The sequence below is a fragment of the Klebsiella grimontii genome (genome assembly GCF_900200035.1).
Classification (GTDB): Bacteria; Pseudomonadota; Gammaproteobacteria; order Enterobacterales; family Enterobacteriaceae; genus Klebsiella; species Klebsiella grimontii.
Genome location: NZ_FZTC01000015.1, coordinates 455217 through 570559, shown reverse-complemented (window position 1 = coordinate 570559; position 115343 = coordinate 455217). Strand labels below are relative to the sequence as shown.

Sequence of the window (115343 nt, the reverse complement as noted above, 5' to 3'; positions counted from 1 at the left end):
CGGCGAAGAGGCCGGAACGATACCTGCGCCGGCAAATAGCCGCAGGGTGCGCTGCTGCAGGCGCGCGCAGCGGATGGTCACTACCCACTCGCCGTTGCCTTCGTCATCACACCAGCCAACAATGCCGCCGAATAGCTGGCGGTCGAACGGCTCCAGTTCGCCGATCAGGCGTTTCGCCGCCTGATGTGGGAAACCGCTCAGCGCCGGAGTCGGATGCAGCAGGCAGGCCAGCGACATGGCATTCTCGTTTGCCAGCGCGGTGCCCTGAATCTGCGTCGCCAGATGCCACAGGGTCGGCGTGGTGATCAGCTGCGGAGAGTCCGGCAGGGAGAGTTCGCTGCTGCGCGGCGCTAATACGGCCTTCATCGCCTGAGTCACCAGCTCATGTTCATGGCGATCTTTTTCAGACGCCAGCAGCCTGTGCCCCGCTTCACGATCCAGCACATCGTCCGGCTGGCGGCGGGCGGAACCGGCCAGCGGCAGAGAGCTGAAATGCGCGCCTTCTTTACGCAGCAGCAGCTCTGGGCTTGCGCCCAGCAGCACGCCGCCGTCTGAGAGCGGCACGTGGAAGTTAAAGCTGGCCGGATTCTGGGCGATCAGGCGCTCGAGCAGCGCCCCGCTATCGACCCGTTCGCGGGTGGTGATATCAATCAGGCGCGACAGGACCACCTTGTCCACTTCCGGCGTCGCGGTGAGGGCCGCCGCGCGCGCCACCATCGCCATAAAGGTGTCCTGCTCGGGGATCTCCCGGCGCTGCACGACATCCATCGGATTTTGCCCCGACGCATAGCGCGCGGAGTGCTGCTTTTCAGTGCGGGAGAACGCGGTCCAGCTCGCGGGGATAAACAGCTCGGAGGGCTCGCTGGTATCGAACGGAATGGCGCCGACCATCACCGGTCTGGCGATCCCGGCAGTGCGCGCCGCTTTAAAGGCGGCGGCCATTTTTTGCTGAAACTCTCCGTCCGGATCATCGCCGTCGGCGGCGGGATGAGAGAATCGGCTAAAGCAGCCAGCGGTGGTGAAACTGCGGTACGGCGACATAAAGAAGAAGCTTTCCGGCGGCAGGGTCATTTTTTTCTCCCGAACTTCCTCAGCCAAAGACGTTTCCATATCATCCTCCAAAAACGATAAAGATATTACGAATAATTATCATTTATATTTTGGTTGGCTAACCTAAAAGGTATTGCGCTTTATGTCAACCGTACAGGTAGCATGTTGTGCGACTTATACCCGTCATACTTCAAGTTGCAGGTGTGTTGGCTGTGTTCGCTCACCCGAATCACTTACTACAGTAAGCTCATCGGGATTCGTTCACTTGCCGCCTTCCTGCAACTCGAATTATTAGGGTATAGACTTGCATCCACGCGGCGCAAAGCTGAAAATGAGAAGCATTTATCACCACTCACTCAGGATGCGAATACGTGAATTTCTCCACCTTTTGCCGCCGTACCCTCCTCGCCAGCGGCCTGGCGATTTTAGGAATGAGCTCAGCGCTGGCGGCAGACTGGCCGCGCCAGATAACCGACAGCCGCGGAACCCATACGCTGGAAAGCCAGCCGCTGCGCATTGTCTCCACCAGCGTGACGCTGACCGGTTCGCTACTGGCGATTGACGCGCCGGTAGTGGCCAGCGGAGCCACCACGCCCAACAACCGCGTCGCCGATGGCCAGGGTTTTTTGCGGCAGTGGAGCGAGGTGGCGAAAGCGCGCAAGCTGGCGCGCCTCTATATCGGCGAACCGAGCGCTGAGGCCGTCGCCGCGCAAATGCCGGATTTGATTCTGATTAGCGCCACCGGCGGCGATTCGGCGATGACGCTCTACGACCAGCTTTCCACCATCGCCCCGACGCTTATCATTAACTACGATGATAAAAGCTGGCAGGCCCTGCTGACCCAACTGGGGGAGATTACCGGCCACGAAAAACAGGCGGCGGAGAGAATCGCTGAGTTTGATAAAAAGCTGGCGGCGCTGAAAGAGCAGATGAAGCTGCCGCCGCAGCCGGTCACCGCGCTGGTCTACACCGCCGCGGCCCATAGCGCCAATATCTGGACCAAAGAATCCGCTCAGGGACAGCTGCTCGAACAGCTGGGCTTTACCCTCGCCGACCTGCCAGGCGGGCTGCATGCCAGCCAGAGCCAGGGAAAACGGCATGATATCGTGCAGCTGGGCGGGGAAAACTTAGCCGCCGGGCTTAACGGTCAGAGCCTGTTCCTGTTCGCCGGCGACCAAAAAGACGCCGACGCGATTAACGCCAACCCGCTGCTATCGCATCTGCCCGCCGTTGAAGGGAAACGCGTTTATCCGCTGGGGACGGAAACCTTCCGCCTGGATTACTACAGCGCCGTGCTGGTGCTGCAGCGTTTAGCAGCGCTCTTTGCCTAAGCCGATCTCCCGGGGGCGGCGCCAGGCGCCTTGCCCGGGCTACCGGACCGCCGGGAAAGCCCAGCGGAGTTAACTTTCGCTGACCGCTTCCGGGCGCTGAAAGCGGCGCAGTTCGCGTAACAGCCCCACCAGCACCGCGCCCACAATCACCAGCGCCCAACCGCTGGCGCTCGCCGAGGCCACCGGTGTCAGGATCGCGCCCAGGCCGCCGAGCAGCGCCGCGCCTATCGCATCGCCGGTCACGTTCTGCGCGGTCCACAGACCGTTGATGCGCCCGAGCATATTTTCCGGGGTCTGGGTCTGAATCAGCGTATATTGCAGCAGCGAGCTTATCGCGCTTAGCCAGCCAAACAGCGCCAGACACAGCGCGCCCAGCTCCCACACCGGCATCAGGCTGAACAGCGCAATCGCCACAAACGAGCCGACGGTGGTCGCCAGCATCAGCACGCCCGGCTTCGCCGTCTGCGCCAGTTGCCCGCTGGTTAGTGCCCCGAATGCCGCGCCCAGTGGGATCGCAGCATAGAGCAGGCCAATCTGCGACGCCGACATCTGCCAGCTTCCGGCCAGCGCCGGATAGAGCACGCGCACCGCGCTGGCCATCGTCAGCAGACCGCCAAGCAGCGCGATGCCGCCGATAAGCGGGCTGTTAAACAGAAACTTCAGCCCCGCGTTCAGCGATTTCAGCGGGTGCTCGCGCGGCTGCGGCGGCGGCGCCAGCAGCGGTAAACGCAGCAGAGTCAGCGTGGTGATAAAGGTTCCCGCCGCCGCCAGACCGTAGTTCCAGGCCACGCCGCCGGTTGCCAGTAGCAGACCGCCGATCATCGGCGAAATCACCGAGCCCAGCCGCACCGTCAACATGGTGATCGCCCCGGCCTGCATCAGGTTTTCCCGGCCAACCAGCGCCGGCGTCGCCGCCAGCAGTGCGGTCACGCCAATAGAGGCGAACAGACCGTCCCAGATACCGAGCAGATAGATGGCGATTAACGACGGCTCCGGCAGCATGGCGTTCAGGCACAGGCCGACGAAACCAATCCCGCAGGTGCCGCGCGCCAGCAGGATCAAACGCTTACGCTCATAGCGGTCGGCAAGCACGCCGCCGATCATCAAACCGACAAACATCGAAGCGCCGGTCAGGGTCACCGACAGCCCCACTTGCCAGGTTGAATGGGTCATCATCTGGATTTGCACCGGGATCGCCACGCCCAGCAGGCCAAGCGACAGGATTGAAATAAAGCGGGCGATAAAGACGGCGCGAAAGGCCGGGTGAGTTTTCAACAAGCTGAGATTCAGCAGCCAGGATTGTCGGTTCATGACAGCGCCTTGTTATTATTTTCCATACCATTTTTATGGGTGCACATGCTAACATAACTGAATAGAATCGATAACGATAATTACTATCATTATCATGCCAGGGATGTAAGCCATGTCGTGTTCCACGACCGCGGCGCGCGCCTTTGCCGTGCCGGGTCTTTTAATCGTTTTAATCATCGCCGTTGCGCTCAGCCTGCTGATCGGCGCCAAACCCCTACCGTTTAGCGTCGTCCTCGATGCCTTCACCGGCACCTGCCAGAGCGCCGATTGCACCATCGTCCTTGATGCCCGGCTGCCGCGAACCCTCGCCGGGCTGCTGGCCGGCGGCGCGCTGGGTCTGGCCGGCGCGCTGATGCAAACGCTGACCCGCAACCCGCTGGCGGACCCCGGGATCCTCGGCGTCAACTCCGGCGCCAGCTTCGCTATCGTGCTGGGCGCGGCGCTGTTTGGCCTTTCTTCGCCGCAGGAGCAGCTGCTGATGGCCTTTTGCGGCGCGTTCGGCGCCTCGCTGCTGGTCGCCTTTACCGGCAGCCAGGGCGGCGGCCAGCTCAGCCCCGTGCGCCTGACCCTCGCGGGGGTCGCCCTGGCGGCGGTGCTGGAAGGGCTTTCCAGCGGTATCGCGCTGCTTAATCCCGACGTCTATGACCAGCTGCGCTTCTGGCAGGCGGGTTCGCTCGACGTGCGCACCCTGCAAACCCTGAAAATTGTGCTGATCCCGGTGCTGATTGCCGGTCTGGTGACCCTGCTGCTGAGCCGGGCCTTAAACAGCCTGAGCCTCGGCAACGATACGGCCACCGCGCTCGGCAGCCGGGTCGCGCGGACTCAGCTTATTGGTCTGCTGGCGATTACCGTTCTGTGCGGTAGCGCCACGGCGGTGGTGGGGCCGATCGCCTTTATCGGCCTGATGATGCCGCATATGGCCCGCTGGCTGGTGGGCGCGGATCATCGCTGGTCGCTGCCGGTGACCCTACTGGCGACCCCCGCCCTGCTGCTGTTTGCCGACGTGCTGGGGCGCCTGCTGGTGCCCGGCGAACTGCGGGTTTCAGTGGTCAGCGCCTTTATTGGCGCGCCGGTGCTGATCTGGCTGGTGCGCCGCCAGCCGCGCGGAGGTGGCATGTGATTGCGCCTTCTCGTCGCCTGATATTGAGCTGTTTGCTACTGCTGGTCGCCAGCGTGCTGGTCTCCCTGTGGGGGCTGGGTAGCGGCCTGGTGCCGTTAAGCGTTGAGCAGGTTATCTCCGCGCTGCTTGGCGATGCGCCGCGTAACGTCACCCTGGTGGTGACCGAGTGGCGTCTGCCGCGCGTGCTGATGGCGCTGCTGATCGGCGCCGCCCTTGGCGTCAGCGGCGCGATTTTCCAGTCGTTGACCCGCAACCCGCTGGGCAGTCCGGACGTGATGGGGTTCAACACCGGGGCGTGGAGCGGCGTGCTGGTGGCGATGGTGATGTTCGGCCAGAACCTGGCGGCCAACGCCATGGCGGCAATGGTTGGCGGTATTCTCACCGCGCTGGTGGTCTGGCTGCTGGCGTGGCGCAACGGCATTGAGACCTTTCGCCTGATTATTATCGGCATCGGCGTGCGGGCCATGCTGGTGGCGTTCAATACCTGGCTGCTGCTGCGCGCTTCGCTGGAAACCGCCCTCTCCGCCGGGCTGTGGTATGCCGGTTCGCTTAACGGTCTGACCTGGGGAAAAACCTGGCCCTCCGCGCCGCTGATTCTCTTGATGCTGGCGTGCGGGGCGCTGCTGGCGCGGCGTATGCGGCTGCTGGAGATGGGCGACGATACCGCCTGCGCGCTGGGCGTGCGGGTTGAACGCTCGCGGCTGCTGCTGATGCTGGTCGGGGTGGTGCTGACCGCCGCCGCTACCGCCCTCGCCGGGCCGATTTCCTTTATCGCCCTCGTGGCCCCGCATATCGCGCGGCGCCTTAGCGGTACCGCCCGCTGGGGGCTGGCCCAGGCGGCGCTGTGCGGCGCCCTGCTGCTGGCGCTGTCTGACTACTGCGCGCAGCGTCTGTTTATGCCCTATCAGTTACCGGTGGGCGTGGTGACCGTCAGCATTGGCGGCCTCTACCTTATCGGGTTATTAATTCAGGAGTCCCGCAAAAAATGACCGCTGTCACCTCCCGTTTGCGCGGCGACCAGTTGACCCTGGCGTACGGCAAAAAAACCATCGCCGAATCGCTGAACGTCACCATTCCCGACGGCCACTTTACCGCCATTATTGGCCCCAACGGCTGCGGTAAATCGACGCTGCTGCGCACCCTGAGCCGCCTGATGACGCCCGCCAGCGGTCATGTTTATCTCGACGGCGAGCAGATCCAGCGTTACGCCAGTAAAGAGGTGGCAAAGCGCATCGGCCTGCTGGCGCAGAACGCCACCACGCCGGGGGATATAACGGTTCAGGAGCTGGTGGCCCGCGGGCGCTATCCGCACCAGCCGCTGTTTACCCGCTGGCGCAAAGAGGATGAAGAGGCGGTCAGCAGGGCGATGAAGGCCACCGGCATTACCGACCTCGCGCGGCAAAGCGTCGATACCCTCTCCGGCGGCCAGCGCCAGCGGGCGTGGATCGCCATGGTGCTGGCCCAGGAGACGGCGATTATGCTGCTCGATGAGCCTACCACCTGGCTGGATATCAGCCATCAGATCGATCTGCTTGAGCTGCTAAGCGAGCTGAATCAGCAGAAGGGCTATACGCTGGCGGCGGTGCTGCACGATCTGAACCAGGCCTGCCGCTACGCGACCCATTTGATTGCCCTGCGCGAGGGTAAAATCGTCGCCGAAGGCGCGCCGAAGGAGATCGTCAGCGCGGAGCTCATTGAAAAGATTTACGGTCTGCGCTGTACGATCATAGAGGATCCGGTGGCGCATACGCCGCTGGTGGTGCCGCTGGGTCGCCGATAGATATTCCCGGCTCGCGCTGCGCTTAGCCGGGCTGGCAGAAACGGTAGCCCGGGTAAGGCGTTTACGCCGCAACCCGGGAGTTTTTCTATCCTTCCCCGAGGATCTCCCTGACCACCGGGCCAATCGCCTCAAAGGCCTGCGGGGAGATAATATCCACGTGGGCGCAATCCTGGCTAAACACCTCCAGCTCGCCGACCCACGGCCCCCAGACCCTCTGCGGCTCCATCCCGGGCTGACGGGTTTTCTCCGCCACGAACAGCGTCGCCTTACCGTCAAACTTCGCGCTGTGCGCGGTGGTCAGCAGGCGCACCGCGTCGGCGTAGTTACCCTCGATAACGCTGAACAGCTCACCGGAAGCCTGCCCCTGCTGGGCGGCCAGAAACGCCTCGCGCTCGCGGGCGATCTCCGCCAGCACCTCAGGGTCCAGACCGTTGGCCTCTTTCTCCGCCCAGTTCTGCGTTTCCGGCGGCCAGGTATCCAGCAGGCCGAGAAACGCCACCGCTTCGCCGCGCTGGCGTAAGCGGGCGGCTATTCCCTGCGCCAGGGTGCCGCCGAGCGAATAGCCCAGCAGATAATAGGGGCCGTGGGGCTGCTGCGAAAGCAGGGTTTGCAGATGATGCTCGCAGACCGCATCCAGATCCGCCGCCGTCGCCATCGGCCCGTGCGGTCGCGGCGACTGAATGCCGACGATCGACCAACGCGGGCTTAAATAACGCGCCAGCACGCTGAACTGCCAGGCAAAACCGGAAGCTGGATGGAAGCAAAACAGCGTCGGGCCGTCACTCTCGCGCAGCGGCAGGATCGCGTCGAAGCCCAGCCGTTGCGCCTGCTCATCGCTCAGATCCGATGCCAGCAGCGCGCTCAGCTTGCCGACGGTAGAAGCGACCATCACCTGCCCCGGCGTCACCTGGCGTTGCAGTTCGCGGCCGAGCGTCGCCGCCAGACGCATCGCCAGCAGCGAATGGCCGCCAAGGGCGAAGAAATCGGCGTCGATATCGTTCACCTCGCAGCCCAGCAGCTGGCTGAACGCCGAGGCGACGGTGGTTTCCACGCCCGGCTCCGGCGGACGACCGCGGCTTACGCGGCTCAGCGTCGGCAGCGGCAGCGCTTTGCGATCCAGCTTGCCGTTGGCGCTCAGCGGCAGCGCCGGCAGTTGAATCAGCACCACCGGCACCATATGCGGCGGCAGCTGTTCGCCAAGCCGCGCTTTAAGCGCCTCGGTATCCAGCGGCAGGCCGGATTCAGAAACCAGATAGCCCACCAGCTGGCGGGCATCGCCCCCGGTCGCCGCCGCCTGGTTGAAGACGCAGGCGTGAGCCACCGCCTGCGCAACGTCCGGCAGCGCCGACATTGCGCGATCAATTTCCCCGAGTTCGATCCGCTGGCCGCGGATTTTTAGCTGGTCGTCGCTGCGCCCGAGATACTCGACCGCGCCGTTATCCAGCCAGCGGGCAACGTCGCCGGTGCGGTACATGCGCTCGCCCGGCGCGTAAGGGTCGGCGATAAAGCGGCTGGCGGTTAAATCGGGGCGCCCGAGATAGCCCTGCGCCAGCTGAATGCCGGTCAGGTAGAGATCCCCCGCCACGCCCGGCGGTACCGGGCGCATCGATGCATCGAGGATGCGTAAGCCGGTATTCCACACCGGCCAGCCAATCGGCACGCTGGCGCCGGTTACCGCCGCCAGTTCAGGCCCGCAGGCCGGATACCAGCTGACGTCCACCGCAGCTTCCGTCGGGCCGTACAGGTTATGCAGCGGCGCGCCGGTCAGCTCCTCCCACTCCCGGCACAGCGCCGTCGGCAGCGCTTCGCCGCTGCAGAAGACCCGGCGCAGGGTATGGCACGAGGCGACGTTTTCCGTATTCAGCGAGGCGACAAACGCCGCCAGCATCGAGGGGACAAAGTGGGTGGTGGTCACGCCGTAGCGGGCGAAGAACTGCTGCATCGCCAGCGGATCGCGATGGGCCTCCGGCTCGGCCATCACCAGCTGCGCGCCGGCGATAAACGGCCACCAGAACTCCCAGACCGATACATCAAAGCTGCACGGCGTTTTCTGCGCCACCACATCATCGGCGGTGAGCGGATAGTGGTCCTGCATCCACAGCAGGCGGTTGACGATGGCGGTTTGCCCGACCATGACCCCTTTCGGTCTCCCCGTCGAGCCGGAGGTGAAGATGATATACGCGGTATGCTCCGGCTGCGAGAGCGCCAGCGGCGCGGCATCCGCCGCCGCCAGCGGGTGTTGATAGCACAGGCTTTCGAGGCCGGGGATATCGCTAAAGCGCGCCCGCTGATCTTCAGAGGTAATCAGCAGCGACGGCCGTGCGTCTTCCAGCATCATCCGCAGACGATCGTCGGGATAGCCGGTATCCAGCGGCAGCCACGCGGCGCCGGCTTCAACGATGCCGTGCAGCGCCAGGGTCAGGAATACCGAACGCGGCAGCGCCACCGCCACGCTATCGCCCGGCTTGACGCCCCGCGCGCGAAGCTGTTCAGCCAGCGCCACCACCTGCTGGCGCATCTCGCGGTAGCTAAACTGCCAGCGGCCGTCCGCCAGCGCCGGGGCATCCGGGGTTTTCGCCGCCTGTTCCGCCACCCGCGCGCTCAGGGTGGTGAGCGGCAGATCGACGGCGGTGGCGTTCACCCGCTGTAGCTGCTCCGCTTCCGCCGCCGATAGCATATTCACGTCGCCGCAGCGCAGGGCCGGATTATCGGCAAATTGCGCCAGCAGCGCGGAAAGTCGGGCGATATGGTTGCCCAGCGTCTGTTTATCGTAACGCTGCTTATTGGCCAGCACCTCCAGCGACAGGCCGCCGGCTTCATCCGGGAACAGCGCCAGCTCAAGGTCGTTGACCGGACCGGTCGCCAGGGTATGGGTAATCGCCTGTACGCCATCGATATCCAGCTGATAATCAAAAACTTTAATATTAAGCACCGGGCCAAACAGCGGTTCGTCGCCCGCCGCCTTGCCGCTGTCGCGGACAATCTGTTCGGCGTCATAGCGCTGATGGCGGCGCATTTTCTTCAGCTGTCCGGCAAGACGCGCGGCCAGCTCCGCCAGCGTTTCCCCGGCGTCAATGGTGACCGCCAGCGGCAGAACGTTGAGCACCGGACCGGTGGCGGTGAGCGCCGCGGAGCCCATACGACGCATAAAAATAAAGCCTGCGGCATACTCCGTTCGGCTGCACAGCCGTCCCAGCCACAGGGCGGTCAGCGCCAGAGCCAGGTCCGCGCGCTGGCACTGCGGCGCGCTTGCCGCCAGCCGGCTAAAGACGCCGGCATCCACCTCCAGCTTCATGCGCCAGATATCGCTGCTGGTCGCCCTTCCCGCCAGCGGCGCATCCGACAGCGAGGCCGGAGACGGCAGCGCCTGACGCTGCGCCTGCCAGAACGCTTTGTCGCGCTGCCAGGCATCGCTGCCGTAATAGCGCTGGTACTCTTCCACCACCTCGGCAAAGGGCGTAAACGGCGAGGCGGGCGTCTCTTCGCCGCGCTGCCAGGCGCGATAAATCGCGGCGGTCTGGCGGGTAATGGCCGGGAAGCTGAAGCCATCGACCAGCAAATGGTGGTAACGCTGATACCAGTACCAGCGGTTATCGCCTACCCGCAGCAGCTGATGGCAGACCAGCGGATTACCGCCGTCCACCCGCAGATTCTGCCCGAGGTCGGCCTGCATCCTCGCCAGCGCGGCGGCGTGCGGGTCGCTCGCCGCGCGCAGATCCTGATAGTCCGGTTCGGCAAAAACGCGGCGTTCATCAACCCACTGCCAGGCTTCGCCGCTATCTTCACAAAAGCGCATGCTGAGGGTGTCGGCCTGAGAGAGCCCGGTGATAATCGCCCGCCCGAGCAGGACTGGGTCAATATCGCCGCGCAGCTCAACATAGTGGGCGACGCTCCATGCGCCGGGCAGCGTCGAGAGGCGCTCCGCCATCCAGATCCCCGGCTGCGCCGCAACCAGCGGTAAACGTGTGGTCATTATCGGCTCCTCAGGACGCATGGTGGGCGGGGGTCAAGGTAGACCAGTTCGCCGCCAGCCAGGCGTTGCACGCCTCTAACGACTGCGGCGGGCACTCTACCGACCAGCCTTGCGGCAGCGCGCAGTGGTGCGGCCACAGGCTGTACTGCTGCTGCTCATTGCGCAGGATGTAAAACTGCCCTTGTGGATTGTCGAAGGGATTACTGAATTGCATGTCAAATTCCTCGTAAAGCGCGCGTTGCTACTCGTCACGGCATAAAGGCTGCCACAGCTGGATGAGCCCCGCCGTCAGCCCGCCGCGCCAGCACAGCGCATCATGCCCGCCATCAACCTGACGCCAGAAAATCGTCTGCTGTTCCAGATGCGCCAGCAGCGCCTGGTTGGCGCGAAAAATGATCGGCTCGCGAAGACCGGCTTCCAGCCAGATACGTAGCCCTTGCGGCTGTATTTCGCCGCGGCTCAGGCGGTCAATCAGCAGGCCCGTCTGCGCGCCGCCGCGATGCGGCCACCAGTAGGAGCCGGACTGGCTGAGCACGCAGCCAAAGCGCTGGGGCCAGTAGAGGGCGGCGAACATCGCGGCCAGGCCGCCAAAGCTCTGACCCGCCACCACCGTGCGATCGGCGCGATCGCTGAAAGGCGCTAGTCGGTGAACCATTGGCAGCAGCTCTTCCTGTACCGCCAGCCAGAACGCGTCATTGCAGGGCAACTCTGCGGCCCGGTGCGGGTTATCAATCGCGTCAATCAGCAGATAAACCGCCGGCGGCAGCCGTTTTTCGCGGGTTAAGCCCGCCAGCGGCGACCATACCGGCATACTTTCGGCCCAGAACTGGCCGTCGAGCAGGATCGCCAGCGGGCGCTGCTGCGGCTGCGCGTCGCCGGTGGCGTAAACCCATATTCGTCTGCGGTTGCCGAGCCGCTGGCTGCGCCACTCAATGCAGATCGGAGGCTGATAAGGTTCTTCACGCAGCGCCCAGCCCGGCTGCTCCGGGGCTTCCGGCAGCTCCAGCGCGGAGACCGCGTGACCGCGCCCGCCCTTCCAGCTTTGCGGATTGAGCGGGTCGGCAATCGCCCGCGGCAGCAGCCTGCGCCAGCCTTCGCGCAGCAGCGCGCGGTCCGGGCCGTCGCCGTTAAAAAGCTGAGGAGAAAAGTCGTCGTCGCGCGCGGAAGGGATAAAGCAGTAGCTGCCGCGCCAGGTGGGAGAAAGCGTGGTTTGCCAGCGCCAGGCATCGGTGCCGGGAATGCGCTGCAGCGTTTGCGGCACGGCGTTTTTATGATGGTCAGTCACGCCGGTAATATAAATCCACACCCGGCGGGTTGCCGAAGACGCTTCGTCGCCCGCCGGATCGCGCCACCAGAAGGTCACCCGATACGCGTCGTCCACGGCCTCTATTTGCGGACCGGAGATAGTGCGCCACCAGTCGTCGCATCCTGTCTTATGCATTCCTTTTCAACCCTATGTTTATCGTGACATTTATCAACAAACGCATTAATAAACGCAATATTTATTGATAATATTATTGATAACTATTTTCATTTGCAATAGCGTATTAGCGCGCTGTGGGAAGCGCGTCTTTCAAAAATAAACATGTCAGAGAGGGCTCATTTAGCCAGCGATGGAATGCCTTTGCCCTCTACCGGCACTATTGATTCCGCCTCCCCTCCCGACGGGAAGGGCCTTTGGGGAAGGCGGCGACGAAAAGCAGGAATTACAATGAATAACAGGATCAAATCCCTGGCCTTGCTGGTCAATCTGGGAATCTACGGGGCTACCTTTCCGCTGAGCGCGGCGGAAACGGTCTCCGATAGCAAAGCCGCATCCGCTGATGAAACCATGGTCGTCACCGCCGCCGAGCAGAACCTGCAGGCCCCCGGCGTTTCAACCATTACCGCGGATGAAATTCGTAAACGCCCGCCCGCGCGCGACGTGTCGGAAATTATTCGTACCATGCCCGGCGTTAACCTGACCGGCAACTCCACCAGCGGCCAGCGCGGCAACAATCGCCAGATTGATATTCGCGGCATGGGCCCAGAAAACACCCTGATCCTGATTGACGGCAAGCCCGTGACCAGCCGCAACTCCGTACGTCTGGGGTGGCGCGGCGAGCGCGATACCCGCGGCGATACCTCATGGGTACCGCCGGAGCTGATCGAACGTATTGAAGTCATTCGCGGCCCGGCGGCCGCGCGCTACGGCAACGGCGCGGCGGGCGGCGTGGTCAATATCATCACCAAGAAGAGCGACGGCGAATGGCACGGTTCATGGAATACCTACATGAACGCCCCGGAGCATAAAGACGAAGGCTCGACTAAACGCACCAACTTTAGCCTCAGCGGCCCGCTGGGCGGCGATTTCAGCTTCCGCCTGCTGGGCAACCTCGACAAAACCCAGGCCGATGCCTGGGATATCAACGACGGACATCAGTCCGAGCGTACCGGCGCCTATGCCAATACCATGCCTGCCGGGCGCGAAGGGGTGAAAAATAAGAACATTAACGGCGTCGTGCGCTGGGATTTCGCGCCGATGCAGTCGCTGGAGTTTGAATCCGGCTACAGCCGTCAGGGCAACCTCTACGCGGGCGATACGCAGAACACCAATACTAACGATCTGGTGAAAGAGAACTATGGTAAAGAGACGAACCGCCTCTATCGCCAGACTTACTCCGTCACCTGGAACGGCGGCTGGGATAACGGCGTGACCACCAGCAACTGGGCGCAGTACGAACGTACCCGTAACTCGCGTAAAGGCGAAGGTCTGGCGGGCGGCACGGAAGGTATCTTCAACAGCAACCAGTTCAGCGATATCGACCTCGCCGACGTGATGCTGCACAGCGAAGTCAGCATTCCTCTGGATCTGGTGTTCAACCAGAACCTGACGCTGGGTACCGAGTGGAATCAGCAGCGGATGAAGGATCTGGCGTCAAATACCCAGACTTTTATGGGCGGCGATATCGATGGCTATGACAGCACCGGCCGTAGCCCGTACTCGAAGGCCGAGATCTTCTCCCTGTTTGCCGAAGACAACGTGGAGCTGACCGACACCACCATGCTGACGCCGGCGCTGCGTTTCGATCATCACACGATCGTCGGCAACAACTGGAGCCCGTCGCTCAACCTGTCTCAGGGTCTGTGGGATGACTTCACGTTAAAAATGGGCATCGCCCGCGCCTACAAAGCGCCGAGCCTGTACCAAACCAACCCGAACTATATTCTCTATAGTAAAGGCCAGGGCTGCTACGCCAGCGGTAACGGCACCGGTTGCTACATGATGGGTAACGATGACCTGAAAGCCGAAACCAGCATCAACAAAGAGATTGGCCTTGAGTTTAAGCGCGATGGCTGGCTGGCGGGGGTGACCTGGTTCCGCAACGACTACCGCGATAAAATCGAAGCGGGCTACGCGCCGATTGCAAAAACGTCGAAAGGTAACGTCAAAACCGATATCTATCAGTGGGAAAACGTGCCGAAAGCGGTGGTTGAAGGTCTGGAAGGCACCCTGAACGTGCCGGTCAGCGAAACGGTGAACTGGACCAATAACATCACTTATATGCTGCAAAGTAAAAACAAAGAGACCGGCGATCGTCTGTCGATTATTCCGGAATACACCCTGAACTCCACCCTGAGCTGGCAGATTCAGGAGGATATTTCCGTACAGTCGACCTTCACCTGGTACGGCAAGCAGCAGCCGAAGAAATATAACTACAAAGGCCAACCGGCGGTGGGTTCTGAAACGGACGAAGTCAGCCCGTACAGCATCGTTGGCCTGAGCGCCACCTGGGATGTGACCAAAAACGTCAGCCTGACCGGCGGCGTGGATAACGTCTTCGACAAGCGCCACTGGCGCGCGGGGAATGCGCAAACCACCGGTAGCCTGACCGATGTTTCGTATATGGCTGGCGCTGGCGCCAATACCTATAACGAATCAGGCCGCACCTGGTATCTGGGCGTCAATACCCACTTCTGATTGTCTGGCCGTTCCCTCCGCCCTCTTCTCCTGGAGGGCGGACGGGAGAATCTGTTAACATCGCCTGATGCACATCCAACACTCGATCATTCAACTTGCCGGTCACTCGCTGCAGCGGGTGGATTTCGACCCGTTGACCTTCCAGCCTGAAGACCTCCTCTGGCTCCCGCATCATGCCCGGTTAAGCGGCTGCGTCCACAAGCGGCAGTCCGAGCATCTCGCCGGGCGTATCGCCGCGGTTTACGCGCTGCGGGAAGTGGGCGAAAAAGGCGTCCCTGCCATTGGCGACCAACGCCAGCCCCTGTGGCCGGCCCCGTGGTACGGCAGCATTAGCCACAGCGAACGCAGCGCGCTGGCGGTGGTCTCCGCCCGGCCGGTCGGCGTTGATATCGAACGAGTCATGGCACCTTCGCTGGCGGCGGAGCTGGAAAGCAGCATCATCAATAGCGCGGAAAAAAAACGGCTGGACGCCAGCGGCCTGCCGCCTGAACTGGCGCTGACGCTGGCCTTTTCGGCGAAAGAGAGCGCGTTTAAGGCCAGCCATTCGGCTATCCAGGCCAGGATGGGTTTCAGCGATTTTGAAGTGACGTATATAAAGGAAGAAAATCTGCGGCTTCGGCTCTCCGCCGGGGAGTATCGGCTGCAATGGATTAAGGCCGGTGAATACGTCATCACGATCTGCGCGCCGTAAAAACATAACCCGCGCGGTAGCCGCACGGGTTATCGGTTTAAGGCGCCGTAAAATCAGCGCATTTTCTGCGCCAGTTCGGCGACGGAAGCGGCATCGAAACCGTGGTGTTTACGCAGCCAGCCGCGATCTGCCGCCGCCGCATACTCGCCATCCGGGATCCCCAGACGTTTGAGCGGGATTCCCGTGCCGGCTTCAGCCAGCACTTCCGCCACCAGGCTCCCAAGGCCGCCGTTGACGTTATGCTCCTCCACCGTTATCACCGCCTTGCACGGTTTCAGGGCCGCCAGCAGCGCGGCGGTATCGCAAGGACGAATGGACGGCACGCTCACCACTTTGGCCTGAATTCCCGCGTCGGCCAGCCTCTGCGCGGCATCGACGATTTCGTGCACCGTCGATCCGGTGGCGACCAGCGCGATATCTTCGCCTTCCCGCAGCGTGACGACCGCTCCCGGCACAAAGCGATAGCTTTCATCGTGCAGCTCCGGCAGCGCCTTACCGTCAAGACGAATATAGACCGGCCCCTGATAGCCGATGGCGTAATCGATAATCTGTCGACATTCGCGCGGCGAAGACGGGGCGAAAATCTGGATATTGCCGAAACCGCGCATCACCGCCAGGTCATCAATCGCGTGATGGGTGCTGGCCAGCGGGCCGTAGCTGGCGCCGGCGTTGAGGCCAAATAGCTTAACGTTGGTGTTGTTGTAGCAAACGTCGACTTTAATCTGCTCATTAGCGCGGGAAATCAGGAACGGCGCGGCGTTACAGGTAACCGCCACTTTCCCCCCCAGCGCCAGGCCCGCCGCCGTCCCGACCATGCTCTGCTCGGCGATGCCCACGTTCACCAGACGCCCGGGGAACTGTTTAATAAACGGCGCGATTTTGGCCGTTGAGGTGGAGTCAGCGACGACCGGCACCAGATCGACGCCGCGGTCAACCGCATCAATAAAGGCCTGAACCATCACGCTCGCCAGGTGTTCTGCATTACTCATCTTTCAGTTCCTCCAGTGCCAGTGCAATCTCTTCGCCTTTCGGTACCCGGTGGTGCCACTCCGGGCGCCCCTGAATAAAGGAAATACCGGCGCCTTTGGTGGTGTTGGCGATAACGACGTTCGGTTTACCTTCCTGCTGCAGCCCTTCCAGGGTCGCGACAACCGAGGCCATGTCGTTGCCCTGACATTCGGTGACCGTCATCCCGAAGGCCTTCCATTTGTCGGCCAGCGGATCGGTATTCATAATTTCGCGCGTCGGGCCCGCCAGCTGGAGATTGTTCTTGTCATTAATAATGATCAGGTTATCAAGGCCGTAGTGCGCCGCGGCCAGCGCCGCTTCCCAGTTACTGCCCTCCGCCAGTTCGCCATCGCCGGTAATTAAAAAGATGCGGCGGGTGCTGTTGCTTTTTTTTGCCGCCAGCGCCAGCCCCACCGCAACAGGCAAACCGTGGCCCAGCGCGCCGGTGTTGAGCTCAATGCCCGGCGTTTTCTGACGAACCGGGTGACCGGGAAGATGGGAATTGGCATGCTGATAGGTGTCCAGCCAGTCAACCGGGAAGAAGCCCGCCTCGGCCAGCACGCAGTAGTAGCAGCCCACCGCATGGCCTTTCGACTGGATGTAGATATCGCGCTGGTCATCAGCAAGGCGCTCCGGCGCGACGTTCAGAATGCGGAAATAGAGCGCGGTGAGCAGTTCAACCTGCGACAGGTCGGCGCCGGTGTGCCCACCCGCAGGGCTGTTGGCGTTCAATCTGACGATATGGCGACGTACGGCGCGGGCTTTGCGCTCGAGTGCCTGGACATCATAGCTATAGGGATTCATTTAATACCTCTGAATTTATTTTCAACTTGGAATATTTATTCCGTCAGGGACTAAAAAAACCAGACATCCCCAGGCAACGCATCGTAAGGCTTACGCCGCTGCATCATACTCAGGAACATTCTGCCTCCTTACCACCGGGCGTGACGTCACCCGGGCACTTTTCAGTTGACCTGAAATCGCTATGAATATATATTCAATATCGACTCTTTATTCAATTATGCGGCTACTGTTCTGTTTTTGTCCATAGCTGATTTTGAGGATTGGCGAAAGTTAGATATCCATCACACTTAACTGTCTTTTCTTTTCGCGTATGATAATGAGCTCTAAGATAATGGCTGCACGTAAATGATTTTCGGGGAAATATATGGCTAAGCAGGATGAACAACGGCTATTAGTTAAGATTGCCACGCTCTACTATCTCGAAGGACGAAAGCAGTCCGATATTGCTCAAATTCTCTCCCTTTCTCAGTCATTTATCTCCCGAGCGATCGCCCGCTGCCAAAAAGAGGGCGTGGTCAAAATCAGCGTTGTTCAGCCATCGAATATTTTCCTCAATCTTGAAAAGGGCCTCGAGGATCGCTACGGAATTAAGCAAGCCATCGTCGTGGATACCGAAGAAGACGCCAGCGATCACACCATCAAGCGCGCCATCGGTTCCGCCGCCGCCCACTATCTCGAAACGCGATTAAGACCAAAAGATCTGATTGGCGTCTCTTCGTGGAGTTCGACTATCCGCGCAATGGTTGATGAGGTCCACGCGCAAAACCTGAAGGCCAACGGCGTGATTCAACTGCTCGGCGGCGTGGGCCCAAATGGTAACGTGCAGGCGACTATCCTCACCCAGACTCTGGCGCAGCATCTGAACTGCGAAGCCTGGCTACTGCCTTCCCAGAGCATTGAAGGCTCCACTGAGGAGAAAAATCGCCTCGTGGCCAGCAAAGATGTCGCCGACGTCATTGCCCGCTTCGATGAAGTCGATATCGCCATCGTCGGCATTGGCATCCTTGAGCCTTCGCAGCTGCTCAAAACTTCCGGTAACTACTATCACGAAGATATGCTCCAGGTGCTGGCGGAACGCGGCGCCGTGGGCGACATCTGCCTGCACTACTACGATAAAAACGGCAGAGCGGTGTTACGCGATGATGAAGATCCTGTGATCGGCATGGCGCTGGAGAAGGTGAAAAAGTGTCCTAATGTGGTGGCCCTTGCCGGTGGCAGCGAGAAGGTCGCGGCTATCAAAGGCGCGCTTTCGGGCGGTTATATCGATGTTCTGATCACCGATTACCCAACGGCCAGACTGCTGATTGCCGGTTAATTTCCTCACTCAAACGCTTTCCCACAACCTTTACGCTTTCTCCGAAGCGTAAAGGTAACGCAAATAAAACATTATATTTCAATAACATAAAACCTTAAAATCACCTCATTCCCCATCCGTACCTGAACGCTTCGCCGATCGGATAAGTGTGATTGCCAGCACAATTGATAACTTTTCCAGTAGCCCGACGGGAAGTTTCTGGCTAAGGTATCAAATAAATAATCACTATCGAATATATATTCAGTGATTAAAAAAGTGAAAACGAATTGTCACATCATGGCCTGCTAAGAAGCAATGCGATCAAGAGGAGTGCCTACCTTCCCCCTCCGCGCCAGGACGAAGTGTGACTCAGGAGACTACCTAATGCAGGCAACACGTAAAGAGTTCATCATTGCGCTGGATGAAGGCACCACCAATGCCAAAGCCGTCGTACTCGATAGCCGCGGCCAGGTCGTGGTGAAATTCTCTCAGCCGCTGGCGATCCAAACGCCGCGTGAAGGCTGGGTCGAGCAGTCGGGAGAAGTCCTGGTTGACGCTTCGCTGGAGGTTATCGCGAAAGCGGTAGCGCACGTTGGCGCAGAAAACGTCGCGGCATTAGCCATTAGCAACCAGCGCGAGACCGCGATCGGCTGGTATCGCCAGAGCGGTAAGCCAATCAACGCCGCGATCACCTGGCAGTGCAGCCGCAGCGCCGCGTTTTGCGATGAACTGCGCCACAGCGATAAAGAGCAGCAAATCAAGGCCGTGACCGGCCTGCCGATCGCGCCTCTGTTTTCGGCCTCGAAAATGCGCTGGCTGCTGGAATCCCTTCCTGAGGGGCGCGCGCTGGCTGAGCGCGGAGAAATCTGCCTCGGCACTATCGACAGCTGGCTGCTGTGGAACTTAACCCAGGGCGATGCGTTCTCCTGCGATTACTCCAATGCCGCGCGTACCCAGCTGCTGAACCTGCAAACCGGCCAGTGGGACGACGACATGCTGGCGCTGTTCCAGATCCCGCGCGCCGCGCTGCCGGAGATTAAACCCTCCAGCGGATTGTTTGGCTATACCCGGGGGTTGAACGCTATCCCTGACGGTATTCCGGTGATGGCGATGGTCGGAGATTCCCACGCCGCGCTGTTTGGTCACGCGCTGGGCGAACTCGGCTGCGTTAAGGCCACCTACGGTACGGGGTCATCGGTGATGGCGCCGGTAAAATCCGCACAGTGCGATATCGACGCGCTGGCCACCACCATCGCCTGGCACGACGGCGACAGCATCACTTACGGACTCGAAGGTAATATTCCGCATACCGGCGATGCCGTAGCGTGGATGGCGGACAGCACCGGCTTGAGCGAACTTTCCGATGCCGAACTGGCGCATGAACTCAACACCCTGCCCGCCTCCGTGGACTCCACGCTGGGCGTCTATTTTGTGCCGGCGTTAACCGGCCTGGGCGCCCCGTGGTGGGATGACAGCGCCCGCGGCGTGATTTGCGGCCTGAGCCGCGGCGTCAAGCGCGCCCATCTGATTCGCGCCGCGCTGGAATCCATTACCTATCAAATCGCCGATGTCGTGGTGGCGATGCGCCAGCAGGACGACTTCCACTTGACGGCGCTGATGGTCGACGGCGGCCCAACCAAAAATGACTGGTTAATGCAGTATCAGGCTGACCTGCTCGGCTGTCCGGTGATGCGCAGTGACGTTGCCGAGCTGTCGGCGATTGGCGCGGCCCTGCTCGCGCGCAAAGCCCTGAATCCCGGATCGGTGACCGACCTGAAAGCGTTTTTAACTGAACACAGCGAATTTATCCCCGATATGGCCCGCCACCAGCGCCTGCAGAAAAGATGGCAGGAGTGGCGCCATGCGGTGAACAGAACATTATGGAAACCGGCAACGTCCGCCTGACGCCCACCAGGGAATCGAACGCGTGACGCACCTTACTCATCAACAAAAGGAGACCCCCGGCCCATAAATTTGATTTACAGGCCTTACGTTGTTTCACCGTACCCGACAATAACAACCAAGAGAGAAAATTGTCATGAAATTACGTTTAACGCTTTTAACCGCTGCTACCCTGACCGCCTTTTCTTTCGCTGCCCAGGCGGCAGAAAAAGGCACCATCATGATCATGGTAAACTCGCTGGATAACCCCTATTACGCCTCTGAAGCCAAGGGCGCCAGCGAGAAAGCCAAAGAGCTGGGATATCAAACCACCATTTTGTCGCATGGCGAAGATGTCAAAAAACAGAATGAGCTGATCGATACCGCCATCGGTAAAAAAGTTCAGGGCATTATTCTGGATAACGCCGACTCCACCGCCAGCGTCGCCGCCATTGAAAAAGCGAAGAAAGCGGGTATTCCGGTGGTTTTAATCAACCGCGAAATTCCTGTCGATGATATTGCGCTGGAGCAAATTACCCATAATAACTTCCAGGCCGGTTCTGAAGTCGCCAACGTATTTGTCGAGAAAATGGCCGAGAAAGGAAAATACGCCGAGCTGACCTGTAACCTTGCGGATAATAACTGCGTGACCCGCTCTAAATCATTCCACCAGGTGATTGACCAGTACCCGGATATGGTCAGCGTCGCTAAACAGGACGCGAAAGGCACCTTAATCGACGGCAAACGCATTATGGACAGTATTCTGCAGGCGCATCCCGACGTTAAAGGCGTGATTTGCGGCAACGGTCCCGTCGCCCTCGGCGCCATTGCCGCACTGAAAGCGGCGAATCGCAACGACGTGGTGGTGGTCGGTATCGATGGCAGCAACGATGAACGCGACGCGGTCAAAGCCGGCACCCTGCAGGCCACCGTGATGCTTCAGGCGCAGGCCATCGCCGCTCAAGGGGTGACCGACCTCGATAACTACCTGCAAAAAGGCGAAAAACCGGCCAAGCAGCGCGTGATGTTCCGCGGAATTCTGATTACTCAGGACAATGCAGACAAAGTGCAGGACTTCAATATCAAATCCTGATTTCGGGTTGTTGCGCCCCTTGCGGGGCGCACAGGAGCGTATTATGTATAAAAAAATCTCGCTGATGCTGGTCGTTCTCGCGCTCGGAGGCTGTCGTATCGTCTCTCAGCAGGAACTGGCCGATCTTAAATCTCCGCCCAATCCGCATATGGCGGATATCGATCGGACATGGCAAGACCAGCTGGTTCCCCAGGTTGTGGCTAAAGCTCGCCCCGTCGCCGAGCTGATGACCGCCCTGCGCGCGGCGAAAGATATTGATAGCGCCTGCAAAGCGTTAGGCTATCGCGCTCAGGACGAAAACCCGTGCGTGTTTTACGTCAAAGTCGAAGGCAATATCAGCAAAATTGATTCCGCCTCGCGCAGCGGAAAAATGACGATTGAGGATACCCGCGGCGGCAACGTGGTGGTGCAAATTGGCCCGACGCTGCGCGGCACATTATTACGCGACGGCTATCAGGGCGCCAGCTATCAGGACTTTAACGATCAGGTGCTGTTTGGCGAATATAGCCGGAAGATTAACGAACACGCGGTAAAAATGATCCAGACGGCGCAGGTGAAAACCGGTGAAGCAGTCCAGGTGTACGGCGTATTCTCGGCCTGGGATATTCCACAGAACATTCCTGATATTACGCCAGCAAAAATTGTTCGTTTGGGAGGACAATAACATGCAGCGGCAAGAACTCGTCAATTCCCAACCAGTCGACTCTGAAGTTATTATCGAAACCCGCGAATTATCTCGCGTTTATCCGGGGGTTGTCGCCTTAGATAACGTGAATTACCGGGTCTATCGAAATAAAGTAAACGTTCTGATCGGTGAAAATGGTGCGGGTAAATCCACCATGATGAAAATGCTTGCTGGCGTTGAAACACCCTCCTCCGGTCAAATTATTCTTGATGGCGCGCCGGTGACCCTTAGCTCGACGCACCAGGCTGAAAAGCAGGGAATCAGCATCATATTTCAGGAATTAAATTTATTCCCAAATATGAACGTCATGGATAATATTTTTATGGCTAACGAATTCTTTCAAAAAGGGAAGATTAACGAAAAATATCAATATGAGTTAGCCAAATCATTACTGGAAAGGCTGGAACTTGATGTCGATCCCTACACCCAGCTCGGCGAATTAGGCATCGGCCATCAGCAGCTGGTGGAAATTGCGCGCGCGCTTTCAAAAGACACCCGGGTATTAATTATGGATGAACCCACTTCCGCGCTCAGCCAGTCGGAAGTCAAAATCCTGTTTAACGTCATTGAACAACTTAAACGCCGCGGCGTCACCATTATCTATATTTCCCACCGTCTGGAAGAGCTGATGGAAATTGGCGACCACATCACCATTTTCCGCGACGGACGCTTTATCAGCGAGCGCGAGGTCAGCGACGCCAGTATTCCGTGGATTATCGAACAGATGGTCGGCGATAAGAAAAAACATTTCGACTACCGGCCGGCGCCGAAAGGCGAAGCGGTACTTGCGGTTGAAGGTCTGACGGCGCTTCATTCCAGCGGCGGCTATAAGCTCAACGATGTGACCTTTACCTTAAGTAAGGGAGAGGTGATCGGCATCTATGGCCTGCTCGGCGCCGGGCGCACGGAGCTGTTTAAAGGCCTGGTCGGTCTGATGCCCTGCCAGGGCGGGAACGTCCATCTCAACGGCGAAAATATCGACAAGGCGCCGTTCCAGGCGCGGCTGAAAAAAGGGCTGGCGCTGGTGCCCGAAGACCGTCAGGGCGAAGGCGTGGTGCAGATGATGTCGATTCAATCGAATATGACCCTCTCTGATTTCAGCCTGCAGGGCTTTCGCCGGGCGTGGAAGTGGCTGAATCCGCAGAAAGAAATCGCCTGCGTCAAAGAGATGATTCGCGAACTGGCGATCAAGGTCAGCGACCCCGAGCTGCCCATCACCTCGCTCAGCGGCGGCAACCAACAGAAAGTGGTGCTTGGCAAAGCGTTGATGACGAAGCCGGAGGTGGTGTTTCTCGACGAGCCCACTCGCGGTATCGATGTCGGCGCGAAAACTGACGTTTATCACCTGATCGGCAAAATGGCCCAACAGGGTCTGGCGGTGATGTTCTCTTCATCGGAGCTGGATGAAGTGATGGCGCTGGCGGATCGCATCCTGGTGATGGCCGATGGCCGGATTACCGCCGATTTACCGCGTCATGCGGTAACCCGCGAACAGTTAATCGCGGCTTCAACACCTCAAGATTAATCAGGCTGGAACCCATCATGAACCAGAAATATATGATTTATATGTACCTGCTGAAGGCCAGAACGTTCATCGCTCTGCTGCTGGTTATCGCGTTCTTCAGCGTGATGGTACCGAATTTCCTGACCACATCTAACCTGCTGATTATGACCCAGCACGTGGCCATCACCGGCCTGCTGGCCATCGGCATGACGCTGGTTATCCTGACGGGCGGTATCGATCTTTCCGTTGGCGCCGTGGCCGGCATCTGCGGCATGGTGGCCGGGGCGCTATTAACTAACGGCCTGCCCTTGTGGAACGGCAGCGTCATCTTTTTTAACGTGCCGGAAGTGATTCTGTGCGTCGCGCTTTTCGGCGTGCTGGTCGGCTTTGTGAACGGCGCGGTGATCACCCGCTTCGGCGTCGCGCCCTTTATCTGCACCCTGGGCATGATGTATGTCGCCAGGGGTTCAGCGCTGCTGTTCAACGACGGCAGCACCTACCCGAACCTTAACGGCATGGAAGCGCTGGGTAATACCGGTTTCTCCACCTTGGGATCCGGGACGCTGATGGGCATTTATCTGCCAATCTGGCTGATGATCGGCTTCCTGCTGCTGGGCTACTGGCTGACCACCAAAACCCCGCTGGGCCGCTATATCTACGCCATCGGCGGTAACGAATCCGCCGCTCGTCTGGCCGGCGTGCCTATCGTTAAGGCAAAAATCTTCGTCTACGCCTTCTCCGGCCTGTGCTCGGCGTTCGTTGGCCTTATCGTCGCCTCCCAGCTGCAAACCGCACACCCGATGACCGGCAATATGTTCGAAATGGACGCCATCGGCGCCACCGTGCTCGGCGGAACCGCGCTGGCGGGCGGTCGCGGCCGGGTGACCGGCTCAATCATCGGCGCGTTCGTCATCGTCTTCCTCGCCGACGGCATGGTGATGATGGGGGTCAGCGATTTCTGGCAGATGGTCATTAAGGGCGTGGTTATCGTCACCGCCGTCGTCGTCGACCAGTTCCAGCAAAAACTGCAGAACAAAGTCATCCTGATGCGTCGTCATGAGGAGAAGCTGGCTGCGGCAGGCGCCACCAGTTAATCACGTCTTTATTACCCCGCCGGACGCTCTGCCGTCCGGCCTCTATAAGGGATGAAAAATATGCAAAGAAATTTCACACATAAAACGGTGGTTATCACCGGAGCCTGCCGCGGAATTGGCGCCGGTATTGCCGAGCGCTTTGCTCGCGACGGCGCGAATCTGGTGATGGTCTCTAACGCCGAGCGCGTTCATGAAACCGCGGAAACCCTGCGCCAGCGCTACCAGGCCGACATCCTGTCGTTACAGGTTGATGTCACCGATGAAGCGCAGGTGCAGTCGCTGTACGAGCAGGCGGCGGCGCGTTTCGGCGCCATCGACGTCTCTATCCAGAACGCGGGCGTGATCACCATCGACTATTACGATCGCATGCCGAAAGCCGACTTTGAAAAAGTGCTGGCGGTTAACACTACCGGCGTCTGGCTGTGCTGCCGCGAGGCCGCCAAATATATGGTCAAACAGAACCACGGCAGCCTGATCAACACCTCTTCCGGCCAGGGCCGCCAGGGGTTTATCTACACCCCGCACTATGCCGCCAGCAAAATGGGCGTGATCGGCATCACCCAGAGCCTGGCCCACGAGCTGGCGCCGTGGAATATCACCGTCAACGCCTTCTGTCCGGGCATTATCGAAAGCGAAATGTGGGATTACAACGACCGCGTCTGGGGCGAAATCCTCAGCACCGAGCAGAAACGCTACGGTAAGGGCGAGCTGATGGCGGAGTGGGTCGAAGGCATTCCGATGAAGCGCGCTGGTAAACCGGAAGACGTTGCCGGGCTGGTGGCGTTTCTCGCCTCCGACGATGCGCGCTACCTCACCGGACAGACCATCAATATCGACGGCGGCCTGATTATGTCGTAATGCGGTCCCCCGGGTTGCGGCTGATGCCTTACCCGGGCTTCCGGTCGGCACAATTTTGTAGCCCGGATAAGGCGTTTACGCCGCAATCCGGGTAAATAACAGATCAGCACCGTCTGGTAGCCCGGACAGGCGCAACGCGCCGCCTCCGGGAACGCCAACTCCGGGCATGCTAAAGAATATTTTTTAGAGAGTGATAACTATGATCGCAAAAGATTTCGCCCAACAGCTGTTTAATCTGCAGGACCGCGTGGCCTTTGTAACCGGCGCGGGCAGCGGCATCGGTCAAATGATTGCTTACGGCCTCGCCAGCGCGGGCGCCCGGGTCGTCTGCTTCGATCTCCGCGAAGACGGCGGCCTTGCCGAAACCGTCAAAAATATCGAAGCCATCGGCGGCGAGGCCTGTTTTTACACCGGCGATGTACGCCAGCTCAGCGACCTACGCGCTGGGGTGGCGTTGGCAAAAAGCCGCTTCGGCCGCCTTGATATCGCCGTCAACGCCGCCGGTATCGCCAACGCCAATCCGGCGCTGGAGATGGAAACCGAGCAGTGGCAGCGGGTAATCGATATTAACCTCACCGGCGTGTGGAACTCCTGTAAAGCGGAAGCCGAACTGATGCAGGAAACGGGCGGCGGTTCGATTATTAATATCGCCTCGATGTCCGGCATTATCGTTAACCGCGGCCTCGATCAGGCCCATTACAACTGCTCCAAGGCGGGCGTTATCCACCTGTCGAAAAGCCTGGCGATGGAGTGGATCGGCAAAGGGATTCGGGTCAACTCCATCAGCCCCGGCTATACCGCCACGCCGATGAACACCCGCCCTGAGATGGTTCATCAGACCCGCGAATTCGAAAGCCAGACGCCGATCCAGCGTATGGCGAAGGTTGAGGAGATGGCCGGCCCGGCGCTGTTCCTCGCCAGCGATGCCGCGTCGTTCTGTACCGGCGTTGACCTGGTGGTCGATGGTGGTTTTGTCTGCTGGTAGAACGGACCGAATGCCAGTATGGATGTCAATATACTGTCAGCGACCGGCGAAGCAGTATGCAGGGTGGCGGCGCGATTGTTTTAACCGGTCGATGTTCTCTCGCCGTCCATCCTGCCCCCATAAGCAGAAAAAAGGTGCCTTAAGGTTCCTTACCCAGCCTGCGGATAAGCGGGGATAGCTCCCCGCATACCGGCTACTTCTTCGTTTCGTAAGCGAGAACGGCCTTAAACTCCATACTACGTTCTTTGATGCTCAGCTCGCACAGCGAGTCGCGCACCATTAACGTCACTCCCAGCGCTGTCAGACACAGCACGATGATTGCCACCAGGGCGTATTTTGTCAGCATCTCGTTGCCTCCATGCGAAGAAGAGGCTACTATCCAACGTGCTAGGGTTGGATCGTGAGCCTCAGGTTGATGGGAACATCTCCTGGGGCTTCGTCTTTCTGAATCCTCACCTAAGCCTGAACGCAGAAAGCCTCAGGCACCCGCCGCCATCATACGCTTCCCTACGCTTTTCACTGTATACTTAACCAGCTCAATCCCTTTTTCAGAAAACGTTTAGACGGCCTACATTCCGGGGAAGGTCACGCTGTTGCCCGGCGCTTCGCGATGCAGATGAATAAAGTTCAGATGGCGCTCGTACTGGTCAAGAATATCGGTGATCACCTGCTCTTTGCTGTAGTCCATCAGGTCGTTGCCCTGACTCCCCTCCAGCAGGAAGGTCTCCAGACGATAGTAGGTCGACTTCCCGCTGCGCGCCCGGTAGGTAAAACCGGGAATGGAGTACTGCTGCGGCCAGATCTGATAAACAAAGTTCTGCTCGTCGCCCATATGCACCAGCAGGTCGAGATGGCCCAGGCTGTCCCCCTCTTCCGGCGGCAGGCTTTTCAGCTCGACGTAAGCGCCGCGCAGCTTCAGCTCCTGCGCCACCTCTTCCATCGCCGGGAAGCACACCGTCTCCATCATCTGGCGGGTATAGCGCGTGCCGGGATAGTTCATCAGCCGCGACAGACGCTTCTTCCAGCTCAGGCGATCCTGCACGCCCATCGGTCGCGGGGCGGTGTCGCGGTTGGCGCTCTCGCGGCGATAATCTTCCACCTTCAACGACTTATACAACCCCGCCATCACGAAGAAGATCACAAAGCTAAACGGCAGCCCCATAATCACCGTCGCGTTCTGCAGAGCGGAAATGCCGTTAGTCATCAGCATCCCCAGGGTCAGCAGGCCGATGACCACCGACCAGAAGATGCGCAGCCAGTTTGGCGCATCGCTGTTGATATCCTTCAGCTTCGAAGTGAAGTTACCCAGCACCAGCGCCCCGGAATCCGCGGAGGTCACGTAGAACAGCAGGCCGGTAATGGTGGCGACCGAAGCGCTAAAGGTAAACGCCGGATACTGCGCCAGCAGGTTATAGAAGCCGCGCTCCGGGTGGGCGACCGCCTCGGCGGCGAAGGCCGCATTGCCGTGGATGATTTCATACAGCGCGCTATTGCCGAACATCGACAGCCACAGCAGGGTAAAGGTGAACGGGATAATCAGCGTTCCCACCACAAACTGACGAATGGTGCGTCCACGTGAAATACGCGCCAGGAACAGACCGACAAACGGCGACCACGCCACCCACCACGCCCAGAAGAACAGGGTCCAGTTGTTCATCCACTCTACCGGGCGATCGAAAGCGAAGCTGTTGAGGGTCATGCCCATAAAACGATTCACGTAGTCGCCAACGTTAAGCACCAGCGCGTTGAGCAGGAACTCGGTATCGCCCATAAACAGGATGAACAGGATTAGCCCAAGGGCCAGCACCACGTTAAGCTCGGAAAGAATACGGATGCCTTTATCCACCCCGGAGGTCACCGAGATGGTGGCGATTATCACCGACAGTACGATCAGCGCCGCTTTCGCCCCCAGCGAATCCGGAATATTGAACAGCACGCTGAGGCCGTAGTTAAGCTGTACCACGCCAATTCCGAGGGTAGTGGCGATACCGAAGATGGTGCCGATCACGGCGGCGATATCCACGCTGTGGCCAATCGGCCCATTAATCTTCTTGCCGAAGATCGGATAGAGCGCGGAGCGGATGGTCAGGGGTAAATTATAACGATAGCTAAAGTATCCCAGCGCCATCCCCATCAGGGCATACATCGACCATCCGGTCAGCCCGTAGTGAAACAGCGTCCACACCATCGCCTGGCGCGCCGCCTCCATGGTCTGCCCCGCCCCTTCCGGCGGCTGCATATACTGGGTCACCGGCTCGGCGACGGAGAAGAACATCAGGTCGATGCCGATACCGGCGGCGAACAGCATTGCCGCCCAGCTGAGCACGCTAAATTCCGGCTTCGAGTGCTCCGGCCCGAGCTTCACCGAACCGAAACGCGAGCAGGCGATGCACACCACAAACACGATATAGAGCGTCGCGGCCAGCAAATAGTACCAGCCGAAGGTGCGGGAAACCCAGTTCAGGGTGCGGCCAATCCAGGCCGCGGAAAAATCGCTGAAGAAGAGAGTCATCAGGGAAAACAACAAAATCAGTCCGGCGGAAGTGTAAAAAACCACCGGATTGATTTTGTCCTTTTCTCTGCTCGGCGAAAGGTCTGTCATCCATTCTCCTTACTGTTTTTGCAACTATTAGAACCAAAATCGGCAACAATTAAGACACATTTTATATTGAACGTCCAATCAAAAACCGCTTTAATAGATAAACAAAGCTGATGAATGGAGTCTGAGAAATGCCCAAACTGGGGATGCAACCGATACGGCAGCGGCAGCTGATTGACGCGACCCTGGCCGCCATCAATGAAGTGGGAATGCACGATGCCACCGTCGCGCAGATCGCCCGACGGGCTGGCGTATCGACCGGCATCATCAGCCACTATTTCAAGGATAAGAACGGGCTGCTGGAAGCGACGATGCGCGATATCACCGGCCAGCTGCGCCAGGCGGTGTTGAGCCGCCTGCACGCCCTGCCCGATGCCGGCCCGCGGGAACGCCTGCGCGCCATCGTGGCCGGCAACTTCGACGACAGCCAGATAAGCAGCGCGGCGATGAAGGCCTGGCTCGCCTTTTGGGCCAGCAGCATGCATCAGCCGATGCTCTATCGCCTGCAGCAGGTCAGCAGCCGACGACTGCTGTCGAATATCGTCTATGAATTCCAGCGCGCCCTGCCGCGCGAAGAGGCGCAGGAGGCCGGATACGGTCTCGCCGCGCTGATCGACGGGCTGTGGCTACGCGCGGCGCTGAGCGGTAAACCGCTGGATAAAGCCCGCGCAGAAACGCTCGCCGAGCACTTCATCAGCCAATATCTGCCACCGACTTCTCAATAATGGAGGACCCATGTCCCGAATGGCCGAACAGCAGCTTTACATCGACGGTGGTTATGTTTCCGCCACCAGCGGTAAAACCTTCGAGACGATTAACCCCGCTAACGGGGAAGTGCTGGCGACCGTCCAGGCCGCCGGCCGCGAAGACGTCGACCGGGCGGTAAAGAGCGCTCAAAAAGGGCAAAAAATCTGGGCGGCGATGAGCGCCATGGAACGTTCGCGCATTCTGCGTAAAGCGGTCGATATTCTGCGCGCTCGCAACGACGAACTGGCGCGTCTGGAAACTCTCGATACCGGCAAACCGCTGAGCGAAACCGCCGCCGTCGATATCGTCACCGGCGCAGATGTGCTGGAGTACTACGCGGGCCTGATCCCGGCGCTGGAAGGCAGCCAAATCCCGCTGCGCGACAGTTCATTCGTTTATACCCGCCGGGAACCGCTGGGCGTGGTCGCCGGGATCGGCGCCTGGAACTACCCGATCCAGATCGCCTTATGGAAATCAGCCCCGGCGCTGGCGGCCGGGAACGCGATGATCTTTAAGCCGAGTGAAGTCACCCCGCTCACCGCCCTGAAGCTGGCGGAAATTTATCGCGAAGCGGGCCTGCCGGCGGGCGTATTTAATGTGCTACCGGGCACCGGTGCCGAAACCGGTCAGTATCTCACCGAGCATCCGGATATCGCCAAAATCTCCTTTACCGGCGGCGTCGCCAGCGGCAAAAAAGTGATGGCTAACGCCGCCGCTTCTTCACTGAAGGAAGTGACCATGGAGCTGGGCGGTAAATCACCGCTGATCGTCTGCGAAGACGCCAGCCTCGACCTCGCCGCCGACATCGCGATGATGGCTAACTTCTACAGTTCAGGCCAGGTCTGCACCAACGGCACCCGGGTATTCGTTCCGACGCGCCTGAAAGCGGCGTTTGAAGAGAAAATCCTCGCCCGCGTGGCGCGTATCCGCCCCGGCGATCTGTTCGCTGAAAGCACCAACTTCGGGCCGCTGGTGAGTTTTCCGCACCGCGATAACGTGCTGCGCTACATCGAGACCGGTAAGCAAGAAGGCGCGCGCCTGCTGTGCGGCGGCGAAGCGCTGAAAGGCGAAGGCTTCGACCGCGGCGCGTGGGTCGCCCCGACGGTGTTTACCGACTGCGATGACCAGATGACCATCGTTCGCGAAGAGATCTTCGGCCCGGTGATGTCCATTCTGAGCTACGACGATGAGGAAGAAGCGCTCCGCCGCGCCAACGCCACCGAATATGGCCTCGCCGCCGGCGTCGTTACGCCGGATTTAAACCGCGCCCATCGCCTGATTCATCGGCTGGAGGCCGGGATCTGCTGGATCAACACGTGGGGCGAGTCCCCGGCGGAGATGCCGGTCGGCGGCTACAAGCACTCCGGCATTGGCCGCGAAAACGGCGTGCAGACGCTGCACAGCTACACCCAGATAAAATCCATCCAGGTTGAGATGGGTCAGTTTCAATCCATATTTTAACCAGGAGGTCATTTTTGCAGTTTGACTACATTATTATTGGTGCCGGTTCCGCCGGCAACGTACTGGCTACACGACTGACGGAAGATCCCGATACCACCGTCCTGCTGCTGGAAGCGGGCGGCCCGGATTACCGTTTCGACTTCCGCACCCAGATGCCCGCCGCGCTGGCCTTTCCCCTACAGGGTCGGCGCTATAACTGGGCCTACGAGACCGAGCCTGAACCGCATATGAACCATCGCCGCATGGAGTGCGGACGCGGGAAGGGCCTCGGCGGATCCTCGTTAATCAACGGCATGTGCTATATCCGCGGCAACGCTATGGATCTTGATAACTGGGCCTCGGCGCCGGGGCTTGAGCACTGGAGCTACCTCGACTGCCTGCCCTACTACCGCAAAGCGGAAACCCGCGATATCGGCGCCAACGACTACCACGGCGGCGACGGCCCGGTCAGCGTCACCACGCCAAAGCAGGGCAATAATCCGCTGTTCCACGCGATGATTGAAGCCGGCGTACAGGCCGGCTACCCGCGCACCGACGATCTCAACGGCTACCAGCAGGAAGGGTTTGGCCCGATGGATCGTACCGTGACGCCGCAGGGACGCCGCGCCAGCACCGCGCGCGGCTATCTCGACCAGGCCCGCGCGCGTCCTAATTTGACTATTCGCACCCACGCGCTGACCGATCATATTATTTTTGCCGGCAAGCGCGCCGTCGGCGTCGAATGGCTGGAGGGCGACAGCACCGCGCCGTCAAAAGCCACCGCTAATAAAGAAGTGCTGCTCTGCGCGGGCGCTATCGCCTCGCCGCAGATCCTGCAGCGCTCCGGCGTCGGCAGCCCGGAACTGTTGCGCCAGTTCGATATTCCGCTGGTTCACGCCCTGCCCGGCGTCGGCGAGAACCTGCAGGATCATCTGGAGATGTACCTGCAGTACGAATGTAAAGAGCCGGTGTCGCTCTACCCGGCGCTGCAGTGGTGGAATCAGCCGAAAATCGGCGCCGAGTGGCTGTTCGGCGGGACCGGCATCGGCGCCAGCAACCAGTTTGAAGCGGGCGGATTTATCCGCAGCCGCGAGGCGTTTGCGTGGCCGAATATTCAGTACCACTTCCTGCCGGTGGCGATTAACTACAACGGTTCAAACGCGGTGAAAGAGCACGGATTCCAGTGCCACGTCGGTTCCATGCGCTCCCCGAGCCGCGGCCACGTGCGTCTGAAATCGCGTGACCCGCACCAGCATCCGGCGATCCTGTTCAACTATATGTCGCATGAACAGGACTGGCAGGAGTTCCGCGACGCCATTCGCATCACCCGTGAGATCATGAGCCAGCCGGCGCTGGATAACTATCGCGGCCGGGAGATCAGCCCGGGCATTGAGTGCCAGAGCGATGCCGAACTGGATGAGTTCGTACGCAACCATGCGGAAACCGCCTTCCACCCCTGCGGTACCTGCAAGATGGGCTACGACGAGATGGCGGTGGTGGATGGCGAAGGTCGGGTTCACGGACTGGAAGGCCTCCGCGTGGTCGACGCCTCGATTATGCCGCAGATTATTACCGGCAACCTTAACGCGACCACGATTATGATTGGCGAAAAAATGGCTGATGCCATTCGCGGCCGCCAGCCGCTGCCGAAGAGCACCGCGGCGTACTATGTGGCGAACGGCGCGCCGGTTCGGCGGTAAGAGTAAGCCCCGCCCCTCTCCCTGCGGAGAGGGTTAGGGTAAGGGAAAACTAGCGAAAATCTTCCAGCCGCTTTATCTGCCGTCCATCAGCATCAAAATTCTCCGGCGCCAGCCACGCTCGCAGCGCCGCGTCGCGCGCGGGCCATTCGCTATCGATAATCGACAGCATATCGCTATCGCGGGTGCGTCCTTTACGCACCATCCTCTGGCGAAGACGCCCTTCCCAGGTAAACCCCAGCCGGGCGGCGGCGCGGCGGGAGGCGAGATTCATTGAGTCGCATTTCCACTCCAGCCGACGATAGCCGTGAGCAAAACCATTTTGCAGCAGCAGCCAGACTGCCTCGGTCCCGAGCGGCGTATTTTTCATCGCCCGCGACCAGGTGACGTGCCCTATCTCCACCGTGCCCATCGCCCGCTCAATCGCCATATAGCTGACCAGCCCGACGGCCCGCTCGGCGTGCAGATCGATAACCGCATACGGCACCAGCCCATCGTCCATGACCTTGCCGGTAATCCAGTGCGCCGTTGACTCCACGCTCTGCGGACAGTTGCTGGCAAGCCACGTCCAGTCGCTGTCGTCGCCGAGGGTGTAGGCGGCAAACAGATCCGCCGCGTGCCGCTCGGTATCCAGCGGCTCCAGCCGGCAAAAGCGGCCATTTAACGCCGTGCGGCGCAGAAGCCCAGCGCCCTGCCACCCGGGCACGCGATCGTTGACCTGCTGACCAAACTCATTGATTTCCGGCACGCTTGTCTCTCCCGTAGTGTTATCAGGTTGTTATATCAAGAAACCCGGATTGCAGGAAGATGCTGGCAGAATAAGCTATTGAGTTAAGATGGGATGAAAATCAGCCCCGTTCGCGCGAGGCTTAGCGGGGCTACGAGTGGGTGGCCCGGGTCAGGCGATTACGCCGCGACCCGGGAAATCATCCCCTTACTTCGCCAGGCTCGCGAAGCGGGCGAATACCGCATCAAAAATCGCCAGCCCTTTTGCCACCTGTTCGGCGCTGATGGTGCACGGCGGCACCACGTGAATGCGATTTTCCACGACGAACGCCAGCAGGCCGGCTTCGGTCAACGCGCCTTTAATGGCCGCCATATCGGCAGCGCCCAGCGGCGTTTTACGTTCGCGGCTGCTAACCAGCTCCAGCGCCTGGAACAGACCGCGGCCGCGCACGTTGCCGATAATCGCGTGCTTCTCCGCCAGCGCTTCCAGCCCCGGACGCAGCACCTCGTTGCCGATGGTCGCCGCGTTCTCTACCACCTTCTCTTCTTTCATCGCGTCAATGGTGGCGACAATCGCCGCCATCGCCAGCGGATGGCCGGAATAGGTCAGGCCGCCGGCAAAGAAATGGTCATCAAAGTAGCGGGCGATCGGCTCGCTGATCAGCACGCCGCCGGCCGGGACGTAGCCGGCGTTAACCCCTTTGGCGAACGTCACCAGATCCGGCACCACGCCGTCCTGCTCGAAGGCAAACCAGCTCCCTGTGCGGCCAAAACCGGCCATCACTTCATCGAGGATCAATATAATACCGAACTCGTCAGCCAGCGCCCGCACGCCCTGCATATAGCCCTCCGGCGGCACCAGAATCCCGGCGGTCCCCGGGATCGACTCCAGCAGAATCGCGGCAATCGCGTTCGGGCCTTCGCATTCAATCATCCGCCGCAGATGGGCCAGCGCGCGCTGGCACTCCTCTTCTTCCGTCGTGGCGTTAAATTCGCTGCGGTAGAGATAGGGGTTAAAGAAGTGAACGTGACCGCGCGAATACTCGTTCGGTACGCGCCGCCAGTCGCCGGTAGCGGCAATCGCGCTGCCGGTATTGCCGTGATAGGAACGATAGGCGGAGAGCACTTTATCGCGCCCGGTATAGAGCCGCGCCATACGGATGGCGTTCTCATTGGCGTCGGCGCCGGCGTTGGTGAAGAACACTTTGCTAAAGCCTTCCGGCGCCAGCTCGACAATCCGCTTCGCCGCTTCGCCGCGGGCGAGGTTGGCGGTGGCGGGAGCGATAGTCACCAGCGCTTCCAGCTGGGCCTTCATCGCCGCCAGTACGCGAGGGTGCTGATAGCCAATGTTGACGTTGACCAGTTGGCTGCTGAAATCGAGGTAAGTATTGCCTTCGTAATCCCACAGCTCGCAGCCTTTTGCCCCGGCGATCACCAGCGGATGTAAATTGCCCTGCATCGACCATGAATGAAACACATAAGCGCGATCCAGCTGCCGAACTTCATCATTGCTTATCGCTACCTCGTTCTGTAGTGCCAGCTTCATACCCTGCCCTCTCTCATGTCGTTGTTGTTGGCCTCATCATTGGCCGTTCAGGGAAGAAACGGATAGAGCCAGTCAGGCGAAAATGATGTGACACCGTGTCACATCGCCGCGCGCCGACTGGCCCTGTGCCCGCGCGCGCGGGATTTCTATAGTGGGAACGACAACCTGCACAGGAGAATGAAATGGCAACGAGCAAAGTGGTGTTTATTACCGGGGCGACCTCGGGTTTTGGGGAAGCGGCGGCGCAGGTCTTCGCCGATGCGGGCTGGTCGCTGGTGCTGAGCGGACGCCGTTTTGAGCGGCTGAAGACGTTACAGGATAAGCTCGCCTCGCAGGTACCGGTGCATATTATCGAACTCGACGTGCGCGATAGCGATTCGGTCGCCGCGGCCGTGGCGGCCCTGCCCGCTGATTTCGCCGACATCACGACATTGATTAACAACGCCGGACTGGCGCTGTCGCCGCAGCCCGCGCAGAAAGTGGATCTGGACGACTGGAAAACGATGATCGACACCAACGTCACCGGGCTGGTCAACGTGACCCACGCGCTGCTGCCGACGCTGATTAACCACGGCGCGGGGGCGAGCATCATCAATATCGGCTCTATCGCCGGGCAGTGGCCCTATCCCGGCAGCCACGTCTACGGCGCCAGCAAGGCTTTCGTGAAGCAGTTTAGCTATAACCTGCGCTGCGATCTGCTCGGGACCGGGGTGCGCGTGACCGATCTCGCGCCGGGGATTGCCGAGACGGAATTTACCCTGGTGCGCACCAAAGGCGACCAGGCGGCGTCGGACAACCTGTATCGCGGCACCACGCCGCTGAGCGCGCGGGATATTGCCGAACAGATGTTTTACATCGCCACGCTGCCGGATCATATGAATATCAACCGGGTCGAGGTGATGCCGGTGCGCCAGGCCTGGCAGCCGTTCGCCATCGATCGGGATTAAGGTTTGGTAGACCGGAGACGCGCATCAGACATCGCGCTCGGGCCTGGTAGCCCGGACAGGCGCGATAAGCGCCGCCTCCGGGACGGTGTTGAGGGGTTCCGTTCACTATTATCCCGCAGAAAATGTCTCACCGTGGTACGTGAACGGGTAAAGGGGGAGAAAACCGTCTCCCCCTTTACAATCCCCGCGGTCCCGCAAAGAAATCGGTGCTGCGCACTGCGCTCACCTCCCGGACCTCAGCCTGCGGTCGGCCCAACTCGACATCCCTGTCTCGATTCGCCTCTGTCCGCCATCCCTGGCGGCCAGCCCTTGTCTTCGGACCTCCGGTTCGCCGATTTCAGCGGGGGCCAGGGCATCGCTGCATATCACGTTGTTTCAGAGACATATCCGCTGCTGCATGAAAATCTCCCGGAGGCGGTGCTACGCACCTGTCCGGGCTACCCAATCTGCCACCCTCCAACACCGAGCCCGAAAATCCCGGGTCGCGGCGTAAATGCCTTACCCGGGCTACATGACCGCAGACGGCTGGAAACCCGTAGCCCCGGTAAGCGCAGCGCCACCGGGGAGATTGGCCGCTGATGCTTACCGGCTGCTCTGCAAAAACTGCCTGACGCGCTCGGAATCCGGGTTGCTGAAAAACTTCTCCGGCGGCGCTTTCTCAATCAACAACCCTTTTTCGAGAAACACCACCTCATCCGAGACCTGGCGCGCAAAATCCATCTCATGAGTCACCACCACCATCGTGTAGCCCTCGGCGGCCAGCGCCTTCATCACGCCCAGCACCTCGTTGACCAGCTCGGGGTCCAGCGCCGAGGTCGGCTCATCAAACAGAATGACCTCCGGCGACATCGCCAGCGAACGGGCAATCGCCACCCGCTGCTTCTGTCCGCCAGAGAGCGTAATCGGATAAACGTCGGCTTTATGCGCCATCCCCACTTTCTCCAGCTGCTGCATGGCGATGGCTTTCGCTTCATCACGCTTCATCCCCTTCACGTGCAGCAGCGCTTCGCTGACGTTCTGCTGCACCGTCAGGTGCGGCCACAGGTTAAAGCTCTGGAACACCATGCCAACCCGCTCGCGGATTTTCGACAGCTGGCGGTGGGACATCGCCCGGCCATTATGCTCATCAATACCCAGCCGCTGGCCGCTGATGCGGATCTCGCCGCGATCCGGCTGTTCCAGCCAGTTCATGCAGCGCAGCAGCGTCGATTTACCCGACCCCGACGAGCCGAGAATGCTCACCACGGTCCCCTTCTCTACCGTCAGATTGATATCACGAAGAACTTCAACGTTATCAAACTGTTTAGAGACGTTTTTGACGCTTACTGCAGTGGTATCAGACATGACTCATTCCTCTTCTGACTCCCCAGGCGCTCAGACGCTTAATCAGCAGCTCCAGCAGGATGCTGATCGCCCAGTAGAGCCCAATCGCGACGATAAAGGCGTTAAACGGGATAAAATAAGTGGCCTGCACGCTGTTAGCCGCAGCGGTTATCTCCTGGACGGTGATAATGCTGAGAAACGCGGTATCTTTCAGGCAGATAATCAGCTGGTTGCCCATCAGCGGTAGCGCTGAAGAGAGAATATTGGGCAGAATAATGCGGCGGAATATTTTGTAGCGCGAAAATCCCTGCGCCACCGCGGCCTCGATATAGCCACCGGAAAATACCCGACGCTGGCTGCGTAAAATCTCAAAAAAATAGGCGCCGTGGTAGATAACTAAGGCGATTAGGCCTGCGGTCCAGGGTTCCATACTAATACCAACTTGCGGTAGCCCGTAATAGAGCAAATAGGCAAGAATCAAAAAAGGAATCGCCCGCATTAAGCTAACAAAGGCAATAATAAGCCGGTTAAGGGTTTTCTTTTGATATTCGGTTAAATAGCACAGGACCACACCGATAATTAATCCGGCGATGGCCGCGGTAATAAAAAGCTCAAGGGTGGCGAGTAAACCGGCAATAAAGCTGTCGCGCACCGACCAGATAACGGCCCACTGATTCATAGCACCTCCTGTATTTATCGCGCCAGACGTTTCGCTTTACGCTCGGCCATCCCCTGCAGTTTCAGCAGCAGGCCAATAATCACCACGTACAGTAGACCCGCCGCCAGAATTGGCGAAAGAGGTTCATAGGTGACCGAGGAAATTCGGTTAGTGACGCGCGTCAAATCCACCACGCCAATCACCGCAATGGCCGGGCTACCCTTGATCAGGAACGACATCTCGTTAACCAGCGCGGGCAGGCTTTCAATCCACATCTGCGGCAGCATGATATAGCGGAAGTAGGCCCAGCGACGCATTCCTACCGACTCCGCCGCTTCCCGCTGTTCGCGGGGGAAGGTGCGAAAGGCGTTGCGCCAGATTTCGGCGTTAAAGGCCGAGGTATTGAGCGTCAGCGCCACAATCGCCGCGACGTTTTTATCGAGGTTGATCCCGACGGTCGGCAGAGAAAGAAACAGGAACAGCACCAGCGTGACCAGCGGCGTCGCGCGGGCAAGGCTGATATAGACCACCAGCAGCTGATCGATAACCGGGATACGCAACATGCGCACCAGGGCAATCAGCAGACCGATCGCCACGCCAAAAGCAATGGCGATGGCCGAAATCCAGAGGGTCGTCCATGCGCCTTCAATCAGTAACTGCCAGGAAATTGCATCCATGAAGCCCTCCTTCACCTAAACAGGCGGCGGTTTCCCGCCGCAGAACCCATTACAGACCGGCTAATTTATGGAACTGTTCCGGGCTGGTGATTGGCACGTTCGGAAGATCGTCATAGGTTTCGCCAAACCACTTTTTCTGTAGTTCCGCGAGCTTGCCGGTCTCCTTCATGTGGTTCATAAATTTGGTCATATAGGCCAGCAGCTGCGGCGAGTTTTTCGGGATCGGCCACGCCATATAGCCCGGGCCGGATACCGCCAGCCCCTTGGCGAACACCTTCGGTTTGGCCTTCGCCAGATCGTTGACTGAGATAACCACGTTAATCACGTAATCCAGCCGTTTGTTGGCAAGGTCGGCGTAGGCTTCAGGATAGGAGGGATACTCCACCACCGGCCCCAGCTTGCCGCCGGTTTTCTCCAGCATCGCTTTCAGTTCCGGCAGCCGCGCCAGCAGCGCGCTGCCCGCCTGGACGCCCACTTTTTTCCCGCTCAGTTCGGCAATGGTGTTCAGGGAGTTATCGCCCGCGCGTTTAACAAAATAGTGCTGCGCTGACGCCCACGGCGGCGTGAAATCAAAAACCTTGAGACGGTCGTCGGTAATCACCGCGCCGGTTAACGCCATATCGTATTGCCCGGTGGAAACCGCCGCCAATAATCCGGTCCACGGCAGAATGCTCTGGTCAACGTTGAATTTCGCGTATTTACGTAATTCATCGAGCATATCTTTGTTAAAGCCATCCGCCTGGCCGTTATTCATAAAGTTAAAAGGCGCGTAATCATCTTCGGTCGCGACTTTCAGGGTGCCGGATTTTTCTATTTCCGGAAGATCTGCGGCTGCTGCGTGATAAGAAAAGGCCATCGCCATGATGGCGCCCAGACAAATTGAACCTAATGATTTGTTCATTAATTCACCCCTAATTAATTCGCCAGACGTGTTCATTCCAGAACATGAAAAGGTTTTGCAAAATATGTGCCGACGGAAGTTCCGAACCGCGACTGATGAATGCGTTTTTACTGTAGGGAGCGTTTTTAATTTCCGGATAGAGCCAGATTCACCGCGCGGATGTGTCAGTCATTCTCAGGGTGGTATGGAATTTGCTCGAGTTTCTGTACTGAGCGTTTGAGTAAGGAGCCTGGCATGATCCGACACCTGTTACACGTTGATTTCGACCCGCGCCGCGGTTTGCAGGAGCAGGTGCGCGAGACGCTGATTAACGCCATTCTGGGCGGTATTTTTTCCGCCGACACGCCGCTTCCCTCCTGCCGCCAGCTGGCCAGCCAGCTGCGGGTATCGCGTAACACCACGGCGCTGGTTTTTGAGGGGCTGGTTAACGAAGGCTATCTGCTGAGCCGTCCGCGCAGCGGTTACTACCTGCACCCGGATTATCAGCATGCCAGCCGCGCCGCCGCGCCGGAAGCTGCACCCCAGGATGAGCGTTCTGCACCACGCTGGGGCACGCGGCTGCAAATCACGCCCAGCCAGCAGGAGTCGATTCTGAAACCGGCCGGCTGGATGAACTACCGCTATCCGTTTATCTACGGTCAGCCGGATACCCGCCAGTTTCCGCTGGCGACCTGGCGCTCGGCGGCAAACTGGCTGCACGGCGGCGTGCGCGACCCGGCGTGGGTGGTGGATCATATCGATCAGGACGTACCGATGCTGATTGAGCAGATCCGCACCCGGGTGCTGCCCAAGCGCGGCATTGTCGCCTCGCCGGACGAGATTCTGATTACCCTCGGTTCGCAAAACGCGCTTTACCTGCTGACGCGCCTGCTGATGTCATCCAGCACGCGCGTTGGCGTGGAGAATCCCTGTTTTCGCGAGGCCATTAACACCTTTCTGCTCGCCGATACCGATATCGTGCCGCATCCGGTGGATGAGCAGGGGATCGTCCTCAATGACGCCCCCTGCGATTACTACTATGTGACGCCCGGCCACCAGGTGCCGACCGGGGTAGCCATGAGCAAAGCGCGGCGCAGCCAGCTGCTGGAGCATGCCGCTCGCCATGACGCGGTGATAATTGAGGACGATTACGACTCTGAAAGTAACTTTATGCTCAACCCGCTGCCGGCGCTGAAGGCCAGCGATCGCTGCGGTAGAGTGATCTACGTGAGCAGCCTGTCAAAAGCGCTATCGCCGGGCCTGCGGCTGGGCTTTATGGTCGCTGACCCGGATCTGATTGATGAAGCCCGGGCGCTGCGCCGTCTGGTGTACCGCCATCCGCCGACCAATATTCAGTATCAGATGGCCCATTTCCTCGCCCAGGGCCACTATGAAACCCACCTGCGGCGCTACCATTACGACTCGGCCCAGCGCTGGGACCGTCTCAACAACGCGCTGCAGCAGCATCTGCCGGAGTGCCAAATCATCCCCGGCAGCGAACACGCCAACGCGTTCTGGCTGGCCACGCCGGAGCAAATCAACACCCAGCAGCTGACCTGGCGCGCCGCCCACGCCGGGGTGCTGATTGAGCCCGGCGCGCGGCATTTCCTCAGCGACGCGCCGCCGGCTAACTTCTTCCGGATGGGGTTTCACGCCATTAATCCTGACGCTATCGAACAAGGCGTGGAGGTGCTGCGCGGCCAGCTGGCGCAGATGGGCTGAGCGCCGGGCCCCGCGTCCTCACGGTCATGATGACAAATAAGGGTGAACGGCGGAAACAATCAGACCGACGGCAAAACACATAAAGACGATGCCACCGGTTTTATTCAACTTAACAAAGGCATTCCCGGACGACATTTTCGTTTTTACGCTGTGTGCGAAAAGGCCGTAGAGTGAATGAATGACAACAACCAGAATACAGAAGGTTATCGACAGCACGCTGAACTGCGGAATAAAGGGCTGCTGGGGATGAATAAACTGGGGGAACAGCGCCATAAAAAACACAATGGGTTTGGGATTAAATAGCGACACCAGCAACCCCTGACGAAACCGGTAGCTGGCGGAAGGTATCACATCCTCTGAAGACGAGAGAGGTTGATTCAGTACGCGGGGCACCGAGCGATAGAGTTTTATGCCCAGATAGATCAGATAGGCCGCCCCGACCCCCTTGACGATCAACAGCGTCAGCTGAGAAGTGGTAATCAGCACGCCAACGCTGCTGGCGGCAATAATCGAGATGACCCCCATTCCAACCGCCACGCCGATGATCCCCGCCATCGCATTACGCAGATTGTAATTCAGCGTGTTGGTCAGCGTCAGTAATACTCCGGGTCCGGGACTGGCAATGGTCAAACTGGCGATCAGAATATAAATGTAGAGCTGCTGCATTGAAAAAAGATCCTGTACAGAACAGGGCGCCACTCCGCCCCTGAAATGATTAACGACGTAGTATCTTCAGGACGTGCGTGCGCTCAGCGTCAAAAGCACAACCGTACATGATTTTTGTACACTACAGTAACAATTTTAAATTGTCATTAAATTTAAAATTATCCATATAATTCATTAAAATAAATAATAATAGTTTATTTTAATATCATTATCCTGCTATTTATCCCTTAAAAGATTACGGATAAGTAAACCTGTATAACGCAGCTAAAACGCCATCGTTATTATCCCGGCGACGATCGCCGATGGACTAGCGGTATTGTTCAAACTCCACGGCTTCGCGAACCTGGAGCAGCGCCGCACGCAGGCTATCCAAGGGGACTGAACCAAGGGCGATGCGGAGCGCCTGCGGCACGTTCGCGGCAGCGCAAAACGGTTCGGCGGTCGACACGGAAATATGGCGATCCATCAGCATTTTCACCAGCCGATCGGCCCGGCTCTCCTCGCCCAGAGGCAGCCAGAGGAAGTACGAACTCGGATGGCTCACAAAGGGAAGCGCGCCGAGCGTCTCACGCGCGAGCGACTGCCGCAGCCGCGCATCCCGTCGCTTCTGCGCCGCAAAACGCGCAACCGTCCCATCATCAATCCAGGCGCAGATCAGCGAGCTCATCAGCGAAGGGGTATTCCACGTCGTGGCCCGTATGGCGCGTACAATCTCAGACCGATAGCGGGACGGGCAGATAACCGCCCCCACGCGCAGCCCGGTGGCGACGTTTTTCGAAAAACCGGTGATATAAACCGTTCTTTCCGGCGCATAGCTGGCCAGCGGCGGCGGCGGATTGCGGACCAGCCAGGCGTATGCGGTATCTTCAATAATCAGCAGGTCATGCAGGCGCGCGAGGTCCGTCAGCGCCTGCCGCTGGCGAGAAGTGAGCACCCAGCCGAGCGGATTGTGCAGCGTCGGCATGGTATAAACCGCCCGTACCCGCCGCTGCCGGCACAGCTGGTGAAGCGCTTGCAGATCCGGCCCCTCCGCGCGACAGGGGATCGCCACCAGTTCCAGATGATAAAGCGCGGCCAGGGCCTTAAAGCCCGAGTAGGTCAGCGCATCAACCGCCACCACATCGCCGGGGCGCAGAAGGCCCATCACGGTCACCGCCAGCCCGTGCTGGGCGCCGCTGACGATCAGCACGTTTTCCGCGTCGGGCGCAAAGCGGCTACCGGTCAAATGGCGGGCGATAGTTTCGCGCTCGGAGAGCCGCCCGGCATGAGGCTGGTAGCGCAGATGAGATTCAATATCCCCCGCCATCGCCAGCCGCCTGAGCGCCTCGCGCAGCGCATCCCCCTGCGCCGGCAGCGAAGGATAGTTGAAGTTGAGATCGATAACATCGCCCGCCACCGACTGCTGATCGACGCCGTGCCCCGGCGGCAGCGAGATATCCCGCACAAAGGTGCCGCGCCCGGTTTCGCCGCTGACCAGCCCCATTGCTTCCAGTTCACGATAAACGCGGGTGGCCGTGGCCAGCGAGATGCGTTCATCGGCGGCAAGGGTACGATGGGTCGGCAGACGGGTTCCGGCCGGCATCTGTCCGCGATGAATCGCCTGCGCGTATCTGTCGACAATGGTTTTGTATCGGGCTTTCATCGGTGAATGTATCTATGACAATAATTTGATTGTATTAGATTAAGAACACTACCATCGCTTCAGACATTGCTCAAGCGGGCACTGCACAGCCAATATTGCGAGGTTAGCGTGGTAGATTCAGCGGTTCATAACACAGCTCCGGGGCCGTGGTCCGGATGGCTTAATGGTTTGCTGGGCGTCATCATTTTTAGCGGTTCGCTGCCCGCGACGCGTCTGGCGGTGCTGGAGATGGACCCTTTTCTATTGACCTTTCTGCGCGCCTCCATCGCCGGGCTCCTGGCCATCGTGCTGGTGGTCGGCTTTCGCCAACAACGCCCGCGCCTGTCGCAGCTTATGCCGCTGGCGATTGTCTCGTCAGGGGTGGTGATCGGTTTTCCGCTGCTCACGGCGCTGGCGCTGCGACACGTCACTTCAGCGCATTCGATAGTTTTTCTTGGGCTTTTGCCGCTGACGACGGCCATTTTTGGCGTGCTGCGCGGCGGCGAACGTCCGCGTCGCGCTTTCTGGATCTTTTCGGTTATTGGCAGCCTGCTGGTGGTGGGATTCGCCCTGACGCAAAACGCGGCGGCGTCGCTCAGCGGCGATCTGCTGATGCTGGCGGCGGTGATCGTCTGCGGCCTGGGCTATGCGGAGGGCGCGAAGCTGACCCGGGAGCTCGGCGGTTGGCAGGTGATTAGCTGGGCGCTGATTATGGCGCTGCCTTTTATGCTGGTGGCCTCGTGGATGACCCGGCCAGCGTCATGGGGCGCCCTGACGGTATCGACCTGGGCTGCGCTCGGCTACGTGTCGGTTTTCAGTATGCTTATCGGTTTTATCTTTTGGTACAAAGGGCTGGCCGCTGGCGGTATCGCCGCCGTCGGCCAGCTCCAGCTATTACAGCCATTCTTCGGGCTTGGCCTGGCGGCGGCGCTGTTGCACGAAACCGTCAGCCCCGTGATGCTGGCCGTGACGCTGGGCGTGATTCTGTGCGTTGTCGGTTCGCGTAAATTTGGTCGCTGAAGCCGTTCCCGAAGGCGGGTTGCTAATATTGCCCTGGTAGCCCGGACAGGCGCGCAGCGCCGCCTCCGGGACGGTGTTGAGGGGTTCCGTTCACTATTATCCCGCAGAAAATGTCTCACCGTGGAACGTGAACGGGTGAAGGGGGAGAAAACCGTCTCCCCCTTTACAATCCCCGCGGTCCCGCAAAGAAATCGGAGCTACGCACTGCGCTCATCTCCCGGTTCGCCGATTTCAGCGGGGGCCAGGGCATCGCTGCATATCACGTTGTTTCAGAGACATATCCGCTGCTGCATGAAAATCTCCCGGAGGCGGCGCGTCGCGCCTGTCCGGGCTACCCGATCTGCCTCCCTCAGGCGCCGAGCCGGAAATCCCGGGTCGCGGCGTAAACGCCTTACCCGGGCGACGCCTTCGCAGACGGCTGGAAACCCGTAGCCCCGGTAAGCGCAACGCCACCGGGGAAAACGGTCGTTTACACTACCCGCGCGTACTGCAGCATCACCTGCAGCAGCACGTTCGCGCCGGCCTCAACGTGCTCCGGCGACGCATACTCGATTTCGTTGTGGCTGATCCCATCCTTGCAGGGGATAAAAATCATCCCGGTTGGCGCCAGGTAGCTCATATACACCGCGTCGTGTCCGGCGCCGGAGACAATCTCCCGCGCGGGATAGCCCAGACGCTGCGCGGCGTCGGCAATCGCCGCCTGGCAATCCGGGTGGAACGGCGCGGCCGGATAGTGGCTCACCTCTTTCAGCGCTATTTTCAGGCCGCTCTCCCGTTCAACGTCGGCGATAAACGCCCGCAGCTGACGGTCCATCTCATCCACCAGCGCATCGCTGAGATTGCGCATATCAATCGAAAAGGTTACCTCGCCCGGCACCACGTTGCGGCTGTTCGGATAGACCTGCACCATTCCTACCGTACCGCGCCCCTCGTCGCTGCGCCCGGCAATCGCCACCACCTCCTGCATAATACGGGTGGCGACCTGTAAGGCATCCTGGCGCAGGCGCATCGGCGTCGGTCCGGCGTGGGACTCCTGGCCGGTCACCACGCAGTCATACCAGCGGATCCCCAGCACGCCCTGCACAATGCCGATCATTTTCTCTTCATCCTCCAGAATCGGCCCTTGTTCAATATGCGCTTCGAAGTAGGCGCCAATCGGATGATCGCCCGGCGTCTGGCTGCCGATATAGCCGATGCGCGCCAGCTCCTCGCCCACGGTTTTACCGTCCGCATCCTGAGCGGCATAAATGGTTTCCAGCGGGAAAACCCCGGCAAACACCCCGGAGCCCATCATCACCGGCACAAAGCGCGATCCCTCTTCGTTAGTCCAGAACACCACTTCAATCGGCGCTTCGGTTTCGATATCCCGATCGTTCAGGGTGCGCACCACCTCCAGCGCCGCCAGCACGCCGTAGTTGCCATCAAATTTACCGCCGGTCGGCTGGGTATCAATATGGCTGCCGGCGACAATCGGCGGCAGCGCCGGATTACGCCCTTCGCGGCGCATAAAGACGTTGCCGATTTTGTCGACGGTGACGCGCATCCCGGCCGCCTGCGCCCAGCGGATCACCAAATCTCGCCCCTGACGGTCAAGATCGGTGAGCGTCAGACGACAGCAACCGCCCTTCGGCGTGGCGCCGATTTCCGCCAGCGTCATCAGCGAATTCCACAGGCGTTCGCCGTTAATCCGGCAGTCGGTGGTGTCGGTCATCGGGGTAAAAAGGACATCACTGCTCATTTCGGTCTCCTTGCATAAACGCGGCGGCCAGCTCAACCAGCAGACGATCGCTGCCGCGCGGCCCTAAAAATGAGATCCCCAGCGGCAGACCGCCCGTCTGGGCGACCGGCAGCGTCACCTGCGGACGTTGGGTCATCACGGAAATTAACAGCAGGTCATGGGACAGGCGGCGGACCACCTCTATCTCCTCGGCCTGCGCCGTCAGCAGCGGCGCGCCGTCGGGAACGGTCGGCATCACCAGTACCGCATCGCCCAGCTGCGCGTCCCACCAGGCGGCAAAACGCACGCGCTGCTGGCAGGCGGCGTCAAACTGCGCGCGGGTAACCGCTTTGCCCCAGAAAAAGCGCTCCCGGACGTCCGGCCCTAGCTGCAGGCCGTAGCGCTCAATGGTTTCGCCCTGCGCCTGCCACGCTTCGTAGCCCTGAATCTGGCGAAAGGCGAGATAGATATCGTCCACGTCCGGCAGCGGCGCGGCAAGCGGGGTTACCGCGCCGAAAAAGCGCGCCAGCCGTTGGCGAACCGGCTGCAGCGCCTGCTGGCTGCGCAGCGGCAGGCGGGAAAACAGCCCATCATGACAGGCCAGCCGAACGCCGCTCAGATCCGCGCGTTCATCGGCAAACAGGCAGGCGGCGACGGCGGAAAAGACCTCCGGCGAGCGGGCAAAGAAACCGCAGGTATCCATGGTGGCGCACAGCGGCTGGCAGCCGTCGAGGGAGAGACGGCCGTGGGTCGGACGCAGGCCGAACAGTCCGCAGTAGCTCGCCGGCGTCCGAACCGAGCCGCCGGTATCGGTACCGAGGGCAAAATCGCACACTTCGTTCGATACCGCTGACGCCGAACCGGACGAAGAGCCGCCGGGAATATGGTTCGGCGCGGCGCCGTTGCGCGGGGTGCCGTAATGGACGTTGTGCCCGCTCATCGAATACGCCAGCTCGCTGGTATGGGTTTTACCGATAAAGCGCGCGCCGTTATTTAACAACGTTTGCACCACCGGCGCGGTGCGGTTTTTAATCCCGGACAGCGCCAGCAGATGCGGATTGCCGCCGCCGGTCGGATAGCCCGCCACGTCGAACAGATCTTTGACCGCAAAGGTTAACCCGCTCAGCGGCCCGCTGAGCGCATGCGCCACCGGATGCGGCGGATAGGGCATAAAGGCGCGAAGGTCATCCTGCATCGTGTTTTCTCCTGGCTTCAGGCGTAAAGCGCCTGGTTTTCAACGGACGGGCTCAGCTCGCGCCAGCGATGGCAGCTCACCACGTGACGCGGCCCGGCCTGGTCGGTGGCAGGCTGGCTTTGCGTACAGGCGGGACGCGCGTGCGGACAGCGTTCGGCAAACGCGCAGCCCGGCGGCAGGCGCGAGAGATCCGGCGGCGAGCCGGGAATGCAGCGCAGCGCATCGCCCTTTTTCAGCCCCTCTTTCGGACGGCTGCCCAGCAGCACCTGGGTGTAAGGATGGCGTGGGCGATACAGAATCTCCTCAATCGACGCCTCTTCGACGATGCGCCCGGCGTACATCACCGCCACCCGGTCGGCGATCTCCACCGCCGCGCCAATATCGTGGGTCACAAATATAATCGACAGATCGCGCTGCTTTTGCTGCTCACGCAGCAGGATCAGGATCTGGATTTGCACCGTGGCGTCGAGGGCGGTGGTCGGCTCATCCGCCAACAGCAGCTGCGGGTTGCAGGAGAGCGCGAGGGCGATCATCGCCCGCTGGCGCATTCCGCCGGACATCTCGTGCGGGTAAGCATCCAGCCGCCGCTCGGGGCTCGGAATACGCACCTGGCGCAGCGCCTCCAGCGCCCGCTCCCGCGCCGCCTGCCGCGACAGGCCTTCATGACGACGCAGCCCTTCGACAATCTGCTGGCCCACGGTATAGACCGGGTCGAAGGCCAGCAGCGGCTCCTGGAAAATCATCGCGCAGCGCGCGCCGCGGTAGCGCCGCAGCTGCCCGGCGTTCATGGTCAGCACCTCTTCCTCACCGACCTTCAGGGTGCCGGAAAGCACGCTGCTTTTCGGCGGATGCAGCCGCATCAGGGCGCGCAGGGTCACGCTTTTCCCGGAGCCAGATTCGCCGATCAGCGCCATGACCTCGCCCTTTTGCACATCAAAGGAGACGCCGTTGACCGCGTTGACCGTCTGACCGTCGCGGCGGAACTCAACCCGCAGATCGCGGATATGGACGTAGGCTTCATGCGACATGGCTGACCTCCTGAATGGCGATATTTTGATGCCAGGGCGACGCGGGCTGCGCCATCAGACAAGCGCTCTGGTGCCCCTCGCCGACGCTTTGCAACGTCGGTTTCACCTCGGCGCACACCGCTCTGGCGTGCGGACAGCGGGTATGAAAGCGGCAGCCGGAAGGCGGCGAAATCGGGCTGGGCGGATCGCCGTTCAGCGCAGAGGTTAAGGTGCGATTATGCGGGTCCATCGACGGCATCGAGCTTAACAGCGCCCGGGTATAGGGGTGGGCCGAGGCGGTAAACAGCTGCTCCGCCGGGCCAATCTCCACCACCTCGCCGAGATACATCACCAGAATGCGGTCCGACAGCCAGCGCACCACGTGCAGATCGTGGCTGATAAACACATAGGTCAGCGCCAGCGTCCGCTTCAACTCCTGCAGCAGCTGCAGTACCTGGGCTTCCACCGATTTATCCAGCGCCGAGACGGCCTCGTCGAGGATCACCAGCCGGGGCTTCATCGCCAGCGCGCGGGCGATATTCACGCGCTGGCGCTGGCCGCCGGAGAGCGCGTGCGGATAACGGTGGGCAAAACGTTCCGGTTCAAGGCCGACGTGCGCCAGCAGATAGCGGGCGTATTCGCTGGCCTCTTTGGCGCTGACGCCGTGTACCCGCTGGCCGAACGCGATGCTCTCTTCCATGGTCATACGCGGGTTGAGCGACGCGTAGCTATCCTGGAAGACCATCTGCACCTGGCGGCGATACGCTTTCATCGGCAGGCGCGATGAGCCCACCTCCAGGCCATCGAAGATCAGCTCCCCGCTATCCTGTTTGAGCAGCTGCATCAGCAGCCGCGCGGTGGTGGATTTACCGCAGCCCGACTCCCCCACCACGCCGAGGGTTTCGCCTTTAATCACCGCGAAGCTGACGTCGTCCACCGCCTGCACCACTTCACGCGCTTTGCCGCCGCCGGCGGGAAAATGCTTCAGCAGGTTGTTGACCTTCAGCAGCGGCTGCGCCGGTCCGCCGAGATCGATATTGATAAAGGGTTGCATCGCTTACTCCTTAATCGCCATTGCCGCACGCAGGCGGTCCGCGAGGATATTGAACGAAATGGAGGTGATAAAAATCATCAGGCCGGGCAGCGCCGCTACCCACGGCTGGGTATAAATCGCCGTACGCAGGGTGTTCAGCATCAGTCCCCATTCCGGCTCCGGCGGGCGAACCCCGAGGCCGAGAAAAGAGAGCCCGGAGGCGAGGATCATGCACACCGAAATGAGTCCGGTGGAGAAGACGAAAATCGGCCCCAGCACGTTGCCCAGCACCTGCACGCGAATAATGGTGAACGCGCTGGCCCCGGTGGCCCGGGCGGCGTCGATGTAGTCCATATGCCGTACCTGCGCGGTGACGCTTTCGGCGATACGCGCCACCTGCGGCACGAACACCAGGGTCAGCGAGAGCAGCGCGTTACCGATGCCCGCCCCCAGCGCGCCGGAGAGCGCGATCGCCAGCAGCACCGAGGGAAAGGCGTAAAACACGTCCACGGTGCGCATAATCAGGGTATTGGTTTTACCGCCCGCATAGCCGGCGATAATGCCGATCGCCCCGCCGATAAAAAAAGCGAACACTACCGGGACAATCCCCATAAATAGCGACAGCCGGGTGCCGAGAATCAGCCTTGATAGCATGTCGCGCCCGAGCTCATCGGAGCCCAGCGGGAAGCCGTCGGTACCGATCGGCTTGAGGCGTAAAAACATCGACGTTTGGTACGGGTCTTTGACGATAAGCCAGGGGCCGAACAGCGCCAGCGTCAACAGCACGAGGATGATCGCGCCAACGAATACGCCGCCGGGGTCGCGCAGCAGGCGGCGAAACACGCCGCGCCAGTAGCCTTGTCTGGCGACCGTCGTGGCGGAGACGGCAATGCCTTTGGTCGTCACGGTATCCACCATCGTTAGCTCCTCTTAATTCGCGGGTCGAGACTGGTTTGCAGAATATCCACCAGCAGATTGAGCAGCACAAAGAACAGCGCCAGTACCCAGATGGTGCCCTGCAATAGCGGCAGGTCGCGCTGGAAAATGGCGGTGTTCAGCAGCAGGCCGGTGCCGGGCCAGGAAAAAACGGTTTCCACCAGAATCGAGCCGCCCATCAGATAGCCGACCTGCAGCCCCATCACCGCCAGCGCGGTCGGCGCGGCGTTTTTCACCACGTGCAGAAAGATCCGCGATTCGTTGAGCCCCCGGGCGCGCAGGCCGACGATAAACTCCTGGCTGAGAATATCCGCCACCTGAGAGCGAACGGTGCGGGCGATGATGCCGGTCGGGATCACCGACAGGGTGAAGGCCGGCAGCAGCATAAACTGCAGGTGTTCCCAGTCCCACTGCCAGCCCACTTCGCCGATTGGCCCGCCGCCGGTCGCCGGCAGCAGCGCGAATTTGACGCTAAAAACGATCACCAGCAGCATCCCCAGCCAGTAGTGCGGCACGCTGACGCCGAACACCGACAGCACCGAGGCCAGACGGTCAATAATGCTGTTACGAAAGTAACCGGCGACAAAACCAAACAGGCTGCCCAGCACAAAGCCGATCGCCGTCGCCAGCAGCGCCAGACGCAGAGAGTAAGTGACCGCCGTCATCACCTCATCGATGACCGGACGCCCGGTGGCGACCGACATCCCCAGATCGCCGTGCAGCGCCCGCCATAGCCAGTGCACAAACTGCAGCGGCAGCGGTTTATCAAAGCCGTAGGCCTGCATTAAGGTCTGACGCAGCGATTCCGAGGCGTCCGGCGGCATCACCGATACCAGCGGATCGCCCGGCGCTATCTGCACCAGCATAAAACAGATTACCGCCACCCCGAGCATGGTGGGGACGGCCAGCAGGATGCGATATAGCAGGGTATTGATCATCTCTTGCTCCCGTGTCGATTACTCTTTTTTGCTCACCAGACTGAGATCGATAAACCAGCTTTGCGGCTGCACCACTCCGGTGACGGCTGGCGATATCGCCCGTGGTCCGACATCGTGGGCAACGAACAGGAACGGCACCTGATCGACCAGCGCGGCGTGCAGTTCGCCGGCGGCTTTATCCATTTCGGCCGGGGTAAACGCGTGCTTCACCGCCGCCGCCAGCTTTTCGGTTTCCGGGGTCGAGAAGTAGCCCCAGTTGGTCGCCACCGGCGGGAAGGCCTTCGCGGTGGAGAAGCGAATCATGCCGAAATAGGGATCGTTAACCGCGGCGCTAACGTTGATCGCGTCGATCCCTTTCGCGGAGGGATCTTTCGCCCCGAGGCGCCAGTTAGTGAACAGGGTGTTCCATTCGTTGACTTTAATATCGACGTTAAAGAAGCAGCTTTTCAGGCTCTGCTGGATGTACTCGTTCATCGGCAGCGGCTGCATCTGCCCGGAGCCGGAGGCCGAGGTGGCGACCGTGACGTGCAGCGGTTTCTCGGCGCTATACCCGGCTTCGGTCATCAGCTTGCGGGCGGTATCCGGGTCATATTTGATCTGGAAGGTAGGTTTACCGCGCCACGGACTGCCGGCCTCGTAGACGCCGGTCGCTTCGGTCATATAGCCGCCGAGATAGCTTTTAAGCTCCGCGCGGTTCAGGCACAGGTTGGCGGCTTTGCGCACGCGAATATCTTTCCACGGCGAGCCCTCTTCGAAGGAGAATTGCCACGGCCACAGGTGCGGCTGGGTGTTGGCGTAGATTTTAAAGCCCTGGGCTTTAATCTGATCGACCGCATCCGGGGCCGGGGCTTCGATCCAGTCCACCTGCTTCGAGAGCAGCGCCGCGGTGCGGGCGTTGGCTTCCGGCAGCGGGATCAGCACCACTTTATCCACCCGCGGAATGCGATCTTTGTTCCAGTAGTCGGGGTTTTTATCGAGGATCAGCTGCTGGCGGGGAACCAGTTTTTCCATTTTGAACGGACCGCTGCCCACCGCGTGGGCGGCGAATTCGGTCCACGCCTGCTTACTGCGCGCGGCGGTATCGCCAGTGCCCGACGGCACCGCGTCGTACAGCTTCTGCCACGCGGTCGGCGACACGATAAACAGGTTAGTGAGGTTATATGGCAGCAGCGCGTCCGGTTCGGAGGTGGTCAGCGCCACGGTGTGGTCGTCAATCTTTTCCGCGCCGGTGAGAGTCGGCATGCGCGACAGCGTGTTGCCGATCTGGCCGGGCGCATACTGCGGCGCGGCTTTATTCAGCACCTTATCCACGTTCCAGACGATGGCGTCGGCGTTGACCGCAGAACCATCGTGAAATTTAACTCCCGGGCGCAGGGTGAAAATCCAGCGGCTTTGATTTTGCGGGTCAACGTGCCACTCGGTCGCCAGCCCCGGCACCAGGCCGCTGGGTTTCTCTCCCTGCGACAGATCCCATTCAACCAGGGCGTCGTAAAGCGGAATGCCGGTAAAGCGGTTGCCCTCAAAACCCTGATCGGGCTGTCCGAGGGTCAACGGGATATCGGCGGCGGTCATGGCGATCCGCAGGGTTGAGGCCTGAGTCGGCACAGAGGCAAACAGCGCCAATGCCCCGCTAACAGCAACGGCGAGATGGCGTTTACGCGAAAGTAATTTTGTCTTCAGCATCACATTGTCCCTGTTAAATAAAAGTCGCTATTTAACAGGCAAGATACATACCAGTTCTGAACGCGCGGAAAATAAGTGTGAAATGGCTTATAAAATAAGAATGACTTATAACATCCCTATGATTTTACTTGAAAAATAAAATCACCTTATCTTTTTGCACCGCCAGCGGGAATTCTGTTGCAGGATTGCACCAGCCTAACTTTTTACGCAAAGGAATCATCACGTGACGTCACTTTTTATAAAATAAATTCATAATCTTCGGCAAATCATCAGTTTGAGGCGTTGTCTTCTATACTTCTTGATAAAGAGAAAGAGGGAGTCGCCATGCCGTTACCTGATTTTCACCGCTCCGAGCCGTTTACCCTCGGCATCGAGCTGGAGCTCCAGGTCGTCAACCCGCCGGGCTTTGATTTAAGCCAGGACTCTTCCGCGCTGATTGACGAGATCCAGGGTACGCTGAAAGCGGGCGAGGCCAAGCATGACATTACCGAAAGCATGCTGGAGATCGCCACCGGCGTCTGCCGCGACATCCACCAGGCGACGGCGCAGCTGAGCGCGGTTCAGCAGGCGGTGCTTCGTGCCGCCGCCCGCCATCACGTACAAATCTGCGGCGGCGGAACGCATCCGTTTCAAAGCTGGCAGCGCCAGCAGATCAGCGATAGCCCGCGCTACCGGAAAACCGTCGAGCACTTTGGTTATCTGGCGAAGCAGGCGACGATCTTCGGCCAGCACGTGCACGTGGGGTGTCAAAACGGCGATGATGCCATTTATCTTCTGCACGGCCTGTCGCGCTTCGTGCCGCATTTTATCGCGCTGAACGCGGCATCGCCCTGGCTCGACGGGACCGATAGCGGCTTTGCCTGCTCGCGGCTTAACCTTTTCGCCGCCTATCCCGATAACGGTCCGATGCCGTGGGTCAATAACTGGCAGGCTTTCATCGGCCTGTTTCGGCGCCTTAGCTATACCAGCATGATCGACAGCATGAAGGATCTGCACTGGGATATTCGCCCCAGCCCGCGCTTTGGCACCGTCGAAGTCCGGGTCATGGATACCCCGCTGACGATTAGCCAGGCGGTGAATATCGCCGGTTTTATCCAGATCATCGCCTGCTGGCTGCTGACGGAGCGGCCGTTTAAGCATCAGCCCGAGGATTATCTGCTCTACCCCTTCAACCGCTATCAGGCCTGCCGCTATGGGCTCGACGGGATCAATACCGATGTGAACAGCGGCGAACAGCGAACATTGCGCGAAGAGATTTTACAGCTGGCGGATAAGCTGGCGCCCAGCGCCCATAAGCTCAATGCCGACAGCGCGCTGGAGGCGATGGTGCGCCAGGCGAAGCAGCATCGCAGCGAGCCGCAGCAGATGCGCGAGTTTGTCGCCAACGGCGGTTCATTGATCGGGCTGGTGCAAAAGCATTGCGAGATCTGGACGGCGTAGCGGCGATAAAAGGCTATACTGCACGCTCTCGTTGGTTGTCTGGAACCCTGCCGTGCGCTTGCCATCGCTTCTGCCGCTGTTGCTGTTATCTCTGCCCGCCTTCGCCAGCGGGACATGCTCGCTGACCGACCCGTCCCTGACGCTGCAAAGCTATACCGTCGATCCGCAGCGCGAACGCATCGTGATGTACTGGCAGAATGAGGACGGTAAAGCCTGGGGATCGCTGCGCTCGCTGCTGGGGGATATCAACCGCGACGGGCAGGTGCAGATGGCGATGAACGGCGGAATTTATGATAAAGCCTACGCGCCGCTGGGGCTGTATATCGAGAAAGGTCGGCAGTTGACCCCGCTTAACCGCGCCTCCGGCGGCGGCAACTTTTTTATTCGTCCCGGCGGGGTGTTTTATCTGCGCGGGCAAAACGCGGGGATTGTCAGCATCAATAAATTCAGGCCGTCGCCGGCCATCCGCTACGCCGTGCAGTCGGGCCCAATGCTGATTGAAAACGGCAAGATCAACTGGCGACTGAAGCCATCCGCCAGCTCGCGCAAGCTGCGTAACGGCGTGGGCATCACCGGCGATGGCAAGGTGGTGTTTATGCTCAGCGCGCGTGAAACCAATTTCTACGATTTCGCCTGCTACGCGCAGGCGAAGCTCAACGTGCGCCAGATGCTCTATCTCGACGGCACCATTTCGAAGATGTACCAGAAAGGCGATAGCGTGCCGTGGCAGTATCATCCGTTCGTCACCATGATCGCGGTGGAGAGTAGATAGTCGGCAAAACATCGTCTGCGGGGGTGTTTCGCAACCCGGCAATATTCTGCACCGATTTCCCCGGTGGCGCTGCGCTTACCGGGGCTACGGGTTTCCAGCCGTCTGCGGAGGAGTAGCCCGGGTAAGGCGTTTACGCCGCGACCCGGGATTTCCGGGCACCGTGCCCGAGGCATCTACATCCGGCGATGCCCCCACTCGCGCAGGCGCTGGAACAGCACGTACAGCGACGGAATAAACAAAATGCCGATTACCGTCGCCACCAGCATGCCGCTGAACACCGTGGTGCCGATAATCCGCCGACTCTGCGCCCCGGCGCCGGTGGCGAGCATCATCGGCACAATCCCGATGATAAAAGAAACCGCCGTCATCATCACCGCGCGGAAGCGGCGGGTGGCCCCTTCGCGGGCGGCGTCGACGATCGACATTCCCTCTTCGCGCTTCGCCCTGGCAAACTCGACGATCAAAATCGCGTTTTTCGCCGCCAGCGCGATCAATAGCACCAGCCCTATCTGCACGTACACATCGTTGGCGTACCCAGCCCACCAGAGCCACAGCAGCGACCCGCCGATGGCGAAAAGCACCGACAGCATTACGCTCGCCGGCAGCGTCCAGCTCTCATACTGGGCGACGAGGAACAGCCACGCCATCGCTACCGCCGCCAGCACAATCCACACCGCCTGGTTACCGGTCTGCTGCTCCTGCCAGGAGATGCCGCTCCAGGCGTAATCATAACCGTGGGGCAGGTTCGCTTGTAAAATCTGCTCCATCACCGCCATTGCCGTCCGGCTGCTGACGCCTTCGGCCGCCGACCCGCTCACCGATACCGACGGAAACTGGTTATACTGCTGAATAAACGGCGCGCCCACCGTCGGCGTAATCGTCACCAGATTACTCAGGCGAACCCGCTCGCCGCTGTCGCTGCGCACGTACAGCTCGCTTATCTGCTCTGCCCGCTCGCGCCACTGCATCTCGTTTTGCATTACCACGTGGTAGACACGATTGTTAATGCTGAAATCGCCGGCGCGAGTGCCGCCAAACGCGGTTTGCAGGCTGCTGAAAATCCTCGCCACCGGTACGTTCAGCCGGGCCGCCTGGTCGCGGTCAACGGTGAGCGTCAGCTGCGGCACGTTACTGCTCCAGGTGGTAAATACCCGGCTCAGCTGCGGATACTGGTTGGCCGTCCGCAGCACCTGCTGCGTCACCTGCTCCAGCTCCGCCGGCGATTGTCCGGCCTGGGCCAAGATGCGTAAATTAAACCCGGAGGCGTTGCCCAGCCCCGGCAGCGTCGGCGGCGCAAAAGTCATGATCGTCGCCTCCGGTAGCCCCATCAGCTGGCCCTGCACTTTTTCCATCACCGCCTCCAGCGGCGGCCGCTGGTGCCAGTCCTTCAGCATCACCGAGATAAACCCGCCGTTTGAAGCGCTGGTACCGTTGAGAATATTAAAACCGGAGACCTGAATCACATCCTCAACCGCCGGATTCAGTTTCAGCAGCTCGCGCGCCTGGGCCATCACCGCTTCGGTACGCTCCAGCGAGGCGGCTTCGGGCAGCTGTACGCTGGCAAAGAAATAACCCTGATCTTCCTGCGGCAGAAATCCCTTCGGCATGGTGGTGAAGCTAAACACCACCACCCCGGCCGCCGCCGTCGTCGCCGCCAGCGCCAGCCAGGGGCGACGATTCATCCTCCCGACCAGACGCCCGTAGCCATCGCGCACCGTATCCAGACCGCGGTTAAAACCGCGCCAGATGGCGGCTGGCTGCTGCGGCCGCGGACGCAGCAGCAGCGCGCACAGCGCAGGCGTCAGGGTCAGCGCCACCACGCTCGACAAAGTCACCGCCGTCGATAGGGTCACCGCGAACTGGCGATAGAGCTCGCCGACGATCCCCGGCAGCATCGCCACCGGCACAAACACCGCCAGCAGCACCAGGGTGGTGGCGATCACCGGCCCGGCGATTTGCCGCAGCGCCTCGGCGGTTGCCGCGCCGCGCGCCAGCCCCTCCGCCATTTTGCTTTCCACGCTCTCCACCACCACGATGGCGTCATCCACCACCATCGTCAGGGCGAGAATGATTGCGAACAGGCTCAGGGTATTGGCGCTGTAGCCCAGCGCATAGAGCACGGCGAAGGTACCGATAAGCGAAACCGGGATCGCCAGCGCGACTATCAGCGTCGCCCGCCAGCTCTGCAGAAACAGCGAGACCACCACCACCACCGCCAGCAGGGTCAGCGCCAGCGACACGCCGATCTCTTTGATCGTCGCCGCGACAAAGCGGGTGGTATCAAACTTCACTTCCCAGGTGAGATCCGCCGGGAAACGCGCATGCAGCCGGGTCAGCTCGGCGCGCACCGCGCTGGCGACCTGTAGGGCGTTAGCGGTGGGCGTCGGATAGATGCCGAGATAAGCGGAGTCTTTGCCGTTGAGCTGCGCGCCGGAGCTGTAGCTGCGCGCGCCCAGCTCGATAGTCGCTACGTCGGACAGGCGCACCAGCTGGCCGCGGTCGCCGCTGCGAACCACAATTTGTCCGAAACCGGCGGCGTCGCTCAGTCGACCAATACCGTTGATGGTCAGCGTCTGCTGCTGGCCGTTAAACACCGGCGGCGTCCCCACCTGCCCCGCCGCGCCCTGCACGTTCTGCTCGCGCAGCGCCTGGGAAACATCATCGGTAGTGATATTCAGCGCGTTCATGCGGTCGGGCCGCAGCCAGATACGCATGCTGTAGTCGCGCGCGCCGAATATCTGCACTTCCCCGACGCCCGGCAGACGCGCCAACGCCTCGCGCACCTGTGTGCTGGCGTAGTTGCTGACAAACAGCGGCGACAGCGTGCCGAGCGGCGAGTAAAGACTGACGCCCATCAGCAGGTTCGTCGCCCGCTTGCGCACCTGAACGCCGTTTTGCTGCACGTCGGCAGGCAGTTGCGCCACCGCCTGCGACACGCGGTTCTGCACGTCGATCGCGGCTAAATCGGCATCGGTACCGGCGGCAAAGGTCAGGCTCAGGCTGTAGGTTCCCTCATCGGAGCTGGTAGACTCCATGTACAGCATATGATCGACGCCGTTGAGCTGGGTCTCCAGCGGCGCGGCAATGGCTTCCGCCACGTCCGCCGCGCTGGCGCCCGGCCAGCTGGCGCTGACGTTGATGACCGGCGGCGTAATTTGCGGATACTGCTCAACCGGGATCAGCTTCAGCGAGACCGCGCCGACGAAGGTCATCAGCAGCGCAATCACCATCGCAAAGCGCGGACGACGGATAAAAAACGTGAGCATCTTCTCTCCCTCTTTAGTTGAGCAGCTGAACGGCTGCGCCGTCACGCAGGCGCTGGGCGCCCTCCGTCACCACGCGCTCGCCCGGGAGGAGGCCTTCCGCCACCGCGAACTGCTGCCCCTGCTGCCCCGCGGGGGTCAAGCGGCGCATCGTCACGGTGTTGTCCGCCGTCAGCACCCAGCTGTAAAAGCCCTGTGCGTCCTGCTGCATCGCCGCCGCCGGGATCATCGGGCTCTCCTGAAGCTGCCGCGGGCGGAAGAAAATGGTGACGTTGCCGCCGGGCAGCAGACGGTGCTGCGGATTAGCGAATTCAGCGCGCAGCGCCACGCTGGCGGTGCGGCTATCAATACGGTTATCGACGGAGGTCAGAACGCCGTCTTCACGCCGTCCATCGACATCCACTTGCGCCAGCCACGCTTCCTTCAGCGCGGCAATATCCGTGTGCTGCCCCGCTTTGGCGAAAAAGACGGTTTCATCCAACGAGAACGCCACCCGAATCGGATCGAGCTGAACCACATCGACCAGCACGCCGCTGGCGGGGTTCACCAGGCTGCCGACGTGAAACGGGCTATGGCCGACGCGTCCGCTGACCGGCGAGGTAATGCGGGTGTAGCCGAGCGTAATCTGCTGGGCGGCAATGCGCGCCCGGGCCTGCTCCACGGCGGCAGCGGCGACATCGCGCTGCATCTGCGCGGTATCAAGGTCGTTGCGGCCGATCGCGTGGTTATTGATCAGCTGCTGGTAGCGGCTCAGCAGCTGCTGGGCCTGGCGTAGCGACGCCTGCGCGCTCTTCAGTTCGGCCTGGGCCAGCGCCAGCGCGGCTTTCGGCTGGGCGTCATCCAGCGTAAACAGCAGATCGCCCTGGTTGATGTACTGCCCATCCTGGAAGTGGCGCTGCACAATCTTCCCTTCGGTGCGGGCGCGAATATCGACGGAGTGAATGGCCTCGACGCGGCCGGAGATTTGCCGTTCGCCGGCGTGCGGCGCTTGTTCCACGGTGACGACGCGGACCGGAACGGCCGGCGCGGCGGCGGCGGCGAGCGCGTAGCCTGCCAGGCCGCAGGCCAGCAGGGCGGAGCGGATGATCTTGTTCATGGGGAATTCCTTACGACGATGCGGCGTCCCTCCCCCGCAGGAGAAGGGACGCCGGGCGGGTCAGACACGCTACGCGGTTTTACGGAAACGACGGGTCAGGCGTTTCTCAACTTCGACCACCAGGAACATCGCGATACCGATGACCAGCGTGATGAACCAGTAGCGCGGCGGCAGCCCTTCGGTGCCAAACATCGTCTGCATCACCGGTACGTAGATGATGACCAGCTGCATCAGCAGCAGTACGCCGCTCACCAGCCAGATGCCTTTGTTACGCAGCAGCCCCATGTTGAGCGAGAAGCTGTCGCTGCTGCGGCAGTTAATCATGTACACCCACTGTGCGGTAACCAGCATCTGCAGCAGGACGGTGCGGATAAACTCCGGGCTGTGGCCGCGCGGCGCCAGCCAGGCTTCCAGAATAAAGGCAGCCACGGCAATCATCGTGCCGACGAAGGCGACGCGCCAGACGGCGAAGGCGTCCATAACGTGCTGGCCGGTTTTACGCGGCGGACGGTTCATGGCGTTGCGCTCGGCGGCTTCAAACGCGAGGCCGAAGGAGAGCGTCGCGGAGGTGGCCATGTTCATCCACAAAATCAGCACCGGCGTCAGCGGAATGATGTTCCCCGCCAGCAGGGCGATGATAATCAGCAGCCCCTGCGCCAGGTTGGTCGGCATGATGAACAGAATGGTCTTCTTCAGGTTGTCGTAGACCCGACGCCCCTCTTTGACCGAACTGGCGATGGTGGCAAAGTTGTCGTCGGTCAGGACCATGTCGGCGGCCTCTTTGGTCACCTCGGTGCCTTTGATCCCCATGGCGATCCCGACGTCGGCCTGGCGCAGCGCCGGGGCGTCGTTGACGCCGTCGCCGGTCATGCCAACCACTTCACCGTTACCCTGCAGCGCTTTCACCAGGCGCAGCTTGTGCTCCGGGCTGGTACGGGCAAAGATATCGTACTCAACGGCGGCTTTCGCCAGCTCGGCATCGTCCATGTGCTCCAGCTGGTAGCCGGTCATCGCCTGGCTGCTGTTGGTGATCCCCAGCATCTGGCCAATGCTCATCGCCGTCTGCGGGTGGTCGCCGGTAATCATCTTCACGCGGATCCCCGCGTTCTGGCAGGCGTGGATAGCGTCAATCGCTTCCGGACGCGGCGGGTCCATCATTCCGGCAATGCCGAGGAATACCAGACCTTCGCGCAGATCGTCGTGGGTCAGCGTGGTGCTGCCGACGTTGGCCGGTTTGTAGGCGGCGGCGACCATACGCAGGCCCTGGCGGGCAAAGCGCGCCATCTCCTCTTCCCAGTACTGAGGCTCAAACGGCACCGCCCCCTGCTTGCTCAACTGCTGGCGGCACAAGGCAAAAATCACGTCCGGCGCGCCGGTAATCAGCACCTGCTCGACGTCGCCCATTTTCTGGTGGGTCGCCATGTATTTATACTGCGAGTCGAACGGTATCTTCGCGACCAGCCGCGCGTCGACGGGCGCAAGCCGCGCTTTCGCCGCCAGCACCTTCAGCGCCCCTTCCGTTGGCCCGCCGGTAATGCCCCACAGGCCGCGCTCGTCCTGAATCATCTGGCTGTCGTTACACAGGTCGATGGTGCGCAAATAGGTTTCCAGTACGCTGCCCGCTTTAATCTGCACCGGCTCGTTGCTGCCTTCCAGGCAGATGTTACCCTGAGGCTCGTAGCTGTCGCCCTCGACGCGGTAGCAGCAGTCGGCGGTGATGATCGCTTTGACGGTCATTTCGTTCATCGTCAGGGTGCCGGTTTTATCCGAGCACACCACGGTCATGGCGCCCAGGGTTTCCACCGTCGGCAGCTTGCGGATAATCGCCCGCTGACGCGCCATCGCCTGTACGCCCAGGGAGAGAATAATCGAGATAATCGCCGGTAAACCTTCCGGCACGGCGGCCACCGCCAGGCTAATCAGGGAGAGCAGCAGCTCGCCGAGAGGAATGTCGCGCAGCGCGAGGCTGAAGACGAACAGTGCGGCCATCATCGCGAGGATAATGACGAAAATCGCTTTGCCGAGCTTATCCATCTGCACCAGCAGCGGCGTACGGTGCTTCTCAATCCCCGCCATCATCTGGTTGATGTGGCCGAGCTCGGTCTCCTGACCGGTTGCGGTCACCACGCCAACGCCGCCGCCGGCGCTGATGGTGGTGCCGGAGAAGAGCATATTGGTACGGTCGCCCAGCGGCAGTTCGCCTTCCAGCGCGTCGGTGGTTTTATCCACCACCGTCGACTCGCCGGTGAGAATCGCTTCTTCAACCCGCAGATTATGGCTCTCAATCAGGCGCATATCGGCAGGGACGCGGTCGCCCGCGCGCAGAATCACGATATCGCCCGGCACCAGGTCGCGGGTGGGAATGGTTTCATGCTTGCCGCCGCGCTGCACGCGCGCGTCGCTGGAGAGCATATTGCGGATGCCCTGCAGCGATTTTTCGGCGTTGCTCTCCTGGATATGGCCGATCAGGGCGTTGATCACCGTGACGCCAAGGATGACGAGCGTATCGACCCAGTGGCCCATGACCGCGGTGAGCGCGGCGGCGGCCAGCAGGACAAAAATCAGTACGTCATTAAAGTGGGCAAGGAAGCGCAGCCAGGCCGGCTTGCCTTTTTTCTCCGGCAAGGCGTTGGGGCCGAAGGTTTTCAAACGCTCTGCGGCCTCGGCGGCGCTGAGGCCGCTGGCATGGCTTTTAGTCTGCGCCAGCACCGCATCAACCGTCTGCTGATATGCGCGGCGTGGCGCGACATCCCCTGAGGGGGTGGTATTATTAGTTTTGATCGTTTTGGTCAAAATATATCTCCCTTAAAATTCCGTGAGGCGGAAAGCCTGGAATCATTCCGGGCCAATGAGAAAAATTTTAAACAGCGGAGATAATTTAAGCTTGCGCAATATTTAATCTCTCGCAAATACAAAATTTATGGTAAGTTAATTCTATAAAACAACTATTGCAGAATATTAATAAACCAAAACTAAACGAGGTCTACTATGTTTGGAATCTACCGCGGACGCCGTCTGGTACTGTACATCCTGCTGGCCATTATTATCGCGACTCTGGTGGGATATAGCACCTATACTTTTGTAAAAGCGCTGGCTTAATAATGACGTTAATTTACATTACGGTGTAATTAACTTAATCACAAATAGTGCCAAAATAATTAACATGGGAATAAGCGAGGACGTTTAAATATAATACTTAAGGCGTAATATGATTGCGTACGAAACGATATTGCATTGATTCTCTTTTTACCGGACAATATGTTTTTAACTGATGATTAACAAATAATGAAACATCCGCTAGAAACGCTCCTCAGCGCCGCCGGCATTTTGCTGCTGGCTTTGCTCTCCTGCCTGCTGCTGCCGGCGCCCTCGCTGGGCCTGACGCTGGCGCAAAAGCTGGTGGCGACATTCCATCTGATGGATCTCAACCAGCTTTATACCCTGATCTTTTGCCTGTGGTTTTTAGCGCTGGGCGCGGTTGAATATCTGCTGCTGCGCTGGGTCTGGCGTCGCTGGTTTTCCGTTGAGCGCTAGGCCGGTCAGGTCACGCATGCCGCTGATCAGCGCTTCGCACCAGGCGGCGTAATCGTGGCCGCTGGAGGAGGGATGGAAGCTCACCGTATAGCCCTTCTCTTTGAGCACCTGCTCAAATTCAAGCGTATTGGCATAAATGCCGCCGTCCGGCCCGTTGGTTTCGAATTTCCCCGCCTGCAGCCAGAAGCGCACCGGATAGCGCGGCGACTGCTGGTACTGGCGGGTCAGCCAGCTGGCCTCCTCCCCTTGCGGCGCCCACCAGTATGACCCGGACAGGCTCAATACGTTGCCAAACTGTCGCGGATAGCGCAGCGCTACCCAGGACGCGGCCAGCCCGCCGTAGCTGGAGCCGGCGACCACGGTTTTTTGCCGACTCAGGCTGAGTCCCTGGCGGCGCAGCCACGGCAGCAGCTCATGGGCCATAAAATCGGCGAAGTGCGGATTTGGCGGCAGCTCCTTCGCCCGTCGCGGATGATCGAGACTATCGATAAACACCACGTTGATCGGCGGCAGCCGATGGCTGGCGATCAGGGCATCCAGCACGTTGGCGAGGCGGTACTCGTGCTGGTAAGTTTTGCCGTCAAAGAGCAGTAGGGTCCAGCGCGCGGGCTGCGGCAACCGCGGGCGATAAATCAGCACTTCCCGCGTATTTTGCAGAAAGTCGCTGCGCAGCTGATGGCGGGTTAAGGTTCCGTAGCGGAGCGGCTGCGCCATCCGCTGGGCGGTGCAAAAACGCGCGGCATTGAGGGCCAGCAGAGAGTAGCGATTCCAGCGGTCGTGGGCGGCATTGACGCTGTTCGGGTTGAGCGGGTCAGCCTGGGCGCTGACCAAAATCGCCCGCCGCTGCTCCCGCGCGCTGCCGGTTACCTGCGGCACGTCCGGGGCCAGCTTATACTGCATGAGGGTATCGGCGGGCACCACGTAGCTGCGAAACCAGACGTCAGAATCGCCGAGGCGAAACAGCGGATCGTGATCCCCCGCCGGCGAACCCAGAATAAACACGTTGCGGCTCGCCCCGCGCCACAGGAAAGTTACCCGCTTATGGCCGGCGTCCACCGGTTCCACCATTGGCGTCCCTTCCCGCTCGCGCTCCTGCCAGAAATGCGCCGTTGAACCTCCCGCCGCCAGTTCACGCTTCAGCCGCTGCAGGCGCGGGCTGACCGGATCCAGCGGCTGAATTTTGGCCAGCGCGGTGGTTTCCCGCATCTGCCACTGAAAGCGCCAGCGCGCACCTTCTTCGCCGTGCAGCACCAGCGATGAGGCGCGGTGTACCGGCAGAGAAAACAGCAGGGTTTGCTCGCCGTCCGCCGGACCGCCCGCCAGCAGCGTGCGCAGACGGCGGTTATTGTCATCCAGCAGTCGGGCATCGGTGACGCCGGAGAGGGTCGCCGCGACGTAGTTCTCGCCCAATGTCGGCAGGTCAAAACAGACCTCGCCGCTGGCGTCGAATTTCCCCTGTAGTTCACCCTGTAACGAGGGAGATTCGCAGTTCATTGCCGCCGCCGGTAGGGTACTCATGCCAATCAGCAGGCCGCTCCACGCCGTCTTCATTAGCCGAAATTTCCTTGTAAGAATTTGTTAATAACGCTAATGCAAATAATAACTATTTGCAATAACATTAACGCCGTTAATGATAGGCGTCGGTCGATTCCCCTCGACGTGGGCGTTTTTTGATGGCGATTCAACCAAGGATAAAAAATAAACATGTTTAAATATAATAAGATAACAGCTTTCTGGGCCGCGGGCGTGGCGGCATCTCTGTTTGGCGGGCTGGCGCTGGCGGCGGAGGAAACGATCGTCGTCACCGCCGGCAGCGGCGAGGATCCCACCGCGCCGCTGAAGGGAATCGTGGCGACAAAAACGCTGTCGGCAACAAAGACCGCCGCGGAGATCGTCAAAACGCCGCAGTCGGTATCGGTGGTCACCCGCGATCAAATGCGGGCGCTGGACGTCACCTCGGTTTCCCAGGCGCTGCGCTATAGCGCGGGCGTTTTTACCGAATACCGCGGTTCATCTAACCGCAACGACGAGGTATTCGTACGCGGTTTCAGCTACGTGCCCAAATTCCTTGATGGCCTGAGCTACGGCGCCACCGCCTCGTCGCAAACCGGCACGTTCGACCCGTGGCTGCTGGAGCGCGTCGAGCTGGTGCGCGGCCCGGCCTCGGTGCTGTTTGGTCAGGTCAACCCCGGCGGGCTGATTAGCATGACCAGCAAACGCCCGACCAGCCAGCCGATTCATGAGGTGCAGTTCCGTACCGGTAATAACCACCTCGCCGAAGGCGCTTTCGACGTTGGCGGTACGCTGAGCGATGACGGCCACCTGCTCTATCGCCTGAACGGGATCGCCCGCACCCAGAATAACCAGATCGATGACTATAAAGAGACGCGGATGGCTATCGCTCCCGCCCTCACCTGGTATCCTAATGACGCCACGCGCTTTACCCTGTTAACCAGCTATCAGAAAGACCCGGACGCCGGCTACCGTAACTTCCTGCCGCGTTACGGTACCGTGGAAAGCGTCGACGGCAGCTATATTCCGCGCGATTTTAACGTCAGCGATCCCAGCTACAACCAGTCGTGGCGTGAACAAACGATGATTGGCTATGAATTTGAGCACCAGCTCAACGATACCTTGACTCTGCGCCAGAATGCCCGCTACGCCACCATCAAACAGAAGTATCGCTACCTGGTTTACTCCACCAGCGCCGCCAACAGCTCGGTACTCTCCCGCCGCGCCCAGCATGAACAGCGCCAGACCGATGAGTTTGGCATCGATAACCAGCTTGAAGCGCAGTTCGCCAGCGGTCAGGTGGCGCATACGGTGATTGGTGGTGTGGATTACAAAACCAGTAAGGATAAGCAGTATCTTGGTCGGGCCGGCGGCTCGCAGTACGATATCGACTGGCGCAGCCCGAGCTATGGGGTTAACGTCGATGAAAGCGCCTTCAGTCCCGCCACTAATGAACAGCAAAATCTCGACCAGACCGGGGTGTATGTTCAGGATCAGCTGAGCTGGCGGAACTGGGAACTGTTAGTTTCCGGGCGCTACGACTGGGCGGAAGTGCGCACCACCGATTTTACCGACGCCAGCGGCACCCAGCAGAATGATAATAAGTTCACCTGGCGCACCGGCCTGCTGTACGCCTTTGATTCCGGTCTTTCCCCCTATATCAGCTACAGCACCTCCTTCGAACCTAACCTGCAAACCAACCGCGCGCCGGGCGTCGGACCGTTCGATCCCAGCGAAGGCAAACAGGTTGAGGTGGGTCTGAAATACCAGCCTGACCCAAACGCGTTGATGACCCTCGCGCTGTACGATCTGACGCAGAGCAACGTCGCGACCTACAACAGCGCGGCCGGGTGGTTTGAAAACAGCGGTAAAGTGCGCTCGAAAGGCGTTGAAGCCGAAGCGCACGCGACGGTTTTCGATAACCTCAATCTGATCGCGTCTTACACCTACACCGACGCGGAAACCGTCAATACCACCGTCGTCGGTACCGAAGGGAAAACGCCGGCACGCATTCCGACCCATATGGCTTCGGCGTTCACCAGCTATACCCTGCCGGACGGCGCGTTAAAAAGCCTGACCGCGGGCGTTGGCGTACGCTATATCGGCACCAGCTACGGCGATGCGAAAAACACGTTTAAGGTACCGGCAGTGGATCTGTACGACGCCATGGTTAGCTATGAGTTAGGCGAGCTGAATTCGAGCCTGAAAGGGGCGAAAGTGCAGTTCAACGTCAACAACCTCGCCAATACCAAATACGTGGCCTCCTGCGCCAGCGATAGCGCCTGCTTCTACGGCATTGGTCGGACGGTGACGGCGACGGTGAACTACGCCTGGTAAGAAAAACGTCCGCCGGTCTTCCCCCGGCGGACGCTTTCAGTGCGCGCGGCTGTGGTTTTCTTTACGGTAGGCGCCCGGCGGCAGGTTAAACGTGCGGGTGAAGATACGGGTAAAGGTTTGCTGCGAGTCAAAACCGTATTTCAGGCAAATATCGTAGACCCGCTGATCGGTATCGCGCAGATCGCGCGCCGCCAGCAGCAGCTTACGCTCGCGGATATAGCGCCCCAGACTCTCCCCTTTGTACTGTAAAAACAGCCGTTGCAAATGCCACTTCGAGTAACCGGCGTGGCGCGCAATATCGTCGATACGTAGCGGTTGATGCAAATTATCATCAATCCACTCGACGATAGTATCAATGACCTGAGCGGAAATAGTCATATGTCCTCTCTCCTCCTGAACCACTCTCATCGTTAGCGCCACCAGGCGTTAAATGATTGCGTTTTATCAGCGACCCAAACCGACTCACCCAACATTGGCGTCAGCAGTCGCCACGGTCGCCCTGTGCTGGCCTCCGCCAGCCTTATGTACGGATCGTCCCATGTGTGTTTTGCCAGCACGAAGCGCCCGGCATGGCCCGGCAACACCGCGCGTGCACGAACATCGTCAGCGGCTTGCGCCGTCTCTTCCGGCATCATGTGGATGTACTTCCAGTCCTGGTCATACTGACCGTTTTCCATGATCGCCAAATCCACCGCGCCAAACTGTTCGCCGATGGCTTTAAAGTGCGGGCCGTAGCCGCTGTCGCCGCTGTAGTAAATTTTCTGCTGCGGGGTGACGAACATGAAGCTGGCCCACAGGGTCTGGTTGCGCTTGAGGCCGCGGCCGGAAAAGTGGCGCGCCGGCAGGACGTGTACCGTCAGTTCATCGCTCACCGGCACCGCTTGATTCCAGTCCGCCTCGCTGATTATCGCGCTCTCCATTCCCCAGTAGCGCAGATGCGACCCGACGCCCAGCGGCGTCACCACCCGCTTGACCTTCGGCATCAGCGCTTTAATGGTGGCGTAATCGAGGTGGTCGTAATGATCGTGCGAGATAATCAGCAGGTCGATCTCCGGCATGCCCTCAGCGTGCCACGGGTAATCGCCGGCAAAGGCCTTATTAATAAACGAGAACGGCGCCGCATAGCGACTAAACACCGGGTCAATCAGGATGCGCTGGCCCGCCAGCTGCAGATACCACGAGGAGTGCCCCAGCCAGACCATCGCGTCCTGCCCTAACGGCAGGCTGGCCAGATCGGTGTTCACCAGCGGCAGCGGCTGGGCAGGTCTGGCGTTTTCCCGTTTGGCGACCAGAAACTCCCACCACGCGGCCAGCATATTTTTTTGCCCGGTAAACCCAGGCGTCGGAAGCTGATTGTGAAACTGGCCGTCGCGATAGTGCGGAGACTGCTCCACCAGGCTGAGCTGCGCGCCCTGTGGCGCCTGACCAAATCCGGCATTTAACACAAACGGCAAAGTTGTTGCTGACGCTAATAACATGATGGCGACCACGCTGAAAGTGACACGGTTCATATCCTGACCTGGCGAAATCCTCCTTCCTGGAGGTTTTAGTTATAAGGCTTGATTATGAGTGAGTAAGCACTCATTATTAGGAAGAAGCTGAAAGTCGTCAAGACGATTTTCAAATTTTGACAGACAGCGTTGCAGTGCCCATGTCAGGCATGCTTAGATCGTGGTTTTATCATGTGTGAGGTAAAGTGTAGTGGCTCGTCCTAAGAGTGAAGATAAAAAGCAAGCGTTACTGGAGGCCGCAACCGCCGCCTTTGCCCAATCGGGAATCGCCGCCTCAACCTCCGCCATCGCCCGCAGCGCCGGGGTTGCCGAGGGTACGCTGTTTCGCTACTTTGCCACCAAGGACGATCTGCTCAACGAGCTTTATCTGACCATAAAAGCGGATCTGGTTAAGACAATGATCGCCGGTCTCAACCCGAACGAGACCGAGTCGAAAGAGAACACGCGCAATATCTGGAACAGCTATATCGGCTGGGGCGTGCGTAATCCCATGGAGCATAAAGCGATTCGCCGGATGGCGCTGAGTGAAAGGATCACCGACGAAACCCGCAACCGCGTCAAAGAGATGTTTCCCGAGCTCAATGAACTCTGCCAGCGTTCAATCAAGCCCGTTTTTCAATCCGAAGAATACCGCACCTTTGGCGATGCGCTGTTTCTTTCGCTGGCCGAAACTACCATTGAATACGCCTGCCACGAGCCGGAGCGCGCTGTACGTTTTGTCGAGCTGGGCTTTGAAGCGATGTGGCAGGCGCTTGCCGAGGACAATCGCTGATGGACCACCGCTCGCTGCATGACCACGCGCATCGTATCGCGCTGGAGCTCCCCTTTACCGAGCACTGCTGGCCGTTTGGCCCGGAGTACGATGTGTTTAAAGTCGGCGGGCGGATTTTTATGCTGACCGCGACGGTTCGCGGCCGCGCGCTGGTTAACCTGAAGTGCGATCCGCAGAAATCACTGCTTCATCAGGCGATTTACCGCAGCATCGAGCCCGGCTATCACATGAACAAAAAGCACTGGATCACCGTGGTTCCCGGCGAAGATATCAGCGTAGATCTGCTGGCGGAGCTGATCGATGATTCGTGGAACCTGATCGTCGATAAACTCAGTAAAAAAGAGCAGCAGCGGCTGCGCCCGCGGTGATTTTCAGCGCTGCGCGATAAGTGTTATCGCATTTTTGCCCCTTATCTTTTTTCCGTCATCGCTGTACTCTTCCTTCACGAAACGCACCCGCAAGGGGTTGTAAACAGTGAGGAAGAGTATGGATATCGTATCGGTTGCCTTAAAGCGCTACTCCACAAAGGCATTTGACGCCACTAAAAAGCTGACTGCCGAGCAGGCGGAAAACCTGAAAACGCTGCTGCAGTACAGCCCGTCAAGCACCAACTCCCAGCCGTGGCACTTTATCGTTGCCAGCAGCGATGCAGGTAAAGCGCGCGTCGCCAAAGCGGCAAGCGGCACCTACGTGTTTAACGAACGTAAAATTCTCGATGCCTCCCACGTAGTGGTTTTCTGCGCCAAAACCGCAATGGATGACGCCTGGCTTGAGCGCGTGGTCGATCAGGAAGAGGCCGACGGCCGCTTTGCGAACGCCGAAGCCAAAGCCGCGAACCACAAAGGCCGTACCTTCTTTGCCGATATGCACCGCAAAGAGCTGCACGACGACGACCAGTGGATGGCGAAGCAGGTTTATCTCAACGTCGGCAACTTCCTGCTTGGCGTCGCGGCCATGGGTCTGGACGCCGTGCCGATTGAAGGCGTCGATTTCGCGATTCTCGATGCCGAATTCGACCTGAAAGCCCAGGGCTACACCAGCCTGGTGGTGGTGCCGGTCGGCCATCATAGCGTCGAAGACTTCAACGCCGCCCTGCCGAAGTCACGCCTGCCGCAGGCGACGACGATTACCGAGATTTAATTCTCTGCTTTTCTTTTACGTCAGGATAATCCCCGGATTGCCGCTGTCGCCTTATCCGGGCTACAAAATTACACACTGTGGGAACCCGTAGCCCGGGCAAGGCGCATCAAGCGCCGCCCCCGGGAATAGCCCGCAGTATTTTGCAGCGAGGATACCCCCACGTGCCAGATGCGCTCCGCATAGCGACCAATGGCCGCCAGGCGTTGAGCGTACGCTGAATAATGCGCTGCTCTTTTCGGACCACGTTCATAGGCATTCCCTGTCGTTAATGTTTATCCAGCCACGCCAGCGCCTGCTCGCCCGTTTCATCCATCGGCAAATAGACCAGCAGGCGCGAACCGTTGCGCGGGGCCGAGTACCAGTACATCTGCTGCAGGCTGAAGCGGCCGAGCTGCGGATGGTTAAAGTGTTTCACCTGATTTTCCACCCCGCGCACCTCATAGCGCTGATGCCAGAGGGACTCGAACTCCGCCGACGCGGCGAAAAAGCGCGCCAGCTTATTTTCCCACAGCGGATCGCCGCGGTGCTCCGCCATCGCCGCGCGGAAATAGGAGACAAACGTCGCCAGCACGTCGCGATTCTCGATGCGGCTGCGCCAGGTTTCATTGGTCAGGTACAGATAAATGCAGTTGCGATCTTCCTCCGGGATGGTGACGAAATCGATACCCATCAGGCGGCAGAAGCTGTCGTTCCAGGCCACAATATCAAAGCCGGGATTCTGAATACTGGCGGGCTGCGGCATCAGGCTATCGAGCATCCGCCGGGTGCCGGGGCTGATGCCTTCGCATACCGTCACCTGAGTGGCCTCAGGCGGAGTCAGCCCGGCCAGCACAAACAGATGCCGGGTCTCAAGCGGGCTGCACTGCAGCGCATTCGCCACCCCTACCAGCACCGCCGCCGACGGATTGACCTCCCGCCCCTGCTCCAGCCAGGTGTACCAGGTGACGCCGACGTCCGCCAGCATCGCCACCTCTTCCCGCCGCAGGCCCGGCGTGCGCCGCCGGCCAACGCGGGGCAATCCCAGGCGCTGCGGGTCGAGGCTCTCGCGGCGGGCGCGCAGAAACGCCCCCAGCTGTTTGCGGCCGTCATCGGGCGCGGCGAGGGTCATTTCACGTTGCGGCATGGTCGTCATAAAACCTCCAGCATGGTAGTACCAATACCAGTATAAGCAGGAACTGGTACCCGTTTAATTTATCGGTGATGCTACGGCTATCCGCTGAATGACGCAATGGAGAGATCCGATGAATTCGTCTGCCGTTTCACCCGGCCGCGCCGGTTTATTCCTTCTGTTGACCGGCCAGATGCTGCCGCTGATCGATACCTCGATCGCCAACGTCGCGCTGGACTCCATTACCCAATCGCTTAACGCCAGCGCCACTCAGCTGGAGCTGATCGTCGCGCTGTACGGCGTCGCCTTTGCCGTCTGCCTGGCGATGGGCAGCAAGCTTGGCGACAACTATGGCCGCCGTCGCCTGTTTATGTGGGGCGTGGCGATGTTTGGCGTCGCCTCCCTGCTGTGCGGGATGGCGAACTCCATCAATACGCTGCTGGCGGCGCGCGTGGTGCAAGGGGCCGGTGCGGCGCTGATCGTGCCGCAAATCCTCGCCACCTTGCATGTCACCCTGAAAGGCACCGCCCACGCCCGGGCCATCAGCCTGTACGGCGGCATTGGCGGTATCGCCTTTATCGTCGGCCAGATGGGCGGCGGCTGGCTGGTGTCGGCGGATATCGCCGGTTTAGGCTGGCGCAACGCCTTCTTTATTAACGTGCCGATCTGCCTGCTGGTGCTGGCCTTCAGTCCGCGATACGTCCCGGAGACGCGGCGCGAAGCGCATTCGCGCATCGACTGGCAGGGCACCTTTAGCCTTGCGCTGATCCTCTGCTGCCTGCTGTTTCCGATGGCGCTGGGGCCGGAACTGCACTGGCCGTGGACGCTGCAGCTGATGCTGGCTGCGGTGCTGCCGCTGCTGGTCTGGATGCGGGCCAGCGCGCTGGGCAAACAGCAGCGCGGCGAGCAGCCGCTTTTGCCGCCTCGCCTGTTGAAGCTCACCAGCATTCGCTTTGGCATGGCCATCGCCCTGCTCTTTTTCAGCGCCTGGTCCGCGTTCATGTTCTGCATGGCGCTGACCATGCAGGCCGGTCTGGGGATGGCGCCGTGGCAGTCCGGCAACAGCTTTATCGCCCTCGGCGTGGCCTACTTCATCTCCGCGCTGTACGCGCCGAAACTGATAGCCCGCTACAGCATGGGACGCATTTTGCTGACTGGTCTGGCGGTGCAGATTGTCGGCCTGCTGCTGCTGAGCGCGACCTTTTATCGCCTCGGTATCCACACCACCACCCTGGCGCTGGTCCCGTCCACGGCGCTTATCGGCTACGGGCAGGCCCTGATCGTCAATAGTTTTTACCGTATCGGGATGCGCGATATCAGCGCCTGCGACGCCGGAGCCGGGAGCGCGATTCTCAGCACTCTGCAACAGGCGACGCTGGGTCTGGGTCCGGCGATTCTCGGCTCGCTATTCTTAGCCCTTGCCCAGCGCAGCGGCGGCGACTATCCGCGGGCGCTGATCGATTTCCTCGCGGTGGAAGTGGTGATGATGCTGGTACTGGGCGCCATCGCGCTATGGCTACGCCACCACCTTAACGTCCGCCCGGCGGTCGCGACCTCATAATCACATCCGCGTAACCTGCAATTTGCATAATAGACATCCAGCGGTCATCATAACCGCTGGATGTAAAGGAGACGTTATGCAGGAATTAATATCGCAAATCGCCGCATTAGGCATCAAAATTACCCCCACGACCTCACTCATTATTATCTTCGGCATTATTTTTCTGACGGCGATTGTCGTTCACCTTATTCTGCACAAAGTGGTGCTGCGTACCTTCGAAAAGCGGGCGCAGGCCAGCAGCCACCTGTGGTTGCAAATTATTACCCAGAACAAATTGTTTCATCGTCTGGCCTTCACCCTGCAGGGGATTATCGTCAACGTGCAGGCGGTGTTGTGGCTGCAAAAAGGCAGCGAGGCGGCGGAAATCCTCACCACCTGCGCCCAGCTGTGGGTAATGATCTACGCGATGCTGTCCTTCTTCTCGCTGCTGGACGTGGTGTTCAATTTATCGCAGAAATTCGCCACCGCCTCTCAGCTGCCGCTTAAAGGCATATTTCAGGGAATTAAGCTGGTCTGCGCGATTATTGTCGGCATTCTGGTCATCTCCTTACTGATTGGCCAGTCGCCGGCGATTCTGATTAGCGGCCTCGGCGCGATGGCCGCGGTACTGATGCTGGTGTTCAAAGACCCGATTCTCGGCCTGGTCGCTGGGATCCAGCTCTCCGCCAACGATATGCTCAAACTCGGCGACTGGCTGGAGATGCCGAAATATGGCGCCGACGGCGCGGTGATCGACATCGGGCTGACCACGGTGAAGGTGCGCAACTGGGATAACACCATCACCACTATTCCCACCTGGTCGTTGGTTTCCGACTCGTTTAAAAACTGGAGCGGTATGTCGGCCTCCGGCGGCCGCCGCATTAAGCGCAGCCTGAATATCGATACCACCAGCATTCATTTTCTCGATGAACAGGAGCAGCAGCGCTTAATTCAGGCCCGGCTGCTGAAGCCGTATATGGATTCGCGTCATCAGGAAATCAGCCTGTGGAACCAGCAGAACGCCGCCGATCAATCGATATTGAATCAGCGCAAGATGACCAATATCGGCACCTTCCGCGCGTATTTGCAGGAATATTTGCGTAATCATCCGCGCATCCGCAAAGATATGACGCTAATGGTTCGCCAGCTGGCACCGGACGCCAATGGTTTGCCGATTGAGATCTATTGCTTCACCAACACGGTAGTGTGGGCAGAGTATGAGAGCATCCAGGCGGATATTTTCGACCACGTATTTGCGGTGGTTGACGAATTCGGCTTGCGGATCCATCAGTCCCCCACCGGCAACGATATTCGTTCGCTGGCGGGCGCGTTTACTCAGTAATATCCTCAGGCACTGGCGCGGGAAATGACGCGCCAGTCCATCATCACCCGCTCAACCGCAGCGTCGGGATTATCGATCCTTTTCATTAATAACGTCACGGCGGTACGGCCAATTTCGCGTGAAGGCTGTTCCACGGTGGTCAACTGCGGCGATACCACTTCAGCGAGTTCGGTGCCATCAAAGCCGACCACCGCGATATCTTCCGGTACCCGCAGCCCGGCCTGCGCAATGGCCCGCAGCGCGCCCGCCGCCAGCGAATCGGAAACCGTAAACACCGCATCCGGCTTCTCTTCCTGAGCCAGCAGCGTCTCCATCGCCTTTGTACCGGCTGCGGCGCTTAAGTCGCTGGCGTAGATCACCTGCTGATAGTCCAGCTCGCGAACGTGCAGCACGCTTTTATAGCCGCGCTCGCGCAGACGGGAATAGCGGTAGCTGAGATCGTGGTTGATTAAAGCAATGCGTCTGCGCCCGCCGTCGACCAGCCGGGAAACGGCGCCCTGCGCCGCGTCGACGTCGTTGATGCCGACGCAGGAGATACTGCCGTTATCGGCGTATTCCGCGCACTGAACCCAGGGCGCGTCGCCGATCATGGTGGTCAGTTCCGGCAGGCTGGAGAGCGCGTTCATGGTGATGATGCCGTCGACCATTTTGCCGGAAAGCAGCTGCAGGCCCGAGGTGGAACGGGCTAAATCCGAACCGGAATTACACAGCAGAATCCGGTAGCCGTTCTTTTCCGCCTCTTCTTCAATACCCTTGACCACTTCGGCGCAAAAGGGGTTGGCGATATTCGAGACCATCACCAGAATCATATTGCTGCGGGCCGTTCGCAGCTGGCGGGCCAGCAAATTCGGCTGGTAGTTACTCTCTTTGATCGCCTGCAGCACACGTTCGCGATTCTTCGCTTTCACGGTATCGCTGTTATTCAATACCCGCGATACCGTCGCCACCGAGACGCCCGCCAGACGAGCGATTTTCTGAATTGACATAGAGGCTGCACTTCCCGCATAGACGTTATATTTCGCAGGCTATCATAAATGAGCGCCGTCCGCGCCGTCAGCAGGTTTTGCAAGAATCGACGGGATTGATTAGCACGCTAAGGTCGCTATCATGATAGCGTCGGCGTTGTTTCGCGAGAGGCGAAACGTACGCTGGCCGTTGAACGTCATCGGCATATAACTGGGGTATCTCTTGAACACCATAAAAAATATTCACATCGCGGCGGCAATGATCACCGACGGTCAAGGACGCTGTCTCTTAGTACGCAAACGAGGGACGGAATACTTTATGCAGCCTGGGGGAAAGCCTGAAATCGGGGAAGCCTCGGAGGCGGCGCTGATCCGCGAGCTCGAAGAGGAGCTCAACTTCCTCGTCTCACCTGAAGAACTGGTTCCGGTAGGCCGCTTCACCGATACGGCGGCAAACGAGCCGGGCCATACGCTCTCTGCGGATATCTTTCAAATAGCAACCAACAGAGCGAGCTTTACACCGACGGCAGAAATAGAAGAAGTTATCTGGTATACGCCGGGCCAGGATCGGCATATTAAGCTTGCTCCTCTTACCGAGAATCACCTGCTTCCTCTGCTGAAAAAGGCGTAAGCGCCCGGGGCGCATCGAAAGTCTTGGTTCATTTGTCTGCAAGCCAAAATCCATGGTGCCGTCGTTCCGGTGGCGTTGCGGCGGCCTGCAGGCAGAGCCAGTTCAGGCTGAAGCGCCCCACTTCCACAAGAAACATTTGTCCGCATCTTCCGGTTAAGATTTAGCACATCCTGCTGATTCACCTCCCTTCAAACTGCGACGTGTTTTAGCTCTTAAAAACGCCCCATTTTGTACGCCAGATCATATTTCGCCAGACAATCCTTTCCCCCACAATCCAAAATATCGCAACTTTCCCTTACAAAAATAAGGGCATTACAGAATAACCCCCACGAAATAAAACAAAATAAAAACACAAAATTAACAGACAGCGATGAGATAGCGTTTTTTTTGACTTATTGTGCTGTTTTTTTTTAACCAATTCTCCCCGATTCAGCGAGAAAATTCCTGGTAACTATGGATTATTCTTAAAGAGAGATCGACATAAAATTCTGTATCTTAAGATTTTTCTTATTCATAATAGTAGGTTAGTATAAATCCAGACAATTTTTGGACTTAAGAATTTACACATTTTTCATCTATATAACTCTCCAGAAATTAAAGTTGTCACATTTATTAACTAGCCATAATATAGCCACATCATTGAACGATAGGGTAAGGCAATATAGGGAAATAAATCGACATATGCTTCCGCAGAAATATGAGAAGGTATACTGCATAAGCTGTCAGTATCAGTGCGAAATCTATCCACGACCTACGATAAAATCGATTAACTGCACTGAAACTCACTATTGCGTATGGCCTGATAAAAATATCTATTTAAAAAATGGTGTGCATTGTTTTTTAATTAACAAGCACTACAACTTCTCTAATTCTGGATATATTTTTGTTGATTTTTCTCGCTACAACATCAGATTATTCACCAATAATAAATGGATTGAATATCTGCTCAAAACAGGCTTGCGGGTAATTTTGATTGCCGACAGATTAGCGCAGCCGCTGGCGCTGTACTGGAAACACCGCTGTCAGCAGATAATTTCGATTATCAATACCGGCGATACTCGAGATGAGATTGAAAAGAAAATACAGCTTTCGTTTCTCGGTCAAAGAGATGCTCGAGGTTACCGTCAAAAACTTAGCGATCAAGAGGTATTGGTACTCGATCATTTACTCGCAGAGAAGTCGGTTAAAGAGATAGCAAAAGAATTGCAGATGGCAGAAAAGAGAATTTACGCAATCAAGCTCAGCTTGCAGAATAAGATGGGAGGCAGAGGGAAGTTAAACATTATTCTATCTGGATAAAGTCATTATCAGTATTTGTAGCAATAACTCCATAAATGGAACTAACTTAATTATTCTCAGGAAATTTAAAATGAAAAAAATCGTATTAGCGGGTGTTGTGGCTGCGGCTCTTATCTCTACCAGTGCAATGGCTAACGTGACCACTTCCGCCACTGCCAGCTGGGATGCTAGCGCAACTAAAGACGTCACCAGCGCGCTGGTTGTCACTCCGCTGAAATCCCTCAACTTCCAGTACGCTGAAGGGATTAAAGCGTTTAACGCCCAGAAAGGCGCTTTTGACATCACCATCCAGGGCCAGTCTGGCGCGACTGACTTCACGCTGACCTCTCAAATCGTCAGCAACACCCTGAGCCGTACCACTGACGCCTCTACTCTGGCCGTTGGTGTGAGCTGGAACGGCAACGCGCTGAACAAAACCACCCCGGTAACGATGATTGATACCGCCAACAACATCTCCGCGGGTCTGGATGCGCTGGCAGTCGCGACCGCCTTCGCAGGCGCCGATCGCGTCAGCACTCAGGGTAACTTCGATTTCACTATCGACTCCGCGACTTCTGACGGCAGCACCGCCGCTGAGTTCAAAGATTTAACCGACGGTTACTGGAGCGGCGACGTTCGCGTTCAGTTCAATGCGGAATGGACTATCTAATCAGGTGTAGCCAACACCTGTCCGGTATGACAAGGAGGCTTCGGCCTCCTTATAAGGATGCGCCATGAAACTGAATCCATTATTACTCTCTCTCTTTTTATTCACCGTGACGCCCTCCTCCCATGCCATTAATGTCGGAGACGTCACCTCAATAATGGGGCCGGACGCCTCGACGCTGGCAAAAGAAATCATTAATACCACCGATACGGCACGTTACGTTAGCGTCAGCGTGGAGCGTATCTCATCGCCTATGGCCGGCGGCAAGGTTATCCCGATGGCGAGCAGATCGGAATTATTATCAACACCAGCCAGTCTGATATTACCTGGAAATGCTAAAGAGAACTTTCGTTTTTTTTACAAAGGACCTCAGGATAACCAGGAACGTTATTATCGCATATCCTGGACCGATGAGCCGGTGACCGAGTTTGAAGCCAATAAAAAGAAAAAACAGGGCGAGGCAACGACCTCGGCCATTATTGGTACGATTCTGGTGGTCGCGCCGCGTGAAGAAAGATTTGACTATCGTCGCGATAATGACACGGTAACCAATACCGGTAACGCTTCATTCCGCGTTATCTCCTACGGACCCTGTCGTGATAAAGCGAAGGATGAGGGGAAAGGCTGTCGTGAACGCTATTATGTCATGCCTGGTATCAGCGTAAAAATAAAGCATACCGATCTCACCAACAAAAAAACACGAATTGGAATATGGCACGGTGAGCAATATATAAATGTAAACTGAGTAATATTATGGATAATCTTGGTTATGTCAAAGGGACGTTGTTCGCTGGGTTATTGATTACGGTAAACCAGGGTTGGGCAGCTAATGCCACAGCGCCAGTTAAAGTCAGTAACTATGTTATTCCTTCGGTATTTGCTAACGCGTTATATCAGGGCATGTCGGTCCCTGTTTTTATTCGTTATGAAGGCGATAATAGTACCCAACGCAGCCAGCAAAAAATCGCTGATGCCATCCTTACCATCAAGGATAATGAGTTTCGCCTGAACCAGATCGCGCTCAGCGATCTGCCGGAACGAACCGAATTATCACCTCAGATAAAATCATTGCTCAACGACATGCAGGACAAAAGCATCGGCGACGGTCAGCGCGTTTATATCAACAAAGACGCCTCTCTCTCACTCGATACGCGTTCCTTTTATCTTGAGCTGACGGTTAACCGGGCAGCCATGCAGGCCGCTATTTTGCCGCGTACCAATATGCTTGGGGAATCCACTGCTCAGAATCTCTCGAGCGTGCTGAATTACTCGATGGGGAGCTATTACAACAAATATGAGAATACCGATAGCGCCAGCAGCTATCTGACGCTGGACAATACCTGGTCGCTGCGGGAGCACCATCTGAATTTTAACGGTTCCCTCTACGGGATTGGTACCGGCAACCAACAGGGTAAACTGTATCGCTCGATGTACGAACGTGACTATCAGGGACGCCGCTTCGCAATGGGGATGGTGGATACCTGGAATCTGCAATCGATCGCCAGCATGAGCGCCCTGAACTCCAGCCGCATTTACGGCATCAGCTATGGCAATAAAAGCAGTTCCCAAACGCAGGACAATACGCTTGCTCTGGTGCCCGTAACGGTGTTCCTGCCGGCCGCCGGCGAAGTTCACGTTTATCGTGACGGCAAACTGCTCAGCATTCAAAACTTCTCGATGGGTAGCTACGAGCTCGATACGTCACGCCTGCCGTTTGGCATCTACAACGTTGATATACAGGTGGTCGTTAACGGGCGCGTGGTCAGCAGCCGGACGGCGAACATCAATAAAACGTTCGCCCGGAAATCGAGCGTGACCGGCGATCTCTCGTGGCAAACTTTCGCGGGCAGCCTCGAATACAACAAGATGGACTATCGCCATAAATACAACATCAATTATGGCACACGGAATACGTGGATTGCCGGGGTCGCCGCTGCAACCAGCCAACCCTGGCTTTCCGGCGTGAATCTGAAAACCACGCTCTACGGTTTTGACAATTACGGCGTCAATGAAACGGAAGCGAACGTGATTTTCAACAACGCGTTCAGCTTTAACCAGCAGGGGCTGCTCGCTACCGACGGCAGCTGGCAGAGTACCTCCACCTTCAACATGAGTTTACCGGACGGGTATGGCAACCTGTGGGGGTCGCGCCAGTACAGTTCCATCGGTAACGCGCTACCGATGCAGCAAAACGACTACGTGACCGTCGGCGCCAACGCTAACCTGCGCAAAATCGCGCCGTTCCTCGGTACGCTGAGCGTCAGCCGCACCAATAACAAATATACCGGGAGCACCTATACCAACGTCGATTACGATCAATCGCTGTTAGCTAATCGCTACGCAACCGTCACGCTACGCGCCGGTATTCAGAACTATCAGTACAACAACCATGAAAATCTGCGCGATAAGTACGTCAATATTGACGTCTCTATCCCCTTCTCTACCTGGCTCAGCACCGGGGTGTCCAGCCAGAACGGAAACATGCTGGCGAACGCCACGCTGCGCAAAAGCTTTGACAACAGCGCCATTACTCAGGTTGGGGCATCGGTTTCGAAGCAGATTAAACAGAATAAAAATGACGATAGCCGCTATCGTTCCGACGATTACGCCGCCAATGGTTACGTTAGCTATGACACCAAATATAACGCTGGCACCGTCTCCGTTAGCCGCTCATCGCGGCACAGTTCAAACTACAGCCTGAGCTCGCAGGGCAGCGTGGCCTGGACGGAAAAAAATATCTATGCCGGAAAAGGTACCCAAACCGCAGGCCTGGTGGTCAACACCAACTTCAGCGGCAAGGGCCAGATGATGGCGCAGATCAACGGTCAAAGCTATCCCCTCACCGGCAAAAGCAACTTCATCAGCCTTCCGCCTTACGCGGAATATAAGGTGGAGCTGATGAACGACAAAAACTCAGAAGACAGCGTCGACATCGTGACCGACCGCCGCAGCAAAGTCGTGCTCTATCCGGGCAACGTCAGCGTGATTAATCCGGAAGTCAAACAGCTGGTCACCGTATTTGGCCGGGTGAAAGACCGTCGCGGCGGTTACTACGCCAACGCCGATATTCATAACCACATTGGTAAAACCCGAACCGACGAACTCGGTGAGTTCGCCATGGACGTCGATAAGCGTTATCCAGTGATTACCCTGGTGGATAAATTCGGCGGCATTTGCGAAGTGGATCTGGATCTGAGTGAAGCGAAAGGCGCCGTATGGGTCGGGGAGATTCCTTGTGAGATCCAACAACAAACGGCATCAGTGACTGGAGATGTTAAGAATGTCTATTAAACCCCAGAGCATCATGCTGCTGGCCGGCTGGCTGCTGGCTGCGCCGGCTATGGCGCTCACCCCCAGTAACAGCGGAAGCGGCAGCAACTCCTATATGTTTATCGACAATGATGTTGATGACGAATATTTCATCACCACCAGCTCCCTCGACCCGCGCTTCACCGGAGCCAACGTCTGGACAAAATATCCGACTAACCAGCGTAGCCTGGGATATATAACCTACATCGGCTGGGCTTACGCCAACCGCTACTTCGACCTGTGGATCGAGAATTCGCCCATTAACCAGCCATTTCTCGGGATCCGCTGCATGTCTACGGGCTCAAGCTGCCCGGCGTCTGGCTATATTTCTCCCGATGTCATCGATAAAGACGGCTACTATCATGCGATGTCCGGCAACACCGTAGCAAACGGTTATTACGGCGCCGGAGCGCTGAGCCAGTCGGCCTATGAGTATTTTCGCGATCGGCCGGTGGGGACCATCGATTCTTTGCAGCTTAATCTTTGCTACATGAATTCCAATACCGATTATGACTTTGCCTCCGGCGTTCGCTGTAAAGACCTCCCCAGCGGGGGAACATGGCGCTACTACACGTTCAACCTCGAAAAGGTCTCGCATCTGAAGTTAAACAGTACCGGTGCTCTGGCAGAAGTGTGGATTGCCAGCGATGGCACGCCAAGCGTTAACCTCGGCTCTGATTTGTGTCAAATGGGTGTGGTCGGGAGTGCTTCGGGGATCATCTGTAAAATGGTGTCTTACAGTTTTCAGGAGACTAAAACTCTCACCACCTTACTGGATTTCCGGATGGTGATCGACACGGCGATGCTGGGATTTTCTCCCTCGTCATCTGACGTAAAGTACAGCGGTGATGGGGCAAGCTGGACCAATTTTGGTACGGTCAGCACCTATAACAAGGTTTTCAAACCGTCAGGCGAGTACGTTTACGTATTCCTGTCCAACGCCTTTTTCCAAAAAGTCCTCAAGGCAGGAACGGATTTAACCAACAAGGATGCTCTGTTTACCTTCTATTTTGATAACTCCGTCACGCCACAATCGGGTTATTATCAGTTCACGCCATCAACATTAATTAACATCATCCCACGGGAATACGGGATTAGCATTGTCGCCAGCGACGGGACTTCTCATCCCAAAGCATCCGGCAAAATCGGTAGCGAAGAGCCCATCACCTTTGAGTATAAAGTCACCACCTCCGCGTCGCGTCAGGCCGACAGTATTACCGCCCAGGTGATTGGCGACTCCGTCAACATGTATGGCTTGCCGTTCTGCCTGTTTACCTCAGCGGACGAGACGCTAAAAGTACCGGTCCCGGCCTACCTCGAATGGACATCCGCTACCGGTAAAGCGGTAAAAGTCCGCAACAGCTGCGGCGAAGCGCCTGTCGATATGACCAACGCCGTTTGGGTACAAACGGCCTGGAACGCCAACGTCAACGATGGTTTCTTTTTTACCACCACGCTGAAACTGCTGTTTCCGATGGATGACCCACATTCACAATTCACCACCAATGGTCATGACTGGATGGGGACCGTCAGCGCCACCGGCGATGTAAAAGTGACCGCCACGTGGGTCGGCGTGGACCGGGGGGTGTGATGCAAAAAATCCTTGTCATCGGATTATGCGGGCTGTGTATTCAGCCCGCTTCCGCGGTGTACTTTGATTCCATCATTTATGATATGGATGCCAGCAAAGATTTTATCTCCCGGCCGCTGGTCAACGATACAAAAAGCACTAACTTATATACCATTTCGGCTTACAAAATCTCCCGGCCGGGCAACGGTAATGAGCGACCGGTGCCCGGTCAGGATAAAGATCTGGTCTGGTCGCCGCTGCAGTTCACCGTGCAGGCCAAAGGTCAGGAATATTTTAAGCTCTATTACCGTGGGCCTAAAGATGACGTTGAGCGCTATTATCGGGTGATCTTTAAGGAGACGCCCGTAACGGTTTTCCCCTGGCGTCAGGATCAGAAAAAACTGAATGTTGTCCCTTCGGTATCGATGAGCACAATTCTCATCGTGCGCCCGCGTAAGACGCGATTCCAATATGAAATTAATGAAGCCACAGGCACCATTAAAAATACTGGCAATACCTATTTTAGAGTCATTCTGCAGAAAGGCTGCGATGGTGACGATGAAAGTTCAACGCAATTTTATATGCTGCCAGGGGAGAGCTGGACAGGCCCCGAGGCGAAGACTAGCAACAGGAAATACATTGTCGCATTAGGCCGCTATCATCAGTTAGGAAAGGGCTGTTTTATGAATTCGCCGGGCTAACCGCCGCTAATCCAGAGCGGGGATATTATGCCTGAAGCGCAGCTCGCGCAGGCGGTTGAGCCCGCCAAACTTTTTGCATAAAGAGTATTGAAAGCGGTAGACGCTGCGGGTATCGCACGCCATGATGCGGGCGATATCCTGACTGGAGTGCCCATCTGCCAGCAGGCGCAGCGTCTTCATTTCATGCTCTGTCAACGACGGTGTGCGCCGGCAGCGAAGATTTCGCCCCAGCATGATGCGTTTTATTTTCTTGATTAAGCTGGTTAAACCATCGTTGACCTCTACCACCGACCATAATAATCCAGAGCGCAGCATCCAAAAATTAGCCATGGGTAGCATGCTCTTATCCGCGAGCAAAATAACTTTCAGCCCGGTCTCCTGCAATTTTTCAGCCCATCCCTCATGCAGAAAATACAAAATATTGTCGAGAGAGAAATCCACTACCACCATTCCTTCAGGCAGGAAACAGGTAATTTCACGAAATACCAGATCATTTACCGCACGTTTGAAAAAATAGTTTTTATCTGGCCATACAGAAAATTTCCTCTCTCCACAATGCGAACGTTCAATTTTATCTTCCGCTTCAATAGGGCAGTTTAAACCACACGCCATACATTTAATCTCATGGTCACCTGCCGGCATTACGCTTACCTCTTGAGTGGCTAAAAATATTTTCGAAAAGATACAGACGGAATATCAAACATACTATAAACAAAAATTCCTGCTGCTATTATATTTACTATAAGCATAGAAAACAAAAGACTAATTTATACTTCCATACCTTAGGGGAAATAACGTTAACAGATCTTATTAAATATTTTAATAGAATCTCCTATAATTTAACTATATCATATTCTATATATCAAAACATATCTGACCTGATTTCCTTAGTCGAAGCGAGCATAATATTTTTTTGTGACTAAATTTATCATCACGCAATACATAAAATTCGCAGGCTATCATCATTCTTTGCTTCTTGTGGGCAATGACCCATTCACCGCCGCCGGGAATGTCTCCGCCAGCCAGTCGATAAATACGCGCAGCCGGGAAGTGACATGGCGATTCTGCGCATAAACCACGTGAAAGGGATAAGGAGCCGGACGCCATTTGTTCAATATTTCCACCAGTAATCCGTTCGCCAGCGCATTTCTCAGCGAATATGAGAAGGTCTGCACAATACCCAGCCCAGCCTCCGCAGCCGCAATATGCGCGTTGCTCTCATTTATGCCAAGGTGATGTTCCGTTTTAATCTCTTGCGCGATGCCGTTAGCCAGAAAGCGGAACGGGAAGGCTCTTCCGCTGGCGGGAGATAAATAGCTGACCAGCCGATGTCCATTCTTCAGCTCATCGGGATACGCGGGAACACCATAAAGCCTGAAATAGCCCGGCGTGGCGCAGGTCACGATCGTCGCTTCGCCGATTTTGCGCGCGATCAGCGTCGAGTCGTCCAGCGGCCCGCCTCTGATCGCGCAGTCAATATTGCCGCTGATAAGGTCAGATGGGCTGTCAGCGACCGCCAGATCGATGCGGATATCCGGATAAGTCGCTATAAAATCAGCCAACAGCGGGATCAGCACATCGCGAGCGGTGGATCCGCCTACCGCGACGCGCAGATGGCCCTTTGGCTTATTGCGGGAAGCGCGAAATGAGGCATCCACCTCATCCAGCTCTTTCAGAATCCGCACCGCTTTTTCATAGTACTCGCGCCCTTCCGGCGTGACGGTAATGCGCCGGGTCGTGCGCTGTAGCAAGCACACGCCCAGATGCGATTCAAGCTGTTGAATCGCTTTACTAAGGCTGGCATTGGGCATATTCAGGGAGTCTGCGGCCCGAGTAAAGCTGTTGGCTTCAACAACGCGCGTAAAAACTTTAAGGGCTGAAAACCGATCCATTATTCGCTGTTCCTGATAGCAGTCGCTGATTATTCACCGGCGTGAAGAGTGTTTTTCACATTACTCCGTTTTTTGCATCCGTGGCTGACGGTAGAGTGACTCCCGTACTCAGTCGCCAGGTGGTCACGGTAAGTGGATGACTCAATTGGCATATTCATACTTTAGTTAAGGAAGTGCATCATGAGTAAAAAACTTTCGGCAAAAATCGCGTTAGTCACCGGCGGCACCTCGGGCATCGGCCTGGCATCAGCCCGGGAGCTGGCCTTGCAGGGAGCGACGGTCTATATCACCGGTCGCCGTCAGGAAGAGCTTGATGCGGCGGTCGCGTTAATCGGTCCCGCCGCCAGCGGGATCCGCGCCGATGCCTCGATATTAAGCGACCTCGATAGGGTGTTTTCGACCATTGCCAGCGAATCAGGGCGACTGGATGTGCTTTTTGCCAATGCGGGCGGCGGCGATATGATGCCGCTGGGCGCCATAACGGAAGAGCACTTCGATCGCATTTTCGCTACCAACGTGCGCGGCGTGCTGTTCACCGTCCAGAAGTCCTTGCCGCTGTTGACCCTGGGGGCTTCCATCATCCTTACCGGCTCGACCGCGGCGGTGAAAGGCACCGCGAACTTCAGCGTGTACAGCGCCAGTAAGGCCGCCGTGCGTAATCTGGCACGCTCATGGGCGCTGGATCTCAAGGATCGCGGTATCCGCGTGAATGTGGTCAGCCCGGGACCCGTCCGTACGCCCGGCCTGGGAGGACTTGTCGCAGAAGAGCAGCGTCAGGGGCTCTTCGATATGCTGGCCGCCGACGTCCCGCTGGGCCGCATTGGCGAGCCCGAGGAGGTCGCTAAAACCGTCGCTTTTCTGGCGTCAGACGACGCGAGCTTTATTAACGCCGCCGAAATCTACGTTGATGGCGGGCTGGCGCAGATCTAAAAAATGCTGCCTGAAGACCCTTGGATTCATGGGTCTTCAGGTGCTACCGTACATCTATAATTAACCGTTTTGTTCTGTCGCCGAATGATCGGTATACCTGTTCTAATAATTATGGATGATGATATCAATGAAACTCAAAATAGCGCTTATCGCGCTCGGCTGTTCGCTCGCCGCCCTTTCCGGCTGTACCTCCTCAAAATCTTCACCGGAACGCCACGCTTACTACTTTATTTCACACCGCAGCGATTTCGTCGGCGGTAACTTCGCCACTAACCGTCAGGAAAACTACCGCTTAAATCTGCCGAACTTTACTGAAATCTATGCCCGCGGCCAGCAGGACAGAAAATCGGGGATGAGCGAAAGCGACGCCCGCCGTACTGCCGACGCCATCAGGCAGCAGGTGGCGCAGGGCACAAAAACCCAGCACGCGTTCAACGGTAACGCCAGCGATAAATGGGACAACGAGATGGAAAATAAAGACGCCGTGCTATTTGGTAATGAACTGGCCGGGACCTATCTCGACGGCTATTTTGGCGTGAAATAACACAGCGGGTGCGCGAAATGCGCACCGCGCCTTCTGCTTATCTTTCCACCTGCACCCAGCGCTGCTGCTGATGGCTTTTCACTATCGCATCAACGATGTACATCACGTCCGCCCCCTCATAGAACGAGGCGAAACGCCGCGACGACGCCGGCGGCATCTCACCGGCGCGCACCGCCTGATAAAAGCTCAGCATCATATTTTTAAACGCATCGGGCCAGCCTTCGTTATGCCCGCCGGGGAAATGGGCGCTGGCGGCGGCCTCGCCGAGCATCAGGCTCGGATCGTCGCTCAGCAGCTGGTTTGGCTGCTGGCGATGACCTACCCACAGCCGCTGCGGCACCTCCTGCTCCCATGCCAGCGAACAGTTACTGCCGTTGATCTCTACCGTCAGGCCATTTTTTCTCCCGGCGCTGACCTGCGAAACGGTAAAACAGCCCTTACTGCCGTCATCAAAACGGAACAGTACCGACCCCAAATCTTCGGTGTCGACGGGCCGCGCCTCATACGCGCCATTATCGCGATGCTGGCTAAAGGTCGCATCCCCGGCGACGGGCGCCTTACGCGTCGGCCAGACGATAGAGAGATCCGCCATCACCTCGACAATGCGGCGACCGGTCATAAACTGCACCGTATCGCACCAGTGGGAGCCAATGTCGGCCACCGCCCGCGAGGCGCCGCCCTGCGCTGAATCAACCCGCCAGTTATAGTCGGTTTCCAGCAGCATCCAGTCCTGCAAATAGCTGCCATGCGCCGCAAACAGCCTCCCGACGTCGCCGTTGCGCACCATCGCCGCCGCCTGCTGCACCATGGCGAACTGGCGATAGACAAAGCTAACCCCGTGGACCACGCCGGCATCCTCCGCCAGCGCCACCAGCTCACGCGCTTCTTCCGCGGTCATGCAGAGCGGTTTTTCTGAAAAAACGTGCAGACCGGCGGAGAGGATCTGGCGGTTAATCCGCGCGTGCAGGTGGTTCGGCGTACAGTTATGCACCACCTGCAATCCGGGGTGGGCCAGCAGCGCCTCGACGCTGCCGTAGGCGTGCGCCACGTTGAGCTGACGCGCCTTCTGCTGCGCCATCTCGAGGCTACCGTCGCACAGCGCCACCACCTCGATATCCCCCACCCGGCGCAGCGCCTCCAGGTGCGCCGGCCCGATAAACCCGGAACCAATAATGCCGACCTGGATCATTCTCTCCCCTCCTTGCCCGCGGCGAAATCATCAAACGCCCGCCCGGAGACCGGGATGATATGGCGGCGGATAAACTCGCTGCCTTCGCGCGCGCCAACCTCCGCGTCCTTCAGGCAGCACTCCCACTCCAGCACCGCCCAGCCGTCAAAATCATACTCGGTGAGCTTGCTGAAAATCGTTTTGAAATCGATCTGCCCGTCGCCCAGCGAACGAAAGCGCCCCGCCCGCTGCGGCCAGTTCTGATAGCCGCCGTAGACCCCGCTGCGCCCGTCGCGGCGGAATTCGGCGTCTTTGACGTGAAACGCTTTGATTCGCGCGTGGTAGATATCGATAAAGGCCAGGTAATCCATCTGCTGAAGATGAAGGTGGCTGGGATCATAGAGTATGTTGCAGCGCGGGTGGTTATCGAGGCGCTGCAGAAAACGCTCAAAGGTGACGCCATCATGCAGATCTTCGCCGGGATGGATTTCGTAGCAGAGATCCACGCCCTGTTCGTCGAAAACGTCCAGCAGCGGCCGCCATCGCCGGGCCAGCTCATCAAAGGCCTCATCGAGAAGCGGCTGATTATGCGGCGGCCACGGATAAAAATAAGGCCACGCCAGCGCCCCGGAAAAGGTGGCATGCGCTTTCAGCCCCAGACGCGCAGAGGCCACCGCCGCCTGGCGCACTTTCTCTACCGCCCACTGCTGGCGCGCCTGCGGGTTACCGCGCAGCGCGGCGGGCGCAAAGGCGTCAAAGGCCGTATCATAAGCCGGGTGAACGGCCACCAGTTGACCCTCAAGATGGGTGGACAGCTCGCCGATCGCCAGGCCATGCTCCGCCAGCTTGCCGCTCACCTCATCGCAGTAGGTCTGGCTGGCGGCGGCGCGTTCAACATCGAAAATCGCCGGATGGTTGCAGGGGATCTGCAATGCCTGATAGCCCAAACCGGCAGCCCACTGCGCCAGGCCCTCCAGGGTATTAAACGGCGCCTGCGAACCGATAAACTGCGCCAGAAAAATGCCCGGCCCCTTGATTGTTTTCATACCACCTCCTGAAAAATTAACGCGACTCTTTCTCGTTGTACTGGAAAGAGAAAAGGAAAATCAGGGCGATGACCGCTGCGGCCACCGCCGGGATCCACCAGAAGGCGACCCACGCCTGCGGTACGCTCTGGCCTGCCACCAGGTGGTTATACAGCGCGCCGGAAATCTGCGATCCCAACAGCATGCCGATACCGTAGGTGAACATCACAATCATGCTCTGCGCCTGGCCCTTCACCTTTTCACCGGCCACGCGATCGGTATAGATAAAGCCGACAACAAAGAAAAAGTCGTAGCAGACGCCGTGCAGCAGGATGCCGAGATAAAGCAGGAACCGTCCCTCTTCGCTGACGCCCAGCGCAAAGAAGGCATAGCGTACAAACCACGCCGCCATGCCGATCAGCAGCATGTATTTCACCCCGAGACGGCGGAACAGCAGCGGGATCACCAGCATAAAGAAGATTTCTGACATCTGACCGAAAGACATTGCGGTGCTGACGTCCGCGATACCGGCATCCGCAAGATAAGACGCGGTGTAGGCGTAGTAGGTCCCCAGCGGAATCGAAATCAGCGTCGCGCAGAGGGAGAAAATCAGGAAGTGACGCGTTTTCAGCAGCGCGAAGGCGTCGGCGCACAGCAGGTCGCGAAACTGGACCGGGGTCCCTTTCGCCGGGGCCGGCGTGTGCGGCAGCGTCAGGCTATAAACGGCCAGCGCCACCGAACAGAGCGCCGCAACAGAGAAAATTCCAGTGGTATCGGAAATCCCCGTCACGCCGATAAAGATACCGGCGATGATCCAGCCGATGGTGCCGAAGACGCGCACCACCGGGAAGGTTTTATCGACGTTCGCCAGGCTATGGAAAGCGATGTTATTGGTCAGCGCCAGCGTCGGCATATAGCACAGGGTATAGCCGAACAGCAGGCCAATCAGCAGCGCGCCGTTTTGCGCCACCAGCGCCTGCGGGACAAACCATAGAATCACCGCGCCGGCCAGATGCATCACCGCCATCACCTTCTGCGAAGCGAAAAAACGATCGACCAGCATGCCCAGCACAAACGGCGAGAGAATAGACGCAATCGGCCCGGCGGAGAAAGCATCGCCGATCAGCAGCGACATCTCATAGCGGGTCATCACCAGCCCCAGCGTCACCGACCAGCTACCCCAGATAAAGAACTGCATAAACATCATTAACGACAGCCGCGGCACCAGAAAACGGTGGGCTACGCGGGGACTTTCACGACCTTCGGTTGTTGTGACCATTTCGACCGCCCTCAAAAAAGTAATCGATTACAAATACGCTCAAATAAAAAGTAATCGATTACAAAAAGAAGATCGCGAGCAAAATACGCTAAGCGCGAAGAAGATCACAATAAAAGTGGAAGATACCCCGCCGGACGGCGGGGCGATCGCGCGCTACGCCGTCCGGCGCAGGGTTTTAAAGGCCGCAAACAGGAACAGGATCCACACCGGCAGCAGAATCGCCGACAGACGCATCCCGTCGATGGTGCACATCAGCACCAGGATCAGCGCCAGAAAGGCGATACAGATATAGTTACTGGCGGGCGACAGCAGAGCTTTAAACTTCGGCTCGCGCCCCTTGCGCCGTTGGGCGGCGCGGAATTTCAGGTGCGCCAGGCAGATCATGATCCAGTTCAACAGCAGCGTCGCCACCACCAGCGCCATCAGCAGGCCGAGGGCTTTCTGCGGCAGCAGATAGTTAAGCACCACCACCAGGGAGGTAATAATCCCGGAAAGCAGCAGGGAGTTGACCGGCACGCCGCGCTTGCTGACGCGGGCGAGAAACTTCGGCGCGTTGCCCTGCACCGACAGTCCAAACAGCATCCGGCTGTTGGAGTACACGCCGCTGTTATAAACCGACAATGAAGCCACCAGAATCACAAAGTTCAGCGCAGAAGCCACCACGTTGCTGTCAAGATTATGGAAGATCATTACGAACGGGCTGCTGTCGGATTGGATTTCCACCCACGGATAGAGCGCCAGCAGAACCACCAGCGAACCGATATAAAACAACAGAATACGGTATACCACTTGGTTAACCGCTTTCGGGATGCTCTTTTCCGGGTTCTGCGCTTCTGCGGCAGTAATGCCAATAAGCTCCAGTCCGCCGAAGGAGAACATAATGACCGCCAGCGACATAATCAGGCCGTGCCAGCCGGTGGCGAAGAAACCGCCGTGTTTCCACAGGTTATCGATTCCCGCTTTACTTCCGCCGTGGCCGCCGAACAGCATCCACAGGCCAAAGCCAATCATGCCGATAATCGCCAGCACCTTAATCAGCGCGAACCAGAACTCCGCTTCGCCGTAAAGGCGAACGTTTACGAGGTTCACGGCGTTGATAATGAGGAAGAAAGCGGCGGCCCAGATCCACGTCGGCACGTCCGGCAGCCAGTACTGCATATAGATGCCGGCGGCGGTCAGCTCCGCCATCCCCACCAGCACGAACATTACCCAGTAGTTCCAGCCGGAAAGAAAACCGGCGAACGGGCCCCAGTATTTATAGGCAAAGTGGGCAAAGGAGCCAGAAACCGGCTCTTCAACGACCATTTCGCCAAGCTGGCGCATGATCAAAAAGGCGACGATGCCGGCGACGGCATAGCCGAGCAGGACCGCCGGTCCCGCCATTTGAATCGCTGGCCCGATGCCGAGAAACAGGCCGGTACCGATGGCGCCGCCAAGGGCGATAAGTTGGATATGTCGGTTCTGTAAACCGCGGTGCAGCGTCGGGCCGCTTTCCTCTACGGTCTCCGACGACGTTGACGCGTCTTTCACGTCGATCCCCTGTGTATTTATATGAAGGGGCACCTTTTAACACTTATACTCGCCATACTTCAAGCGGCAGATGCGCAGGCTTCATACGTTCATTGATTTATCACAAGGGACGATCGGCCCTGCCCGCCTCTGCATTTTGGCTCAGAACGCGTAACCTACCGATACCTTGAACGTCCGCGGTTCGCCGCGGAACAGATAGGTTCCGCTGTCATCCGCGCCGGACCAGTAGTTCTCATCCGTTACGTTATCGACACCCGCGCGTACCGTCATCTGGTTTTGATTCTCGTTAAGCGCCAGTCGATAGCGCACGCCGAGATCGAGGGTGGTATAGCTATCAATCTTCTTGCTGTTCGCCTGATCGGCATACTGCGAACCCGAGTGGTTGAGGCGCGCGGTGGCGGTCAGACCGTCGATGGGCTTGATGTCATACTCTGCGCCAAGCACCGTGTAGAACCCCGGCACGCCGATCGCTTTCTTACCATCGTTCACACCCTTCGCGGTTTTCGACAGTTCGGCATCCAGCCAGGTAGCGCTGGCGTTAAGGCGCAGGCCATACAGCGGTTCGCCGAAGATATTAAATTCGACGCCGCGGTTACGCTGCTCGCCGTTAAGCCCGTAATAGCCGTTGCTGTCGAGGACCGCTGACGGCATTTTAATTTCAAACAGCGACAGCGAGCCGCCAATTGTGCCGAAATCGGCCTTCACCCCGACTTCGTTCTGTTTTGAGTGAATGATCCCAACGCTTTCACCATAGTTTTTAGCGGAGGTTGGCGCATTGCTGCCCGGCTGTAGCGCTTCGGTATGGTTGGCGTATAAAGAAATCACTTTCCACGGCTTATAAACCACGCCGTAAGTGGGCATCCAGCGGCTGTCATCAAATGCGTCATCGGTTTGCAGGCCGGTGGTTTTGTTGTAATTGCGCACCACTACCTTTTGATGGCGCGCGCCAGCGGTAAACAGCAGCGTATCGTCGAGCACGCCAAGGGTGTCGCTTAGCAGCCAGCCCTGGGAACGGGTGCGGCCGCTGGTCAGCGGATCGTCATAGTCGCCGCCGAATGAAGCGTTGGCCGGAGGCGCGACCTGCCGGGTATCGTAGATGTTCACCAGCGGATTATCCGCCGCCTTCGACATCCGCCATGCGGTTTTGTCGTTTTGAGTTTTCGCCGAATAGCCGACGTTGACCCTGTGCGATACAAAACCGGTGGCGAACTCGCCGCGAAGGCCCGCCATGCCGCTGGCGGTATCAATATAGCGGTTGGTATCGAGGCGCCCCGCCGTGGCGTTGCCCGCCCGGTCAATCAGCTTCGAGGCGCTATACAGGCCAATCTCATGGGCATGCTGCGCCCCTAACGAGGCGTAGGCGGTCCATTTATCAATAATGTCGTATTCCATTCTCAGCATACCGAACTCATTTTCGATATCGCTGTAAGCCCATTTTTGCGTGTAGTTATGGGTGTTATCCGGCAGACGCGGGATAAAATCCACGGCCGAAATATTGATCCCCATCGGGCCGCCGTGGAAGGTTTTCTTCTGATAGCCAAAGTCAAAAGAGCTGCGTAAGCGCTCACCGCGATAATCGAGGCCAATCGAAGCCAGAGTGGTTCTGCGCTTGTCATTGTCGACCGCCGCCTCGCCTTCGCGATGCACCAGGTTCACCCGCGCGCCGAACTGGTTATCGTCGCCAAAGCGACGGCCTAAATCCAGCGAGCCGCCGACCTGCGAATCCGAGGTATAGTCGACGCCAACGTTGGCGGTGGGGATATCTTCCGCGCGCTTAGGTTCGAGGTTAATCATCCCGCCGACGCCGGAGCTGGCGGCGCCGTTGAGCAGGGCGTTGGCGCCTTTAAAAATTTCGACCCGCTCAAGCATGGCGGTATCCACCACCTGACGCGGCACCACCCCGGCCAGCCCGCTCAGGGTCATATCGTCGCCGTCAAACTTGAGGCCGCGAATGCGGTAGGTCTCGGCATAGTTACCGTAACCCTGCACCGGCTGAACCCCGGCATCGTTGCTCACCACGTCGGTGATGGTTTTCGCCTGCTGGTCCTGAATCAGCTTCGAGGTATAACCGATGATGCTAAACGGAACGTCCATGGCGTTTTGCTCGCCGAGCATCCCGAGACGCCCGCCGTTCGCCACCTGTCCGTCGAGATAGGCAGGCACCACCAGATCGCCGCCGGCTTTAAAATCGCTGGCGGGCGTTGCCTGGACGACCATGGTTTCTTCGCTTTTCTTGCTTTCCGCCGCCGCGGCTGAATGGGTGATTGCGCCGATGGTTAACGCCAGCAGCGTTTTGCGTAGCGGGAAAACAGAAGAGTGATAGGTACGCATAATGAGTCCCATAGGTAAGAAAAAATAAAAAAAGATTAATTATTAATAAAATCAATAAATTAACATTTACTTCGCCGCCGATGTTCTCTTTTCGATCTTGCGTGAGCGAGCCCTATCCCGCTTTCGCAGTTTCCCCGTGAGCATCCGCTGAGGCAGGCAATCACCGAAAACATAAAAACAAAATAAGAATGAGAACTATACGCATTATCTTAACGTAATCAAGAAGGGCTTTTAGCGCATGAAAAAACGTTTCATTTTTCGCTGAAAAGTATTCAGAGCCGGGGAAGTGACTAAAAGAGAAAAGAAAAGGAATACAAAACGCTGATGGAAAAGCGCCGGAACCTGACAGGCTCCGGCATACAGTATTACGCGCTGGCGCTGTCCAGACGCGCCAGTTGGTCGGCGCTCAGGGTCAGCGCGGCGGCGCGGGCGAAGCTCTCCACCTGAGCGATGCTGGTGGCGCTGGCGATAGGCGCCGTTACGCCTTCGCGGCTCATCAGCCAGGCCAGCGCGACTTCGGCGGGTTTGGCGTCGTTTTGCTCCGCCACCTCAACCAGCGTATCGACGATGCGCAGCCCGCGCGGATTGAGATATTTGCCAATGCCGCCCCCGCGCTGGCTTTGCGCCAGATCGGACTGCTGGCGGTATTTGCCGGTCAGGAAGCCGGACGCCAGGCTGTAGTAGGTCACCACGCCGATATCGCGGCTGATGCACAGGTCGCCGAGCGCGCCCTCAAAAGCCGAGCGATGATAAAGATTGTATTCCGGCTGCAGCACCTGCCAGGCCGGCAGACCGCTTTTGCGCGACACTTCCAGCGCGCTCGAAAGCTGGCCGGCGTCAAGGTTGGAGGCGCCCATAGCGCGGATTTTCCCCGCCTGCTGCAGGGCGTGAAACGCCTCGAGGGTTTCCGCAACCGGCGTTTCCGGGTCCGGCCAGTGGGCAAAATAGAGGTCGATATAATCGGAGTTCAGGCGCCGGAGTGAATCCTCAACCGCCTGCTGGATCCACGCTTTTTTCAACCCTTTATGCCCGGGAAGGCCTAAATCGGCCCCCACTTTGGTGAAGATCTTCACCTTATCGCGCATGCCGGGCCGCGCCTGTAGCCAGCGACCGATAATGGTTTCAGACTCGCCGCCCTGATTACCCTCCGCCCAGCGGGAGTAAACATCCGCCGTGTCGATAGCATCAAAGCCGTGGTCTATAAACGCATCAAGAATGGCAAAACTGGTTTTTTCATCGATGGTCCAGCCAAAAACGTTGCCGCCAAACACCAGCGGGGCGATGGAAAATCCGGTTTTGCCCAAGGGACGTGTGATCATGCCGTTCACTCCTTATCGCTTATATTCAGTATCCTTCGGAACGCCGTGAGGGCCAGGAAAGGACAATTACGGGATAGTAAGAAAAGGAAGCTTGAAGCGGGCTAGCCGTGCCCGCTGAATGCATAACAACATTATGTCCCGGAATAGACGTCAAAGCTAAAATATTTCCCGGCTAACTTTTTATAAGTGCCGTCGGCGAGAATGCGGGCAATCGCGCCGTTAATCTCCTGGCGCAGGGCATCGTCCTCTTTGCGCAGGCCAATCGCCGCGCCGGCGCCGAACAGCTTGTCGTCCTTCAGATGGCCGCCAACGAAGGCAAAATCTTTACCCTGCGGCTGCTGCAGGAAGCTGTAGTCGGCCATCATCCCGGACAGCACCGCGCCATCAATACGCCCGGACTCCAGATCCTGAACCACGCGATCCGCCCCCTGATAGGCGACGATATTGATCCCCGCCGTGCGCCAGTGCTGGTTGACGTAAGTCTCCTGCGCCGAGCCCTGTTCCACGCCGATGGTTTTGCCCTTCAGCTGTTCGACGGTATTCCCGGCCAGGGTATTTTTACGCGCCACGAGGAACACCGGACCGTTGTAGAGCTTGTCGCTAAAGCCGATCTGCTCTTTGCGCTTCTCGGTCATATACATGCCGGAGAGGATCGCGTCGAACTTACGCGCCTTCAGCGCCGGGATAATGCCGTCGAAGTTGCTTTCCACCCACACGCACTTGGCCTGCAGCTGGGCGCAAATCGCGTTGCCGAGGTCAATATCAAAACCCGCCAGCTTACCCTGCGGATCTTTCCATTCAAACGGCGCAAAGGTGGGATCGACGCCAAAGCGAATTTCCTTATTTTCTGCGGCCAGGGCTGAAGTTGAGGCCATCAGCGCGACCCACAGCAGAAGAGATTTTTTCATTATTTACGGACTCCAGAGATCAACGGCAGTGTGTTTCAACTAACCGGACGAACAGCGTCGCGCCGGTAGAAATAATGTCATCATTAAAGTCATAGCCGGGGTTGTGCACCATACAGCCGCCCTTCCCGCCTTTCTCCCCATTACCCAGCAGGAAGTAGCAGCCGGGGCGTTTCTGGAGCATAAAAGCGAAATCTTCGCTGGCGTTCATCGGCGAAATAGATTCCAGCACGCCCTCCTCGCCAAATACCTCCAGCGCCAGCGCTTTGGCGAACTCGGTCTCCTCGTCGCTGTTGGTCAGCACCGGATAGGAGTCAAAAACCTCAACCTCGCTGCTGGCGCCGTAGCTTTTGGCGGTAAAATCAGCGAGCGCCTTGATCCGCTTAATCAGCAGGTCGCGAATTTCCGGCTTCATCGCCCGCACGCTCAGCTCCATCACCACGTTCTCGGGGATGACGTTGGAGGCGATACCCGCCTGGAAAGTACCGACGCTGACCACCGCGGTTTCGCCCGGCGGTACGTTACGGGCAACGATACTTTGCAGATTCATCACCAGCGCCGCGCCGGTCACAATGGGGTCGACGGTGCGCTCGGGGTGCGCGCCGTGGCCGCCGTAACCGGTAATGGTGATTTTGACCGTATCCGCCGAGGCCATAAAATTACCGGCGTAAAAGCCGAGTTTCCCCACCGGCAGGCCCGGCATATTGTGCAGGCCGAAGATGCGCTCGCAGGGGAAACGTTCAAACAGGCCGTCTTTAATCATTAAATCCGCGCCGCCGATAGCTTCTTCCGCGGGCTGGAATATCAGGTGTACCGTGCCGTTGAACTGGCAGGCCGGCGAGGCGATATATTTCGCCGCCGCCAGCAGAATGGTGGTATGGCCATCGTGGCCGCAGGCGTGCATTTTCCCGGCAACGGTGCTGGCCCACGGGAGATCGGTCGTTTCGAAAATCGGCAGCGCGTCCATGTCGGCGCGCAGGCCGATCGTGCGCGGAGAATCGCCTTTGCTTAAGGTTCCGACCACCCCGGTTTTCGCCAGCCCGCGGGTCACCGTATAGCCCCACTCGGTCAGTTTTCCGGCCACCAGCTCGCTGGTATTAAACTCTTCCAGGCTTAATTCCGGATGGGCGTGCAAATAATGACGGATCGCAATCATTTCATTTTCGGTGGCTTTAATTTCAGGAATTACACAGTCGGTCATGCCGGTCTCCGGGAATAGAATCAGATGCAAAGCTTTAATAACTTAACGTGCTAAGGGTTTATTGCAAGCAGGATTTCTTATTCCGCAGGCAGTTTTCATCTGATTTATTCATAGTGATTTAACGGAGAAGCGGACGTCTTTTACTCTCGCCTGAACCAGGGCGCTTCTTACATTCTCTGCTTTTTATTAACCATGAAGCATAATACTCATTTATAAAGTCTAAATAAGCAGATAAAACATCAAAGAAGAGGCGCAAGAATGATATTTTCAACTTTGCGCTTTTTAAGTGAGAACAAGGGCGGGTGGGCATTGCCCGATAGCGCTACGCTGACCGGACTACCGTCCCTCAGACGCGGGGAAATCGGTAGCCCGGACAGGCGCGCAGCACCGCCTCCGGGGAAAGCGGTAGCGAGGTTAAGGCAGAAAAAGGTTAGTGACTCAGCGCGCCGTTAATCAGGATCGACGTAATAATCCCGGTCGCGGCGGCAATCAGCACATAGTTGCCATCAATATAGGACCAGTGCTGCCCGCGCGGCGGTGCCGGTAATCCGCGATCGTTCCAGTCGTTTATCCGGTAATCATTGCCGCGAAAACGTTCCGGCGCCGGATGACCTTTGCGGAAATCATGCCCGTTCCACGCAAAGTGGTCCTGCTCATGACGCGCCTGATGAGGGTTACCCTGCGGCCCCTTGTCACCATGCGCCGGGCCACGGTTATCGCCGTTGCCCTGATGGTTGTTAGCCTGCGGCCCCTGCTGACGGTTACCGTTCGGGCCGCCGCGCCCGGCGTCTTGCTGCCAGACCTGCTGCTGACCGTGGTTGTTGCCGCCAGGACCATCCGCCCAGGAGACGGAAGTCAACGCACAAGATAAAATAATCGCCAGTGAAAGAATCTTTTTCATAATACACCTCCTGATATATTTCCTTTGTACCAGGAGAATGTGGAGGAATAGTGAGTAACAATATAACCAGGACAATTCCTGGCATATCCGCTTAGTCTTCCAGGGCGCATTTTTATTGCCTGCGCTCATTTAACCCAGCCACAGGGTTTACTATGCCCCCGGGTATACCGCAAGCCGGCTCGATATCCATTGCGGATAATTATCCCGAGGCTGAACCATGGACGCTAAATAACAAAAAAGGCCGCTTTCGCGACCTTTTTTAGCAAAGAGTCAGTAATTACTCAGTGACTTTAGTTTTTAGCTCTTCGGCACCCTGCTTGGTTTTATCCCAGCCTTCTTTGCTGACCTCTTTGGTCTTATTCCAGCCTTTTTCGGTGCCTTCTTTAGTTGCGTTCCAGCCCTTCTCAGTCCCTTCTTTGGTCTTATTCCAGGTTTTCTGCGCGCCTTCGCTGACTTCGCTGCCTACGCTGTCGCTTTTGCCTTCCGCCGCGTGTTTAGCTTTGAGCTGCTGCTCTTCACCCTGGTGCTGGGCCTCGTGCAGTTTTTCCTTCGCGGTGTTCGCCCCTTCATGGGCCGCCGCGACGGTATCGTCGGTTGCGTGTGTCGTTGTTGCAGCAAAAACAGGAGCTGCTACCAGAATCGCAGATAACGCAATCATTGCTTTTTTCATAATATCCTCTCTCGCTAACGAACTTAATGTTATGAGTCGCATTTAGCATGGCACAAGATTTTGCCGTCTGGCTTTAGGGATTGTTCTTAAAACTGATTTCAGACTTTTCTATCGACTTTTGGTCTGCCGCCCCCCCCTTTGCACCTGTCCGGGCTGCCGCTTTTTACCGCTATAGAGTCCGCAGCCATTAGAAGTCTCTCCCGCTCAGCCGAACGGCCGCTCTTTTGCCAACCGGCTCACGTTTTTATACCCTGGTTCGCACTTTTCCGCCGCTGACGTTCCCCTGATCCTGTCGCTATGCTTTAATAAGCTAAACCGGTTTAACTAAGTTTAGCTATGGAGATTTTTCAGCATGATTGCAAAAGTTTGGGTTCTGGGAGATGCGGTAGTTGACCTGCTGCCGGAGAGCGAAGGCCGTCTGTTGCGCTGCCCCGGCGGCGCGCCGGCCAACGTGGCGGTAGGTATCGCCCGTCTTGGCGGCATCAGCGGGTTTATCGGGCGCGTCGGCGACGATCCGTTTGGCCGCTTTATGCGCCACACCCTGCAGCAGGAGCTGGTCGACGTCAGCCATATGCGCCTCGACGGCGAGCACCGAACCTCCACCGTCGTGGTCGACCTTGACGATCAGGGCGAACGCACCTTTACCTTTATGGTGCGCCCAAGCGCGGATCTGTTCCTGGCGAAAGAAGACCTGCCGCAGTTTGCCGCCAACCAGTGGCTGCACGTCTGCTCTATCGCGCTCAGCGCCGAACCCAGCCGCAGCACCACCTTCGCGGCTATGGAGAAAATCAAGCTGGCCGGCGGCCGGGTCAGCTTTGACCCCAATATCCGCCCGGACCTCTGGCAGGATCAGGAGCTGCTGCACGCCTGCCTCGATCGCGCCCTGCGCATGGCCAACGTGGTGAAGCTGTCGGAAGAGGAACTGGTATTCATCAGCGGAATTGATGATTTAGCGCAAGGCATCGCCAGCATCACCGCGCGCTACCAGCCTGAATTGCTGCTGGTCACCCAGGGCAAAGCGGGCGTGCTTGCCGCCTTCCAGCAGCAGTTTACCCATTTCAGCGCCAAGCCTGTGGTCAGCGTGGACACCACCGGCGCGGGTGACGCTTTTGTCGCCGGACTGCTCGCAAGCCTTGCCGCCAAAGGGATGCCGACGGATATCGAAGGGCTGGAACCCACCCTGACGCTAGCGCAAACCTGCGGCGCTCTGGCGACAACGGCGAAAGGCGCGATGACCGCTCTGCCATACCAGCGCGATCTTAATCGCCAGTTTTGATTCTTCAGGCCGTCGTGCGCGGCCCACTTTGTTGCATCCATCACATTTATTAAACCGGTTTAGCAAAATCCATTTCCAAATGTTAAGGGTCATGCTTAACATAGCTCCTAAACCGGTTTAGCAAAAAACAACATTTCCAAATTTTACTTTCGGGATGCAACCAGCATGTATAAAAAAAACACACTCGCGGTCCTTATCGCTTTGCTAACCGGTGCCGCCTCAGCCCACGCGCAAACGGACCTCAGCACCATCGAAGCCCGCCTGGTCGCGCTGGAAAAACGCCTGCAGGAGGCGGAAAACAGAGCGCAAACCGCGGAAAACCGCGCCGAGTCAGCGGAGAAAAAAGTCCAGCAGCTGACCACCCAGCAGCAAAAAAATCAGGACACGACGCAGGAAGTGGTTCAACGTACCGCCAAGCTTGAGAAAAAAGCCGATGAGAAAAGCGGCTTTGAGTTTCACGGCTACGCCCGCTCCGGCGTGATAATGAATGATTCCGCCGCCAGCACCAAATCCGGCGCCTATATGACGCCAGCGGGGGAAACCGGCGGGGCTATCGGCCGTCTGGGAAACCAGGCCGATACCTATGTTGAAATGAACCTTGAACATAAGCAGACCCTGGATAATGGCGCGACGACCCGCTTCAAAGTGATGGTCGCCGACGGCCAAACCAATTATAACGACTGGACGGCGAGCACCAGTGATTTGAACGTTCGCCAGGCTTTCGTCGAACTGGGCAACCTGCCTGCCTTTGAAGGGCCGTTTAAAGGCTCCACCCTGTGGGCAGGGAAACGTTTCGACCGCGACAACTTTGATATTCACTGGATTGACTCTGACGTTGTGTTCCTCGCCGGTACCGGCGGCGGTATTTACGACGTCAGGTGGAACGATAGCATTCGCAGTAACTTCTCTCTTTACGGACGCAACTTCGGCGATATTGCTGACTCGAGCAATAGCGTGCAGAACTATATCGTCAGCATGAACAACTTCATCGGTCCGGTGCAGGTGATGGTCAGCGGGATGCGGGCAAAAGACAACGATGAACGTCAGGATACCAACGGCAATCCGGTCAAAGGCGATGCGGCAAATACCGGGACGCATGCGCTGCTCGGGTTGCATAACGACACTTTTTACGGCCTGCGTGAAGGCACCAGCAAAACCGCCCTGCTCTACGGTCACGGCCTGGGCGCTGAAGTTAAAGGCATCGGCTCTGACGGCGCGCTACGCTCGGGCGCCAACACCTGGCGCTTCGCCAGCTACGGCACCACGCCGCTCAGCAAAAACTGGTTTATCGCCCCGGCTATCCTGGCGCAAAGCAGTAAAGACCGTTATGCCGAGGGCGACAGCTATCAGTGGGCAACGCTCAACATGCGTCTGATCCAGGAGATCAACCAGAACTTCGCCCTCGCTTACGAAGGCAGCTACCAGTATATGGATCTTAAACCTGAAGGTTATAACGATCGCCATGCGGTGAACGGTAGCTTCTACAAGCTCACCTTCGCTCCGACCTTTAAGGTCGGCAGCATCGGTGATTTCTTCAGCCGTCCTGAAATCCGCCTTTACACCTCATGGATGGACTGGAGCAAAAAACTGAATAATTACGCCAGCGACGACGCGCTGGGCAGCAGTGGTTTTAAATCGGGCGGCGAATGGTCGTTCGGTATGCAGATGGAAACCTGGTTCTGACGGGTAACGTCTGACGGCAGGAACATCCGGGGCGATTACGCGCGCGTTGTCGCCCCGGACACGATAACGACGCAGAAACTGCGCCCCCGTGAACACGGGACGACAACACGAAAATTTTACGCATTCAGAGGGTACTATGGATTTTGAACAGATTTCCCGCTCGCTGCTTCCGCTTTTGGGAGGCAAGGAAAATATCGCCAGCGCCGCGCACTGCGCCACGCGTCTGCGGCTGGTGCTGGTCGATGATTCGCTGGCCGACCAGCAGGCCATCGGCAAAATTGAAGGGGTTAAGGGCTGTTTCCGCAACGCCGGGCAGATGCAGATTATTTTCGGCACCGGGGTGGTGAACAAGGTCTACGCCGCCTTTATCCAGGCGGCGGGCATTAGCGAATCGAGCAAGTCGGAAGCCGCCGACATTGCGGCGAAAAAGCTTAATCCTTTCCAGCGTATCGCGCGCCTGCTGTCGAACATCTTCGTGCCGATTATCCCGGCAATCGTCGCCTCCGGCCTGCTGATGGGCCTGCTGGGGATGGTCAAAACCTACGGCTGGGTTGACCCGAGCAACGCCCTCTACATCATGCTGGATATGTGCAGCTCGGCGGCGTTTATCATTCTGCCGATCCTGATTGGCTTTACCGCGGCCCGCGAATTCGGCGGTAACCCCTACCTCGGCGCGACGCTCGGCGGCATTCTGACCCACCCGGCGCTGACTAACGCCTGGGGCGTGGCCGCCGGTTTCCATACCATGAACTTCTTCGGCCTCGAGATCGCCATGATCGGCTATCAGGGGACAGTGTTCCCGGTGCTGCTGGCGGTATGGTTTATGAGCCTCGTTGAGAAGCAGCTGCGTCGCGCGATCCCCGATGCGCTGGACCTGATCCTGACGCCGTTCCTGACGGTGATTATTTCCGGTTTTATCGCCCTGCTGATTATCGGCCCGGCCGGTCGCGCGCTCGGCGACGGCATCTCGTTTGTCCTGAGTACCCTGATTAGCCACGCCGGCTGGCTGGCTGGACTGCTGTTTGGCGGTCTCTATTCGGTTATCGTCATTACCGGTATTCACCACAGCTTCCACGCCATCGAAGCCGGGCTGCTGGGTAACCCGTCCATTGGGGTTAACTTCCTGCTGCCGATTTGGTCCATGGCCAACGTCGCTCAGGGTGGCGCCTGCCTGGCGGTATGGTTTAAAACCAAAGACGTCAAAATCAAAGCCATTGCGCTGCCCTCGGCGTTTTCCGCTATGCTGGGCATCACCGAGGCGGCGATTTTTGGTATCAACTTACGTTTCATGAAGCCGTTTATCGCGGCGCTGATCGGCGGCGCGGCGGGCGGCGCGTGGGTCGTGTCAGTGCACGTCTATATGAGCGCAGTCGGCCTGACGGCGATTCCCGGCATGGCTATCGTGCAGGCCAGCTCGCTGCTGAACTACATTATCGGTATGGTCATCGCCTTTGGCGTCGCTTTCGTCGTCTCTCTGCTGCTGAAATACAAAACGGACGCTGAATAATGTCACTTCCATCACGTTTGCCTGCGATTTTGCAGGCCGTTATGCAGGGCCAGCCGCGCGCGCTGGCCGATAGCCATTATCCCCGCTGGCACCATGCGCCGGTCACCGGGCTGATGAACGACCCCAACGGCTTTGTCGAGTTTGCCGGGCGCTATCACCTGTTCTACCAGTGGAACCCGCTCGCCTGCGATCATAAGTTCAAGTGCTGGGCGCACTGGAGTTCAGACGATCTGCTGCGCTGGCGGCATGAGCCTATTGCGCTGATGCCGGATGAAGAGTACGACCGCAACGGCTGCTACTCCGGCAGCGCGGTGGATAACAACGGTACGCTCACCCTGTGCTATACCGGCAACGTGAAGTTCGACGATGGCGGCCGAACCGCGTGGCAGTGCCTGGCGACGGAAAACGCCGACGGCACCTTCACTAAGCTCGGCCCGGTCCTGCCGCTGCCGGAGGGCTATACCGGCCACGTCCGCGACCCGAAAGTCTGGCGGCATCAAGACCGCTGGTACATGGTGCTGGGGGCGCAGGATCGGCAAAAGCGCGGTAAGGTGCTGCTGTTCAGCTCCCCGGACCTTCATCAGTGGCGCAGCGAGGGCGAAATCGCCGGTGACGGCATTAACGGCCTGAGCGACGCAGGCTATATGTGGGAGTGCCCGGATCTGTTTGCGCTCGGCGACCAGCATATTCTGATCTGCTGCCCGCAGGGGATTGCCCGTGAAGAAGAGCGCTTCCTCAATACCTATCCGGCGGTGTGGATGGCCGGTGGTTTCGACTATGACCGCGCCGCGTTCAGCCACGGCGAACTGCGCGAGCTGGACGCCGGATTCGAGTTCTACGCCCCGCAGACCACGCACACCCGCGATGGCCGCCGCCTGCTGGTCGGCTGGATGGGCGTCCCGGACGGCGAAGAGATGCGCCAGCCGACGCTCGCTCATGGCTGGATCCATCAGATGACCTGCCTGCGCGAGCTGGAATTTATCGACGGTCAGCTCTACCAGCGTCCGCTGCGCGAGCTGACCGCCCTGCGCGGGGAAGCGCACGGCTGGCAGGGGAACGCTCTGCCGCTGGCGCCGATGGAAATCGCGCTGCAAACTGCCGCCGACGACGCACTAAGCCTTGATTTCGGCGGCGCGTTAACCCTCGAGCGCGACGCCAGCGGGATCCGACTGGCGCGACGCAGTCTCGTCAGCGACGAGATGCACTATCGCTACTGGCGCGGCGAGGTCCGCACGCTGCGGATTTTCATCGATCGGTCGAGCGTGGAGATTTTCATTAACGACGGCGAAGGCGTAATGAGCAGCCGCTGCTTCCCGGCTTATCCGGCGCAGCTGATTTTCTCCGGTAGCGCGCCGGATGCATTCTGCTACTGGCCGCTGCGCACATGCATGGTAGAATAAGCGTTTTGCTTTCAGGCTCATGGCGTCGTAATGAAAACCAAACGCGTAACCATTAAAGATATCGCCGAACTGGCGGGCGTTTCCAAAGCGACCGCCAGCCTGGTGCTCAACGGGCGTGGCAAAGAGCTGCGCGTGGCGCAGGAAACGCGCGAGCGCGTGCTGGCGATTGCCCGCGAGCAGCACTATCAGCCGAGCATTCACGCCCGCTCCCTGCGCGATAACCGCAGCCACACCATCGGCCTGGTGGTGCCGGAGATCACCAACTACGGCTTTGCGGTCTTTTCCCATGAGCTGGAGATGCTGTGCCGCGAGGCGGGCGTCCAACTGCTGATCTCCTGTACCGACGAAAACCCCGGTCAGGAGAGCATGGTGGTCAATAACATGATTGCCCGTCAGGTCGACGGGTTGATCGTCGCCTCCTGTATGCACGCCGATGCCGACTATCTCAAGCTCAGCGAACAGCTGCCGGTGGTGCTGTTTGACCGCTACCCGAATGAAAGCGCCCTGCCGCTGGTGATGACCGATTCAATTACCCCGACGGCGGAGCTGATTGCCCGCATCGCGCCTCAGCATCGCGATGAGTTCTGGTTTTTAGGCGGCCAGCCGCGCCTGTCGCCCTCCCGCGATCGTCTGGCCGGGTTTACGCAAGGTCTGGCCCAGGCGGGTATTGAATTGCGCCCGGAGTGGGTGATCAACGGCAACTACCATCCCAGCTCCGGCTATGAGATGTTCGCCGCCCTCTGCGCGCGTCTGGGTCGGCCGCCAAAGGCGCTGTTTACCGCCGCCTGCGGGCTGCTGGAAGGGGTGCTGCGCTATATGAGCCAGCACCATTTGCTCGATTCAGACATCCACCTGGCGAGCTTTGACGATCACTATCTCTACGATTCGCTGTCGCTGCGTATCGATACCGTCCAGCAGGACAACCGCCAGCTGGCCTGGCACTGCTACGATTTGATAAGCCAGCTGATTGACGGCAACACGCCCGAGCCGCTACAGCGCTACCTGCCGGCGACGCTGCAGTTTCGGCATCGGTGATACTACGGAGGTTTAAAAGGTTATCGAAACGTGTTAACGGACTATTTGTCTTGCCGCGTTGAAAATGCAGTGGCACCGGACGCGTTAAAGCCACGACTTACGTAGTCTCAAAATCTCTTCTGGCGCGCCTTCAAATATGAAAGGATTAAAAAACATCCTTCCCCAGAAGAGTTTTCTGTCCACTTCACTTAACCCCACCTCATCGCCGAGGGCTTTCCAGTTCATATGGACCGTATCGAGATAATGGGCAATAAGCTCAATGGCTTCACGTCTGCTCAGTAAAAAACGGTCGGCAGCCGACAGGCAAACCGCAAGGTTACTCATCCGATTTTCGCCTACGATCAGCATAGCCTGTGTGGCTTCATTGCCGGCTCTCCCTTGAGGACAAATGTCATATGCAGGCGTCAGGCTAAGCCTTTTACCATCCCAAAATGCCGCATGGTTTCTGGCATGATCGTCGGTATTACCACAAATAATGTTAAAAACAAGTCGCCCAAACAGCTCCCGCAGCGTCTCTTTAGGGGCACTAAAACGCTGACGTATAATGTCCGCCAAATCTTCATAGCTCGCATATCTTGCCATCATTTCATCAAGACCAAAGATAGTCAGCGCTGACACCATCAGGCGGCGTTGCCAACCGGTCTTGCTTTGGACGCGATCAAAACGCTCGATAAGCAAAACATCTTTACCAGTAGTATGGCGAAAGAGAACAGGCGCAACATTCAACCCAACGCAGCCTGCCAGGCGCATGGCGATATATTCGCCTTTAACAACATTATAGGTATCTGTTGAAGAAGAAAATTTAGCGATAAATTTACGATTCCCAAATTCGATCATCGCTTTTGGTCGTGCTCCACCGAGTGAAGTGCCGTGAAATAACGCCTGTTCAAGATCGACGGTTAACGGTATACCGTTTTCCACCATCGACGCTGCCTGCATAAGCTCTTCAAGCGATGCTCCTCGGGCCGCGCGTGGAACGTACTCCGTCGCAGAGCGCTGAAAATCAAGACCACCAATCCGATCGGAACCGGACTCAAGTAAGTAGGTCATTTCATCCAGGGTGTTGGGATCGGTATCTCTGCCTTGTGCGCCCATCAGTCGGTTCAGAATAACTCGCCGCCCCCAGGCATCAGGAGCTCCATCGCGTAACGCGCCAGCCATTTGCAAACCAGGGGCAGGTACCATTGCGCCTCTGACTAAAGGAAGCTCCGGCACATAAACCGCTATCGCCTCTTTCCGCTCCAGATAACTGCGGCCGTAGTTGAAAATAAACCGACCGTTGTCTCTGCTTAACACTCCGGCGACAACGGGTTCTGTTGCTCCAGGCAGCCAGATCCAGACATACACTTGCTCAAGGCTATTCTCAGAAGTCATCATTTATCACCTTCCTTGAGTGATGAACCGCACGCGGCATTAATGACAGCGTTTTCTCTGCATTAGCAATATGTAACGCCAGAGCAGAACTATCTGGCGTAAACAGCGGCACGCCCACTATTGTCGCCAGTTCAAATACCGCGCCAATCGCACATCCCATATCGCCTTCCTCAGCACGATAAACCAGCCCACGCGACACGCCAGCACGTTCTGCCAGCTCCTCGATAGTGAGTCTGGATTCTATGCGCGCGGTGCGGATCATCATTCCCAGCAACCGTGCTGCATCGCGACTGTAACGAGAGTAGGTTCGGGTTGACGGCTTTGCCATAATGCTTCTCTTGTCTTATTAATAGAACTTAGTTAGCGATTATAACCTGTTTATAGAACACTACAAATGAGCCAACTCAGTCATTCCAAAGAGCTCATGTCCCATAAAAAAAACAGAAATGGCTATTACGCCCCATTAATAGAACACGTTCACGCATCCAGGCCCGCGATCCGCACCAGATGTACGGTGAGCCATAACAGCTCGTTGCCGCCGAGGGTGATATCGAGCTGGGCTTTGACGTAATCGCGGATCAGCAGCGCGCAGCGGTACGCCTCCGGATACTCCTTAATCACCTGCACCAGCAGAAAACTGTCCCGCGCGCCGTCCAGCTCTCCCTCTTGTAAACGCTGGAGGAAAAACTGCATATGGACCAGAAAACGCGAGTAGTTAATCGAGTCGGTGTCTATCGGCTGTTTAAAGTGATACTGCACGAGATTAAAAATATCCTTCAGCATCTTCACCGACTGCATGGTTTGCGCCACGTCGTCGCCCTCGCTCTGGCCGTTTACCAGATGAAAGGCGATATTCCCGGCTTCCTCCTCCGGCAGTTCAATCCCGTACTGCTGGCGAATAATCGTTACCGCCTCGCTGGCGACGCGGAACTGCTGCGGATAAAAACGCCTGACTTCCGGCAGCAGGCGATTTTGAATGGCGATCCCTTTGCGGCTGCGCTCGATGGCAAAGGTCAGGTGGTCGGCGAGGGTAAAGAAAATCTGCTCGCGAACCTTGCTGGCGAGCTGCATATTGGCGCGGGAAATAATCATCGCCGCCATTTCAATGACCTCATCCGGAATAGCGGAGAGCGCCTCAAGATAGCCGCTGCGCGCGCCGAGCGCCTGGGTCACGAACAGCTTCTCAATCTTCTCCGGGGCGATCTCATCCCCGGGTCTGCTGTTGAAGCCAATGCCTTTCCCCATGACGATAACCTCCCTGCTATCGTCATCCATAGAGAGCACCAGGCTATTATTGAGCACCTTCTGAACAATCATCTCTGCGACTCGTCGTGGTTGCCGTTTTGCGCGATGACATCCTTATACCACCAGAAGCTGCGTTTGCGGATCCTTTGCAGGCTTTTCAGGTCATCCTCGCCGCGATCGACATAAATAAAACCGTAGCGCTTGGCGTATCCCTGATGGGTGCTGACCACGTCAATCGCCGCCCACGGACAGTAGCCCATCAGCTCGACGCCGTCGGCTATCGCCAGGCGCATTTGCTCAATATGCGCCTGTAAGAAGGCGATGCGATAGTCGTCATTTACCGTCCCATCAGGCGCCAGCTTATCCGGCGCGCCCATGCCGTTTTCGCTAATCAGAATCGGCAGGCCGTAGCGTTCGCACACTTTACGCAGCGTCAGGCGCAGCCCCACCGGATCGACCACCCAGCCGTAGGGGGTTTTGCCAACCCACGGGTTTTCCGCCGGACGATAAACCCCCTCTTCGCCCAGCATAATTTGCTGGTCCCCGGCGCGGGGCGCAACGTCGCCGCCGTCGCCCCGGCTGGCGGCAATGGTAGCGGTCGAGTAGTAGTTAATGGCGATAAAGTCCGGCCTCCCCTGCTGCAAAATCAGCGCATCTTCTGGCTGCATTTCCGGCGCAAGACCGCGGTCCAGTAAATACGCCCACGCTAAGGCGTTGTAGCGGCCATGTACCGCCACATCCAAAAAGCTCCAGCAGCGCAGCGTCTCCCAGTTATGCGCGGCGATGGCGTCCTCCGGTTTACAGCTTTCGGCGTACATCGACGTGGTGTTTATCGCCGGGCCGATGCGCACCCCGGGGAACTCACGGTGGCACAGGGCGAAGATCTGCGCCTGGGCCAGCATCATATGGTGATTCTGCTGGTACAACGCTTTCTTGTCCGGCAGTTCGCGATCGGCGGGCACGCCAATCGCGCCGGGATGGAGGATCATGGTGTTCTGTTCATTGATGGTCAGCCAGAGCGGAACTTTGGCGGCAAATTCGCTGAACAGGAGCCTGGCATAGCGCACGAATGCCTCCCCGGTTTTGCGGTTCAGCCAGCCGCCTTTAAGCTCCAGCGCCCACGGCAGGTCGAAGTGGTACAGCGTGACGATGGGGGTGATGCTATGGCGGGTCAGGGCGTCGATCAGGCGGTGATAAAACGCCAGCCCGGTCGGATTCACCGGGCCATCGCCGTCAGGTATCACCCACGACCAGGCCACCGAAAAACGGTAGGCCTTCAGCCCCATCTGCGCCATCAGCGCGACGTCCTCCTCCACGCGATGATAGTGGTCGCTGGCGATGCGGAAGTCCGCCGTTCCCGGCGGATGGCTGAGCATATCGACCACCGAAGGGCCTTTACCATCTTCATTCCACGCGCCCTCGACCTGATAGGCCGAGGTGGACGCGCCCCACAGAAAACCGTCCGGGAACTGCGCTTTCTTTTGATAAATCATGCCTGCGCCTCCTTAGCGGATTGCACCATCAGTTGCTCCCCGTAATCGACCTGCGCGGCGGCAGTCAGGCGCAGTGAGTGCTGCTCATCGCCGTTGACCACAATCACCGGGGTAATCAGGTCATACCCGGCCTGCTCGATGGCGGGTATATCAAAGCGGATGAGCTCCTGTCCCGCTTCCACCCTATCGCCCACCTTCAGCGTAGAGCTAAAGTGCTGGCCGTTAAGATTAACGGTGTCGATACCGATATGGATCAGCAGCTCAAGACCGCTGTCGCTCTGCAGGCCAACGGCGTGGCACGACGGCAAAAACATCATCACCGTGCCGCTAAACGGCGCGCGCAGTACCCCTTCCTCGGGACGAATCGCCAGGCCCTCGCCCAGCAGGCCGCCGGAAAAGACGTCATCGTTCACTTCGCTGAGCGCCACCACCTGGCCGCGCAGCGGGCTGAATACTTCCGTCTCCCCCTCGTTTTTCGGGCTCACCGCAGGCTGCGGCGCCTCGCCCACTTCCTCTTGTTCCTCAGGAACGTCTTTAAAAGCGATAAACCAGGTCAGGGTAAAGGTCACCACGATGGAGATCGCGCAGGTTACCAGCGCATGGACGATGTTCATCGGGTTTTCGCCGATAAACGCCGGCAGCGCCGCGAGGCCTGGCGAGACAAACGCGTAGCGCACCAGCCCGCTCACCCCGGCGTAGACCCCGGCGCAGCCGCCGCCGATCATCGCGGCAATCAGCACGCGGCGAAACTTGAGCAGCACCCCGTACAGCGCCGGTTCGGTGATCCCCAGCAGCGCGGTAAAGCCCGACGAAGAGGCCAGCTGGCGCAGGTTGCTATTTTTGGTTTTCAGCGCCACGCACAGCGTCGCCGCCCCCATCGCCACGTTGGACGCCAGCATCCCCGGTCCGTTAATCATCTCGTAACCGCTTTTACTCAGCTGTCCGGTGGCGATCGGCGTCATCGCCCAGGCGGTGCCGGTAATGATCAGGAAGGGCTGCAGGGTGCCCATCAGCATCGGGATCAACCAGCTAGCGTGGCGGTCGATAGCGCCCGCCCCCGCGGCCACCAGGTCGTTAAGCAAAATGCCCGCCGGGCCGACCACCACCAGCGCCAGCGGCGCGGTAATCAGCAGGATCAGCATCGGCTTAACAAAGAATTTAATAATCGACGGCGAGACTTTTTCGGCAAAGCGTTCCACCCACGACATCAGCCACACCGTCAGAATGATCGGCAGCACCGAACCGGCGTAATCGGAAAGCAGGACGTTGATGCCGACAAAATCGACCGCTTTACCGGCCGCCAGCATCTGGCCGATGCCCGGATGCAGCAGCACGCCCGCGAGGGTCATCGCCAGAATCGGGTTGCATTCAAACTTCAGCGATGCGCCGTAGGCCAGCAGCACCGGTAGGAAGAAGAAGGCGGCGTCGGCAATAATATTCAGCAGCTGATACGTCGAGCTGGTCTCGCTAATCACCCCGGTGAGCTTGAGAATAGCCAACAGCGCTTTAATCATCCCCGCGCCGGTAATCGCCGGGATCACCGGGGTAAAGGTGGTCGAAATAACGCTGATAATCCGTGCGACGATGCCGGCCGGCTTCGCATTTTTATCGCCGCCTGCCGGGCCTTTTTTCTCCGGCAGCGCCTTATTGAGCCGCCGGTAAACCTGCTGCACCTCGTTACCGATCACAATCTGGAACTGGCCGCCCTTCTCCACCACGCTGATCACGCCGGGGAGGGTGCCAATCTGCGCATCGTTTACCTTTGCGCGGTCGTTGAACTCCATGCGCAGCCGGGTGGCGCAATGGGTGAGCATACGGATATTCTCCGCACCGCCCACCGCGTGGAGGATTTTGTCTGCTGTTTCGTTATAGTTCATAGTGTTCCCTGGTGTTGGGGCAAAAAAAAAGACCAAAACAGAGACGCTCCCCTTGGCGGGAGAGCATTTCTATTTTGGTCTTGCCTGCTTTCGCAGTAGCACGCCATCATAAAAATGGGTTATTTCGGCGGATTATCTAAGCGCCCCTGCGTAATGACAATGGCAACCGAACAAAAATGTGAGCTGGATTAAGTAAATTCTTAACTAAATATCAACCGAGGGCCTGCTGGCGTAGCCAGCTCTGCAATAGCTTACCGTTGGGGGTCATATCACTATCCTGACGTACGCAAAGATAATAATCCCGGCCATCATCAATTGCCGCATCGAAGATTTTCACCAACTCGCCGCTCTTCAGATAGGGAGCGATCAGCGGCTCGCGCATGAGCGCGCAGCCCAGCCCGGCCTGCACGCCCGCGAGGGTCAACAGGCCATCCTCAAATAATGGCCCGGTCGAGCGCGGCGGGCGCTTCACTCCCTGCTGCACAAACCACTGATTCCAGGTCGTGCGCTCCTCGTCGTGCAGCAGCGGCATCTGCAACAGCTGTTCCGGGGTATCAATATGCCCGTGCAGGCGTAAAAAGGCCTGGCTGCATACCGGCACCATTTTGCCGGAAATCAGCTTTTCGCTTTGATAGCCCACCCAGTGACCGTTGCCAAAGCGGATCGACATATCGGAAGCGTCGCTAAGATAGTTGCGATGGTTGGCGTAGACCACGTTGATTTCGGTATGCGGATTGGCGTGCACGAATGACGGCAGGCGGGGAATAAACCAACCCATGCCAAACAGCGGGATCAGGCTGATCGTCACCTGCTGGGTTTGCACCTGCTCGACCAGATGCTCGGTGGCCTGGCGCAGCACGTTAAACGCCGCGCGGATCGAGCGATAATACTCCCGCCCCTGCTGGCTGAGGGTCAGCCGTCGCCCCTGACGTTCGGTGAGCGGGATCTGCAAATAGCCTTCCAGCACTTTGAGCTGATGGCTAACCGCCGAGGGCGATATCGCCAGCTCCTGCGCCGCCAGGGTTACGCTGCCGAGGCGCGCGATCGCCTCGAAGGCGCGCACCGCCCGCAGCGGCGGATCGTTTACCAAAGTACTCTGCGACCAGCTACCCGGCGCCTCCGATTGTTCTGTTTTTTTCATATATTGATTTTCTTAGCGCATTACGCTATCCAGCGATTTATTAAATTATATTTAAAATCATAATGATAGTTAACCACACATTTATAATAAGAAAGAATATATGCGTATTTTACAATTTAATTCATTTGTTGGATGGTAGCTATTATTTGAGCATCTTGTCGGAACAATCAGTTGGACACACTCATACAACAAATCATCAACGGGGTCATGCTCGGCAGCATCTACGCCCTGATCGCGCTCGGCTATACCATGGTGTACGGCATCCTGCGCATTATTAACTTTGCCCACGGCGACATTCTGATGGTCGGCGCGTTGACCACCCTTTCCGGGATGCACGCCCTGAACGCGCATTTCCCCACTCTGCCGCCGCTGGCGCAGCTCGGGCTGGCGCTGCTGCTGGCCATGACGGTCTGCGCCCTGCTGGCGATGGCGGTCGAACGCTTTGCCTACCGCCGCCTGCGCAACGCCCCGCGCCTGGCGCCGCTGATCTCCGGGATCGGCGTCTCGGTGCTGCTGCAAACCGTGGCGATGATCGTCTGGTCGCGCAATCCGCTGATGTTCCCGCAGATCCTGCCAATGGATCCGATCGCCGTGACCCACGGCAGCGCAGCGCATCCGCCGGCTCTCGTTACCGTCACCGGTATCGTCACCGTCGCGCTGGCCCTCACGGTGATGCTTGGCCTGTGGCTGCTGGTGGAATACACCCGCTTAGGCCGCGGTATGCGCGCGGTAGCGGAAAATCCGCGCATCGCTACGCTAATGGGCGTTAACCCAAACGCGATTATCGCCCTCACTTTCGCCATCGGCGGCGTATTCGCCGCGCTGGCTGGCGTGATGATGGCCAGCAACTACGGCAGCGCTGGTTTCTCCATGGGCTTTCTGCCCGGCATTAAAGCCTTTACCGCCGCGGTGCTCGGCGGCATCGGCAATATTCGCGGCGCGATGATCGGCGGCCTGCTGCTGGGGCTTATCGAATCCCTCGGAGCGGGCTATCTCGGCGACCTGACCCACGGCGTCTTCGGCAGCAACTACCAGGATATTTTCGCCTTTATGGTGCTGATCCTGGTGCTGGTCTTCCGCCCGGCCGGTTTGCTCGGCGAACGCGTCGCGCACCGGGCTTAGGAGAAAAATCATGACAACGCTACAACTCGATACGCCTGCCGTCTCCCGCCGCTTCTGGTCCGGGATGACCCTGTTGGTCTGCGCGCTGCTGGTGGCGCCGATGGTCGCCAGCCAGCTCGGCGGCAACTACTGGGTGCGGGTCATCGACTTCGCCCTGCTCTACGTTATGCTGGCGCTGGGGCTGAATATTGTGGTCGGCTATACCGGCCTGCTGGATATGGGCTTTATCGCCTTTTACGCCGTCGGCGCGTATTTGGCGGCGCTGCTGGCTTCTCCGCATCTGCTGGACGTCTTCCCGATTTTAAATAGTTGGTTTCCGGACGGCCTGCACACCTCCTGGCTGGTGATTATTCCGCTCGCCGCGCTGGTGGCGGCAGGCTGCGGTATCGTGCTGGGCGCGCCGACGCTGAAGCTGCGCGGCGACTATCTGGCGATTGTCACCCTCGGGTTCGGCGAAATTATCCGCATCCTGATGCGCAACCTCGACCGTCCGGTCAACATCACCAACGGCGCAAAAGGCATCTCCGGGGTCGATTCGCTGAATCTGTTCGGCCTCAAGTTTAGCGGCGTTTATCACTGGTTCGGCTTTAAAGTCCCGGCGCTGTGGCTGTGGTACTACCTTCTGATGCTGGTGATTGTGGCGATTATTTTCGTCTGCCTGCGGCTGCAGCATTCGCGCATTGGCCGCGCCTGGCACGCCATCCGCGAGGATGAAGACGTCGCCCGGGCGATGGGCATCAACCTGCGTAACTACAAACTGCTGGCTTTCGCTATCGGCGCCTCATTCGGCGGCGTGGCGGGCGCGC

At 58.4% G+C, this 115343-nt stretch carries 94 protein-coding genes and 1 pseudogene (2 of these 95 cut by a window edge); 45 read left to right on the top strand and 50 right to left on the bottom strand.

Annotation, left to right across the window (positions count from 1 at the left end; translation table 11 throughout):
• Positions 1 to 1110, bottom strand: the 5' portion of a protein-coding gene (gene entC / locus KOSB73_RS10415) for an isochorismate synthase EntC (protein ID WP_024358842.1). It extends 66 nt beyond the left edge of the window; 1110 of the gene's 1176 nt are visible here — the first part of the coding sequence; it begins with the start codon at positions 1108 to 1110; its stop codon lies beyond the left edge, outside the window.
• 371 nt (positions 1111 to 1481) lie between these two features.
• Between entC and fepB the strand changes: the two genes are divergently transcribed.
• Positions 1482 to 2381, top strand: a complete 900-nt coding sequence (gene fepB / locus KOSB73_RS10405) for a Fe2+-enterobactin ABC transporter substrate-binding protein (RefSeq protein ID WP_241185260.1) — start codon at positions 1482 to 1484, stop codon at positions 2379 to 2381.
• 69 nt (positions 2382 to 2450) lie between these two features.
• On the opposite strand, the gene entS is transcribed toward fepB, so the two are convergent.
• Positions 2451 to 3692: an enterobactin transporter EntS gene (gene entS / locus KOSB73_RS10400; RefSeq protein ID WP_024358844.1), complete on the bottom strand. Its 1242-nt coding sequence runs from the start codon at positions 3690 to 3692 to the stop codon at positions 2451 to 2453.
• 112 nt (positions 3693 to 3804) lie between these two features.
• On the opposite strand from entS, the gene fepD reads away from it, so the two are divergent.
• The 3 genes from fepD to fepC are packed head-to-tail and all read left to right on the top strand — an operon-like array spanning position 3805 to position 6592.
• Positions 3805 to 4812 carry a Fe(3+)-siderophore ABC transporter permease gene (gene fepD / locus KOSB73_RS10395; protein ID WP_004135441.1) on the top strand — a complete coding sequence of 336 codons (1008 nt, stop codon included), beginning with the start codon at positions 3805 to 3807 and terminating at the stop codon, positions 4810 to 4812.
• Positions 4809 to 5801, top strand: coding sequence for an iron-enterobactin ABC transporter permease (gene fepG / locus KOSB73_RS10390; protein WP_165774995.1), 993 nt, complete (start codon positions 4809 to 4811; stop codon positions 5799 to 5801). The genes fepD and fepG overlap by 4 nt, the downstream gene beginning before the upstream one ends.
• Complete coding sequence (fepC, locus tag KOSB73_RS10385) at positions 5798 to 6592, top strand: iron-enterobactin ABC transporter ATP-binding protein (protein ID WP_004135445.1); 795 nt, start codon at positions 5798 to 5800, stop codon at positions 6590 to 6592. The genes fepG and fepC overlap by 4 nt, the downstream gene beginning before the upstream one ends.
• Positions 6593 to 6677: 85 nt before the next feature.
• On the opposite strand, the gene entF is transcribed toward fepC, so the two are convergent.
• From entF to fes, 3 genes are read right to left on the bottom strand one after another with little or no spacing between them, the layout of a single operon-like run.
• Positions 6678 to 10565 carry an enterobactin non-ribosomal peptide synthetase EntF gene (gene entF / locus KOSB73_RS10380; protein WP_098140491.1) on the bottom strand — a complete coding sequence of 1296 codons (3888 nt, stop codon included), beginning with the start codon at positions 10563 to 10565 and terminating at the stop codon, positions 6678 to 6680.
• 10 nt (positions 10566 to 10575) lie between these two features.
• Entirely contained in the window at positions 10576 to 10779 is a 204-nt protein-coding gene (locus tag KOSB73_RS10375) for an MbtH family protein (protein WP_024358846.1), read from the bottom strand.
• A gap of 27 nt (positions 10780 to 10806) precedes the next feature.
• A complete protein-coding gene (gene fes / locus KOSB73_RS10370; RefSeq protein ID WP_098140490.1) occupies positions 10807 to 12006 on the bottom strand; it encodes an enterochelin esterase in 1200 nt (399 codons plus the stop codon).
• 270 nt (positions 12007 to 12276) lie between these two features.
• Here fes and KOSB73_RS10360 point away from each other — a divergent pair, with 270 nt between their 5' ends.
• Positions 12277 to 14526, top strand: coding sequence for a TonB-dependent siderophore receptor (locus KOSB73_RS10360; RefSeq protein ID WP_082237455.1), 2250 nt, complete (start codon positions 12277 to 12279; stop codon positions 14524 to 14526).
• A gap of 67 nt (positions 14527 to 14593) precedes the next feature.
• Positions 14594 to 15217: an enterobactin synthase subunit EntD gene (gene entD / locus KOSB73_RS10355; RefSeq protein ID WP_098067114.1), complete on the top strand. Its 624-nt coding sequence runs from the start codon at positions 14594 to 14596 to the stop codon at positions 15215 to 15217.
• A 53-nt stretch (positions 15218 to 15270) separates the two neighbouring features.
• On the opposite strand, the gene KOSB73_RS10350 is transcribed toward entD, so the two are convergent.
• Positions 15271 to 16206 (bottom strand): transketolase family protein, encoded by a 936-nt coding sequence (locus KOSB73_RS10350; RefSeq protein WP_098140489.1) that lies wholly within the window; start codon positions 16204 to 16206, stop codon positions 15271 to 15273.
• The gene (locus KOSB73_RS10345; protein ID WP_082237457.1) at positions 16199 to 17029 is read right to left on the bottom strand and encodes a transketolase; all 831 of its coding nucleotides are present in this window, start codon (positions 17027 to 17029) and stop codon (positions 16199 to 16201) included. The genes KOSB73_RS10350 and KOSB73_RS10345 overlap by 8 nt, the downstream gene beginning before the upstream one ends.
• Positions 17030 to 17393: 364 nt before the next feature.
• On the opposite strand from KOSB73_RS10345, the gene KOSB73_RS10340 reads away from it, so the two are divergent.
• From KOSB73_RS10340 to KOSB73_RS10305, 8 genes are all read left to right on the top strand, one after another.
• The gene (locus tag KOSB73_RS10340) at positions 17394 to 18344 is read left to right on the top strand and encodes a sugar-binding transcriptional regulator (protein WP_024358850.1); all 951 of its coding nucleotides are present in this window, start codon (positions 17394 to 17396) and stop codon (positions 18342 to 18344) included.
• Positions 18345 to 18707: 363 nt separating this feature from the next.
• Positions 18708 to 20228 carry an FGGY family carbohydrate kinase gene (locus tag KOSB73_RS10335; RefSeq protein WP_004135470.1) on the top strand — a complete coding sequence of 507 codons (1521 nt, stop codon included), beginning with the start codon at positions 18708 to 18710 and terminating at the stop codon, positions 20226 to 20228.
• Between the two features lie 133 nt (positions 20229 to 20361).
• Positions 20362 to 21297: a D-ribose ABC transporter substrate-binding protein gene (locus tag KOSB73_RS10330; protein WP_004130307.1), complete on the top strand. Its 936-nt coding sequence runs from the start codon at positions 20362 to 20364 to the stop codon at positions 21295 to 21297.
• A gap of 43 nt (positions 21298 to 21340) precedes the next feature.
• On the top strand, positions 21341 to 21961 hold the full coding sequence (locus KOSB73_RS10325; RefSeq protein WP_004135472.1) for a DUF2291 family protein: 621 nt from the start codon (positions 21341 to 21343) through the stop codon (positions 21959 to 21961).
• A gap of 1 nt (position 21962) precedes the next feature.
• Positions 21963 to 23507, top strand: coding sequence for a sugar ABC transporter ATP-binding protein (locus tag KOSB73_RS10320; RefSeq protein ID WP_098140488.1), 1545 nt, complete (start codon positions 21963 to 21965; stop codon positions 23505 to 23507).
• Between the two features lie 17 nt (positions 23508 to 23524).
• Positions 23525 to 24580, top strand: coding sequence for an ABC transporter permease (locus tag KOSB73_RS10315; protein WP_004100048.1), 1056 nt, complete (start codon positions 23525 to 23527; stop codon positions 24578 to 24580).
• A 60-nt stretch (positions 24581 to 24640) separates the two neighbouring features.
• Entirely contained in the window at positions 24641 to 25438 is a 798-nt protein-coding gene (locus KOSB73_RS10310; protein ID WP_004132240.1) for an SDR family oxidoreductase, read from the top strand.
• Between the two features lie 199 nt (positions 25439 to 25637).
• Complete coding sequence (locus KOSB73_RS10305) at positions 25638 to 26423, top strand: SDR family oxidoreductase (protein ID WP_004130297.1); 786 nt, start codon at positions 25638 to 25640, stop codon at positions 26421 to 26423.
• A 193-nt stretch (positions 26424 to 26616) separates the two neighbouring features.
• Here the strand turns inward: KOSB73_RS10305 and KOSB73_RS10300 are convergent, their stop codons facing one another.
• Together KOSB73_RS10300 and KOSB73_RS10295 are read right to left on the bottom strand one after the other, a co-directional pair.
• Positions 26617 to 26769: a Hok/Gef family protein gene (locus tag KOSB73_RS10300; RefSeq protein ID WP_004132237.1), complete on the bottom strand. Its 153-nt coding sequence runs from the start codon at positions 26767 to 26769 to the stop codon at positions 26617 to 26619.
• Between the two features lie 222 nt (positions 26770 to 26991).
• Complete coding sequence (locus KOSB73_RS10295) at positions 26992 to 29025, bottom strand: choline transporter (protein WP_098140487.1); 2034 nt, start codon at positions 29023 to 29025, stop codon at positions 26992 to 26994.
• Between the two features lie 128 nt (positions 29026 to 29153).
• On the opposite strand from KOSB73_RS10295, the gene betI reads away from it, so the two are divergent.
• From betI to betA, 3 genes are read left to right on the top strand one after another with little or no spacing between them, the layout of a single operon-like run.
• On the top strand, positions 29154 to 29747 hold the full coding sequence (gene betI / locus KOSB73_RS10285; RefSeq protein ID WP_004132233.1) for a transcriptional regulator BetI: 594 nt from the start codon (positions 29154 to 29156) through the stop codon (positions 29745 to 29747).
• A 10-nt stretch (positions 29748 to 29757) separates the two neighbouring features.
• The gene (gene betB, locus KOSB73_RS10280) at positions 29758 to 31230 is read left to right on the top strand and encodes a betaine-aldehyde dehydrogenase (RefSeq protein ID WP_004132232.1); all 1473 of its coding nucleotides are present in this window, start codon (positions 29758 to 29760) and stop codon (positions 31228 to 31230) included.
• A gap of 14 nt (positions 31231 to 31244) precedes the next feature.
• A complete protein-coding gene (gene betA / locus KOSB73_RS10275; RefSeq protein ID WP_049087077.1) occupies positions 31245 to 32909 on the top strand; it encodes a choline dehydrogenase in 1665 nt (554 codons plus the stop codon).
• A 49-nt stretch (positions 32910 to 32958) separates the two neighbouring features.
• On the opposite strand, the gene KOSB73_RS10270 is transcribed toward betA, so the two are convergent.
• Both KOSB73_RS10270 and KOSB73_RS10265 read right to left on the bottom strand, forming a co-directional pair.
• Positions 32959 to 33654, bottom strand: coding sequence for a GNAT family N-acetyltransferase (locus tag KOSB73_RS10270; protein ID WP_064362407.1), 696 nt, complete (start codon positions 33652 to 33654; stop codon positions 32959 to 32961).
• Between the two features lie 186 nt (positions 33655 to 33840).
• Entirely contained in the window at positions 33841 to 35178 is a 1338-nt protein-coding gene (locus tag KOSB73_RS10265) for an aspartate aminotransferase family protein (protein WP_049131321.1), read from the bottom strand.
• Positions 35179 to 35360: 182 nt separating this feature from the next.
• On the opposite strand from KOSB73_RS10265, the gene KOSB73_RS10260 reads away from it, so the two are divergent.
• Complete coding sequence (locus KOSB73_RS10260) at positions 35361 to 36125, top strand: SDR family NAD(P)-dependent oxidoreductase (protein WP_049087080.1); 765 nt, start codon at positions 35361 to 35363, stop codon at positions 36123 to 36125.
• A 582-nt stretch (positions 36126 to 36707) separates the two neighbouring features.
• On the opposite strand, the gene KOSB73_RS10255 is transcribed toward KOSB73_RS10260, so the two are convergent.
• From KOSB73_RS10255 to KOSB73_RS10240, 4 genes are read right to left on the bottom strand one after another with little or no spacing between them, the layout of a single operon-like run.
• Positions 36708 to 37469 carry an amino acid ABC transporter ATP-binding protein gene (locus KOSB73_RS10255; RefSeq protein ID WP_024358860.1) on the bottom strand — a complete coding sequence of 254 codons (762 nt, stop codon included), beginning with the start codon at positions 37467 to 37469 and terminating at the stop codon, positions 36708 to 36710.
• Positions 37462 to 38127 carry an amino acid ABC transporter permease gene (locus tag KOSB73_RS10250; protein WP_004132434.1) on the bottom strand — a complete coding sequence of 222 codons (666 nt, stop codon included), beginning with the start codon at positions 38125 to 38127 and terminating at the stop codon, positions 37462 to 37464. The genes KOSB73_RS10255 and KOSB73_RS10250 overlap by 8 nt, the downstream gene beginning before the upstream one ends.
• Before the next feature lie 14 nt (positions 38128 to 38141).
• Positions 38142 to 38783 (bottom strand): amino acid ABC transporter permease, encoded by a 642-nt coding sequence (locus KOSB73_RS10245; protein WP_004132432.1) that lies wholly within the window; start codon positions 38781 to 38783, stop codon positions 38142 to 38144.
• Between the two features lie 49 nt (positions 38784 to 38832).
• Positions 38833 to 39684 carry a transporter substrate-binding domain-containing protein gene (locus KOSB73_RS10240; protein WP_004132430.1) on the bottom strand — a complete coding sequence of 284 codons (852 nt, stop codon included), beginning with the start codon at positions 39682 to 39684 and terminating at the stop codon, positions 38833 to 38835.
• A gap of 234 nt (positions 39685 to 39918) precedes the next feature.
• On the opposite strand from KOSB73_RS10240, the gene pdxR reads away from it, so the two are divergent.
• Positions 39919 to 41385, top strand: coding sequence for a MocR-like pyridoxine biosynthesis transcription factor PdxR (gene pdxR, locus KOSB73_RS10235; protein ID WP_004132428.1), 1467 nt, complete (start codon positions 39919 to 39921; stop codon positions 41383 to 41385).
• Between the two features lie 24 nt (positions 41386 to 41409).
• Here the strand turns inward: pdxR and KOSB73_RS10230 are convergent, their stop codons facing one another.
• A complete protein-coding gene (locus KOSB73_RS10230) occupies positions 41410 to 42051 on the bottom strand; it encodes a LysE family translocator (protein WP_024358862.1) in 642 nt (213 codons plus the stop codon).
• 307 nt (positions 42052 to 42358) lie between these two features.
• Positions 42359 to 43693, bottom strand: coding sequence for an aminotransferase-like domain-containing protein (locus tag KOSB73_RS10225; RefSeq protein WP_004132425.1), 1335 nt, complete (start codon positions 43691 to 43693; stop codon positions 42359 to 42361).
• A 108-nt stretch (positions 43694 to 43801) separates the two neighbouring features.
• On the opposite strand from KOSB73_RS10225, the gene KOSB73_RS10220 reads away from it, so the two are divergent.
• A complete protein-coding gene (locus KOSB73_RS10220; RefSeq protein ID WP_024358863.1) occupies positions 43802 to 44692 on the top strand; it encodes a DMT family transporter in 891 nt (296 codons plus the stop codon).
• Between the two features lie 469 nt (positions 44693 to 45161).
• Here KOSB73_RS10220 and KOSB73_RS10215 read toward each other — a convergent pair whose 3' ends face one another.
• The 7 genes from KOSB73_RS10215 to KOSB73_RS10185 are packed head-to-tail and all read right to left on the bottom strand — an operon-like array spanning position 45162 to position 53201.
• Positions 45162 to 46430: a Zn-dependent hydrolase gene (locus KOSB73_RS10215; RefSeq protein ID WP_098140486.1), complete on the bottom strand. Its 1269-nt coding sequence runs from the start codon at positions 46428 to 46430 to the stop codon at positions 45162 to 45164.
• A complete protein-coding gene (locus KOSB73_RS10210) occupies positions 46420 to 47604 on the bottom strand; it encodes an amidase (protein ID WP_049088996.1) in 1185 nt (394 codons plus the stop codon). Before KOSB73_RS10210 ends, KOSB73_RS10215 begins: the two co-directional genes overlap by 11 nt.
• 17 nt (positions 47605 to 47621) lie before the next feature.
• On the bottom strand, positions 47622 to 48632 hold the full coding sequence (locus KOSB73_RS10205) for an ABC transporter ATP-binding protein (RefSeq protein ID WP_024358866.1): 1011 nt from the start codon (positions 48630 to 48632) through the stop codon (positions 47622 to 47624).
• Complete coding sequence (locus KOSB73_RS10200; RefSeq protein ID WP_004132154.1) at positions 48622 to 49665, bottom strand: ABC transporter ATP-binding protein; 1044 nt, start codon at positions 49663 to 49665, stop codon at positions 48622 to 48624. The genes KOSB73_RS10205 and KOSB73_RS10200 overlap by 11 nt, the downstream gene beginning before the upstream one ends.
• Before the next feature lie 3 nt (positions 49666 to 49668).
• Positions 49669 to 50562, bottom strand: coding sequence for an ABC transporter permease (locus tag KOSB73_RS10195; RefSeq protein ID WP_004132151.1), 894 nt, complete (start codon positions 50560 to 50562; stop codon positions 49669 to 49671).
• A 2-nt stretch (positions 50563 to 50564) separates the two neighbouring features.
• Entirely contained in the window at positions 50565 to 51518 is a 954-nt protein-coding gene (locus KOSB73_RS10190; protein ID WP_004100013.1) for an ABC transporter permease, read from the bottom strand.
• 18 nt (positions 51519 to 51536) lie between these two features.
• Positions 51537 to 53201 (bottom strand): ABC transporter substrate-binding protein, encoded by a 1665-nt coding sequence (locus tag KOSB73_RS10185; RefSeq protein WP_098140485.1) that lies wholly within the window; start codon positions 53199 to 53201, stop codon positions 51537 to 51539.
• A gap of 324 nt (positions 53202 to 53525) precedes the next feature.
• On the opposite strand from KOSB73_RS10185, the gene KOSB73_RS10180 reads away from it, so the two are divergent.
• Complete coding sequence (locus KOSB73_RS10180; RefSeq protein WP_049088995.1) at positions 53526 to 54641, top strand: YbdK family carboxylate-amine ligase; 1116 nt, start codon at positions 53526 to 53528, stop codon at positions 54639 to 54641.
• A gap of 52 nt (positions 54642 to 54693) precedes the next feature.
• Positions 54694 to 55413, top strand: a complete 720-nt coding sequence (locus tag KOSB73_RS10175) for a phosphodiester glycosidase family protein (protein WP_049130504.1) — start codon at positions 54694 to 54696, stop codon at positions 55411 to 55413.
• A 173-nt stretch (positions 55414 to 55586) separates the two neighbouring features.
• Here KOSB73_RS10175 and KOSB73_RS10170 read toward each other — a convergent pair whose 3' ends face one another.
• The 3 genes from KOSB73_RS10170 to KOSB73_RS10160 all read right to left on the bottom strand — a co-directional run bounded on the left by KOSB73_RS10170 (position 55587) and on the right by KOSB73_RS10160 (position 62565).
• Positions 55587 to 58679 (bottom strand): efflux RND transporter permease subunit, encoded by a 3093-nt coding sequence (locus KOSB73_RS10170; RefSeq protein ID WP_049103417.1) that lies wholly within the window; start codon positions 58677 to 58679, stop codon positions 55587 to 55589.
• 13 nt (positions 58680 to 58692) lie between these two features.
• Entirely contained in the window at positions 58693 to 59772 is a 1080-nt protein-coding gene (locus KOSB73_RS10165; protein WP_098140484.1) for an efflux RND transporter periplasmic adaptor subunit, read from the bottom strand.
• Positions 59773 to 59841: 69 nt separating this feature from the next.
• Positions 59842 to 62565 carry a cation-transporting P-type ATPase gene (locus KOSB73_RS10160; RefSeq protein WP_049088992.1) on the bottom strand — a complete coding sequence of 908 codons (2724 nt, stop codon included), beginning with the start codon at positions 62563 to 62565 and terminating at the stop codon, positions 59842 to 59844.
• Positions 62566 to 63057: 492 nt separating this feature from the next.
• On the opposite strand from KOSB73_RS10160, the gene KOSB73_RS10155 reads away from it, so the two are divergent.
• The gene (locus KOSB73_RS10155) at positions 63058 to 63306 is read left to right on the top strand and encodes a DUF1158 domain-containing protein (protein ID WP_004135363.1); all 249 of its coding nucleotides are present in this window, start codon (positions 63058 to 63060) and stop codon (positions 63304 to 63306) included.
• Here the strand turns inward: KOSB73_RS10155 and KOSB73_RS10150 are convergent.
• A complete protein-coding gene (locus KOSB73_RS10150; RefSeq protein ID WP_049086050.1) occupies positions 63235 to 64857 on the bottom strand; it encodes an alpha/beta hydrolase in 1623 nt (540 codons plus the stop codon). The two genes, KOSB73_RS10155 and KOSB73_RS10150, sit on opposite strands and share 72 nt — an antisense overlap.
• A gap of 153 nt (positions 64858 to 65010) precedes the next feature.
• Here KOSB73_RS10150 and KOSB73_RS10145 point away from each other — a divergent pair, with 153 nt between their 5' ends.
• A complete protein-coding gene (locus KOSB73_RS10145) occupies positions 65011 to 67155 on the top strand; it encodes a TonB-dependent siderophore receptor (RefSeq protein ID WP_004135359.1) in 2145 nt (714 codons plus the stop codon).
• 36 nt (positions 67156 to 67191) lie between these two features.
• On the opposite strand, the gene KOSB73_RS10140 is transcribed toward KOSB73_RS10145, so the two are convergent.
• Both KOSB73_RS10140 and KOSB73_RS10135 read right to left on the bottom strand, forming a co-directional pair.
• Complete coding sequence (locus tag KOSB73_RS10140; RefSeq protein ID WP_004130221.1) at positions 67192 to 67533, bottom strand: RamA family antibiotic efflux transcriptional regulator; 342 nt, start codon at positions 67531 to 67533, stop codon at positions 67192 to 67194.
• A 32-nt stretch (positions 67534 to 67565) separates the two neighbouring features.
• On the bottom strand, positions 67566 to 68666 hold the full coding sequence (locus tag KOSB73_RS10135; RefSeq protein ID WP_098140483.1) for an MBL fold metallo-hydrolase: 1101 nt from the start codon (positions 68664 to 68666) through the stop codon (positions 67566 to 67568).
• A gap of 190 nt (positions 68667 to 68856) precedes the next feature.
• On the opposite strand from KOSB73_RS10135, the gene KOSB73_RS10130 reads away from it, so the two are divergent.
• The 3 genes from KOSB73_RS10130 to nfsB all read left to right on the top strand — a co-directional run bounded on the left by KOSB73_RS10130 (position 68857) and on the right by nfsB (position 70578).
• Entirely contained in the window at positions 68857 to 69438 is a 582-nt protein-coding gene (locus KOSB73_RS10130) for a TetR/AcrR family transcriptional regulator (protein ID WP_004135355.1), read from the top strand.
• Positions 69438 to 69806, top strand: coding sequence for an MmcQ/YjbR family DNA-binding protein (locus KOSB73_RS10125; RefSeq protein WP_004135353.1), 369 nt, complete (start codon positions 69438 to 69440; stop codon positions 69804 to 69806). Before KOSB73_RS10130 ends, KOSB73_RS10125 begins: the two co-directional genes overlap by 1 nt.
• 118 nt (positions 69807 to 69924) lie before the next feature.
• On the top strand, positions 69925 to 70578 hold the full coding sequence (nfsB, locus tag KOSB73_RS10120; RefSeq protein WP_004135351.1) for an oxygen-insensitive NAD(P)H nitroreductase: 654 nt from the start codon (positions 69925 to 69927) through the stop codon (positions 70576 to 70578).
• Positions 70579 to 70843: 265 nt separating this feature from the next.
• On the opposite strand, the gene KOSB73_RS10115 is transcribed toward nfsB, so the two are convergent.
• On the bottom strand, positions 70844 to 71710 hold the full coding sequence (locus KOSB73_RS10115) for a helix-turn-helix transcriptional regulator (RefSeq protein WP_098140482.1): 867 nt from the start codon (positions 71708 to 71710) through the stop codon (positions 70844 to 70846).
• 109 nt (positions 71711 to 71819) lie between these two features.
• On the opposite strand from KOSB73_RS10115, the gene KOSB73_RS10110 reads away from it, so the two are divergent.
• Together KOSB73_RS10110 and KOSB73_RS10105 are read left to right on the top strand one after the other, a co-directional pair.
• On the top strand, positions 71820 to 73247 hold the full coding sequence (locus KOSB73_RS10110) for an MFS transporter (RefSeq protein ID WP_064362419.1): 1428 nt from the start codon (positions 71820 to 71822) through the stop codon (positions 73245 to 73247).
• 76 nt (positions 73248 to 73323) lie between these two features.
• On the top strand, positions 73324 to 74568 hold the full coding sequence (locus KOSB73_RS10105; RefSeq protein WP_064411382.1) for a mechanosensitive ion channel family protein: 1245 nt from the start codon (positions 73324 to 73326) through the stop codon (positions 74566 to 74568).
• Positions 74569 to 74573: 5 nt separating this feature from the next.
• Here KOSB73_RS10105 and KOSB73_RS10100 read toward each other — a convergent pair whose 3' ends face one another.
• On the bottom strand, positions 74574 to 75554 hold the full coding sequence (locus KOSB73_RS10100; protein ID WP_064362425.1) for a LacI family DNA-binding transcriptional regulator: 981 nt from the start codon (positions 75552 to 75554) through the stop codon (positions 74574 to 74576).
• A gap of 211 nt (positions 75555 to 75765) precedes the next feature.
• Here KOSB73_RS10100 and KOSB73_RS10095 point away from each other — a divergent pair, with 211 nt between their 5' ends.
• The 7 genes from KOSB73_RS10095 to KOSB73_RS10065 all read left to right on the top strand — a co-directional run bounded on the left by KOSB73_RS10095 (position 75766) and on the right by KOSB73_RS10065 (position 83689).
• Positions 75766 to 76164, top strand: coding sequence for an NUDIX hydrolase (locus tag KOSB73_RS10095; RefSeq protein ID WP_024358878.1), 399 nt, complete (start codon positions 75766 to 75768; stop codon positions 76162 to 76164).
• 681 nt (positions 76165 to 76845) lie between these two features.
• Positions 76846 to 77463 carry a LuxR C-terminal-related transcriptional regulator gene (locus KOSB73_RS10090; protein WP_004135339.1) on the top strand — a complete coding sequence of 206 codons (618 nt, stop codon included), beginning with the start codon at positions 76846 to 76848 and terminating at the stop codon, positions 77461 to 77463.
• A gap of 70 nt (positions 77464 to 77533) precedes the next feature.
• Positions 77534 to 78112, top strand: coding sequence for a common pilus major fimbrillin subunit EcpA (gene ecpA, locus KOSB73_RS10085; protein ID WP_024358879.1), 579 nt, complete (start codon positions 77534 to 77536; stop codon positions 78110 to 78112).
• A 64-nt stretch (positions 78113 to 78176) separates the two neighbouring features.
• Positions 78177 to 78854, top strand: a complete 678-nt coding sequence (locus tag KOSB73_RS10080; protein WP_049087495.1) for an EcpB family pilus assembly chaperone — start codon at positions 78177 to 78179, stop codon at positions 78852 to 78854.
• An 8-nt stretch (positions 78855 to 78862) separates the two neighbouring features.
• Positions 78863 to 81400, top strand: coding sequence for a TcfC E-set like domain-containing protein (locus KOSB73_RS10075; RefSeq protein WP_064371461.1), 2538 nt, complete (start codon positions 78863 to 78865; stop codon positions 81398 to 81400).
• Complete coding sequence (locus tag KOSB73_RS10070; protein WP_098140481.1) at positions 81390 to 83009, top strand: fimbrial protein; 1620 nt, start codon at positions 81390 to 81392, stop codon at positions 83007 to 83009. Before KOSB73_RS10075 ends, KOSB73_RS10070 begins: the two co-directional genes overlap by 11 nt.
• Positions 83006 to 83689 (top strand): fimbrial biogenesis chaperone, encoded by a 684-nt coding sequence (locus tag KOSB73_RS10065; RefSeq protein WP_024358883.1) that lies wholly within the window; start codon positions 83006 to 83008, stop codon positions 83687 to 83689. Before KOSB73_RS10070 ends, KOSB73_RS10065 begins: the two co-directional genes overlap by 4 nt.
• Positions 83690 to 83695: 6 nt before the next feature.
• On the opposite strand, the pseudogene KOSB73_RS10060 reads toward KOSB73_RS10065, so the two are convergent.
• Both KOSB73_RS10060 and KOSB73_RS10055 read right to left on the bottom strand, forming a co-directional pair.
• Positions 83696 to 84393: pseudogene (locus tag KOSB73_RS10060) on the bottom strand (helix-turn-helix transcriptional regulator).
• Between the two features lie 258 nt (positions 84394 to 84651).
• Complete coding sequence (locus KOSB73_RS10055) at positions 84652 to 85581, bottom strand: LysR family transcriptional regulator (protein WP_098140480.1); 930 nt, start codon at positions 85579 to 85581, stop codon at positions 84652 to 84654.
• A 180-nt stretch (positions 85582 to 85761) separates the two neighbouring features.
• Between KOSB73_RS10055 and KOSB73_RS10050 the strand changes: the two genes are divergently transcribed.
• The gene (locus KOSB73_RS10050) at positions 85762 to 86511 is read left to right on the top strand and encodes an SDR family NAD(P)-dependent oxidoreductase (protein WP_004135321.1); all 750 of its coding nucleotides are present in this window, start codon (positions 85762 to 85764) and stop codon (positions 86509 to 86511) included.
• A gap of 127 nt (positions 86512 to 86638) precedes the next feature.
• The gene (locus KOSB73_RS10045) at positions 86639 to 87055 is read left to right on the top strand and encodes an Exc2 family lipoprotein (protein ID WP_004135319.1); all 417 of its coding nucleotides are present in this window, start codon (positions 86639 to 86641) and stop codon (positions 87053 to 87055) included.
• A 37-nt stretch (positions 87056 to 87092) separates the two neighbouring features.
• Here the strand turns inward: KOSB73_RS10045 and KOSB73_RS10040 are convergent, their stop codons facing one another.
• The 10 genes from KOSB73_RS10040 to KOSB73_RS09995 form a co-directional block, all read right to left on the bottom strand.
• Positions 87093 to 88244 carry a Gfo/Idh/MocA family protein gene (locus KOSB73_RS10040; RefSeq protein WP_024358886.1) on the bottom strand — a complete coding sequence of 384 codons (1152 nt, stop codon included), beginning with the start codon at positions 88242 to 88244 and terminating at the stop codon, positions 87093 to 87095.
• Positions 88241 to 89269, bottom strand: a complete 1029-nt coding sequence (locus KOSB73_RS10035) for a sugar phosphate isomerase/epimerase family protein (RefSeq protein WP_024358887.1) — start codon at positions 89267 to 89269, stop codon at positions 88241 to 88243. Before KOSB73_RS10035 ends, KOSB73_RS10040 begins: the two co-directional genes overlap by 4 nt.
• A gap of 16 nt (positions 89270 to 89285) precedes the next feature.
• Positions 89286 to 90527, bottom strand: a complete 1242-nt coding sequence (locus tag KOSB73_RS10030; protein WP_004135314.1) for an MFS transporter — start codon at positions 90525 to 90527, stop codon at positions 89286 to 89288.
• 153 nt (positions 90528 to 90680) lie between these two features.
• A complete protein-coding gene (pheP, locus tag KOSB73_RS10025; RefSeq protein WP_024358888.1) occupies positions 90681 to 92057 on the bottom strand; it encodes a phenylalanine transporter in 1377 nt (458 codons plus the stop codon).
• A 141-nt stretch (positions 92058 to 92198) separates the two neighbouring features.
• A complete protein-coding gene (locus KOSB73_RS10020) occupies positions 92199 to 94400 on the bottom strand; it encodes a TonB-dependent receptor (RefSeq protein WP_375364145.1) in 2202 nt (733 codons plus the stop codon).
• Between the two features lie 353 nt (positions 94401 to 94753).
• Positions 94754 to 95707 (bottom strand): aldo/keto reductase, encoded by a 954-nt coding sequence (locus KOSB73_RS10015; protein WP_098140479.1) that lies wholly within the window; start codon positions 95705 to 95707, stop codon positions 94754 to 94756.
• A 131-nt stretch (positions 95708 to 95838) separates the two neighbouring features.
• Complete coding sequence (locus KOSB73_RS10010; RefSeq protein ID WP_024358891.1) at positions 95839 to 96615, bottom strand: ABC transporter substrate-binding protein; 777 nt, start codon at positions 96613 to 96615, stop codon at positions 95839 to 95841.
• Between the two features lie 19 nt (positions 96616 to 96634).
• On the bottom strand, positions 96635 to 97813 hold the full coding sequence (locus KOSB73_RS10005; RefSeq protein ID WP_064411386.1) for a M20 aminoacylase family protein: 1179 nt from the start codon (positions 97811 to 97813) through the stop codon (positions 96635 to 96637).
• Positions 97814 to 98243: 430 nt separating this feature from the next.
• Complete coding sequence (locus KOSB73_RS10000) at positions 98244 to 98714, bottom strand: RcnB family protein (RefSeq protein ID WP_004135302.1); 471 nt, start codon at positions 98712 to 98714, stop codon at positions 98244 to 98246.
• 277 nt (positions 98715 to 98991) lie between these two features.
• Positions 98992 to 99384, bottom strand: coding sequence for a hypothetical protein (locus KOSB73_RS09995; protein ID WP_004130158.1), 393 nt, complete (start codon positions 99382 to 99384; stop codon positions 98992 to 98994).
• A 352-nt stretch (positions 99385 to 99736) separates the two neighbouring features.
• Between KOSB73_RS09995 and KOSB73_RS09990 the strand changes: the two genes are divergently transcribed.
• The 5 genes from KOSB73_RS09990 to KOSB73_RS09970 all read left to right on the top strand — a co-directional run bounded on the left by KOSB73_RS09990 (position 99737) and on the right by KOSB73_RS09970 (position 106285).
• Positions 99737 to 100660 (top strand): aminoimidazole riboside kinase, encoded by a 924-nt coding sequence (locus KOSB73_RS09990; protein WP_064411387.1) that lies wholly within the window; start codon positions 99737 to 99739, stop codon positions 100658 to 100660.
• A 165-nt stretch (positions 100661 to 100825) separates the two neighbouring features.
• Complete coding sequence (locus tag KOSB73_RS09985; protein ID WP_098140478.1) at positions 100826 to 102343, top strand: carbohydrate porin; 1518 nt, start codon at positions 100826 to 100828, stop codon at positions 102341 to 102343.
• Positions 102344 to 102479: 136 nt separating this feature from the next.
• Positions 102480 to 103850: a sucrose-specific PTS transporter subunit IIBC gene (locus tag KOSB73_RS09980; RefSeq protein ID WP_024358895.1), complete on the top strand. Its 1371-nt coding sequence runs from the start codon at positions 102480 to 102482 to the stop codon at positions 103848 to 103850.
• The gene (locus tag KOSB73_RS09975; protein ID WP_049087504.1) at positions 103850 to 105250 is read left to right on the top strand and encodes a sucrose-6-phosphate hydrolase; all 1401 of its coding nucleotides are present in this window, start codon (positions 103850 to 103852) and stop codon (positions 105248 to 105250) included. Before KOSB73_RS09980 ends, KOSB73_RS09975 begins: the two co-directional genes overlap by 1 nt.
• Positions 105251 to 105280: 30 nt before the next feature.
• Positions 105281 to 106285: a LacI family DNA-binding transcriptional regulator gene (locus KOSB73_RS09970; protein WP_004135287.1), complete on the top strand. Its 1005-nt coding sequence runs from the start codon at positions 105281 to 105283 to the stop codon at positions 106283 to 106285.
• An 84-nt stretch (positions 106286 to 106369) separates the two neighbouring features.
• On the opposite strand, the gene KOSB73_RS09965 is transcribed toward KOSB73_RS09970, so the two are convergent.
• From KOSB73_RS09965 to KOSB73_RS09940, 6 genes are all read right to left on the bottom strand, one after another.
• On the bottom strand, positions 106370 to 107659 hold the full coding sequence (locus KOSB73_RS09965) for a type II toxin-antitoxin system HipA family toxin (protein WP_024358897.1): 1290 nt from the start codon (positions 107657 to 107659) through the stop codon (positions 106370 to 106372).
• Entirely contained in the window at positions 107649 to 107987 is a 339-nt protein-coding gene (locus KOSB73_RS09960; RefSeq protein WP_024358898.1) for a helix-turn-helix domain-containing protein, read from the bottom strand. Before KOSB73_RS09960 ends, KOSB73_RS09965 begins: the two co-directional genes overlap by 11 nt.
• Before the next feature lie 149 nt (positions 107988 to 108136).
• Complete coding sequence (gene licT, locus KOSB73_RS09955; RefSeq protein WP_024358899.1) at positions 108137 to 108976, bottom strand: BglG family transcription antiterminator LicT; 840 nt, start codon at positions 108974 to 108976, stop codon at positions 108137 to 108139.
• The gene (locus KOSB73_RS09950) at positions 108973 to 110397 is read right to left on the bottom strand and encodes a glycoside hydrolase family 1 protein (protein WP_098140477.1); all 1425 of its coding nucleotides are present in this window, start codon (positions 110395 to 110397) and stop codon (positions 108973 to 108975) included. The genes licT and KOSB73_RS09950 overlap by 4 nt, the downstream gene beginning before the upstream one ends.
• Positions 110394 to 112274 (bottom strand): beta-glucoside-specific PTS transporter subunit IIABC, encoded by a 1881-nt coding sequence (locus tag KOSB73_RS09945; RefSeq protein WP_004135282.1) that lies wholly within the window; start codon positions 112272 to 112274, stop codon positions 110394 to 110396. The genes KOSB73_RS09950 and KOSB73_RS09945 overlap by 4 nt, the downstream gene beginning before the upstream one ends.
• 211 nt (positions 112275 to 112485) lie before the next feature.
• On the bottom strand, positions 112486 to 113415 hold the full coding sequence (locus KOSB73_RS09940; RefSeq protein ID WP_004135280.1) for a LysR substrate-binding domain-containing protein: 930 nt from the start codon (positions 113413 to 113415) through the stop codon (positions 112486 to 112488).
• 171 nt (positions 113416 to 113586) lie between these two features.
• Here KOSB73_RS09940 and KOSB73_RS09935 point away from each other — a divergent pair, with 171 nt between their 5' ends.
• On the top strand, positions 113587 to 114537 hold the full coding sequence (locus KOSB73_RS09935) for a branched-chain amino acid ABC transporter permease (protein WP_032742069.1): 951 nt from the start codon (positions 113587 to 113589) through the stop codon (positions 114535 to 114537).
• A 10-nt stretch (positions 114538 to 114547) separates the two neighbouring features.
• Positions 114548 to 115343, top strand: partial view of a branched-chain amino acid ABC transporter permease gene (locus tag KOSB73_RS09930; RefSeq protein ID WP_004135278.1) — the 5' portion only. The gene runs 311 nt beyond the window's last position; 796 of the gene's 1107 nt are visible here — the first part of the coding sequence; it begins with the start codon at positions 114548 to 114550; the stop codon falls past the right edge of the window.

Bases quoted from the DNA above. Each gene is read 5' to 3' on its own strand.
- fepB (WP_241185260.1), top strand. From the start codon at position 1,482: ATGAGCTCAGCGCTGGCGGCAGACTGGCCGCGCCAGATAACCGACAGC.
- entS (WP_024358844.1), bottom strand. From the start codon at position 3,692: ATGAACCGACAATCCTGGCTGCTGAATCTCAGCTTGTTGAAAACTCAC.
- fepD (WP_004135441.1), top strand. From the start codon at position 3,805: ATGTCGTGTTCCACGACCGCGGCGCGCGCCTTTGCCGTGCCGGGTCTT.
- fepC (WP_004135445.1), top strand. From the start codon at position 5,798: ATGACCGCTGTCACCTCCCGTTTGCGCGGCGACCAGTTGACCCTGGCG.
- entF (WP_098140491.1), bottom strand. From the start codon at position 10,565: ATGACCACACGTTTACCGCTGGTTGCGGCGCAGCCGGGGATCTGGATG.
- KOSB73_RS10375 (WP_024358846.1), bottom strand. From the start codon at position 10,779: ATGCAATTCAGTAATCCCTTCGACAATCCACAAGGGCAGTTTTACATC.
- fes (WP_098140490.1), bottom strand. From the start codon at position 12,006: ATGCATAAGACAGGATGCGACGACTGGTGGCGCACTATCTCCGGTCCG.
- KOSB73_RS10360 (WP_082237455.1), top strand. From the start codon at position 12,277: ATGAATAACAGGATCAAATCCCTGGCCTTGCTGGTCAATCTGGGAATC.
- entD (WP_098067114.1), top strand. From the start codon at position 14,594: ATGCACATCCAACACTCGATCATTCAACTTGCCGGTCACTCGCTGCAG.
- KOSB73_RS10350 (WP_098140489.1), bottom strand. From the start codon at position 16,206: ATGAGTAATGCAGAACACCTGGCGAGCGTGATGGTTCAGGCCTTTATT.
- KOSB73_RS10345 (WP_082237457.1), bottom strand. From the start codon at position 17,029: ATGAATCCCTATAGCTATGATGTCCAGGCACTCGAGCGCAAAGCCCGC.
- KOSB73_RS10340 (WP_024358850.1), top strand. From the start codon at position 17,394: ATGGCTAAGCAGGATGAACAACGGCTATTAGTTAAGATTGCCACGCTC.
- KOSB73_RS10335 (WP_004135470.1), top strand. From the start codon at position 18,708: ATGCAGGCAACACGTAAAGAGTTCATCATTGCGCTGGATGAAGGCACC.
- KOSB73_RS10330 (WP_004130307.1), top strand. From the start codon at position 20,362: ATGAAATTACGTTTAACGCTTTTAACCGCTGCTACCCTGACCGCCTTT.
- KOSB73_RS10325 (WP_004135472.1), top strand. From the start codon at position 21,341: ATGTATAAAAAAATCTCGCTGATGCTGGTCGTTCTCGCGCTCGGAGGC.
- KOSB73_RS10320 (WP_098140488.1), top strand. From the start codon at position 21,963: ATGCAGCGGCAAGAACTCGTCAATTCCCAACCAGTCGACTCTGAAGTT.
- KOSB73_RS10315 (WP_004100048.1), top strand. From the start codon at position 23,525: ATGAACCAGAAATATATGATTTATATGTACCTGCTGAAGGCCAGAACG.
- KOSB73_RS10310 (WP_004132240.1), top strand. From the start codon at position 24,641: ATGCAAAGAAATTTCACACATAAAACGGTGGTTATCACCGGAGCCTGC.
- KOSB73_RS10305 (WP_004130297.1), top strand. From the start codon at position 25,638: ATGATCGCAAAAGATTTCGCCCAACAGCTGTTTAATCTGCAGGACCGC.
- KOSB73_RS10300 (WP_004132237.1), bottom strand. From the start codon at position 26,769: ATGCTGACAAAATACGCCCTGGTGGCAATCATCGTGCTGTGTCTGACA.
- KOSB73_RS10295 (WP_098140487.1), bottom strand. From the start codon at position 29,025: ATGACAGACCTTTCGCCGAGCAGAGAAAAGGACAAAATCAATCCGGTG.
- betI (WP_004132233.1), top strand. From the start codon at position 29,154: ATGCCCAAACTGGGGATGCAACCGATACGGCAGCGGCAGCTGATTGAC.
- betB (WP_004132232.1), top strand. From the start codon at position 29,758: ATGTCCCGAATGGCCGAACAGCAGCTTTACATCGACGGTGGTTATGTT.
- KOSB73_RS10265 (WP_049131321.1), bottom strand. From the start codon at position 35,178: ATGAAGCTGGCACTACAGAACGAGGTAGCGATAAGCAATGATGAAGTT.
- KOSB73_RS10260 (WP_049087080.1), top strand. From the start codon at position 35,361: ATGGCAACGAGCAAAGTGGTGTTTATTACCGGGGCGACCTCGGGTTTT.
- KOSB73_RS10255 (WP_024358860.1), bottom strand. From the start codon at position 37,469: ATGTCTGATACCACTGCAGTAAGCGTCAAAAACGTCTCTAAACAGTTT.
- KOSB73_RS10250 (WP_004132434.1), bottom strand. From the start codon at position 38,127: ATGAATCAGTGGGCCGTTATCTGGTCGGTGCGCGACAGCTTTATTGCC.
- KOSB73_RS10245 (WP_004132432.1), bottom strand. From the start codon at position 38,783: ATGGATGCAATTTCCTGGCAGTTACTGATTGAAGGCGCATGGACGACC.
- KOSB73_RS10240 (WP_004132430.1), bottom strand. From the start codon at position 39,684: ATGAACAAATCATTAGGTTCAATTTGTCTGGGCGCCATCATGGCGATG.
- pdxR (WP_004132428.1), top strand. From the start codon at position 39,919: ATGATCCGACACCTGTTACACGTTGATTTCGACCCGCGCCGCGGTTTG.
- KOSB73_RS10230 (WP_024358862.1), bottom strand. From the start codon at position 42,051: ATGCAGCAGCTCTACATTTATATTCTGATCGCCAGTTTGACCATTGCC.
- KOSB73_RS10225 (WP_004132425.1), bottom strand. From the start codon at position 43,693: ATGAAAGCCCGATACAAAACCATTGTCGACAGATACGCGCAGGCGATT.
- KOSB73_RS10215 (WP_098140486.1), bottom strand. From the start codon at position 46,430: ATGAGCAGTGATGTCCTTTTTACCCCGATGACCGACACCACCGACTGC.
- KOSB73_RS10210 (WP_049088996.1), bottom strand. From the start codon at position 47,604: ATGCAGGATGACCTTCGCGCCTTTATGCCCTATCCGCCGCATCCGGTG.
- KOSB73_RS10205 (WP_024358866.1), bottom strand. From the start codon at position 48,632: ATGTCGCATGAAGCCTACGTCCATATCCGCGATCTGCGGGTTGAGTTC.
- KOSB73_RS10200 (WP_004132154.1), bottom strand. From the start codon at position 49,665: ATGCAACCCTTTATCAATATCGATCTCGGCGGACCGGCGCAGCCGCTG.
- KOSB73_RS10195 (WP_004132151.1), bottom strand. From the start codon at position 50,562: ATGGTGGATACCGTGACGACCAAAGGCATTGCCGTCTCCGCCACGACG.
- KOSB73_RS10190 (WP_004100013.1), bottom strand. From the start codon at position 51,518: ATGATCAATACCCTGCTATATCGCATCCTGCTGGCCGTCCCCACCATG.
- KOSB73_RS10185 (WP_098140485.1), bottom strand. From the start codon at position 53,201: ATGCTGAAGACAAAATTACTTTCGCGTAAACGCCATCTCGCCGTTGCT.
- KOSB73_RS10180 (WP_049088995.1), top strand. From the start codon at position 53,526: ATGCCGTTACCTGATTTTCACCGCTCCGAGCCGTTTACCCTCGGCATC.
- KOSB73_RS10170 (WP_049103417.1), bottom strand. From the start codon at position 58,679: ATGCTCACGTTTTTTATCCGTCGTCCGCGCTTTGCGATGGTGATTGCG.
- KOSB73_RS10165 (WP_098140484.1), bottom strand. From the start codon at position 59,772: ATGAACAAGATCATCCGCTCCGCCCTGCTGGCCTGCGGCCTGGCAGGC.
- KOSB73_RS10155 (WP_004135363.1), top strand. From the start codon at position 63,058: ATGAAACATCCGCTAGAAACGCTCCTCAGCGCCGCCGGCATTTTGCTG.
- KOSB73_RS10150 (WP_049086050.1), bottom strand. From the start codon at position 64,857: ATGAAGACGGCGTGGAGCGGCCTGCTGATTGGCATGAGTACCCTACCG.
- KOSB73_RS10145 (WP_004135359.1), top strand. From the start codon at position 65,011: ATGTTTAAATATAATAAGATAACAGCTTTCTGGGCCGCGGGCGTGGCG.
- KOSB73_RS10140 (WP_004130221.1), bottom strand. From the start codon at position 67,533: ATGACTATTTCCGCTCAGGTCATTGATACTATCGTCGAGTGGATTGAT.
- KOSB73_RS10135 (WP_098140483.1), bottom strand. From the start codon at position 68,666: ATGAACCGTGTCACTTTCAGCGTGGTCGCCATCATGTTATTAGCGTCA.
- KOSB73_RS10125 (WP_004135353.1), top strand. From the start codon at position 69,438: ATGGACCACCGCTCGCTGCATGACCACGCGCATCGTATCGCGCTGGAG.
- nfsB (WP_004135351.1), top strand. From the start codon at position 69,925: ATGGATATCGTATCGGTTGCCTTAAAGCGCTACTCCACAAAGGCATTT.
- KOSB73_RS10115 (WP_098140482.1), bottom strand. From the start codon at position 71,710: ATGACGACCATGCCGCAACGTGAAATGACCCTCGCCGCGCCCGATGAC.
- KOSB73_RS10110 (WP_064362419.1), top strand. From the start codon at position 71,820: ATGAATTCGTCTGCCGTTTCACCCGGCCGCGCCGGTTTATTCCTTCTG.
- KOSB73_RS10105 (WP_064411382.1), top strand. From the start codon at position 73,324: ATGCAGGAATTAATATCGCAAATCGCCGCATTAGGCATCAAAATTACC.
- KOSB73_RS10100 (WP_064362425.1), bottom strand. From the start codon at position 75,554: ATGTCAATTCAGAAAATCGCTCGTCTGGCGGGCGTCTCGGTGGCGACG.
- KOSB73_RS10090 (WP_004135339.1), top strand. From the start codon at position 76,846: ATGCTTCCGCAGAAATATGAGAAGGTATACTGCATAAGCTGTCAGTAT.
- ecpA (WP_024358879.1), top strand. From the start codon at position 77,534: ATGAAAAAAATCGTATTAGCGGGTGTTGTGGCTGCGGCTCTTATCTCT.
- KOSB73_RS10080 (WP_049087495.1), top strand. From the start codon at position 78,177: ATGAAACTGAATCCATTATTACTCTCTCTCTTTTTATTCACCGTGACG.
- KOSB73_RS10075 (WP_064371461.1), top strand. From the start codon at position 78,863: ATGGATAATCTTGGTTATGTCAAAGGGACGTTGTTCGCTGGGTTATTG.
- KOSB73_RS10070 (WP_098140481.1), top strand. From the start codon at position 81,390: ATGTCTATTAAACCCCAGAGCATCATGCTGCTGGCCGGCTGGCTGCTG.
- KOSB73_RS10055 (WP_098140480.1), bottom strand. From the start codon at position 85,581: ATGGATCGGTTTTCAGCCCTTAAAGTTTTTACGCGCGTTGTTGAAGCC.
- KOSB73_RS10050 (WP_004135321.1), top strand. From the start codon at position 85,762: ATGAGTAAAAAACTTTCGGCAAAAATCGCGTTAGTCACCGGCGGCACC.
- KOSB73_RS10045 (WP_004135319.1), top strand. From the start codon at position 86,639: ATGAAACTCAAAATAGCGCTTATCGCGCTCGGCTGTTCGCTCGCCGCC.
- KOSB73_RS10040 (WP_024358886.1), bottom strand. From the start codon at position 88,244: ATGATCCAGGTCGGCATTATTGGTTCCGGGTTTATCGGGCCGGCGCAC.
- KOSB73_RS10035 (WP_024358887.1), bottom strand. From the start codon at position 89,269: ATGAAAACAATCAAGGGGCCGGGCATTTTTCTGGCGCAGTTTATCGGT.
- KOSB73_RS10030 (WP_004135314.1), bottom strand. From the start codon at position 90,527: ATGGTCACAACAACCGAAGGTCGTGAAAGTCCCCGCGTAGCCCACCGT.
- KOSB73_RS10020 (WP_375364145.1), bottom strand. From the start codon at position 94,400: ATGGGACTCATTATGCGTACCTATCACTCTTCTGTTTTCCCGCTACGC.
- KOSB73_RS10015 (WP_098140479.1), bottom strand. From the start codon at position 95,707: ATGATCACACGTCCCTTGGGCAAAACCGGATTTTCCATCGCCCCGCTG.
- KOSB73_RS10010 (WP_024358891.1), bottom strand. From the start codon at position 96,615: ATGAAAAAATCTCTTCTGCTGTGGGTCGCGCTGATGGCCTCAACTTCA.
- KOSB73_RS10005 (WP_064411386.1), bottom strand. From the start codon at position 97,813: ATGACCGACTGTGTAATTCCTGAAATTAAAGCCACCGAAAATGAAATG.
- KOSB73_RS10000 (WP_004135302.1), bottom strand. From the start codon at position 98,714: ATGAAAAAGATTCTTTCACTGGCGATTATTTTATCTTGTGCGTTGACT.
- KOSB73_RS09995 (WP_004130158.1), bottom strand. From the start codon at position 99,384: ATGAAAAAAGCAATGATTGCGTTATCTGCGATTCTGGTAGCAGCTCCT.
- KOSB73_RS09990 (WP_064411387.1), top strand. From the start codon at position 99,737: ATGATTGCAAAAGTTTGGGTTCTGGGAGATGCGGTAGTTGACCTGCTG.
- KOSB73_RS09985 (WP_098140478.1), top strand. From the start codon at position 100,826: ATGTATAAAAAAAACACACTCGCGGTCCTTATCGCTTTGCTAACCGGT.
- KOSB73_RS09980 (WP_024358895.1), top strand. From the start codon at position 102,480: ATGGATTTTGAACAGATTTCCCGCTCGCTGCTTCCGCTTTTGGGAGGC.
- KOSB73_RS09975 (WP_049087504.1), top strand. From the start codon at position 103,850: ATGTCACTTCCATCACGTTTGCCTGCGATTTTGCAGGCCGTTATGCAG.
- KOSB73_RS09970 (WP_004135287.1), top strand. From the start codon at position 105,281: ATGAAAACCAAACGCGTAACCATTAAAGATATCGCCGAACTGGCGGGC.
- KOSB73_RS09965 (WP_024358897.1), bottom strand. From the start codon at position 107,659: ATGACTTCTGAGAATAGCCTTGAGCAAGTGTATGTCTGGATCTGGCTG.
- KOSB73_RS09960 (WP_024358898.1), bottom strand. From the start codon at position 107,987: ATGGCAAAGCCGTCAACCCGAACCTACTCTCGTTACAGTCGCGATGCA.
- licT (WP_024358899.1), bottom strand. From the start codon at position 108,976: ATGATTGTTCAGAAGGTGCTCAATAATAGCCTGGTGCTCTCTATGGAT.
- KOSB73_RS09950 (WP_098140477.1), bottom strand. From the start codon at position 110,397: ATGATTTATCAAAAGAAAGCGCAGTTCCCGGACGGTTTTCTGTGGGGC.
- KOSB73_RS09945 (WP_004135282.1), bottom strand. From the start codon at position 112,274: ATGAACTATAACGAAACAGCAGACAAAATCCTCCACGCGGTGGGCGGT.
- KOSB73_RS09940 (WP_004135280.1), bottom strand. From the start codon at position 113,415: ATGAAAAAAACAGAACAATCGGAGGCGCCGGGTAGCTGGTCGCAGAGT.